Raw genomic sequence first — 110,375 nt, forward strand, 5'->3', positions numbered from 1 at the left:
TGGGCGCGTACGTCTGCCAGCGGTGGTTCAACCGGTCGCGACGCGGGTTCGTCGCGGTCACCTACCTGCTCACCGCGGTCACCGTCGCGGCGACCGCGGCCGCGCCGGACGCGACCACGTCCGCGGTGTTCCTGACCGCGTCGGGTTTCTTCCTCTACGCGGGGCTGGGGCCGTTCTGGTCGGTGCCGATGGACGTGGTGCGCCCGGGCGAAGTGGGGACGTGGCTGGGGTTCATCAACATGGGCACCCAGCTCGCCGGCCTGCTGGGGCCGGTGGCGATCGGCTGGATCATCCAGGCCGGCGGCTCGTTCACGCTCGTGTTCGCCGTGATGGTGGCGGCCATGGTCGTGGGAGCGGCGTGTCTCGCGCTCGCCCGCCCGAAGCGCGTGGCGGAGGACAGCCCGGCCGAGCTCGCGCGGACACGGTCATGACCGTCCACATCGAGCACCCGGGGCCCGTCGGGTGGGACAATCCCGCGATGACAGCGGCAGGCAGTCTCATCGTCGTCGGGTACGCGAAGGTGGCCGCGGCTTCGGCCGCGCACAGCGCGCACGAGCTGTTTTCCGTGTGCCTGCGCGTGGACCGGCGGACGCACACCGTGCTCGAGGCGGAGGCGACCGCGGCGACGGCCGTGGTCCGGCAGTGGGTGGCCGAGCTGCTGCTCGGCGCCGACCTCTCCGCCGATCCGGCGCCGATCCTGGCGGTCGTCGAGCAGAACTACCTCGGCACCGGCGCCGGTGCCATCCGCCAGGCGATCTCCGACGCCTGGCGGCGCTACGCGCGGCACCGGGAGGGGCGATGACCTTCGAGATCCACCGGCTGAACTTCGGTTCGGTGTTCATCGACGAGTCGATGCGGCTGCGCGGCATCCCGCCCGGGCACCGGATCGCCGTGCCGGCACAGGGTTTCCTGCTGTTCGGCGCCGGCGGGCCGGTGCTCGTCGACGCCGGCTACCGCGATCCGTCCGTCCTGGGCGCGGGCGGCGAGATCGGTCGCGGGCAAGGGTTCGAGGAGCAGCTGGCCGCCCACGGGCTCGAACCCGGCGACCTGACCTGCGTGATCATGACCCACCTGCACCGCGACCACGCCGGGCACCTGCACCGCGTGCCGATGTCCGTGCCGGTCGTGGTGAACCGGAGCGAGCTCGGCGGTGCCTGCACGGGAATCCAGGGCCGGGCCTACGCCAAGGACGACCTGCTGCACCTGATCGAGCGGCTCTACACGCCGGGGGCGCTGCGGTTCCTCGACCTGGAGCCGGGCGGGCCGGGCGAGACGCTGTTCCCCGGGATCACGTGCCGCCTTTCGGGCGGGCACACGCCGGGCTCGATCGGCATCGTCGTCGACACCGCGGAGGGCGAGGCCTATCTGTGCGGTGATCTCTTCTACGACGTCGAAGGCGCGTTGCGGAACCAGCCGCGGGACGGCTTCGTGGCCGGTGTGCAGCCGACGTTCCTCGTGCCCGACGATCCGGCGCTGAGCAACAACTTCACTACGTCGGTGGTGCAGGAGATGCGCGCGGCGAAGGCGGCTCGCCGCTACCGCTTCATCCTGGCCGCGCACGACGATCCCGGTGTCCTCGAAGGCGGCCGGTACGTCGGGCGGATTCTCGGTGACGTCGTCCCGGGCCCGGTGACTCCGGCGGGCCCGGACCCACGTGGTTCGGAAAGGTGAGGGTGCAGTGAGAGCGTTGTGCATCGCGGAGCCGTCGGCCGACGCGGCGACCACGTCGGTCGCCGAGGTGGAGCGGCCGCGGCCCGGGCCCGGGCAGGTGACGATCGCGGTCGGCCACGCCGGGATCAACTTCATCGACGTCATGGCCCGCCGCGGCGACCCGGGGTACGCGTCCGCGTGGCCGTACGTGCCGGGGCTCGAGGTGGCGGGAACCGTCGAAGAGACCGGCAGCGGCGTGGACCACGTCCGGCCGGGGCAGCGGGTCGCCGCGTTCACGCCGGGTGGCGGGCTGGCGGAGGTGGCGGTCGCGGACGCCGGCGTCACGGTGGCGGTGCCCGACGGCGTGTCGTTCGCGCAGGCCGCGGCGGCCCCGCTGGTCGTGGCCACGGCGGTGCTGCTGCTGACCGACCGGGCGAGGCTGCGTCCCGGCGAGTCGGTGCTGCTGCACTCGGCCAGCGGCGGCATCGGATCGGTGCTCAGCCAGGTGGCGGCGGCGCTGGGCAGCGGAACCCGCGTGGGCACGGTCGGCAGGCCGGACAAGATCGCAGCCGGCCGGGCGGCGGGCTGGGACGAGGTGTTCGCCCGCGACGACGACCTCGTGGCGGCGATCCGCGGGGTAGCGCCGGACGGAGTGGACGTCATCCTCGACCCGACGGGAACCGGGCTGCTGGAGGTGGATCTGGACGTCGCCGCCCCGGGGGCGAGGATCGTGCTGTTCGGCAACGCGGCGGGCGGGGTGCCCGCACCGTTGCCCCCGGCGGGACGGCTCATCGGCGGCAACGTGGGCGTGATCGGCTTCAGCATGAGCAGGCTGACGGCGACCGCGCCGGGAGTGGCGGCCTCGGCGCTGGAGCACGGGCTGGACATGATCGCCGCGGGCGAGATCCGGCCACCGATCACGGTGGTGGAGTCCCTGGCGGCGGTCGGGGAAGTGCATGACTTGCTGGCTCAGGGCCGCGGGAGCGGCAAGTACGTGGTGCGGGTGGCCGGATGAGGCGCCTGATCGCGGGCGGCGGTCGCCCGGCGCCGCGTGAGGGGCACGTGCGAGTGGTGGGTCCGATGGTGGGCGGCCACGACCCAGCGTCGCACAGGCGGCACGTGCGGGTGGCCGGATGATCGGCCCGGTCACCCTCGTCCGGGCGTGCCTGCGCGACGGCTCGGGTGGCAGCCCCACCGCCGTCCTCGCCGACGCGTCGCTCACTGACGCCGAGCGTCGCCAGGTGCCCGGTCTGGCCGGCGCGTCCCACGCCGTCTTCGTGTCCGGGGACAGCCGACCCGCCCTTCGCTTCTTCACCAGCGAAGGCGAGCTGCCCGCGTGCGGCCACGGGACCGTCGCCGCGCTGGCCGTCCTCGCCCAGCGTGCCGGGAAATCCGGTTATCAAACCACTCTCCACGCGGGCGGGCGCGTCTTCGACGGCTGGGCCACCGCGGACGCACGGCGGATCACCGCCGCGTTCGACCCCGGGCCGGTGCAGTTGCGCGCACCCGCCGCCGGGGAGTGCGACCACGTCCTGTCCGCACTGGGCCTGGAAAAGGACTCCGGCGTGCGAGTGGCTTCGGTCGGACGGCCACGGCTGCTCGTTCCCGTCGCGGACACCGCCCGGCTCGCCGCGCTCACCCCGGACTTCGCCGCCCTGCGTGCCGCCTGCGACGATCTCGGGCTGCTCGGCTGTTACGTCCACTCGCCGCCCGATCCGGGCGGACGGCTCGCCGCCCGGATGTTCGCGCCCTCGATCGGGGTGCCCGAGGACATCGCCAACGCCAACAGCACCGCCTGCCTCGCCGCCCACCTGGCCGGCCAGGGCATTCCCGCCATCACGGTCGACATGGGCGACGCCGTCGGCAGCCCCGCGACGATCACCGCCACCACGCGGCCCGGCCCGGCGGGAACGGTGACGGTGCGGGTGGGCGGAGACGCGGCTTTCCCGTACCCCTCCCGTAGCCGCCCTGGCTCACCGTGATCGACCTGCTGTTTCGCCGGTCGTCCCGCGGCGCTCGCACACCACGCGCAGCCGGCCTCGGGCGGCAGACTTTCCCGTGACGCCGACAGGAAAGGGGATAGGGCATGATTCCGCTCACCTGGTTCCCGTGACCGCACCGGCCGGCTCCCGCTGCCGGGGGCCGGCCTAGCCGTCGCGGCGGGACGGTTCCGGGTTGCGGGTGAAGGACGCGCGGTAGCCCGTCGGCGTCAGGCCCGTCTTCCTCGCCAGGTGCTGACGGAGGGAATCCACCGTCCCGATGCCGCTGCGGCGGGCGACTTCCCCGAGCGGGAGATCGGTGGACTCGAGCAGCTCGCGGGCGCGGTCGACGCGTTGCTGGAGCAGCCACTGCAACGGGCTGAGCGCGGTCTCGGCCTGGAACCGGCGGGTCAGGGTCCGGACGCTCGTGTTGGCGTGCCGGGCGAGGTCCGCCAGCGTCAGCGGTTCGGCCAGGCGTTCCAGCGCCCACGCGCGGGTTTCGGCGAGCGACGTCCCGCGTTCCGGCGGCGCGGGCGCGTCGATGAACTGCGCTTGCCCGCCCGGCCGGACGGGGGCCACCACGGCGAGCCGCGCGACCGCGTTGGCGACCGCGGCACCGTAGTCCGAGCGCACGAGGTGCAGGCAGAGGTCGATGCCGGCGGCCAGGCCGGCCGAAGTGATGATGCCGCCGTCTTCGACGAAGAGCACGTCGGGCCGGATCGTGCCGGCCGGGCAGCGTTCGGCGAGTTCGCCGGCGTAGCGCCAATGCGTCGTTGCGGTGCGGCCGTTGAGCAGCCCGGCCTGCGCGAGCACGAACGCGCCGGTGCAGATGGACGCGATCCGCGCGCCCCGGCCTGCCGCCCGCCGGATCGCCGCCAGCACCCGGGGATCGGCGTCCTCGCGGGCGCCGGTCCCGGTGACGATGACGGTCCGCGCGTTCGCCACGGCCGACAATCCGTGCCGTACCACGACATCCAGGTCACCGGTGGCCTCGACGACGCCCGGCACGGCGGTGCAGGTGACCACCTCGTAGCCGGCGGTCCCGGCCACGGTGACCCCGCCGAGCACCAGGTCCGGAATGGACAGTTCGAAGGTGCCGACGGGCGGGACGGCGACGACCGCGACCCGGTGCGGCACGACGGGCTTGCGGGACGGGCGCGGCATGGCCAGATCCTCCGGAAGCTGATGATCCAGCCAGCAGCCTAGCAGCGTTGTCCCCCTTGCGAGCTACCCGCAGGTGTCCACTGCGTGGTGACGATTCCGCGGCTCGTGGCCCCTAGCGTTTGGGTCACCGCGGCGCCGACGCCGCGGGGGCCGATCGGCCGGTGGGACGACGAACCGTGGAGTACTGATGTTTCGCAATGCCAAGGCAACCGCTGTCGCCGCTCTGTTCTGCGCGGTCGCCGTGCCGGTGCTGGCCGCCTGTGACGAGGCCGAGGAGCCGGCCCCGATCTCCGGTACCACGAAGATCACCGTCGAGGGCCGGTCGGTGAACGTGTCCTGCTCGGGCGAGCCCGACGAGGACCGGCCGGTCGTCGTCCTGCTGGCCGGCCTCGGCGATGGTCTGGACAAGCTGGCCGGGTTCCAGAAGACGCTCAGCGAAAAGGGCCGGGTCTGTTCCTACGACCGGCTCGGCGAAGGCGCGAGTGACCGGCCGGACGGCCCGCAGACCTTCGACAGCAGCGGGAAGATCCTCACCGGCGTGCTGGACCGCGTGGCCGGGCACCGCCCGGTGGTGCTGGCCGGGCACTCCCTCGGCGGCCTGATCGCCGCCCGGTACGCGCCGGCTCACCGGGACCGGGTCGCGGGCCTGGTGCTGATGGACGCCACGCCGTCGACCATCGTCGCCGACACGAACGCGGCGATCCCGGCGTCGGCCACCGGGCAGGCGGCCGAGCTGCGCGCGCAGAGCGTGGCCGTCTACAGCGGCCAGAACCCGGAGAACCTGACCGTCCAGGACGGTGAGGTCGGGTCCGCCGGCGACGTTCCGGTCGAGGTGATCCAGCACGGGCAGCCGTACCTCGCGGCCGTTCCGCAGTACGGCGAGGCGCTGGAGAAGGCGTGGGCCGAAGGTCAGCACAAGTGGCTGCGGCTGTCCAGCCGCAGCAAGCCGGTCACCGCGCCCAACAGCGGGCACTACATCTACGTCGACCAGCCCGACGTCGCCGTGGAGGCCGTCCGGCGCGTCACCGCCGAAGCGGAATGACGGCGTTCCGCTACGAGCCCGGAGCCGGCTCGTGGGAATCCCAGCCGCGGGCGAGCAGGTCGAAGAGGGTCTCGACCGCGGCCCGGCGGTCCGGACGGCCGTGGGCGAGGGCCGGGATCTCGAGGACGAACCGGGCGAGCGCCACGCAGGCGAGATCGTCGGCGCCGGCGCCGATCTCCGCCGCGATGGCCGCGCCGAGGCTGCCGGCGTGGCGGGTCCACATGCGTTCGGCGTACGCGCGCAGTGCCGGCGTGGCGTCCACCAGCTCGGTGAACTCGGCCGCCTGGGGGTGCTCCGCGATCGGCAGCCAGCTGGCGAGGACGTGCCGGCGGAGGGCGTCGAGGACGCTCTCGCCGGGCGCGCGTTCCCGCACGGCGGCGACCAGCCGGGCCTCCCGGTCCGCGTCCTGGTCGAACACCAGCGCTTCCTTGCCGCTGAAGTGCTTGAAGACCGTCGTGGTCGACACGTCGGCCGCGTCGGCGATGTCGCGGATGCTCACCTGGTCGTAGCCGCGGGCCAGGAACAGCTGCAGCGCGGCGTCGGCGATCGCCTGGCGGGTGGCCGCCTTCTTGCGTTCGCGACGGCCGGGAGGAGACACGGTCATGGCCTGACTCTAACCGACAGTGGCATCAGTCGTAAAGTTGACTCGTTGCACATTTGTATTGAGTCTGCTTAAGTGGGTTTCCGTACGAAAGGAGACAGCCATGACCTCACCCCGGCAAGCCCGCATCCACGTCATCGGCGCCGGACCCGGTGGCCTGACCTGCGCCCGCATCCTCCAGCGGCACGGCCTCACGGTCACCGTCCACGACCGCGAGCCCGGTCCCGACGCGCGCAACCAGGGCGGCACCCTCGACCTGCACGCCGACAACGGCCAGCTCGCGTTGCGCGAAGCCGGCCTGCTCGACGAGTTCTTCGCCCTGTCCCGCCCCGAGGGACAGGAGATGCGGCAGCTCAACGCGTCCGGGCAGCTCACGTTCCACTACGTCCCCGAGGCCGGCGAGCTGTTCAAGCCGGAGATCGACCGCGGTCAGCTGCGTGACCTGCTGCTCGGCTCCCTGCGCCCGGGAACCGTGCGGTGGGGCCACGCGCTCGACCGGATCAGCGGACCGCCGGAGGGCCCGCGGCAGCTGCACTTCGCCGACGGCACGACCGTCGAGGCCGACCTGGTCATCGGCGCCGACGGCGCGTTCTCCCGGGTCCGCCCGGCGGTGTCGACCGCCGTTCCCGGGCACACCGGCGTGAGCTTCCTGGAAGCGTGGTTCTCCGACGTCGAGAACCGGCACCCCGAGCTGGCCGAGCTGGTCGGCCCGGGCAGCGCCGGCGCGGCCGACGGCTCGCGCGGCCTGTTCGCCCAGCGCAACAGCGGCGACCACATCCGCGTCTACCTCATCCGGCGCGTCCCGGCCGGCTGGATCGGCGAGCGCGGGCTGACGATCGAGGACACCGAAGGCATCCGCGCCGTCCTGCTCCAGGAGTACGCGCACTGGGCGCCGAACCTACGCCGGCTGATCACCGACAACGACGGACCGTACGTCGATCGCCCGATCTTCGCCCTTCCGGTGCCGCACACCTGGACGTCCGACCCGACGGTGACCCTGCTCGGCGACGCCGCGCACCTGATGCCACCGCTCGGCGTCGGCGTCAACCTCGCCATGCTCGACGCGAGCGACCTGGCACTGGCGCTCGCGAACGCGTCCACTGTGGACGCCGGGATCCGCGCCTACGAGCAGACCATGCTGCCCCGCTCGACGGAGATGGCCAAGGCCCTCGAAGGCGGCGCCGAGGGCCTGCTGTCCGACGAGCTCCCGGACTTCGGGAACGAACCCGGTTTCCAGCCCGGCGCCGCTCGATCGGCCTGATCGGCGACTCGCCGGTCATTCCCGCTTCGAACCGGCCGGCGACCGCGCGAGCCACGCCAGGGCTTCCCCGACAGTGCGGTGCACCGGCAGGCGGTCCCCGAGCCCGAGCGCGGTGATCGGGCGCAGCAGGGCCCGGCGCCGGCCGGCGACGGCGAGCGGCACCCCCACCGCGGTGGCGTCGGCGACGGCGTCGAGCAGGATCGTCACGACGCGGGCGGCGCAGAACTCCACCGCCGACGTGTCGCAGACCAGCACCGGTGGCCGCCGGTCGAGTTCGTCCGCCAGCAGCGCGGCGAACCGGTCGGTGACGGTGAGGTCGAGTTCGCCCGCCACGGTGACCACGCTGGCGCCGGCTGTCCTGGCCACCGCGAAGGACGCCGCCGGGCGGCGGCGCGGATCTCGCGGGCGGGGCAGGGACATCGACGACATGGGCGCCAACGTACCCAAACGTCGTTCCGGCGCCACGATTCTCCGCTCAGGAACAGCCGATCGGGTGGTTTCCACGAGGGCGTTTTTTCAAGCGCCCGAACGAAAAAACGCGTCGCCGACCGCCCAGGAGCCGCCCGGCGGCTGCCGGGTTCGCGCGCCTTCAGTCCCAGGCGACCGGGAGGCGGTCGATCCCGTAGCTCGGGTGCGCGTGCCGGAACGGCAGCTCGCCGGTGGGAACGGCGAGCCGGAGCCGGGGCAGGCGCCGCAGCAGGGCGGTCAGGGCGATGCGCAGCTCCAGCCGCGCCAGGTGGTGGCCGAGGCACAGGTGTTCGCCGTGCCCGAAGGCGAGGTGGTGGTTGGGGCTGCGGCCCAGGTCGACCGCGTCCGGATCGGGGAAGTGGTCCGGGTCGCGGTTGGCGATGTCGGCAGCGGCGAGGACACCGTCGCCGGCGCGGATGGTCACGTCGCCGTGCCGCACGTCGGCCGTCGCGACGCGGCGGCGGCCGGTGTGGGTGATCGTCAGCAGCCGCAGCAGCTCGTCCACCGCGGTCGCCGGTGGGCCGTCCGGGTGCCGGAACGGCTCGGCGTGCCCGGGGTTGTCCGGCAGGAACGCGGTGGAGAGCGCGATCTGGTCGGCGGTGGTCTCGTGGCCGGTGATCAGCAGCAGGATGGCCGTGGCCACCGCGTCGGACCGCGAGAGCGCGCCCGTTTCGACCTGCTCGGCGTTCAGCCGGCCGAGCAGGTCGCCGGTGCGCCGGATATCGCGCCGGTGCAGCAGGGTGCCGAGGTAGCGGGCGAGCTCGGCGGTGGCGGCCCGGTCGACCTCGCCGCCGGCGGAGTCGTCCAGCATCGCGCGGGCGCGGTCTTCGAAGAACGCGTGGTCTTCGTAGGGCACGCCGAGCAGTGCGCTGATGACGATGGACGGCAGCGGCAGCGCGTACCGCCGGACCAGGTCGGCGGGCTGGGGCCCGGCAGCCAGCTCGTCCAGCAGCTCGGCGGCGGTGCGTTCGATCGCCGGTCGCAGGGCCTCGACGCGGCGCACGGTGAACTCGCTGATCAGCATCCGGCGCAGGCGCGTGTGCTCGGGGGCGTCCATGGTGATGAACGAACCGCGCCCGGTCCGCCGGGCCCGGCTCGCCGGGCCGCGCGCGGGGTAGCCGGGCCGGGTGGCGTCGACGCTGAACCGGCGGTCGGCGAGCACCGCGCGGACGTCGGCGTACCGGGTCAGCAGCCACGGCGTGCTGCCGTCCCAGATCCGGACCCGGCTGACCCGGGGCGTCGCGCTGCAACTCGGCCAGCCGGGGCGGCGGCGTGTAGGGACACGCCCGGGGCGGCGGGAACGCGCTGGCGCCGGTCATGAGTCCTCGTTGGCCACGGCGGGGTGGTCGGAGAGGCGATCGAGCAGGGGAGCGGCCAGGCGCAGCACGCCGCGCTCGGTTTCGCCGAGCGTCTCGAGCGCGCCGGCCAGCCACTCGTCGCGCTCGCGCATGTCAGCTTCCAGCGCGGCGGTCCCGCGCGCGGTGAGGTCCAGGACGACGCTGCGGCCGTCGTGCTCGTTGGGGGCCCGGCTGATCAGGCCGTCGGCCTCCAGTTCGGCGAACACCTTGGTCAGCGCCTGCGGCCGCTGCGCGTCGGCGGCCGCGATCTCGCCGGGACTGCTCGCCCCGTGCCGGGACAGGTAGCCGAGCACGCCGACTTTGGCGGGACTCAGCGCCCCGGCCGAGCGGCTGCCCCGCAACCGCCGCGCGAGCCGGAGCGTGCTCCGGCGCACCGCCTTCACCGTCTCGTCGTCCATAATTAGTACTGTATTGATTACTAACCTTCGAGTATAAGGCGGGATATGTCCAGATATCATAAGTATTTACTTACTAACTGACGAAGCTGGCCGGTACCGGCCGATGACCGCGTTGCCCCCTACCTGCACCGCCGGCCGGCCGCCAGTGTGGGTCCCGGAACCGGAAACCGTGACCGAAGGGGACTTCCATGCACCGACGACTCCTGTGCGCTGCCGCCGCGATCGGCGCCGCCCTCACCCTCGTGGCCGCACCCGCGGACGCCGCCACGGCCGCGGTGCCGGGCGGCGCCACCGTCCGGACGCGGGCGGCCGATCCCATCTCCGACGACGAAGTGCGCGCGATCCTGGCCCGGATGGACGCCACCGGGACGCTCAGCGCCGAAGACCGCGCCGCCCTCGCCACCCGGCCGGAGGTCGCCGACCAGGTCTTCGTGCCCTCGGACGCCGAGGTCGTCGACGAGACCGCTCCGGCACCCGCACCGGTGCCGGGGAAGACCAGCTGCACCTACGCCGACCGCTACATCAGCTATCCGAGCACCACGCACCTGAACCACGTGAAGTGGGCGGTCCGCGTCGACTGGTGCTACAACGGCAAGACGGTCAGCAACATCCGCCACTACGACTACCTGAAGGACAACGGCGGCGGGCTGGCCGACTACCAGGGGCTGCTGCAGAACCAGCTGACCTTCCCCGGCTCGGTGCACTACGAGGCGACCCTGGTCAAGCAGGCCAAGATCGCGCTCTGCGTCGTGAAGTACGGCTGCTACCACACCTACTACCCGCTCGAGCGGTTCACGCTCGGCAACAACGGCAGCTACCGCCTCCAGCAGCAGAAGTAGCCGTCAGGCGGTGCTCGCGGCGCGCTCCCCGGCCACCGTCGCGTGCCGGCGGCGCACCGGCAGCATCGACGTCGGGTGCGCCACGGTCCAGGCCGCGGCCCGGCAGATCGTCTCCTTGAGACGGGCGGCCGTCCGGCCGGTGACCGCGGACGGCTTCGGCCGGTCGTCCGGGGTCACCCACTGCACGATGGCGTCGCGGCGGCCGAGGCTGATGCACTGGGCGCTGTAGCCGATCTTGTTCGGCGGGACCGGGCGCCCGGTCAGGCGGGCGGCGATCACGTCGGCGGCGTGGTGGGCCGTGGGAATCCCCGAGGCGCAGGACATCCGCAGCGGCGTGCCGCCCGCGCCCCGGGCGAGCGCGGCGTCGCCGACCGCGTAGACGTCGGGGTGCGAGACCGACCGCATCGTGTCGTCGACGACGATCTGCCCGGTCTCGGAGACCTGCATCGTCGTCGCCGCGGCGAGGGGGTGGACGGCGAAACCGGCCGTCCACACGGTCACCTGGGCGGGGATCGTGCGGCCGTCTGCGGTGACCACGCTCGCCGGCTCGACGCGCGCGACGCCGGTGTGCTCGTGCACGGTGATGCCGAGCCGCTCGAACGCCGCGCGCAGGTGGCGCTGGGCCTTCTCGCTCAGCCAGTCGCCGACGCCGCCGCGGGCGGCGAGCGAGACGTCGAGGTCCGGGCGGGCTTCGGCGATCTCCGCGACGGCCTCGATGGCGGTGAGGCCGCCACCGACGACGAGCACGGCTTCACCGGCCGCGAGGCCGGCCAGCCGCGCCCGCAGCCGCAGCGCGGACTGCTTGCCGGCGACGTCGCAGGCGTATTCGGCGACGCCCGGGACGCCCCCGTCGGCGGCGGTGCTGCCCAGTGCGTAGACCAGCGTGTCGTAGGTGATCCGGTCCGGGCCGCCGTCGCCGGTGACGTCGACGGTCCTGTGCTCGGCGTCGACGGCGGTGACCCGGGCCTGCCGCACCCGCACGCCGGTGCCCGCGAAGACGTCGTCCAGCATGCGGGGCTCGAGGTCCTGGCCGGTCGCGAGCTGGTGCATGCGGATGCGCTCGACGAACTCGGAGCCGGCGTCGACGAGGACGATCTCGGTGTCGGCGGGGTGCAGCCGCTTGGCCAGCCGCCCGGCGGCGGTGGCTCCGGCGTATCCGGCCCCGAGAACGACGATCCGGTGCTTCATGGTTTCCCTCATTCCCTCATCCGGTGGGTGTTCGCTGCCTGAACCGGGCAGCGGCACGAAACCTGACAGGGAAGAGCGGTGATCCACGTCACCAATCGCCGTCGAGCGGTTCCCCGTGGTCGAGGGCGGCCCACCGGCGCGTCGCGCGGGCGAGCTTGTCGGGGTTGGCCTGGGCGTGGACGGCCGCGATGCCGTCGGTGGTCACGTCCAGGGAGAAGACGCCGACGAGCCGGTCGCCGACCGTCATGACCAGCGCCGGCCTGCCGTTGGCGACCGTGGCGAACAGGTCGGGCCTGCCGCCGACCATCTCCCACTTGGCCGCGGTGGGCTTGAACAGCCCGCGCAGGAACCTCGCCACCCGCAGCGCGCCGCTGATCGGCTGCGGGATCGAGAAGACCACGCCGCCGCCGTCGCCCACGCTGACGACGTCGTCGGTCAGCAGCCGGACCAGCGAGTCGGTCCGGCCGCTCAGTGCCGCGGCGAGGAACTCCTCGACGATCTTGCGGGCCGCGGCCGCGTCGACCTCGACCCGGCGCCGGTCGGTGGCCAGGTGCTGCTTGGCCCGCCGGTAGATCTGCTGGCAGTTCGGCTCGGTGAGGTCGAGCACCTCGGCGATCTCGGCGTGGGCATAGCCGAACGCCTCGCGCAGCACGTACACGACGCGTTCCTTGGCCGAGAGCCGTTCCATCAGCGTGAGCATCGCGATCGAAACCGACTCGCGCTGCTCGACCGTGTCGGCCGGGCCGAGCATGCGGTCGCCGGCGAGGACCGGCTCGGGCAGCCACTGGCCCACGTAGGTCTCCCGCTTGGCCCGTGCCGAGGTGAGCCGGTTGAGGCAGATGTTGGTGAGCACCTTCGTCAGCCACGCCTCGGGCGTCTCGACGAGCTCCCGGTCGGCGGACTGCCAGCGCAGGAACGTGTCCTGCACCGCGTCCTCGGCGTCGGACGCCGACCCCAGCAGGCGGTAGGCGATGGCCTCCAGCCGCGCCCTGGCCCCCTCGAACAGCTCGACCTCGTGCGCGCCGACCAGCATGGCCCCAAGCTACACCGGGGACGCTCAGCGCATCGCGCGCTGACGGCGGCGGAAGACCAGCGGACGGCGGCACCCTTCCCCGGTCCGCGCCAGCAGGATCACGCCGAGGACGGCGACCGCGGCGGCGGGCGCCCAGACCACGGCGTGGCCGGGTTCGAGCCGTTCGCCGATCAGCAGCCGGGCGGCAGGCACGGCGGCCAGCGGGTCGAGCAGGGTCAGCGCCGGCAGCGACCACGACAGGCTGCCCCGCGAGTAGGCCTGCTGGGCGGCCCACTGGGCGGCGATGGCCGAGACGAGCGCCGCCCACAGCGCGGGACCGGTCACGGTGTGGAGGAAGCCGCGTTCGCTGAAGCTCTTCAGCGCCGTCGAAATCAGCACCGCGGCCACGCCGGCGGCGATGCCCGCCGAGGCACCGCAGGCCAGGGCGCCTCGCGGGCCGCGGCCGAGCCGGCTGCACCCGGCGACCAGGGCCACCACCAGCAGCACCGCGACGGCGACCGCGCCGGGCGAGGGCAGCTGCCCGCCGGTGCCGCGGGCCGGGTGGGCCGCGGTCAGGAACCCGGCCAGCCCGGCGCAGGTGCACGCGGCACCCAGCACCTCCAGCCGGGCCGGCAGGCAGTGGTCGCGCAGTGACCGGATGCCCATCGCGATCACCAGTGCCCCCGCGAGCAGCGGCTGCACGATCGCCACCGGCGCCAGCGCCAACGCGGTCACCTGCAGGAGCGTGCCGAGCACGGTCGCGCTCTGCCCCACCACCCAGCCGGGCTTCGCGACCAGCTGACGCAGCTCCAGCCGTCCCGACGACGTGCTGCGTGACGCGGCCTCGTGCTGCAGGACCGAGCCCACCGCGAACATCCCGGCCGCCGCCACGGCCACGGCGGTTCCCGGCAGGAAGGCAGCAACCCCAGCGGGGACGTGAACCGGCACGACCGACGCATACCCGCGCCGGACCGCGCGCACACCACCGGTCACCGGTTCGGCCGCCGGTGTCTACCCTGGAACGGGCCATCGAGAGCGGACTGGTGCGAAAGTGACGACGACGACAACGGGTGACATCGAGAAGGCGGCCGGGGTGCTGCGGGCCGGTGGCCTGGTCGCCCTGCCGACCGAGACCGTCTACGGGCTGGGCGCCGACGCCGGGAACCCCGCCGCCGTCGCGCGCGTCTTCGCGGCCAAGGGACGCCCGCCGTCCCACCCGCTGATCCTCCACGTCAGCGGCGCGGACCGGCTGGCGGGCTGGGCCGCCGACGTCCCCGGGACGGCGCGGCTGCTCGCCGAGCGCTTCTGGCCGGGCCCGCTCACGCTGGTCCTGCGGCGCGGGGCCCGGGTGCCGCTGGCAGCGACCGGCGGGCTGGAGACGGTGGCCGTGCGCGTGCCCGCGCACCCCGTCGCGCTCGCGCTGCTGACGGAGTTCGGCGGCGCGGTCGCCGCCCCGTCCGCCAACCGCTTCGGCTCGGTCAGCCCGACGACGGCGGACGACGTCCGCGCCGAACTCGGCGGCGCCGTGGACTTCGTGCTGGACGGCGGCCCGTGCACCGTGGGCGTCGAGTCGACCATCGTCGACGTCACCGGTGACACGCCGAGCATCCTGCGTCCCGGTGGCGTCACCCGCGAGGACCTGGAAGCGGTACTGGGCCGCCCGGTCGCGGAGGGCACGGCGAGCCGCATCCGCGTGCCGGGCCAGCACCCCTCCCACTACGCGCCGAACGCGCGGGTGGTCCTCGTCGAGCCGGAGAACCTGCTCGCCGAAGCGCGGGCCGCGCAGGAACAGGGCCACCAGGTGGGGGTCTTCCTGCCGCCGTCACTGGCGGACGCCCCGGTGAAGGCGCACGCCGTCGTGGCGGTCCCGGAGCCGGACGACGACTACGCGCGCCGGTTGTACGGGTTCCTGCGCGAGCTGGACCGGCGGGGGTGCGACCTCATCCTGGTGTCGCTGCCGGCGGAGGCGGGCCTGGGCGCGGCGATCGCCAACCGGCTCCGCCGCGCCGCCGGACCGCGGACCTCCGCCTGAGGATTCAGGACGCCGAGCCCGCGGTCACGTCGAGACCGCGGGTCGCCACCACGTCCGCGCGGCCGTCGGCCAGCCGGTAGCGCAGGCCCACGACCGCGGTCCGCCCGGCCTCGACCTGCTCGGCGAGCACCCGCGAGCGTTCCAGCAGCAGGTCCACCGTGAGCCGGACGTGCTCGGCGAGGATCTCGTCGGCTTCCACGCGACCCGCGGCCCGCGCGGCGAGCACGCTCGGCGTCACGCGCTCGACGACGTCGCGGATGAACCCGGCGGGCGTCTTCCCGTCTTCCAGCGCGGCGCAGGCGGCGCCGACCGCGCCGCACGAGTCGTGGCCGAGCACGACCACCAGCGGGCAGTCCAGCACCGCCACGCCGTACTCGATGCTGCCGAGCACTTCCGCGCCCGCGACGTGGCCCGCGGTGCGCACCACGAACAGGTCGCCGAGGCCGCGGTCGAAGATGATCTCCGCCGCCAGCCGGGAGTCGGAGCAGCCGAACAGCACCGCGAACGGACGCTGGCCCGGCGCCACCTCGGCGCGTCGGGCCGCGTCCTGGTTCGGGTGGTCGGGCGAGCCCGCCACGAACCGCCGGTTGCCGGCGAGCAGCAGGTCGAAAGCTTCTGCGGGGGACAGGGAGTCGATCTCGGCCATAGCCGAAGCCTAAGCCAAAGCCGGCGGCCGGGCACGGCCGCCGAGAGCCATAACACCTGCCATAACACCGTCCGGTTTTCGCCGTTCGTAGGTGGTTGGGGAGTTGCCGGCGGCGGAAGGTGTGCCTCGCGCATCCCCTCCCCGTCGTGAAGGAGAAATCCATGGTCATCGCGTTCGACAGAGGAAGGCCGGTCGTGGCGGTCGTCTGCGGCGTCGTCGTCACGACGGCCGCGCTGGTGCTGGCCCCGGCCGCGCAGGCGGCGCCCGCCGCGCCGGTGCCGAACGGCCTGACGCTGACCCACCCGCTGGCCGACAACAGCCACTTCAGGCTGGGCGCGGCGCCGCGGGCGGCGACGACGGCCGCGGTCAGCCTGAACTACAGCCAGCAGGTGCAGCAGAACGACGAATGGTGCTGGGCGGCCGACGGCGCGAGCATCGAGCAGTTCCACGGCGCGCCGACGTCGCAGGAGGAGTTCTGCGCGGCGGGCAAGGGCACCAGCCCCGGCTACTGCCCGAACGAGGCCGCGCAGATCGACGAAATCGTCAACGGCTTCCACGGCACCGGGTTCTCCGCCGAGAGCGCCGGCGGCGCGGTGTCGTTCTCGACGATCACCCAGCAGATCGACGCGGGCGACCCGGCGCTGACCGGCATCTACTGGAGCACCGGCGGCGGCCACGCCGAAGTGATCTACGGCTACGACGCGGCGAACCGGTCGATCGACGTCGGCGACCCGTGGCCCACCTACCAGCGGTACCGCACCCAGTCCTACGACGACTACCTGCAGAACAGCCAGTTCACGTGGGGCGACACCGTCGTCGGCATCGCCGGGCGGTGACCGTGACCAGGTCTGCGTGGTGCGTCCTGGCCGCGGCACTGCTCGGGCTGGGCTCACCCGGCGCGGCCACCGCGGTGGCGCCGGTGTGGGTGCCGCTGACGGCCGACCGGCTTGCGGCGGCGGTCGCGGCCGCCCACACGCCCGAGGCGATCGGCTACGCCCGGACCAACCTGCGCAGGCCTGGCCGGCCCGAGCCCGCCGGGATCACCGTGGCCGCCACGGGGATCCCGGCGTACACGCTGGACCCGGCGTTCGTCCGCGGCGACGGAACGGGCCCGGCGGCGGTCCTCGCGTACGTCGCCGTCGTGGCCCGCGCCGCCGACGGCCGCACCACGACCATCGAAGCGACGCCGGCCGCAGCTGGCTGGCGGGTCACCACCGCCCTCTCGGGCGATGACGAGACCCGGCTCGCCCGCGAGCTGCGCCCGGGCACGGTGCTGCTGAGCGAGCCGCAGATCAACGGCTGGTACGAACTGGGCCCCGGCGGCGTCCGGCTGCTGCGCGCCAGCCTGCCCCAGAATCCGGTGGGCGCGCTGGTCCCGCTGACCGAGTACCAGCACCAGGTCCACGACCGGTACGCGGACAAGCAACCCGGTGCCGCGCGGTCCCCGGCTTGGCCGTGGTGGTCGGCCGCGGGTGCCGCCGTCGCGGCCGCGGCGGTTTTCGGGCTGCGCCGGCTTCGCACGGCGTCGCGGTCGTAGTGCTCAGTTCCGGCTGCGGCCGGTGTCCGGGGATGACGGCGCCGGTCAGGCGAACAGCCCGGCGACGCCGACCGCGTAGAGCACGAGGACGACCAGCGAGTCCACGCCCATCCGCAGGATCCGGCGCCGGGGGCGGAACAGCAGCCCGGCCGCGTAGACCAGCGTGAGCAGGGCGGCGAGGGCGGTGAGGTAGATGTCGCTGCGCTGCGCCTGCGGCAGGACGGCCTTCCCGGAGAGCAGCGTGGCCGGCAGGAACAACACCGGGAGGAACGCGTTGCCGCCGAAGATGTCGCTGACGGCGAGCTGGTAGTCGCCGTTGCGGACCGACGTGAGGCCGGTCGAGACCTCGGGCAGGGACGTCGCGGCGGCCAGCACGGTGGCGCCGAACAGGACACCGGACAGGCCGATGCGGTCGGCGATGGCGTCGCCGCTGCGCTCCAGGACGACGCCGGCGAGCAGGGTCACGACCGCCGCGCCGGCGAAGATCAGCGCCGACTTGGCGGTGCTGGTGCCCTTCGCGCCGGCCGTCCGCTCGGTCTGCCGGGTCTTGTGCCCGCGCGGGCGGTCCTGCCCGTCCGGTGGCTCCCCGGACTCGTGCCACGGGAGTGCCCGGCCGGCCCGGCGCAGCAGGAACAGGCCGGCGACCCACAGGACCGCGATCAGGACGGACCCGGGGGACAGCCGCAGGAAGACGAGCCCGGCGGGCAGCTGGCTGCCGGCCACGACGACGGCCAGGACCGCGACGACCAGGGCCGCTTCCAAGACGAGCACCAGGGACGCCGCCCGGTAGGTCAAGGGCCGGTCGCCGCGGACACCGGCCGCGTCGAGCACGACGAGGACCACGGTCTGGATGGCGATCCCGCCCAGGATGTTCCCGACGGCGACGCCGACGTTGCCCGACAACGACGCCGAGACGACGATCGCGATCTCCGGCAGGTTCGTGGCGATCGCCAGCAGGATCAGCCCGCCGAGTGCCGAACCGAGGTGCAGGCGGACCGACAGCACGTCCGTCTGGTCGGACAGCTGGATCCCCGCGACCCAGATGGCGCCGGCGGCCCCGGCGAAGATCAGCAGGAGCCAGGGCAGCGGCAATCCGGACACTCGGCCTCCCCTTCGGTACGAGGCTCGCCGGATACCCGCCGCGCGCCCGGCCAACCACGGGCCGGCTCGTACGGTCGAAATCGATGACAAATCGATGCGGCTGGTCTAGGGTCGCCCTCGACGGAGGGAGGCGTGGGTGACCGGCACCGACGGCGCGGAAGCGGCTCTCACCGTGCGGCGCATCACCCTGCCCGACGCGGTCGTGGTCACCGCGGCGGGCGAGCTGGACCTCGCGACCGCCCCGGCGCTGCGGCGCCACGCCCTGGCCGCGCTGGACCGGCGGCCGCCGGCGCTCATCGTCGATCTCGACGGCATCCGGTTCTGCGGCTCGGCGGGCTTGCAGGTCCTCGCCGAGCTGGTGTCGGCGACCGGCGGCGCGGGCCTGCCGTTCGCCGTCGTGACCGGCCGGCCCGCCGTCCTGCGCACGATCCGGCTCACCCGGCTCGACGCAGCGCTCAGCCTGCACCCGACCGTGGACCGGGCCCGCACCTGGTTTCGCGATCGGCCAGACCGATGAGGAATCGATGCGCGTGGCGCAAGAGATGACCGGAGGCTGAAGTCCGGCAGGCGCCCGCCCGGCCGCGGGTACCGTAGGCTGCGGTGCCGGTTCGACCGAGGGATGCCACCGTGACTGCCGTGAACCGCTCCCATCCGGCGCGGGCCGCCGACCAGGTGGCCGCCGCCGTGGCCGACACCGCCGAGCTGCTCGAGATCTTGTTCGAGCGGGCGCGTGACGCGTCGCCGAGGCCGCTGTCGGTGTCGCAGGTCCGCGCGGTCGTCGCGCTCGACCGGTACGAAGGGCTGAACCTGCGGACGCTGGCGGAGCTGCTCGGTTCCACCCCGCCGCTGGCGAGCCGGTTGTGCGACCGGCTGGAAGCCGTCGGTTTCCTCGAACGGCTCCCGCATTCGCGCAACCGCCGTGAACTGGTCCTGCGGCTCAGTGACAGCGGGCGCGCCTACCTGCAGGATCTGCGGGCGCGGCGCCGGGAAAGGCTGCACGCCGTCCTCGCCGCGCTGACCGACGGCGAACGTGCCGGCCTCGCCACCGGGCTGCGCGCGTTCCAGGCGGCGGCGAACCGTGACCTCGCGGAGCGTGACAACCGCGCGGCGGCCCAGTAGGGTAACTATTGTCATACGACAACTGACCTGGGTCCGCCCGGCGGACGAGGTCAGCTCTGTGCCCGCGGTTCAGCCGTCAGCCGTGGCCCCACAGCGTCGTTCCGCACCCGGTCGACCCAGCCGGCTTCCACCCGGAGCGCAGCTCATGGACCAGCCATTCCCGTCCGGGCTGGCCATCGCCGTGAAGACTTTCGACGACGTCGCGGTGGTGTCCGTGGCCGGCGACGTGGACCACGACGTGCGGGCGATGCTGCGGGAGACACTCGCGGTGGCGCTCGTCCGGCGCCCGCGGGCGGTGGTGGTCGACCTGGCGGAGGTCCGGTTCTTCGGCTCGACCGGGCTGTCGGCGCTGGCGTGGCTGCACCAGGCCGCGGAGACGGCGGCCATCGAGGTCACGCTGGTGGCGACGCAACGCAGCGTGCTGAAGCCGTTGACGATCACCCGCCTGGACACGCTGTTCCCGATCCACCCGACCGTGACGGCCGCACTGGGCAGGCACGGCCGGCAGCAGGTGGCCCAGGAGTGCGGCGACTAGCGCGTGTCTGACAATGCGTTGGTCCAGGTGATCACGGCGTGCAGGACGACCGCTGATCGGTAGGCGATGGCGGGCTTGTCGTAGCGAGTGGCCAGCCCTCGCCACTGTTTGAGCAAGTTGAAGCGTCGTTCGACGACGTTGCGGCCGCGGTGGTCGACCGGGTCGAAGGCGGGCGGACGCCCGCCGCCGGAACCACGTCGCTTGCGGTGCCCCTGCCTGGTCGGCCAGTCCGGGGATCACGGCGGTGATGCCGCCGTCCCGCAGGTGTCGGCGGATCGCGGGTGAGGAGTAGGCCGTGTCGCCACGGACCCGGTCAGGCCGGGTGCGGGCACGAGCGCGGCCAGCCCCGAGGGACGTGCAGATGCTGCTTGAGGTGCGGGAACGTCGGCGCGTCTGCGGCCTGGCCGGGTCCGGCCAACGTCACCAGCGGACGGCGGTGCACCGTGGTGTTCCAGCCGCCGCGGGAGCGGCCGATCGCGTGGTCAGGCGGCTCGGTGCGCTGTTCGGTGTAGTTCGACCCAGCCCCTTGTGGGGCGGGTGATGGTGGTGGCGTGCTGATGTGCCCGGGCGATCGTGGAATGCACCGACACCGACCAATCCATCAAGCCCGCCGCGTCCGCATCGGTGAGCAGGCGTTCCAGGACGGTGTCCAGGTGCCGTCACCGGCCATCCTCCGGTGCCAGGTTCAGATCGTCTGCCACGGACCGAACACCGCCGGGACATCCCGCCACGGAATCCCGCACCGGTACCGGTAGATGATCCCCTCGACCATCGCCCGCGCATCCGAGAACGGACGTCCCCGCTCACCGGTCCGGACCGGCAGCAGATCCTCGATCAACGCCCACTGACCGTCTGAAAGCAACTGAAACCGCGACCCGACCGGCAGCATCCCAGCCACCAGCCGAAACTTTTGCCGGACACGCTCTAGCCGGACACCCGGCGGATGGCGAGCACGACGGTGTCGTCGGCGTGCAGGACGACGTCGTGCATCCGGGTCACCAGCTCCGCCGGCAGCGTGCCGGTCGGGTGCCGGGCGTGCGCGCGGGCCTGGGCCAGCAGGCGGCCCAGGCCCTCGTCGAGGTCGCGGCGGCCTTCGATCAGGCCGTCCGTGTACAGCAGCAGCGTGTCGCCCGGGCCGAGTGTGTGGTGGACCAGTTCGCGGCTGCCCGGGTCGGGGAACCCCACGCCGCGGCCGACGACCTCGCTGCGCAGCAGCTCGGCTTCGCCGTCGGCGGTCACCAGGACCGGCGGTGGATGGCTGCCGTTGGCCAGCGTCAGCTTCCCGGTCGCCGGGTCGACGCGGGCCAGCAGCACGGTGGCCATCAGGCCGGGCTCGATCGCGGCCAGCGTTTCGGACGTGCGGGCGATGAGGCCGGCGAACGGGTGGCCCTCCAGGGCGAGGGTGCGGATGGCGTGGGTGACGGTGAGGGCGTGCCGCGTCGAGGTGACGCCGTGGCCGACCGCGTCGACCAGGGTCACGTGGACCTGCCCGCCGGGCAGGACGAACCAGTCGTAGAGGTCGCCACCGGTGGGGGAGTCCTGCTCGGTCGGTGAGTACTGGACCGCCAGCTCGAGACCGGGCACCGCCGGTGGCGGCGGGCGCAGTGCGTCTTCGAGTTCGCGGAAGATGACCGCGTGCGCGCGGCGGAGCTGTTCGTCCCGTTGCTCCAGCTCGACGTACATCGCCAGCACGCCGCTGTTGGTTTCGGCCAGCTCGTGCTTGAGCTCCCGTTGCTCCTGGGCGAGGGCGTCGGCGCGGGCGATGAGCGCGAGCATCTCCTCGCGGGTGGCCGCGTCCTCGTCGGCCGGCGCCGGGTGCGGGCCGGCTCCCGAGGCGAGGTGCCAGGTGAGCGTTTCGCCGTCTCCGGCGTCGGGCAGCAGCGGCAGCGCGTTGCGCCGGGCCTGCCCGACCGGTTCCGGGAGCCGGAACGTGACGGCCAGCCGCCGGTCGGCCACGGCCGTCTCGACGTGCACGTCCCGGCCGGCCTCGATGACCGGTTCGGCGAGCAGGGTCGCCGCGAGGACCAGCCGGGCGCGGTCCCCGGCGGGCACCCCCGCTTCGCCGCAGGCGGCGCGGAGCCGGCGGCGGATCCGGGCGAGCTCGGGCCGCATCAGGTGATCCGGTCGGGGTGCAGGGCGAGCACGGCGGCGTCGTCACGCGGGTTGCGGTGGTGGTGGGCCAGCTCGGCCGCCAGCAGCAGCGCGTTGCCCGCCCACGCCGGGCCGGTCCGCCAGCCCGGGTCGATGCCGTCGGTGTGCAGCACGACGAGGTCGCCTTCGGCGAGCGCGGTCTGGCGGACCTGGGCGACCGGCAGGGTGAACCCGACGATCCCCGGGATGCTGAGCAGCAGCCCGGACCGGCCGGATTCGTGCAGTGTCGTCCCGCTGATGTTGCCGACGCCGCAGAACTCGAGCCGCCGCGGCGTGACCCGCGCCAGCGCGATCGCGGCGCCGCGGGTGCCGCGCAGGGCCCGGTGCATGTTCGCGAGCTGGTGGCTCGGTGGCCGGTCCGGGTTCTGCGCGAACACCTCGACCGCGCGGCCGGCGGCTTGCGCGGCGTCGGGCCCGTGGCCGAGCCCGTCCGCGACGAGCGCGGTCCAGCCGCCGGTCGTCGGCGCGACGGCGATCGCGTCGCCGCACTGGCTCTCCCCGCTGCGCGGCAGGCAGAAGTGCGCCATCGCGGCGGCCTGGCCCACCGGTGTCCCCGGTGCCAGCACGCGGGCGGCGGCGAGCGTGCCCCGGCCCGGTGCCGAGCGGATCCGGAACACGGTGGCCATCCGGCTGACCGCGCCGAGGCCGGTGCCGAGGGTCGCGGTGGTCGTGTTGCCGTCGAGCAGCCAGTGCTCGACGTCGGCCATGCCGGGGCCGTCGTCGGCGGCCAGGACGTCGACGCCGAGCCCGGTCGTGGCCCGCTGCACGACCACGGATCCGTTCACCGCGTGCTTGTCCAGGTTGCCGGCCAGTTCCGAGGTGACCACGGCGGCGCGTTCGGTCAGCACGTCGGGCAGCCCGGCCGCCCGGCCGGTCTCGCGGGCGGCGCGGGTGGCGGCGTACACGGCGCTGACGTGGTCGACGCGCACGTGCCGCGACGGCGGCGGCACCACGACGCCGCTCACGGCTTCCAGCGCACGACCGTCACGGTGGTGCCGCGCCCGGGTGCGGTGTCGAGGTGGAACTCGTCGACGAGCCGGCGGGTGCCGCCGAGACCGTGGCCGAGCCCGGCGCCGGTGCTGAACCCGTCGGTCAGCGCCTGGTCGACGTCGGGGATGCCGGGGCCGTCGTCGCGGACGCGCAGCCGCAGCCCGACCCGGCCGTGGTCGCGCAGCGGGGTGATGGTCATGGTGCCGCCACCGCCGTGGATGTAGGCGTTGCGGACCAGTTCGCTGGCCGCGGTGACGATCTTGGTCTGGTCGACGATGGAAAAGCCGGCGGCGACGGCGGCGGCCCGCACGGCGTGGCGGGCGGTGAGCAGGTCTTCTTCGGCCCGGATGCGGTGTTCTTCGGGCGGGATGTCGTGCTCGGGGCCGGTGAGCTCGTCAGGGAGCATGAGCCGCCTCTTCGCCGGCCTTGCCGGGGCGGCGCCAGCCCAGCAGTTCCATGGCCTGTTCGGCGTTGAGCGCGGTTTGCACGCCGGTGAGCCGCAGCCCCAGCTCGGTCAGCGTCAGGGCGACGGCCGGGCGCATTCCCGCCACGATCATCCGGGCGCCGAGCAGCCGGCCGGAGTCGGCGAGCTGCATGAGGACGCGGGCGACGAAGGAGTCGATGATCTCCAGCCGCGAGATGTCGATGACGACTCCGCGGATGCCCTCGGTGGAGATCCGCGCGGTCAGCTCGTCGGTGAAGGCGAGGGCGGTCTTGTCGTCGAGGTCGCTGAGCAGGCCGCTGAGCAGGACGTCGCCGAGCCGCAGGATCGGCAGGCCGGCGTTCACCCGGTCACCGCGCCGGGACGGCTGCCGTGCTCGAGCATCTGCAGCGCGGTGGCCAGCGCGTCGGCGAGCGAGCCGCGGGTGAGGATGTGGGACAGGTCGATGCCCAGCTGGGTGATGGTCTGCGCGATGGAGGGGCGGATGCCGCTGATCACGCATTCCGCGCCCATCAGCCGGACGGCGCTGACGGTTTGCAGCAGGTGCTGCGCGACGGCGGTGTCGACCGTGGGGACGCCGGTGATGTCGATGATCGCCACCCGCGCCTGGTTGGCCTGGATCGCTTCGAGGAGGCTGGTCATCACGACCTGGGTGCGGGCGCTGTCGAGCGTGCCGATCAGCGGGACCGCGAGGACGTGCCGCCACAGCTGCACGACCGGGGTGGACAGCTCGAGCATCTGGCTGTTCTGCTCGCGGATGATGCGTTCCCGGCCGGTGGAGTAAACCGCGAAGCTGAGCACTCCGGCGCTGTCGAGCAGCTCGTTGACCAGCAGCGCGGCGCGGTAGCGCAACGCGGAGTCGGCGGTGTGGCGTTCGATCGCGCCGAGCATCGTGCGCTTGAGCGCGAGGATGGCCATGGCGGTGGCCGACGGCTCGGCGCCCGCGCGGGCCCGCCGTTCCGACAGCGACGTCAAGGCGTCACGCACCGCTGGGTCCTGCTCGACGATCCGGCCGATCGGGACCGTGCGGCCCAGCGCGGCGCGCAGCGCCTCCACCAGCTCGGTGGCCTCACGGCGCAGGTCGCGTTCACCTTCGGACGCGCCCGGGTCGTCCAGCTGCTGCCGGACCCAGTCCGCCACCAGGGCGGCGCGGTCTTCGTCGAGAGTCTGTGCCACCAGCTCGCGGACGGCGGCATCGTCGGTCCCCGGCACCGGGTCCTCCTGCGGTCGGGGGCGCGCTCTGCTGTACGCCGGTGGACTGTTGTCATGCAACAATTTTGGAGGGTACCGGGGTCAGGCCGGGAGTTCGCGCCGACCCGTCGGTGTCCCCCACCCCGGCGGCACCGATCCACGGGCTCCACTCTGGCATCCCTATGCTGGACCGGCAGCACAGCTCACGGGATTCGCCGTAGACCGGCACGCCGGAGCGGCGCAGACTCGACAGACCGACCGGCGCCGCCGTGGTGCCCGGCGGCGGTGAGCAGGAGGCGGCGTTGGACAGATCCCTGGCGGTGGAGCGCCGGTTGCGTGACGTTCCGCCCCACGACCTGCCCGCCGCGCTGCGGTCGGCGCTGGCCGAGCACTTCGGCGCCGAGGCGGTCGAGCTGCTGATGGCCGACTACGCCCTCACCGAGCTGTGCCAGGTCAGCACCCTGCCGTACACGAACGAGCCGATCCCCGTCGAGGGCACCACGCCCGGCGATGCGTTCGTCGCCCAGGCGGCGACGTTCTCCCGCGACGGCGAGAAGGTGACCGGCTACCTGCCCGTGAGCGTGCGCGGCGACCGCCTCGGCGTCCTGGCCGTCACCTTGCCGGCGGAGCCGGAGCCACCCGTCTGGGCGGAGCTCGAGCGGTTCGCCGAGGCGGTGGCGCACGAGCTCTTCGTGGCCGACCGCGACACCGACCTCTACATCCAGGCGCGGCGCTCGTCGCGGCTGACCCTGGCCGCCGAGATGCAGTGGCAGCTGCTGCCCGGGCGTGCCTGCACCCGCCCGGAGTTCGCGCTCGGCGGCCAGCTCGAACCGGCGTACGCGATTTACGGCGACTGCTTCGACTGGTCGGCGTCGGCGCAGAAGCTCGCCGTCACCCTGGTCAACGGCATGGGCCAGGGCGCCGAAGCGGCCTTGCTGACCAACCTCGCGGTCAACGCGCTGCGCAACGCCCGCCGCGCCGGCGTCGGCCTCGACGCCCAGGCGGAGCTCGCGGACCAAGCCATCTACGCGCACTACAGCGGCGCGCAGCACGTGGCCGCGCTGCTGCTGCAGTTCGATCTCGGAACCGGCCTGGTCGACGTCGTCGACGCGGGGTCGCCCCGGCTGTGGCGCCTGCGCGACGGCAAAGCCGAACGCGTGGAGTTCGAGGAGCAGCTCCCGCTGGGCTCGTTCGAAGACACGGTGTACACGACCCACCGTTTCCAGGCCCTCGACGCCGACCGGTTCGTCTTCGTGAGCGACGGCGTGTACGACGCGGTAGGCCCGCACGGCGAGCTGTACGGCGACCGCGAACTGGCCCAGGCGGTAGTGGTGACGGCGGACCTCCCGGCGGCCCACGTGCCGGGCGCGATGCTGCGTGAGCTGAGCACCCGCCGCCACGGAGGCCAGGCCGAGGACGACGCGATGGTGGTGTGCCTGGACTGGTTCGGCCCGACCCCGCTCCCGGGGAGGGGCAACAGCGCCCCGGTGACGGCGGCCCGGTAGCCCGCTCACTCAGGCGCTCCGATGCCGGAGGGCCCGCCTGCACGTCTGCCCGCGCGGCGGCGACCGTCTGCCCGCGGGCGGCCAACTCACGTTCGTTCCGGGAATCCGTACGCGACGGCCATTCCGGTTTCCTCGGCGGCACGGTCCGGTGAGCGGGTCCGCCGTGGCAAGACGCGAAACGGCCCCTGCCATGTTTCGTTGGCAGGGGCCGGGTTTGCGTGTTCGAACAGTGTGCCCTCGGCAGGATTCGAACCTGCGACACCTGCCTCCGGAGGGCAGTGCTCTATCCCCTGAGCTACGAGGGCCCATCGCTGGGCGACTCCGAAAGCTTAGCGCATCCTCCGCGGCCCTCGCGGGCAGGTGGCCTCACCGGCGAACCCGCTGGTCGGAGCCGGGAAGTTGATCCTTTCGGCGGGTCGTCGCTAGCGTGGGAAGCCCACCTGGAGGAGCCCGAATGGTCAAGCCGTTCCCGGTGCCGCTCGACGAGGCCGATGTCGCCGATCTGCGGGAGCGGCTTCGGCGGACTCGGTGGCCCGAGGCCGAGACCGTCGATGACTGGTCGCAGGGTGTGCCGCTGTCCTACGTCCGGGAACTGTGCCGGGACTGGGCCGAGGAGTACGACTTCGGGTTCGCCGCGCGGCTCAACGCCTTTCCGCAGTTCCGGGCCGAGGTCGACGGGGTCGGGCTGCACTTCGTGCACGTCCGCTCGCCCGAGCCCGATGCCCTGCCGCTCGTGCTGACCCATGGCTGGCCGGGGTCCGTCGTCGAATTCCTCGACGTCTTCGGGCCGCTCAGCGATCCCGCGAAGTACGGCGGCGACCCCGGTGACGCCTTTCACGTCGTCGCGCCGTCGCTGCCCGGCTTCGGGTGGAGTGACAAGCCCGCCCTGAAGATCGGCCGGGTCGCCGAGCTCTTCGACCGGCTCATGCAGGAGCTCGGCTACGACCGCTACGGCGCCCAGGGTGGCGACTGGGGCGCCGCCGTGGCGAACGCGCTCGCGCGGTCCGGGCGGGTGGCCGGCGTGCACGTCAACTTCGCTCCCGTGCGGATGGCCGGGGACGATCTGACCCCCGAGGAGCGTCAGGCCCTCGCCGACCTCGAAGAGTTCCGGCGGACCGGCGGCGGCTACTCCGCCCAGCAGGGCACGCGGCCGCAGACGCTCGGGTACGGCCTGACCGACTCGCCCGCCGGTCAGGCCGCCTGGATCGCCGAGAAGTTCTGGGCCTGGACCGACAACAAGGGCCACCCCGAGGACGCCGTCGACCGGCAGAAGATCCTCGACGACGTCTCCGTCTACTGGTTCACCGCGACGGCCGCTTCCTCGGCGCGGATGTACTGGCAGAACACCGAGCGCGATCTGTCCACAGTAGACGTCCCGGCCGGGATTTCGGTGTTCCCCAAGGAGATCGTGCGGCCTTCGCGGCGGCAGGCCGAGCAGCGCTACACCGACCTGCGGTGGTTCGAGCAGCTGCCGGTCGGCGGGCACTTCGCCGCGCTCGAACAGCCCGGGCTGTTCGTCGAGCAGGTCCGCGGCTTCTTCCGGCTGGTCCGCTGACCCGGCGATTTTCCGGCGCCGAAGCGTAACCGGTCCGCCTGGCGGGAAACCCCGCCTGGTGGATTGGTCGGCGCGGCGGGTCCGCGGTAGCTTGCGGGTGGTGAACTTAGGCTGCCCTCTGTTGCATATATGCGCATTCGACTATATGTTGGGCGTCGACGCGGAAGCGGGAACGGAGGCGGAATGGGACACGGCCACGGACACGGGCACGCGATCGCCCCGGCGAGCGCGTCCGGCCGGTACGTGCGGAGCCTGAGCATCGCGCTGGGCGTCGGCGCCGGCTTCATGGTGCTCGAGTTCGTCGTCGGCTTCACCACCGGCTCGCTGGCCCTGATCTCCGACGCCGCGCACATGTTCACCGACGTCCTCGGGGTCGGCATGGCGCTGACCGCGATCATCCTGGCTCGCCGCACCGGGCCGACGGTCAGCCGCACGTTCGGGCTCTACCGCGCGGAGGTGCTGGCCGCGCTCGCCAACGCCGTCCTGCTCTTCGGCGTCGCGGGCTACGTCCTGGCCGAGGCCATCGGGCGGATCAGCGACCCGCCCGCGGTGCCCGGCCTGCCGGTGCTGCTGGCCGCGACGGCCGGTCTCGTGGCCAACATCGTGTCGTTCGCCGTGCTGCGCTCGGGCGCGAAGGAAAGCCTCAACGTCCGGGGCGCGTACCTCGAGGTGCTCGCCGACCTGGTCGGCTCGGTCGGCGTGCTGGTCAGCGGCGCGGTGACGCTGCTGACGGGCTGGCGCTACGCCGACCCGATCATCGGTGTCGCGATCGGGCTGTTCGTGCTGCCCCGCACGTGGACGCTGGCCCGGCGGGCGCTGCGGATCCTCTTCCAGCACGCGCCGCACGGCGTCGACGTCGGAGCGATCAACGCCGAGCTCGCCGCGCTGCCGGGCGTGGCCGACGTGCACGACCTGCACGTCTGGACGCTGACCTCGGGCATGGAGGTCGCATCGGCGCACCTGACGCTCGCCCCGCCCGCGAAGCAGTCCGACGTGCTGACCGACGCGCAGAACCTGCTCGCTTCGCGCTACTCGATCGAGCACGCGACGCTGCAGGTGGAAGCGCCGCAGTGTGCGCGACGCTGCCAGGAACTCTCGTGGTGACGCGCCGGTCCTAGGCCGGCAGCGGCTGCGCGCCCCGGGCCGAGAGCATCAGCTTCATCTGGTCCATCTCCGCGCCCTGCGACGTGAGGATGCTGTTGACCAGCGCCTTCAACGCCGGCAGCGACGAGTGGGCCGCCGCGTACCGGGCCATCGCCGTGCCGCCCTGGTGGTGGCGGAGCATCAGCTGCAGGAAGTACACGTCGAGCTCCTTGCCCGACAGCGAGCGCAGCTTGGCCAGCTCGGCCTCCGTCGCCATGCCCGGCATCAGCACCCCGGCGCCCGGGTTGACCGACGACGGCGCCATCGACATGCCGTCGTGCCCGGCCATCGGCTCCGTCATCCACTTCATCGGCGCGCCGATCGCCTGCTCCGGCTGGTCCCACAGCATGAGCCAGCCCTTCATGCGGCCGACCTGCTCGAGCTGGGTGCGCTCGATGTCGAACGCCAGCTGGCGGATCTCCGGGTCGGTGGAGTGGTCCCGCGCCCAGCCGGCCATCGTGACGGCCTGCAGGTGGTGGGTCGACATGTCCTGCGCGAACCCGACCTCGACCGACCCGGCCGCGGGCACCGCCGCGGCCGGCTCGTCGACGGCCCTGGTCAGGAACATCCCCGCGGTCCCGCCGATCAGCAGGACCGCGAGCAGCGTCCCGCCGATGATCACCCAGCGCGACCACGTCGGCTGCTCGGTGACGACGCCGGGCTCTTCGGAACTCACTTGGACGGCGTGGCCGAGGGCGCGGGGGCACCGGAGGAGGGCTGCTGGTTCATGCCGCCCTGCTCGTTCTGCGCGCCGGCGGTGCCCTTGTAGTCCATCGGCTTCGCGTCCGGGCCCGGCTTCGACGGGTCGAACGGCGGCGGGTTGTCCGGGTCGAACTGGCCGGGGCCGAGCGCGTCGCAGGACGCCCCGACCTCGGGGTAGACGCCGTTCGGGTTGCTGCGCAGCGCCGCGATGAACTCGTCGATGCGGGGGTCGTTGGCGTCGTCGAGCTTCAGCTGGTGGCCCCACGACTGCAGCGAGATCGGCTTGTCGAGGCCCGGGTAGGGCGACATCATCGTGAACGGCTTGCCCTGGACGCGGACCTTCAGCAGGTTCAGCGCGTCACCGGTCACCTGCTGCGGGTTGTAGGCGATCCAGACGGCGCCGTGCTCGAGCGAGTGGACCATGTTCTCGGTCCGGACCGCGTTCGGGTACACCGTGCCGGTGCAGGTGGCCCAGTAGCCGTCGTGCGGGCCGCCGAACGGCGGGGTCTTGTCGTAGGCGACGCGCTCGGTCGGGAGCACGTGCACGCTGCCGGTGTAGTTCGCGGTGACGACCCCGGGGATGCGCTTGGAGGGATCCGGGTCGGACGCGGTCGGCGCGAACGAAGCGGCGGCCTGCTCGCGGCCGGCCTGCTCACGCTTCGGCGCGGACTGCACCATGTAGTAGATGATCACCGAGGCGGCCAGCGCCACGATGGCGACCACGGCGATGATCGTGCCCCAGGGCGTGCCCTTCTTGGTGACGACGGAACCGCGGGCCGCCTTCACCGCCGACCCCTTTTTCCGAGTTGTCCCGTTCGCCATGGCTCCCGCGTTCTCCCTCTGGTGGCTGCGGACGGATTCCCGCCCGGGCCAGTGTAGAGACCACGCGTCTGATCACCGTAAACGCCTCACACACCTACCCGCCGTGACGTGTTCGAGACCGATGCAAGCGCCGGACCAGGGCACACCTAGAATTCGGCAAGTGACTCCCGCCGCTCTCGCCGACCTGGTCCGCAGCTCCGCCGTGCAGGTACTGACCGCACGCGGCATCGACGACGCCGTGCTGCCGGAGCAGGTGACCATCGAACGCCCGCGCAACCCCGACCACGGCGATTACGCGACGAACCTGGCCCTGCAGGTGGCCAAGAAGGCCGGGCTGAAGCCGCGCGAGTTCGCCGAGGCGCTGGCCGAGGCCGTCTCGGCCGACGACGGCGTCGCCTCCGCCGAGGTCGCCGGCCCCGGCTTCCTCAACTTCCGGCTCGCCGCCGCAGCACAGGGCGACATCGTGCGGCAGGTGCTCGAAGCGGGCACGGCCTACGGGCGCGGTGACGCCCTGGCCGGCACCAAGATCAACCTCGAGTTCGTCTCGGCCAACCCGACCGGCCCGATCCACCTCGGCGGCACCCGCTGGGCCGCGGTCGGCGACGCGCTGGGCCGGGTGCTGGCCGCGCAGGGCGCCGACGTCACCCGCGAGTACTACTTCAACGACGCCGGCGCGCAGATCGACCGGTTCGTCCGGTCGCTGATCGCCGCCGCGAAGGGCGAGCCCGCGCCCGAGGACGGCTACGCGGGCGGCTACATCAACGACATCGCCGCCGCCGTCCTCAAGCAGGAGCCGAGCGCGCTGTCGCTGCCCGAGGAGCAGCGGCACGAGACGTTCCGCCGGATCGGCATCGAGCTGATGTTCGGCGAGATCAAGCAGAGCCTGCACGAGTTCGGCACCGACTTCGACGTCTACTTCCACGAGGATTCGCTGCACAAGTCCGGCGCGGTCGACGCGGCCGTCCAGCAGCTGAAGGACTCCGGCAACCTCTACTTCGAAGACGGCGCCTGGTGGCTGCGCTCCACCGAGTACGGCGACGACAAGGACCGCGTCGTCATCAAGCAGGACGGCAACCCGGCCTACATCGCCGGCGACCTGGCCTACTTCAAGGACAAGCGCAACCGCGGCTTCGACCTGTGCATCTACATGCTCGGCGCCGACCACCACGGCTACATCGCCCGGCTCAAGGCCGCCGCGGCGGCCTTCGGCGACGACCCGGCGACGGTCGAGGTGCTGATCGGCCAGATGGTCAACCTGGTCAGCGACGGCAAACCGGTGCGGATGTCCAAGCGCGCGGGCACCGTGATCACCATGGAGGACCTCGTCGAGGCCGTCGGCGTCGACCCGGCCCGCTACGAGCTGATCCGCTACTCCGTGGACTCCACTTTGGACGTCGACCTGGACCTGCTGCGCAAGCACTCCAACGACAACCCGGTCTACTACGTCCAGTACGCGCACGCGCGGCTGGCGTCCCTGCAACGCAACGCGGCCGACCTCGGCATCAAGTCCGGTTCGGACGTCGACTTCGGACTCTTGACGCTGCCCGCCGAGGGCGACCTGATCCGCACCATCGGCGAGTTCCCGGAAACCGTGCGCCGCGCCGCCGAAATGCGGGAACCGCACCGGATCGCGCGCTACCTCGAAGAACTCGCGGGCGCTTACCACAAGTTCTACACCGTGGGCCGCGTGCTGCCCATGGGCGACGAAGAGGCGACCCCTCTGACGCACGCCCGGCTCGCGTTGTGCGAGGCCGCCCGCCAGGTGCTGGCGAACGGCCTCGCGCTGCTCGGTGTCTCCGCTCCGGAACGGATGTAAGAAATGGCGCACCCCGCGGGCCCCAGGCACGCCGACGTCTACCCCCACGCCGACACCTCCGGGCTCCAGCCTTCCGGTGCCGAAGAACTCGACAAGCTGCCCGCGAAAGTGTGGCCCCGCAACACGTTCCGCGCCGCCGACGGCGTGGTGCGGATCGCCGGGGTCGACCTGCGCGAGCTGGCCGAAAAGCACGGCACGCCGCTGTTCGTCGTCGACGAGGCCGACTTCAAGTCCCGGTGCGCCGACTACGCGGAGGCGTTCGACGACCCGTCGCTCGTGCACTACGCGTCGAAGGCGTTCCTGTCCATCGAGATCGCCCGCTGGGTGGCCGAGCAGGGCCTGAGCCTCGACGTCTGCAGCGGCGGCGAGCTCGCCGTGGCGCAGCGCGCGGGCTTCCCGGTCGAGCGGATCACCTTCCACGGCAACAACAAGTCACCCGCCGAGCTGGAAGCCGCCGTCGTCGCCGGTGTCGGCACGGTGGTGCTGGACTCGTACTTCGAGATCGCCCGGCTGGCCGACATCGCCGCCCGCCACGACGCCGTGCAGCCGGTGCTGATCCGGGTCACGGTCGGCGTCGAGGCGCACACCCACGAGTTCATCGCGACCGCGCACGAGGACCAGAAGTTCGGCTTCTCACTGGCGTCGGGCGACGCCGCCGAGGCGGTGCGCCGGGTGCTCAACGCGCGTTCGCTCAAGCTCGTCGGCCTGCACAGCCACATCGGCTCGCAGATCTTCGACGCCGACGGCTTCGAGGTCGCCGCCCGCCGCGTCGTCGGCCTGCTCGCCGACCTGGCGAAGGAGCACGGGCCCGAGCTGCTCGACCAGCTGAGCCTGGTCGACCTCGGCGGCGGCTTCGGCATCGCCTACACCGAGAAGGACAACCCGCCGCCCCCCGCGCAGATGATCACGCAGATCCGCGAGATCGTCCGCAAGGAGTGCGCGTACGCGGGCCTGCCGGTGCCGCGGATCGCGGGCGAGCCGGGCCGCGCGATCGCCGGTCCCGGCACGGTCACCCTCTACGAAGTCGGCACCATCAAGGACGTTTCGCTCGGCGACGAGTCGGCGCGGCGGTACGTCAGCGTCGACGGCGGGATGAGCGACAACATCCGGACCGCGCTGTACGACGCGGTCTACGACGTCCGGCTGGTGTCCCGCTCGGCGGCCGACAACGAGCAGCCGGTCCAGGCCGTGCTGTCCCGGGTCGTGGGAAAACACTGTGAGTCCGGCGACATCGTCGTACGAGACTGCTGGCTGCCCGACACGCTGGCTCCCGGCGACCTGCTGGCGGTCGCGGCGACCGGTGCGTACTGCTACTCGATGGCGAGCACGTACAACCGGATGCCCCGCCCGGCCGTGGTCGCCGTGCGCAACGGCAGCTCGCGGCTGCTGCTGCGGCGGGAGACGACCGACGACATGCTGCGCCTGGAGGTCTGAGTCACAGTGTCTGCTGCAGAAGGCCGTCCGATCAGGGTCGCGCTGCTCGGCTGCGGGACCGTCGGCGGCGAGGTCGCCCGGCTGCTCACCGAGCAGGCCGGCGAGCTGGCCGCGCGGGCCGGCGCGCCGGTCGAGCTGGCCGGCATCGCGGTCCGCCGCCCGGACAAGCACCCCGAGCTGCCGCCGGAGCTGCTGACCGCCGACGCCGAGAAGCTCGTCACCAGCGACGACGTCGACGTGGTGGTCGAGCTGGTCGGCGGCATCGAGCCGGTGCGCGGCTGGCTGCTCGCCGCGCTCGAGGCCGGGAAGTCGGTCGTCACGGCGAACAAGGCGCTGCTGGCCGAGCACTCCGCCGACCTGTTCGAGGCGGCCGACGCCGCGGGCGCCGACCTCTACTTCGAGGCCGCGGTCGCCGGGGCGATCCCGCTGCTGCGCCCGCTGCGCGAATCACTGGCCGGCGACCGGATCACGCGCGTGATGGGCATCGTCAACGGCACCACGAACTACATCCTGTCCGCGATGGACTCCACCGGCGCCGGCTACGCCGAGACGCTCGACGAGGCCAGCCGGCTGGGCTACGCGGAGGCCGACCCGACCGCCGACGTCGACGGCTACGACGCCGCGTCGAAGGCCGCGATCCTCGCATCGCTGGCCTTCCACACCCGCGTGACCGCCTCGGACGTGCACCGCGAGGGCATCGCCGACGTCACGGCCGCCGACCTCGCCGCGGCCCGGATGCTCGGGCGCACGGTGAAGCTGCTGGCCATCTGCGAGCGCGTGACCGACGACGACGGCGTCGAGTCCGTCTCGGCCCGCGTGCACCCGGTGATGATCCCGCGCAGCCACCAGCTGGCCGGCGTCGGCGGCGCGTTCAACGCCGTGTACGTCGAGGCGGACGCCGCCGGCGAGCTGATGTTCTACGGCCAGGGCGCGGGTGGCGCGCCGACGGCGAGCGCGGTGCTCGGCGACCTCGTCGCGGTGGCCCGCAACCGGGTCGTCGGCGGGCGCGGCCCGCGCGAGTCCGCGCACGCGGCGCTGCCGGTACGGCCGATGGGCCAGACGCCGACCCGCTACCACGTCAGCCTGTCCGTCGCCGACCGCGCCGGCGTGCTCGCCCAGGTGGCGCAGGCCTTCGCCGCGCACGGCGTGAGCATCGCGGCCGTGCGGCAGAGCGACGTCGGCGACCGCGCGAGCCTCGTCGTGGTGACGCACCAGGCGCCCGATGCGGCGTTGCAGTCCACTGTGGACGAAATCGGCCGGCTCGACGTCGTCCACGAAGTTGTCAGCGTGATGCGGGTGGAAGGCGAAGACCAGTGATCAGGCACCCCTGGCCCGGGCTCATCGAGGCGTACCGGGACCGCGTCCCGGTCCCGGACGGGGCGCGGGTGATCACCCTCGGGGAGGGCAACACGCCGCTGCTGCCCGCCCACCACCTGTCGGAGCTGACCGGCTGCGAGGTGTACCTGAAGGTCGAGGGCGCCAACCCGACCGGCTCGTTCAAGGACCGCGGGATGACCGTGGCCATCACGCACGCGCTCGCCAGCGGGCTGAAGGCGGTGATCTGCGCGTCGACCGGCAACACGTCCGCCTCGGCCGCCGCCTACGCCGCCCGCGCCGGGCTCACCTGCGCGGTGCTGGTGCCGCAGGGCAAGATCGCCATGGGCAAGCTCGCCCAGGCCGTGCTGCACGGCGCGCGGATCCTGCAGGTCGACGGCAACTTCGACGACTGCCTCGAGCTGGCCCGAAAGACCGCGAACGACTACCCGGTCACCCTGGTCAACTCGGTCAACCCGGTGCGCATCGCGGGCCAGAAGACCGCGGCGTTCGAGATCTGCGACGTGCTGGGCACGGCGCCGGACATCCACTGCCTGCCGGTCGGCAACGCGGGCAACATCACCGCCTACTGGGCGGGCTATTCGGAGTACGCGGCCGACGGTGTGGTGAAGAACACGCCGCGGATGTTCGGCTTCCAGGCGGCCGGCGCGGCGCCGCTGGTGCACGGCGAGCCGGTGCGCGACCCGGACACGATCGCGACGGCCATCCGGATCGGCAGCCCGGCGTCCTGGACGGCGGCGGTCGCGGCGAAGGACGCGTCCGAAGGGCTCTTCGAAGCCGTGACGGACGAGAAGATCCTCGAGGCGTACCGGCTGCTCGCGGGCCGCGAAGGCGTGTTCGTCGAGCCCGCCTCGGCGACCAGCGTCGCGGGCTTGCTGGCCACGGCCGCCGACGGCAGGCTCCCGGGGGGTTCCCGGGTCGTCTGCACCGTCACCGGCCACGGCCTGAAGGACCCGCAGACGGCCCTGGCGGGCAACGTCGAGGTCGAACCCCTGGCGGTCGACCCCTCGGCGGTCGCGGCCGCGCTGGACCTGCCGTGACCCCCGGCTCGCCAGCGCCCCAAGGCGGCCTTGGTTGCGTCTCACGCACCGAAGGCCGCCTTGGTTGCGTCTCACGCACCGAAGGCCACATTGGGGCGCTGCGGTGAGCGGCGGGTTCCGGGTCACCGTTCCGGCGTCCACCGCGAACCTGGGTCCCGGCTTCGACGCGTTCGGGATGGCACTGGGCCTCCACGACGTCGTCGAGGTGCAGGTCACCGACGGCGGCCTCAAGGTCGAGGTGGCCGACGCGGGCGCGGGCGGGGTCGAGGACGTCCCCACCGACGAGACCCACCTCGTCGTCCGCGCCATCCGGAAGACCTGCGCGCACCTCGGCGTCGAGCCGCCCGGGCTGCACCTGCGTTGCTTCAACGCGATCCCGCACGCGCGCGGGCTCGGTTCGTCGGCGGCCGCCGTGGTCTCCGGCGTCGCCGCCGGGTACGCGCTGGCCGGACGGGAACTCGACGCGTTCGACGCCCTGCAGCTGGCCGCGGGCTTCGAAGGGCACGCCGACAACGCCGCCGCCAGCCTGTTCGGCGGCCTGGTGCTGGCCTGGTGCGAAGGTGACCAGTTCCACACCGAGCGGCTGACACCCCACCCGTCGATCCGGCCGGTCGTGGCCGTGCCGTCGGAGCGTTCGGCCACCGCGACCACGCGCGGCCTGCTGCCACCGGCCGTCCCGCACGCCGACGCCGCGCACAACGCCGGCCGCGCCGCGCTGGCCGTGCACGCCCTGACCGCGAAGCCCGAGCTGCTGCTCGCGGCCACCGAGGATCGCCTGCACCAGCACTACCGTGCCCCCGCGTACCCGGCGAGCACCGAGCTGGTGGCGACGCTGCGTGCACAGGGCGTGCCCGCCGCCATCTCCGGGGCCGGTCCCACGGTGCTCGCGCTGACGACCACGGGAATACTTCCCGCGGGGGCCGGCGTTGAAGGCTTCGACGTCTTCGAGCTGGCCGTGGATCTCACGGGTGTGCAGGTTGCGGCTCAGTAAAGGCTGGGTCACGTGCCCGCCGCCACGCCCGCCACGCGGGGGGTGGTTGTTGCACCCGGAACCGCCGCGGTCTACCCTCGGGGGCGTTCGATCACCGTGCGTTTCCGCACCCGATGCCGGTCCTCTGGGATCGCATCCTTCGTTGATCCGCCGAATCCGCACCGCCTGGCACGCGGGGTAACGCGGAAGGACGCAGGCGGGTTTCCGGTCTCGGCGGTGCCGAATTCCGCATCCTCCGTTTGGAGGACGCAAACCCCTGTGGTGGAGGCGCTCCAGCTGTGTTCCGCACGGCCGAAGAGCTCATCTCGCGTATCGGGGGGCAACTACGCCGGTTCGCGATCAGAAGCGAGCGGCAGTCCGCTGATCCACCTGGAGGCGTGGATCGGTCAGGAAGGACATGTGTGAGCAACACCGATCTTTTGAGCGACGTGAGCGGCACGGCCGAGACGAACGGCACCGCCCCCGCTCCCAAGCGGACGGTCGGCGGGCTGACCGGTAAGACCGTCGCCGAACTGCGTTCGCTGGCTGGGGAGCTCGGCGTCGGCGAGACGACGGGCATGCGCAAGGGCGACCTGATCGCCGCGATCCGCGAGCGCCAGGGCAAGACCCGCAAGCCGCGTGCGACGGCGGAGACGCTGCCGCTCGACGGCGTCGGCGAGCAGCCGAAGGCGGCGGCCCCCAAGGCCGAGCCGAAGGCCGAGGCGCCCGCGGTCGAGACCAGGCCGGAGCCGAAGGCCGAGGCGCCCGCCTCCGCGCCGTCGGACGACCGGCCGCAGGCCGAGCGCCCGCAGCAGGACAAGCAGGACGGCCAGCAGGCCCAGGACGGCCAGCCCGAGGAGGGCGGCCGCAGCCGGCGTCGCCGCGGCTCGAACCGCGCCGCCGGTGCCCCGGACGGCCAGCAGGGTGACCGCCAGCAGGGTGACCGGCAGCAAGGCCAGGGTGGCGACCGCCAGCAGGGCGACCGCAACCGCGACCAGCAGCGCCAGGGCGGCAACCGCGGCGACAACCGCGGTGGCGACAACCGCGGTGGTGACAACCGCGGTGGTGACAACCGCCAGGACGGCAACCGTCAGCGCAACAACCAGCAGGACGGCAACCGCGGCGGCCAGGACAACCGCGCCCAGCAGGACGGCGACGACGAAGAGGGCGGCCGTCGCGGCCGTCGCTTCCGCGACCGCCGTCGGCGGGGCAGCGGCGGCGGCCGGGGCGAAGCCGGCTCGCCGGACACCGAGATCCGCGAGGACGACGTCCTGCTGCCCGTCGCGGGCATCCTGGACGTCCTCGACAACTACGCGTTCGTGCGCACCTCCGGCTACCTCGCCGGCCCGAACGACGTGTACGTCTCGCTGTCGCTGGTCCGCAAGTACGGCCTGCGCCGTGGTGACGCCATCACCGGCGTCGTGCGCCAGCCGCGCGAGGGCGAGCAGCAGCGGCAGAAGTTCAACCCGCTGGTGCGCGTCGACTCCATCAACGGCCTGGAGCCGGACGAGGCCAAGCGCCGTCCCGACTTCACGAAGCTGACCCCGCTGTACCCGAACGAGCGCCTGCGTCTCGAGACCGAGCCGCACAAGCTCACCACCCGCGTGATCGACCTGATCATGCCGGTCGGCAAGGGGCAGCGCGCCCTGATCGTGTCGCCGCCGAAGGCCGGCAAGACCACGATCATGCAGGACATCGCGAACGCGATCTCCACGAACAACCCCGAGTGCCACCTGATGGTCGTCCTGGTCGACGAGCGTCCGGAAGAGGTCACCGACATGCAGCGCTCGGTGAAGGGCGAGGTCATCGCCTCGACCTTCGACCGGCCGCCGTCCGACCACACCTCGGTCGCGGAGCTGTCGATCGAGCGGGCCAAGCGCCTGGTCGAGATGGGTCACGACGTCGTCGTGCTGCTCGACTCGATCACCCGCCTCGGCCGCGCGTACAACCTGGCGGCCCCGGCGTCCGGCCGGATCCTGTCCGGTGGTGTCGACTCGACGGCGCTGTACCCGCCGAAGCGATTCCTCGGCGCGGCCCGCAACATCGAGAACGGCGGCTCGCTGACCATCTTCGCCACGGCGATGGTCGAGACCGGCTCGACGATGGACACCGTCATCTTCGAGGAGTTCAAGGGCACGGGTAACGCCGAGCTCAAGCTCGACCGGAAGATCGCCGAGCGCCGCGTGTTCCCGGCGGTCGACGTCAACCCGTCGGGTACCCGCAAGGACGAGCTGCTGCTCTCGCCGGACGAGCTGGCGGTCACGGTGAAGCTGAGCCGGGTGCTGCACGCGCTCGACTCGCAGCAGGCCATCGACCTGCTGATCTCCCGGCTGCGGAAGACGAAGACGAACGTCGAGTTCCTGATGCAGGTCTCGAAGACCGCCCTCGGCGGCGGCGAAGACGACTGAGTCACGTGATTGCGGCAGGGGCCTTCCCGGGCGACCGGGGAGGCCCCTTCGCGCTTACTGGTGCGGGACGGCCGCGGGCGTCCAGCCGCGGTAATTGCTGAAGTAGCTCACGCTGGAACCGTGCCCGATGGCGCCGCCGACGCTGGTGGCGTAGAAGCCGCCGCTACCGTCGGCGATGCCCACGTGGCCGTAGGCGCTGATGTTCCAGTAGACGAACGAGCCGGCCGGCGGAGTGCCGGTGGTGTGCTTAGGGCTCGCGCCGTTCCAGTGCGCATTCGCCGACGCCCAGACGCCGGTGGTGCCGTAGGAGTTCTCGGCCGCCTTCTCGCAAAGGCCCTGCCACGCGGTGCTGCCCAGGTGGTTCTTGTACCACTGGACCGCGCCGGCCGGGGTGCCGTCGCCCGCGGCTTGGATCGACGCCTCGGGCGTGGCGGTGAAGGTGGCCAGCTCGGGATGGGTGTCCGCGGCCGTGACACCGGCGGCGTCCGCCGCGGGGGCGGCCACGATGACGGCCGCTCCGATGGCGGCGGCCAGCACCACTCGCGTGAAGATATTTCGCATTGCTCCTCCTTGTGGTGAGTGAGTCACGAAGGTGCGGAGCGTGCGCCGCGCGCGTACAAGATCCGTACAAACTTGACGCTTCAACCACGGGGAATAGCTGGTCAGCGGGGTGCGTTCCAGTAGCTGTCTGCCCGTCTGGCAGAATTACCCGCTGAAGTCCGGCACCGGTTCACCCCGCGGGAACGACTGGGGACCCGGAGCCAACGAGAGAGGACACCATGAAGAGCGGCATTCACCCCGAGTACGTGGTCACGACCGTGAACTGCGACTGCGGCAACAGCTTCACCACGCGCAGCACCAAGACCTCCGGCAACATCCACGTCGAGATCTGCTCGAACTGCCACCCGTTCTACACGGGCAAGCAGAAGATCATGGACACCGGTGGCCGGGTCGCGCGCTTCGAGGCTCGCTACGGCAAGCGCCAGAAGAAGGCCGACGCCAAGTAGCTTGATCAACGGCGCCCATCCGGTACGTCCGGGTGGGCGCCGTTTTTCGTCTTTGATTCCCGGGCTGAGAGGTGGCTGAGGTGGATTCGAGCTCGCTCAAGGGGCTGCTCGCCGAACACGCGGAGCTGGAGCGGCAGCTGGCCGACCCCGCGGTGCACGCCGACCAGGCGCGCGCCCGCAAGCTCGGCCGCCGCTACGCCGAGCTGACGCCGGTGGTGAAGGCCGTCCGCGAGCTGGACGCCGCCCGTGAGGACGCCGCGGCCGCGCGCGAGCTGGCCGCCGAAGACCCCGGGTTCGCCGCGGAGGCCGACGAGCTGGCCGCGCGGATCCCGGAGCTGGAGGCGAAGCTCACCGAGCTGCTGCTGCCGCGCGACCCGTACGACGGCTCCGACGTCGTGATGGAGATCAAATCGGGTGAAGGCGGCGAGGAGTCGGCCCTGTTCGCCGGCGACCTGCTGCGCATGTACCTGCGGTACGCCGAGCGCCACGGCTGGAAGGCGGAGGTCCTCGACTCGGTGGACTCCGACCTGGGCGGCTTCAAGGACGTGACGCTCTCGATCAAGAGCAAGACGGCCGACGTCGACGGGGTGTGGTCCCGCCTGAAGTTCGAGGGCGGCGTCCACCGCGTCCAGCGCGTGCCGGCGACGGAGTCCCAGGGCCGCATCCACACGTCGGCGTCCGGGGTGCTGATCTACCCGGAGCCGGAGGAGGTCGAGGTCGAGATCGACCCGAACGACCTGCGCATCGACGTGTTCCGCTCGTCGGGCCCGGGTGGGCAGAGCGTGAACACGACCGACTCGGCAGTGCGGATCACCCACCTGCCGACGGGCATCGTGGTGTCGTGCCAGAACGAGAAGTCCCAGATCCAGAACCGCGCCCGGGCCCTGCAGGTGCTGCAGGCCCGGTTGCAGGCGATCGCGGAGGAAGAGGCGGCGGCCAAGGCGTCGGACGCGCGCCGGTCGCAGGTCCGGACGGTGGACCGCTCGGAGCGGGTGCGGACGTACAACTTCCCGGAGAACCGCATTTCCGACCACCGGGTCAACTACAAGGCGTACAACCTGGACCAAGTCCTGGACGGCGACCTGGACGGAGTCCTGGACGCACTGGCGACAGCGGACCGCGAAGAGCGCCTGGCGGCCCAATCTGGCTGACACCGAAAGCTGTGAAGGCCACCTCCAGGTACCTGGAGGTGGCCTTCACGCTTTTGTGCCGGGCAGGCGGCTGATCATCGCCGCCCACTTCTGTTCGATCTCGGCCGGCGGCGCGCTGGGCCGCCAGTCGAGGTCGAAACATCGCCATGAGCTCCCGGGATTCGGGCAGCGAAATCCCCGCGGCCTCGTGCAGACGCGCAGGAAATTGAACGGCGTGCAGCGGAAAGACGTGTCCTTGTGCAGCAACTCGAGCAGGTCGAACACGCTCCGCTGCTCCTCGATCATCCGCCGGGCTCCGGCGACGGCTTCTTCCATTTCGAGCCTGCTTCGTGAAGAGAACTTCGACGTCGGTGTACGCGCCGGGACTGCCGACCGTCTTGACGACCTGGATCTTGGAGAAGCCGGACCGGGGCCGCCATCTCGCCGGTGAAGGTTGCGGCCGCCGCCTGCTCGCCGCTCATCGCCCCGTTCGTCGTCAGTCGAACATCTGGGCACCGCGCGGCGTGGTCGGTCCCTTCTCGATGGTCAGGCTCACCGTGCTCAGCCGGACCAGAAGCCGGTGATGAAGCGGAGATAGATCATTCCGCAGACCAGCGCGTTCGCGTACAGCACGATGTGGACCGCGCCGCGCAGGCGGGGCCGGCGCTCGCCGAAGAGCACCAGTGCCACGTACATCACCAGGCATGGCAGCAGGTACCGGTGCACCGACACCACGTTGCTGTTCATCGTCAGCATCACGATCGACGCGAACCCGAACAACGCCAGCGGCACGCCCTTCGCACGCAGGGCCACCAGGACGTACACCGACGACACGAACAGCAGCGCCAGGCCGATCATCGGCAGCACGTGGCTCATCAGCGTCCACGCGTCCATCGGTGTGTCGCCCAGCAGCGCGTGGCCGGTGATCTTGGCTTCGTACCACAGCGTCTCGAAGATGTTCGGGTTGAACTTGTGGTACGACCACGTTTTGGCGCTCTTGAGCGCGTTGAAGCTGGCGAACGCGTCGCCGGTCTGGATCTTCATGTAGACCAGCACCGCGCCGAGCCCGAGGAACGCCGCCGGGAACCAGAGCAGGTTCCACGACAGCAGGCCGCGCAGCTTCCAGTCCTTCGACCGCCAGAACTCCAGGAAGCACAGGCCGACGAACACCGCCGCGGTGACGCGGGACGCGGTCAGCGGGATCAGCGTCAGGCCCATCCACAGCCACTGGCGGCGCAGCGCGAACAGGTAGGCCCAGAAGCCGAGCGCGCAGAACACCGCCTCGCTGTAGAACGAGTGCAGGAAGAACGCGGCGGGCGCGGTCAAGAACGCCGCGACGACCAGCCACGGCGCACGCTCGCCGTCGAAGAAGTGGCGCGCGATCTTCAGCAGTGCGGCCGCGGCCAGCCACGTGGCCACCAGGTTCACCAGGAACCCGGCGACGAGCAGGCCGAGCGTGCCGAAGCTGATCGTCTGCACCAGCCAGACCAGGATCGGGAACACCGGGTAGAACGCCCGTGTCGGGATGTAGCTGCCGGTGTAGGCGTGCACGGCGATCTCGCCGTAGTTGCCGGCGTCCCAGCGGTAGGTGTGCGCCAGGATGCTCATCGTCGAGCCGATGCCGGTCTTCGGGATGCCCTCGTCCGTCGGGCTGGACGGCCCGAACAGGTACGCCACGGCGATCAGCACCAGGTTCCACGCCAGCACGACGGCGAACGTGCGGGCGAAGTCGCCGGTCAGCCAGTCCCAGCGGGCGCGCGGTGCCGGACCGGCGTGCTCCGGCGCGGCCTCCCGGGCGGGGACGGCCGTGCTAGTCATGCGAAACCTCCGGGACGGGTGTCCCGGCCGCCGCCGCGGGCCGGTGCCGGAAGACGACCTTGTGGTAGAGCACGTAGTTCCAGACCAGGCCGACCGCGATCCCGGCGAACTTCGGGACCAGCAGGTTCACCCCGGGGAACAGCTTCGTGACGCCGAAGATGACCAGCGCCTGCACGACCCACAGGCCGAACGCGGTGACGCCGAAGAACAGCAGCGCCTGCCGGCGGACGTCGCCGTCCTTGGCGCGGAAGGTGAAGTTGCGGTTCAGGGTGAAGCTGAGCAACATGCCCGTGGTCGTCGAGACGAAGTTCGCGGCGAACAGCGGGACGCCGAGGGTGACCAGCAGCGCGTAGCCGAGCGCGTCGACCAGCGTGTTGGCCACTCCGACCAGGCCGAAGCGCAGCTGGGTCGGGGTGATCAGCTTCACCGGTTGCCGCTTCCGGCGTCGGCGCCCTCGCGCGCCCGGTCCGGCTCGCCCGCCCCGCCCGTGCGCACCGACGCGACGCCGTACAGCGGCCGGTTCTGCACCTGCGAGTACGTGCGGCCGATGTAGCTGCCGAGCACGCCGAGCATGATGATCTGGATCCCGCCGAGGAAGAACATCGCGACCCCGAGGAACGCCCAGCCGGGCACCGCGGTCTCCGGCGCGAACACCTTGACGCCGCCGACGTAGAGGATCCCGACGAAGCTCAGGAACGAGATCAGGTACCCCAGCCGCGTGATCATCCGCAGCGGGGTCACCGAGAAGCCCAGGATGCCGTCCGCGGCGAACCGCAGCATCTTGCGCAGCGGGTAGCCGGTCACGCCCGCGTGCCGCTTGTCCCGGTCGAACAGCACGGCCGTCTGCTTGAAGCCGATGTAGCTGACCAGCCCGCGCAGGAAGCGGTCGCGCTCGCGGTACTTGCGCAGCTCGTCGACGACCTTGCGGTCGATCAGCCGGAAGTCGCCGGTGTTCTTCGGGATGTCGACCGCGGCCATCTTGCGCAGGAACCAGTAGAACGCCCCGGCGGTGATCTTCTTGAACGCCGAGTCCTGGCGCGAGCGGCGCTGCGCGTAGACGACGTCGAAGCCCTCTTCCCACTTCTCGATCAGCTCGAGCGCCACCCGCGGCGGGTCCTGCATGTCGCTGTCCATGATGATGGCGGCGTCCGCGTCGACCAGGTCCAGCCCCGCGGTGACGGCCATCTGGTGGCCGAAGTTCCGGGACAGCTCGACCACCGTGACCCGCTCGTCGCGCGCGCTGAGCGCGGTCAGCTTGGCCAGCGAGCCGTCCCGGCTCCCGTCGTCGACGTAGATGAAGCTGAAGGCGTACTTCCCCGCGAGCGGGGCGGTCACCTCGTCCACCGTCTTGTGCAGCAGGTCGATGTTCTCTTCCTCGTTGAAGATCGGGAAGATGAACGCCACCCGGCGGGTGATCGGCTCTGTGGGCACTGCGGGGCTCCCCGGAATATCGATGTGGAAGGTTTCGGACGACGCCGTCGAGCAGGCGAATCCCCGACCTGTGCCCTGCATCCTAGGAGATCGGACCGGCCGCGGTGCCGGTACCCGCGTCAGCCGGCGGCCGCGGCCAGTTCGGTCATCCGCCGTTCGGTGCCCGCCGCCTCGCCGAAGTGGACGACGACGGCGTCCGCGCCCGCGTCGCGGAAGGCCCGGGCTTCGGCGGCGGTCGTCCGGGCGTCGCCCCGCCACTGCGCTCGCGCCGCCGCCCGGACCGGCCGGTCGCCCGCCAGCTTCCGCAGGGCCGCGACGCGCTCCCCGAACGCGGCGGGGGACAGGCCGGCGCTCTGCCAGGTTGTGCCGATCCGGGCGGCACGGCGCAGCGCCGCGGTGGAGTTGCCGCCGACCGTGACCGGCACCGGGCCCGCCGGACGCGGGGCGAAGTACCCGCCGCCGGGGCCGCGGCCCGTGCGGAACAGCTCCGCGAGCAGGTCGAGGGTGGCGTCGGTCCGCCGTCCCCGGCTGCCGAAGTCCGCGCCGACCTCGGCGAACTCGGGCTCGTTCCAGCCCGTGCCGACCCCGAGGTCGAACCGGTGCCCGGAGAGCCGGTCCAGCGTCGCGACCTGCTTGGCCAGCGCGAACGGCTCCCGCAGCGGCACGATCAGCACCGACGTGCCGAGCCGGATCCGGCTGGTCCGCGCCGCGATGTGGGCGAGGGTGACCAGCGGCTCGTAGACCCCGCCGAACACCTCGCCGAACGGGCCGGGCGGCAGCAGGTGGTCGGGCAGCCACGCGGTGCGGTAGCCGAGGTCTTCGGCGAGCCGGGCCAGCTCGGCGGGCCGGCCGGGGTCGAGGTCCGGCTGCTCGTTCGGCAGCACGGCTTCCAGGTCCATCACAGCCTCCCGAGGAACTTCTCGACGGCGGCGAGCCACTCGCCGGGGGCCTCCCCGCCGATGTCGTGGCCGGCCTCGATCTCGACCAGCTCGGCGCCGGGGATGCCGTCGGCGAGCTCCCGCGCCAATGCGGGCGACGCGATCCCGTCCAGGGTCGTCGCGACGACGAGCGCCGGAACGGCGATCGAGGCCAGCTCGGCGCGGGTGTCGACCTGCGCGACCAGGCCGACCTGCTCCGGGCTGCCGGCGGGGACGAAGGCGGCCAGCTCGGAGACGGCGGTCTCGAGTTCGGCCGCCGACATCGCTTCGAGGTGCTTTCCGCCGGTCCCGACGAGCATGAGGAACTTCGCGAGCAGCTCGCGGTCGCCCTCCAGCAGCGACGCCCAGATGTCGGCGGCGAGCCGCATCCGGTGGTCGAGCCGGGCGAACCCGCTGGTCAGGACGAGTCCGGTGACGCGGCCGGGATGGCGCGTGGTGGCGCGGACCGCGACCGCCGTGCCGAGCGAGTACCCGAGGATCGCGAAGCGCTCCAGCCCGGCGCCGACGGCGATCGCGACCAGCTCGTCGGCGACTTCGTCGAGGTCGAGCGCGCGGCCGGCGCGCGGGGTGGCGCCGGAGCCGGGGTAGTCCGGGCCGACGACGGTGTGCGTGCGCGCGAGGTCGTCCACGATCGGGCCGAAGTTGCCCTCGACACTGCCGCCGGCGCCGTGGGCGAGCAGGAGACCCGGGCCGGAGCCGCGGACGACGTGGTGGAAATGTTCGGTCATGCCGGCGACGTTAGGCATTCACATCGGTGTCAAGGTCAACCTTTTCCGGGGGTCGGATGCGGATCGGGGAGCTCGCGAAGCGCACCGGCGTCAGCACGCGGCTGCTGCGCTACTACGAGGAACAGGGCCTGCTGGCCGCTTCCCGCGACAGCAACGGCTACCGCTGCTACGGCGAGGACGCCGTCGTGCGCGTGCGCCAGATCCGGCGGCTGCTGGGCGCCGGGCTGAACACCGAGGTGATCGCGTCGGCGCTGCAGTGCGCGCGCGGCGAGGAGGCCCACCTGGACCTGTGCCCGGAGCTGGCGCGGCTGCTGCACCGGGAGCTGACGGCGATGGACGACCGGATCGGCGACCTGCAGCGGCGGCGCACCGCGCTGGCCGGGTACTTGTCCGCCGGGTCCTGAGGGCGCCTCGATACGCTGGACGGCGTGGGACCGGCGCGTGTCCTGACGGGGGAGTTCCGCCTGGTGTGCCAGGCTTGACGAGGTGAAGGACGACGAGTGAATCGGCAGCCGCTGCGCCTGGCCATCATCGAGGCCACCCGGATTCTCGAGCGCGCCGGCGTCGCCTCGCCGCGGTTCGACGCCGAGGTGATCGCCGCGCACGTGCTCGGGGTCGATCGCGGGCGGCTGCCGATGGTGCCGCTGGTGGACCCGCCGGTCATCGAGGCCATCGGCCAGCTCGTCCAGCAACGCGCGAAGCGGATTCCGCTGCAGTACCTGACGGGCTGGGCGGCGCTCGGGGACATCACGGTGGCGGTCGGCGCGGGGGTGTTCGTGCCGCGGCCGGAGACCGAGCTGCTGCTCGAATGGGGCCTCAAGTTCCTGCAGGGCCGGGAGTTCCCGGTGGTGGTGGACCTGTGCACGGGCTCGGGCGCGCTGGCGCTCGCGGTGGCGCACGCGCGCCCGGACGCGGTGGTCTACGCGGTGGACGTCGACCCGCAGGCGCTGGCCTGGGCCCGCCACAACGCGGACGTCCACGCCGACGCGGGCAACACCCCGATCCGGCTGTACTCGGGCGACATCGGCGACCCGACGATGTTCGCGGAGCTCGACGGCCTGGTCGACCTGGTGCTGTGCAACCCGCCGTACGTCCCGGAGGGCACGCCGGTGCCCCCGGAGGTGGCGGAGCACGATCCGCCGCGAGCGGTGTTCGCGGAGGAGAGCGGCCTGGCGGTGATCCGCCACGCGATCGCGGCGGGAGCCCGGCTGCTGCGTCCGGGCGGCGGACTGGCGATCGAGCACGACGACACGCACGGCTCGGCGGTCCCGGCGCTGGTGCGAGCCCGTCGGGTACTGACCGGGGTGGAGGACCACACGGACCTGACCGGCCGGGCCCGGTTCGTCACCGCTCGCCGGTTGGGCTGAACGGTCCAGCGTCCGGACGTGATCTTCGCCGGTACCGGACACGCCGACCCGAATGGCCCTGGTGGGGCCCCATGATCACCAGTAGAACGAACTAGCCGTTCACGGCGTTTCGACTCGGAGGTGAGTGCGCGTTCGCGCGCGACGAGGGGTGTCTTTGCCATGCCGAAAAGATCGAGACTGCGCGCGCTCATTGCTGCAGTGGTGTCCGTCGCGACCGTTACGAGCCTCCTGACCGCGCCGGTCGCGCACGCCGACCCCGCGCCTGAGGCGCCGGCGAGCGTGCAGGCGCGGGCCCGGACGCTGGCGATCTGGCGCTCCGCCGGTACGCGGGTCCGGGCGGCCGCGGCGCAGGCGCTCACCGGCTCCGACACTGACGTGACGGCCTTCCTGGCCGGCGGCTTCCGGAACGCCGCCTCGATCGACGACCGGATCAGCGTCAACCAGATGCTGGCCTCGGGCGGGCCGACCGTCCAGGCGGCCGCGCAGGCCGCGCTCGACGCCACGGACCCGTCGGGCCTGCGGACGTTCCTCGACTCGGGGTGGCGCACGCCGTGGCAGACCGACCAGCGCGTCCAGGTCAACCAGGTGCAGGCGGTCGGCGGCCCGCAGGTCCGGGCCGCTGCCCAGACCGCACTGGACACCGCGACGCCGGAGGCGCTCCAGGCCTTCCTGCAGTCCGGGTGGCAGGAGCCGTACCGGACCGACCAGCGGATCCGGGTCGACCAGCTGGTCAGCGCGGGCGGCCCAGAGGTGCGCAAGGCCGGGCAGGTCGCGCTGGACGACGGGTCGCTCGAAGCGCTGAACCGGTTCCTGCAGTCCGAATGGGACGTCGCGCAGGCCCGTGACCTGGAGACGGCCACGGTCGCGCAGCTGGCGAGCGCGGCCAAGGACGCCGGTGACGAGGCCTCGCGGGAAACGCAGGCGGCGGACGACGCGGCCAAGCGAGCCGTCCAGGAAGCCGACCTGGCCCGGCAGGCCGCGGTCGTCGCGGCCAACGCGACCCAAGCGGCGCAGGGTAACGCCGCCGACGCCGCGGCCGCCGCCGGACGTGCCGCGGACGCGGCGAACCGGGCGGCGCAGGCGGCGAAGGAAGCCGTCGGCGCGGCCAACGCGGCGAGTGCCGCGGCGCGGGTCGCGGCGTCGGCCGCGGCGCGGGCCGCGACCGCTGCCTCGCTGGCAAGCACCGCCGCGGGCCGCGCCCAGCGCGCCGCCGCGGACACCGCGCTGGACGTGAGGAACGTGCCAGCTGCCCGGAAGGCCGCCGAAGACGCCCGGGACGCGGCGCGCAACGCCCACGATGTGGCCGAAGCAGCGCTGAAGGCCGGTGACGCCGCGAGGAAGGCGGGTGAGGCAGCGGGAGCGGCGAAGTCCGCGGGGCAGCACGCCGCCGACGCCGCTCAGGCCGCCGTCGACGCGGGCAACTTCGCCTCGAGTGCCGGCGCGGACGCCCGGGCCGCCCGGGCGGCGGCCGCCAACGCCCGCAACCAGGCAGCGCGTGCCGCCCGCGCGGCGGGTGCCGCACAGAACTTCGCCGCCATCGCCGCCGACGCGGCTTACGCCTCGAAGGCGGCCGCCGATCGCGCCGCCGCCGACGCGGAGGTCGCCGCCGCGGCGGCGGAGGACGCCGCCAACCACGCCGTGGACGCCGCGGACGCCGCCCGGGTCGCCACCGAGCACGCCAACGCGGCCGCGGTGGCCGCCCAGCGCGCGGTCGAGGCCGCCGGGAAGGCCAAGGCGGTCCACGACGCGGCGAGCCAGGCCGAAGCCGAGCGGGTCGCGACGATGGCCGAACAGGCCGACGAAGCCGCGCTGGCCGCGCAGACCGCGGTCGCCGGCGAGCAGGCCGGCGCCGACTGGACGGCGACCCAGGAAGCCACCCGGGACGCCGAGACCAAGCGGCTGATCGCGGAGGCGACGGCACCCGGCGCCACGGACGCGGTCGCCACCCGGGACGGTCGCCAGGTCGCCTTGCGGCTGATCGCCACCGGCGGCACCTGGACCAGTGCAGCCGCGGAGTCCGCGCTCATCGGCACCGACGCCGAGGCCGCCGCGTACGTCCGCACCGGCCTTCGCGTGGCCGCGGGCCAGGACGACCGGCTCACGCTGCAGAGGCTGGCCGAATCCGGCACGGACAACTTCAAGAAGGCGGCCGACGCCGCGCTCGCGGGCACCGACGACGCCGTGCGCACGTTCCTCGCCACCCAGGACTACGCCGGGCGTGACACCGACGACCGGATCGCGGTCGACCAGATCCTGGCGGCCGCTCAGCAGGCCCACCAGAACGTGCTCCAGGCGGCCGCGCAGAAGGCGCTCGACACCGGCACCGACGCGGCGTACCGGACCTTCCTGTCGAAGAACCAGTTCACCGCGGCGGCGAACGACGACCGGATCGCGGTCAACCAGCTGATGAGTGCCCCCACCAGCGGTCCGGAGCTGAAGGGCATGGCGCAGGCCGCGCTCGACGGCCCGACCGGTTTCGTCCGTGACTTCCTGCGGGTCGGCCAGTTCGTCGCCGGCCGGCACGACCTGGAGGCCGCGGCGCACGACGCCGAGGTCAGCGGCTACCTCGCCACGGCGGCGCAAACGGCCGCCAAGGCCACCCAGGACGCCGCCGAAGCCCAGCAGAGCGCGGCGATCGCGCGGGGAGCGGCCAACGAAGCCGACGGCTACGCGGCCCAGGCGGCCAAGTCCGCCGCAGAGGCCGGGAGGTACGCGGCCCAGGCGCACGACTCGGCTCAGCAGGCCGCCAAGTCGGCGCAGGACGCGGCGAACTCCGCCGCGACCGCGACGCGGGCGGCCAATGCCGCCAAGGCGTCGTCCGACCAGGCGACGCGCTCGGCCGCGCGGGCGACGGCGTCGGCCAAGGCCGCGGCGGGTTCGGCGAGCGCCGCGTTCGGCGACGCCCGCAAGGCCTACGACATGGCGGTCATCGCGGGCAAGGACGCGAACGCGGCCATCGAGGCCGCGAACGACGCCCGCACCATCGCGATCAAGAAGTACAACGACGACCGGGCGGCGTTCGCCTTCATGCACGCCGACACGTGCCGGATCAGCAGTCATGGGAGCCAGGAGGACTACCAGGACTGCCTGAGCTTCCTCGCGGCGTCGCCGCAGGACCAGGTGTTCACGATCTACCAGCGCGGGCAGTTCTGCGAGAAGGTCTACGGCGGGCGGGACGACTCGTTCAAGGAGTGCGTGTCCGACGCGGCCACGCCGGAGTTCCGGGCGGACCGGTTCCTCGACCTCACCCAGAAGCTGGCCGACTACCTCGCCGCGCTGGCGAACGGCCTGGCGGTGGGGATCGGCGTCACCGGGTGCGCGCTCTCCACGATCTGTGGCATGCTCGCCCTCTCGACGATGCCCGAGGGCGCGGCGTTGTTCCCCTTCCTGGAATTCGGCGCGGGTGCGTTCGCCGGTGGCGGCACGGCCTCGATCGGGGTGCAGATCCTCCGGCAGGAGTCGGTCGCCTCGACGGCGGTGCGCGCGGCGATCGAGAACGAGGCACGAATCTCGTCACAGCTGGCCGAAGTCGACCGGATCCAGCGGCTCGGCATGGACTGGGCGAAGGGCGGCCAGTTCCACCAGGAGGAGCTGGACATCGCGGTGCTGGTGGAGCAGAAGCTCGGCATCCGCCTCACGCGCTGGCCGGTCCCGGACGTCGGTCCGGACTGGGTGGGCAGTGACGGGAAGTTCTACGATGCGGTGGGTCCGTTCACACTCGAAACCTTCGACGAGCAATGGGCCCTGGGCAACGTGCAGGCGTCGATCCTCAAGCACATTTCCCGCAAGTCCGACTTCGTGCCGATCGACACGATCGGCTTGAACCCGCAGCAGGTGCAGAAGATCAAGGACTTCATCAAGCCTGTGGAACCGTTCGTCTTCATCCTGAGGTGACCCGTGTCCGCTGACTTCATCGTCGATCCACCGGGGAAGCGCCTCCCCGATTTCCTCGACTGGATGCCACCCCGCGGGTTGCTGCGCATGGTCCTCGAGCTCGTCGCCGAGGAAATCGACGACGAGGCGGTGGCCGCGAGCCTGCGTGAGTTCGTCGCCGGGGGCTACGCGTTCTTCGCCCTGAGCAATTACTCGGCGACGCAGGCCGCCGCGATCATGAAGGTGATCCGGGAGAAGCTGCCGGCCGCGGCCTGGGAGTGGTTCCCGGACAGCGAGAGCGCGCGGGGGGTCGTCGAGGAGCTGGTCGAGATGGTCGAAGAGGCCGAGGCCGCGCCACCGGGGGTGACAAAGCGACCAGACTTTCGTCGTGGGGCAAGCGGGTAGATCCGCGCGCCGAGGCAGAAGCCGGACAGCGCGGCTCAATACGGTCGATCACTGGGAACCGTCACCCCGCCGGTTCCCAGTGAAGGAGCCGCAGATGCGCCGCAGAACCCCGAAAGCGCTCGCCCTGCTCGCCGCCGTTGCCGTTCTCTCCGGGGTCGGTGCCGGTGCCGCCGACGCCGAGCCGCTCACCCGTGGCTGGCCGGCCCCGATCGACGCCGCGCACTGGGAGAACCAGGACCACATGACCTGGTCGGACTACCGCAAGGTCCCCGGCACGAACTGGGCCGATCCGAGCCTCAAGCCGACCCAGCGCACCTTCAAGGGCGCCGTCGTCCTCGCCGACTACCCCGACGAGGACTTCGTCGTCACGAAACCGGCGCGCTCGACCGTGTTCGGCAACCCCGCGCCGTCCGCGGCGAACATCCCGCGGGCGAACGTCGCGCAGTACTACCAGGACTTCCTCAACAAGCCCGAGGCGCTGAACAACGGGCACACCATCAACGAGTACTGGATGGAGGACTCGGGCGGCCGCTTCGGCGTGCAGCTGACCGCGTTCGGGCCGTACCGGATGCCCGGGAAGTCCTACGAGTACGGCATGGAGTTCCAGCCGGGCGCGTGCCCGCCGGGCGCGGACTGCACGCGGGACATCCGCAAGGACGCCGGGGACGCCTGGCGTGCCGACGTCGGCGACGCGGCGAAGCAGTTCGACTTCGTCTTCTACCTTTCCGCCGGCCAGGACGAGAGCTCGACCTGGCAGGAGTTCGGCGAGATGAAGTTCGGCACCAAGGAGAACGTGCCGGACAGCTTCGGCCCGCCGAACCACGACCTGCCCAACTACGCGGCGACGCGGTACGTGCCGTGGACGTCGTGGGCGTCGGCGGCGAGCATCTGGCCGAACGCCGAGAACGGCAGCTCGGTGCAGGCCGAAAGCTCCGGCCAGTCGACCTACGCCCACGAGTTCAGCCACATCCTGGGCATCGGCGACAATTACAACAACCCGTTCGGGAACCCGCCGTCGCGCAGCTACAGCGGGCCGTGGGACATGCTGTCGCGCGGCACGTTCAACGGTCCCGGCGGCCCGCACACGCGCTGGCAGATCCCGGCGACGCAGGGCAGCTCGATGGGCGCCCAGCACCAGCTGCGGAACAAGCTGAAGCTCGGCATCGTCGATCCCGCCGACGTCCTGCAACTGGATCGGAACCAGCTGGCGGCCTCCGGTCCGGTGTCGGCACGGCTGACGGCGCGGGAGACCGAGGCCCAGCCCGGCGCGTTCACCGGGCTGAACATCAAGCTCACCGGCGGCGACAAGGCGCCGAAGTGCGACCGGTCGAAGGACCCGTTCTGCGACGGCGGCGGCTACGACAACTACACGGTCGAGGTTGTCGACCGGATGGGCGCGGACTCCTTCGCGCCCGACTCCGGCGTGCTGATCACGAAGACGAAGAACAAGGACGACGCGCCCTTCGACTGGGTGATCGACGCCAACCCGCGGGACATCGGGATCACGGACTACACCAAGCCGGACGGCACCCCGGTGAAGATCACTGTCGGTGACTACCGGCAGCTCGACGACGCCCTGTTCAAGGCGGGCACGGGAGCGTCGAGCCCGTACGAGTACACCGACGAGGCCAACCGGCTGCGGTTCCTGATCACCGACGTGGCCAGGGACCGGCGGGGCATCCTGTCGTACACGGTCACGGTGGCGTCGCTCGACGGCTCGGGCAGCCAGTCCCGCGGCGCGGCGGTGACCCCGGCACCCCCGGCGTTCGCCCGCGGCGGCCTCGCGACCTGCGACTTCGGGCTGCTCAACACGGGGTCGGCCCGGGGAGCGCAGGCACCGTACGACACGGACACGTACCGGCTGAGCGTGTCGACGGACGCCCGCGGCTGGGAGGTCCGGCTGCCGAACGAGCTGGCGACGGCGAAGTTCGGCGGGCACGTGAAGGTCCCGGCGTACGCGAAACGCGGCCAGGGCGGCGACCTGACGGCAAGGGTGAAGCTGACGGCGACGTCGGTGAGCGACCCGTCGAAGACGGCGACGGCCAGCTGCACGGCGTTCGGCTTCTGATCCCGGCCCTCGTGAGTGGTGAGTGGGGTTGGCAGCCTCTGTGCTGTCTCAGGACCTCACAGACGGATGTGTCTCAGGACTTGCCGGACAGTTTCTGGCTGGTGAGGCGTCGGTAGCGTACCGATCGGTCTGACGTGAGCTGGCGGGCGATCGTGTCGCCGATCATGACGGTGACGCGGTCGCCTTGCCGGTGGACGGTGGCGGTGCGGCCGGTGCAGGCACGGCCCAGGACGATGGAGCAGCCGGAGAAGGCGATCACGCCGGTGGCCAGACCGGTCGGGTGGTGATGCCGCTGGGTCGGCGCGGGCCGGTGGCGGGGATGGCTTTCGGCAGGGTGTCGTAGCGTTGCCGGGGTGCCTGACCGTCCAGGCTTTGGTGGCGGCGGTGGTTGTAGACCTGCCGATACTCCTGCAGCAGTTGCGGAAGCGGGTCGAGGGTGGCAGCGGGCCGACCGCGGTGTTTGCCGGCGAAGGCCTGTTGCAGTGCGGTCCAGGTGCCGGCAGTCGTCTCGCCGGGCGTGGCGCAGGTGCCGACATCGAGGCGGGAGTGGTCGTCAGGAGCTGGTTGATGCAGGCCTTGGTGCCGTCGGCGAGGTAGTGCTCCACGCCGTCGATCTGCCGGCAGCCGTCGGGGCCGGCGTGTTCGAACCGGCGCCGGGTCTTCGGTTTCTTGCGTGGTTGCGGGGTGATCTGGCCGTGTTCGCGCAGGATGCTCTGCCCATGGACGCATGATCACCACAAACGCCCTGGTCACCCTGCGACAGGCCGGTCAGTGTCCGCGATGTCGTGAGACATCGGCTGTCGACGGGGTCCTCAGACTCGACATGGGGCTGGCGCCCTCCTTGCCGCTCACGAGGCTAGGCTTGCCCCCATGAGCGTGGTCTACGACTGCAGCAAGCGGGAGTCCCGCGCCGACGGGCTGGCGGCGGCCGCGGGCGCGGTGCGGTCGAGCAGGCTCGTCGTCCTGCCGACCGACACGGTGTACGGCATCGGCGCCGACGCGTTCGACGCGGGCGCGGTCCAGGCGCTGCTGCGCGCGAAGAACCGCGGCCCGGACATGCCGGTCGGCGTGCTCGTCGGCTCCTGGTCCACTGTGGACGGACTCGTGCTCGGCGTGCCCCCGCAGGCGCGCGCGCTCATCGAAGCCTTCTGGCCGGGTGATCTGTCCATAGTGCTCCCGCACGCGCCGAGCCTGCAGTGGAACCTCGGCGACGCGCGCGGCACCGTGATGCTGCGGATGCCGCTGCACCCGGTGGCGCTGGAGCTGCTGCGCGACGTCGGCCCGATGGCCGTCTCGAGCGCGAACGTCTCCGGCCGCCCGCCGGCCAGGACCGCGCAGGAGGCGCAGGAACAGCTCGGCGACTCCGTCGCGGTCTACCTCGACGGCGGGCCGAGCGGCACGGCGGCCGCGTCGAGCGTCGTGGACCTCACCGGCACCGAGCCGGTGGTGCTGCGCGAGGGCGCGGTGAGCAGGGCGGCCATCGCGGAGGTGCTCGGTGTGCCCGCGGAATCGCTGGCCTGAAGCCGGATCCGGCCCCGAACCGCGGCACGATAGCGTGTCGCGGGTGACCCCGACCCCGCGAGCGTGACGCACCCGTGCCGCCCACATCCGGTCTCCTCCCCATCCGGGAATACATCCTCGTCGCGCTGACCGCGACGGCCGTGACGTACCTGCTCACCGGCGTCGTGCGCCGGATCGCGATCCGCGTCGGCGCGATCGCCAACCCGCGTGCCCGCGACGTGCACGTCGCCCCGATCCCGCGGATGGGCGGGGTCGGCATCTACCTCGGCGTCGCCGGCGCGATGGGCCTGGCCCACCAGCTGCCCGCGCTGTCGCACGGCTTCGACGCCTCGTTCGACTCGGTCGGCGTGCTGCTCGCCGCCGGGGTGATCTCGCTGATCGGCGCGCTCGACGACCGGTTCGAGCTGGACGCCTGGACGAAGCTGGCCGGCCAGGTGATGTGCGCCGGGATCCTGGTCATCTTCGGGGTGCAGTGGGTGTCGTTCTGGGTGCCGTGGGGCGGCACCGGCGGCTCGTTCGGCTCGGTGCTCGTGCTCGACAAGAACCAGGGCGCGCTGCTGACCGTCGTGATGGTCGTGGTGATGGTCAACGCGATGAACTTCGTCGACGGCCTCGACGGGCTGGCCGGCGGCCTCGGCTTCATCGCGGCGGCGGCGACGTGCGCGTTCTCGCTCGGCCTGCTGGACAGCTCCGGCGGCGACGTCGGCACCTACCCGCCGGCGCTCATCGCGGCGACGCTCGCCGGCGCGTGCCTGGGTTTCCTGCCGTACAACTTCCAGCCCGCGAAGATCTTCATGGGCGACTCCGGGTCGATGATGATCGGCCTGATGCTCGCGGGCGCGACGACGTCGGCGTCCGGGCGCGTGCCCTACCCGCAGTTCAGCGGCAAGGACGCGATCGCGCTGCTGTCGCCGCTGGTGGTCGTGGCGGCGGTGCTGTTCGTGCCGCTGCTGGACCTGATCATGGCCGTGGTGCGCCGCACCCGCCGCGGCGAGAGCCCGTTCGCGGCCGACAAGATGCACCTGCACCACCGGCTGCTGGAGATCGGGCACTCCCAGCGCCGGGCGGTGCTGCTGATCTACCTGTGGGCGGGCATCCTCGCGTTCGGCGCGGTCTCGGTCACCCTGTTCGACGACGCCGCGGCGCTGTGGATCATCGGGGCCGGCCTGGTGTTCGCGGTGGTGGTGTCGATCATCCCGCGGCTGCGCTCGCGCAACCAGCCCGGAACCTGACCGGCCGGGTTCTCTACACTCGGTGGCTGAACCGAGCAGGGAGCCAGCCGTGAGCGAGACCGAAACCGAAGCGCAGGAGAACCCGCACGCCAAGGTGGTGCTGGAGGCCGCCCGCGCGATGACGAAGGCTTCGCTGCTGATCACCCCGCCCGCGGTCGTCGTCTGCATCGCCCTCTTCAGTGTCCTTTTCGGCCTGCCCGGCTTCCTCGGCTCGCTCGTCGGCGGCGTGCTCGCCATGCTGGCGTCGCTGTCCACGCTCGGCCTGATGAAGTTCAGCGCGGGCCAGGACCCGATGTTCGTCATGGTGATCGCGCTCGGCGGGTACGTCGTGAAGGTCGTGCTGCTGTTCGGGGCGCTGACGCTGCTGAAGGGCGTCACCGCGCTGCACCCGCTGTCGCTCGGCATCACCATGATCGTGGCCATCCTGCTGGCCGCCGCGGCCGAATTCGCGGCCTTCCGCAAGACCAAGATCCCGACGATCATCCCGTCCTGACGCTGTCCGTTTTGCCGTGGACTTCCGTTACGGACGGTGAACCGGGCCGCGGCCGGCGGGGTGTGACCGGGAGCACAGGCGCGCGTTCCGGAAAACCGTCCCGGGCCTGCCGCCTGCGCCGTTGCCGAACCGGTCCCGGCCCGCTGCGGACCTGGGTCCCGGGACCACCCGGGACCTAAGTCCTGGGCTGATCGGTTGGTATGGAGTACGCCTGTACGGCACTGATTGACCTGCTGGTATGGTCCGCGTCAAGGGTGGCGGCCTCGGCCGCGCACTCCCTAAGACGAACCGCGATCAGCAGTGTGGCGACCGACTGGTTCCGCCTCTTCCGCCGCTGGTCCGAAGTAGACCGCAGGGCAGTGTTCACGCGAGAGAACCCCGTGTGCAGAACGTGAAGGCGTGTTCTGCGCACGGTGGGGTAGCCGCCTCCGGCGTCCCGATACGTATCGGGTACGTTAAGTCCAGATCGTGACGATTCCCCCGGCGGAGTGAACGCCGGCCGGGAGAACCGGAAGGAGCCCAGTGGGCGCGCTGGTATTGGCCGAGGGAGCGGTGTTTTCGCCGCCCGGCGCCGAAAGCTTCGAGTTGCCGCCGTTGTTCGGCGCGGTCACCAAGCCGATGCTGCTCGTCGTGCTCTCGGTGGTCATCATCGCGACGTACTTCCTGCTGGCGACCCGCAAGCTCAAGGTCGTGCCGAGCAAGGGGCAGTTCGTCGCGGAGTCGATCTACAACTTCAGCCGCAACAACATCGCGCGCGAGCAGATCGGCTCACACGACTTCAAGCGGTTCGTGCCGCTCATCTTCACGTTGTTCACCTTCATCCTGGTGAACAACCTCTACGGGATCATCCCCGTCCTGCAGTTCCCGACCATGGCGCGGTTCGGCTTCCCGATCGCGCTGTCGGTGCTCGTCGTCTACCCGGTGTACCACTACGTCGGGTTCAAGCGGCACGGTTTCGGCGGCTACTTCAAGAAGGAACTGGCCCCGCCGGGCGTCCCGGCCGCGGTGCTGCCGCTGTTCGCGCTGATCGAGTTCGCGGAGAAGTTCTTCCTCAACCCGCTCACGCTCGCCATCCGTGTTTTCGCCGCCATGTTCGCGGGTCACCTGATCCTGGCGGTGTTCACCCTCGGCGGCACCTTCCTGCTGACCGAGACGTCGAGCTGGGCGCTGAAGCCGGTTTCGCTGGTGGCCTGGATCGTGGCCATCGGCATGACGTTCCTCGAGGCCTTCATCCAGGTGCTGCAGGCCTACATCTTCGCCCTGCTGTCGGCCGGGTACATCGGCGCCGCGCTGGCGTCGGAGCACTGAGAACACAAGCCCCCGATCCACGCGAGCGCGTGGACCGAAGTGAAGGGAAACGCACGTGAGCAACATCGTTCTGGCCGAGGCCGCGACGCAGGCTGTCAACATCAACCCGGGTCTCGCCGCCATCGGCTACGGCCTGGGCGCGATCGGCCCCGGTATCGGTGTGGGTCTGATCTTCGCCGCCGTCATCAACGGCACCGCGCGTCAGCCGGAGGCGCAGGGCAAGCTGCAGGGCATCGGCTTCTCGACCTTCGTCCTGACCGAGGTGCTCGCCCTGATCGGCATCGTCATCTACTTCATCGCCTCCGCCGCCTGAGTCCTCGGCTCATCGCTTAAGGAGACGCCGTGCTGAACAGTGCCATGCTCCTCGCCGCAGAGGAAAAGGTGCACAACCCGATCATCCCCGACATCTCGGAGCTGATCCTCGGCATCGTCGCCTTCCTGATCCTGCTGTTCATCCTCAAGAAGTACGTCGTCCCTCGCTTCGAGGCCGCGTACGAAGAGCGTGCGCAGAAGATCGAGGGCGGCATCGAGAAGGCCGAGAAGGCCCAGGCCGAAGCCGAAGAGGCGCTGGCCAAGTACCGGGCCCAGCTGCAGGAGGCCCGCACCGAGGCCGCGAAGATCCGCGACGACGCCCGGCTCGAAGCCGAGCAGATCAAGGCGGAGCTGCGGGCCGAGGCCGAGGCCGAGTCGCAGCGGATCGTCGCGCAGGGCCAGGCCCAGCTGCAGGCCCAGAAGGCGCAGATCATCGCCGAGCTGCGGGCCGACATGGGCCGCAACGCGGTCGAGCTGGCCAGCCGGATCGTCGGCGAGTCGCTCGAGGACGAGGCGCGCCGCCGCGGCACCGTCGACCGGTTCCTGGCGGAGCTGGAGTCCGCCGGGGCCTCCAACGGAGCGGGGAAGTAACCAGAATGACGCTGCATGCTGCGAGCCGTGAAGCGCTCGGCCTCGCCGAGGAACGCCTCGGCGAGGTTCTGGCCGACGCGGGTGCCGACGCGGCCACGGTCGGCGACGAGCTGCTCTCGGTCGTCGACCTGCTGGACCGGGAAATCGGCCTGCGCCGGGCGGTGAGCGACGCCTCGACGACGTCGGAGGCGCGCACCGCGCTGGTGCGCCGGCTGTTCGACGGCAAGCTGTCCGAACCGGCCCTGAAGGTCCTCGACACCGTGGCGGGCAGCCGCTGGTCCAGTCCCCGTGAGCTGACCGACGGGCTCGAGTCGCTCGGCCGCTCGGCCCTGCTCACCGCGGCGGAGAAGACCGGGAACGTCGACACCGTCGAGTCCCAGCTCTTCCAGGTCGCGCGCGTCGTGGCCAACCACCCGGAGCTCGAGGCCGCGCTGTCGGACCTGACCGGGCCCGCCGACGCCAAGCGCACGCTGGTGCGCGGGCTGTTCGCCGACAAGGTGGACGTGGTCACCGAGACCCTCGTCGAGCAGGTCGTCCGCCGGGCCAAGGGCCGCGGCGTCGGCGTCGGGCTCGACAAGCTGGTCAAGCTGGCCGCGGAACGCCGTGAGCGCTCGGTCGCGTACGTGACCAGCGCGAACGCCCTGACCGACGAGCAGACCGCCCAGCTGGGCGCGAAGCTCAACGACCTCTACGGGCGGCCGATCGCGCTGCACGTCGAGGTCGACCCGCGGCTCGGCGGCGGGCTCGTCGTCCGCGTCGGCGACGAGGTCATCGACGGGAGCGCGGCGGGTCAGCTGGCGGCGCTGCGCAGGCGGCTGGCCCGGGCATAGCCCCAGGTCACACAAGACTTTGCATACTGGCAAGAACGAAGCGAGAGCGGGAAAGACATGGCCGAGCTGACGATCTCCTCGGATGAGATCCGTAGCGCGATCGAGAACTACGTCTCGAGTTACGCCCCGGACGTGAGCCGGGAAGAAGTTGGCGTCGTGATCGACGCGGGTGACGGCATCGCCCACGTCGAGGGCCTCCCCTCGGCCATGGCCAACGAGCTGCTCGAGTTCCCCGGCGGCGTCCTGGGCGTCGCCCTGAACCTGGACGCGCGGTCCATCGGTGCCGCGATCCTCGGTGACTTCGAGAGCATCGAAGAGGGCCAGCAGGTCAAGCGCACCGGCCAGGTCCTGTCGGTGCCGGTCGGCGACGGCTACCTCGGCCGTGTCGTCAACCCGCTGGGCCAGCCGATCGACGGCCTCGGCGACATCGAGACCACCACCCGCCGCGCCCTGGAGCTCAAGGCCGCCTCGGTGGTCGAGCGCCAGCCGGTGTCGGAGCCGCTGCAGACCGGCATCACCGCCATCGACGCGATGACCCCGATCGGCCGCGGCCAGCGCCAGCTGATCATCGGTGACCGCAAGACGGGCAAGACCGCCGTCGCCGTGGACACGATCATCAACCAGAAGGCCAACTGGGAGACCGGCGACCCGAAGAAGCAGGTCCGCTGCATCTACGTCGCGGTCGGCCAGAAGGGCTCCACGATCGCCTCGGTCAAGAAGTCCCTCGAGGACGCCGGCGCGCTGGAGTACACCACCATCGTCGCGGCCCCCGCGTCCGACTCGGCCGGCTTCAAGTGGATCGCGCCGTACACCGGCTCGGCCATCGGCCAGCACTGGATGTACGAGGGCAAGCACGTCCTCATCGTGTTCGACGACCTCACCAAGCAGGCCGACGCCTACCGCGCGATCTCGCTGCTGCTGCGCCGCCCGCCGGGCCGCGAGGCGTTCCCCGGCGACGTCTTCTACTTGCACTCCCGCCTGCTGGAGCGCTGCGCGAAGCTGTCGGACGAGCTGGGCGGCGGTTCGCTGACCGGCCTGCCGATCATCGAGACCAAGGCGAACGACGTGTCGGCCTACATCCCGACGAACGTCATCTCGATCACCGACGGTCAGTGCTTCTTCCAGTCCGACCTGTTCAACTCGGGCCAGCGCCCGGCCATCGACGTGGGTATCTCGGTCTCCCGCGTGGGTGGTGCCGCGCAGGTCAAGGCGATGAAGTCGGTCTCCGGTTCGCTCCGGATCGACCTGTCGCAGTACCGCGAGCTGGAGGCCTTCGCGGCTTTCGCCTCGGACCTCGACGACGCCTCGAAGGCGCAGCTCGAGCGTGGTGCCCGGCTGTACGAGGTGCTCAAGCAGCCGCAGTACTCGCCGATCCCGGTCGAGGAGCAGGTCGCCACGGTGTACCTGGGCACGAACGGCCACTACGACTCGGTCCCGGTCGAGGACGTGCGCCGCTTCAACCACGAGTTCATCGAGTCGGCCCGCCGCAAGCACGCCGACGTGCTGGGCGCGATCCGCGACACCGGCAAGTTCGAGGACGAGACGGCCGACCGGCTGGTCGCCGCGGTGAACGAGTTCAAGAAGGAGTTCACGACCTCCGAGGGCAAGCCGCTCGAGGAGAACGCGGACGCCATGGACGCCGACAAGGTCGGGCACGAGACCGTCAAGGTCAACAAGCCCGCGCCGAAGAAGTGAGCTGGTAGCTCATGGCCGCACAACTCCGGGAACTCCGGTCGCGCATCAAGGCGACCAAGTCGATCGGCAAGATCACCAAGGCGATGGAGCTCATCGCCACCGCGCGCATCACGAAGGCGCGGGCGCGGGTCGCCGCTTCCCGGCCGTACGCCGACGAGATCACCAAGGTGCTCTCGGCGCTGGCCGGCGCGGCCACCAACCTCGACCACCCGCTGCTGGTCGAGCGCCCGAACCCGAAGCGGGCCGCCGTCCTGGTCGTGACCAGTGACAAGGGCCAGTGCGGTGGCTACAACTCCAACGTGCTCCGCGCGACGGAAGAGCTGCTCACCCTGCTCCGCGAAGAGGGCAAGGAGCCGCAGGTCTACGTCACCGGGAACAAGGGGCTGAACTACTACCGGTTCCGCAACCGCCCGGTCGAGGACAGCTGGACGGGCTTCTCCGACCAGCCGGGCTACGCGAACGCGGCGGCGGCCGGGGAGGCCCTGGTCGAGTCGTTCATGCTCGGCGCGGACGACGCGCACGGCAACGGTGACGGCATCTCGGGTGTCGACGAGATCCACATCGTCTACACCGAGTTCGTCTCGATGCTGACGCAGCGGCCGACCGCCAAGCGCGTCGCGCCGCTCGAGGTCGAGTACGCGGACGGCGAAGAGGAGCCGAAGCCCTCCGGCGAGCTGCTCCCCAGCTACGAGTTCGAGCCGAGTGCCGACAAGCTGCTGGACTCGCTCCTGCCGAAGTACATCAACACGCGGATCTACGCCGCGCTGCTGGAGTCGGCGGCTTCGGAGCTGGCCGCCCGCCGGACGGCGATGAAGTCGGCGTCGGACAACGCGAACGAACTGGTGAACACGCTGACGCGGGAGGCGAACCAGGCCCGCCAGGCGCAGATCACCCAGGAGATCTCCGAAATCGTCGGTGGCGCGAACGCGCTCACCGCAGCAGGAAGTGATGACTGATGACCAGTACTGAAGCCCCGCGCGCCAAGGGGCGCATCGTCTCGGTGACCGGGCCGGTCGTCGACGTCGAGTTCCCGCGCGGTTCCGTTCCCGACCAGTTCAACGCGCTCAAGGTCGACATCGAGTTCGAGCAGCTGCGCAAGACGGTGACCCTCGAGGTCGCCAGCCACCTGGGTGACAACCTCGTCCGCACCATCTCCCTGCAGCCGCAGGACGGCCTGGTGCGCGGCGCCGAGGTCACCGACACCGGCGGCCCGATCACGGTCCCGGTCGGCGACAAGGTCAAGGGCCACGTCTACAACGCCCTCGGCGAGTGCCTCGACGAGCCCGGCTACGGCGAGGACCTCGAGCGCTGGGGCATCCACCGCAACCCGCCGCCCTTCGACCAGCTCGAGGGCAAGACGGAGATGCTGGAGACCGGCCTCAAGGTCGTCGACCTGCTGACCCCGTACGTCCAGGGTGGCAAGATCGGCCTGTTCGGCGGTGCCGGCGTCGGCAAGACGGTGCTCATCAAGGAGATGATCACCCGCGTCGCCCGGAACTTCGGTGGTACCTCGGTGTTCGCCGGCGTCGGCGAGCGCACCCGCGAGGGCAACGACCTGTTCCTGGAGATGTCCGAGGACGGCGTCATCAACGACACCGCCCTGGTCTTCGGCCAGATGGACGAGCCGCCGGGCACGCGCATGCGCGTCGCGCTGTCCGCGCTGACCATGGCGGAGTACTTCCGCGACGTCCAGAACCAGGACGTGCTGCTGTTCATCGACAACATCTTCCGGTTCACCCAGGCGGGTTCCGAGGTGTCGACCCTGCTGGGCCGCATGCCGTCGGCCGTGGGTTACCAGCCGACGCTGGCCGACGAGATGGGTCAGCTGCAGGAGCGGATCACCTCGACCCGGGGCCGGTCGATCACCTCGATGCAGGCGATCTACGTCCCCGCGGACGACTACACCGACCCGGCTCCGGCGACGACGTTCGCCCACCTGGACGCCACCACCGAGCTCTCCCGGTCGGTGTTCCAGAAGGGCATCTTCCCGGCGGTGGACCCGCTGGCGTCGACGTCGACGATCCTCGACCCGTCCATCGTCGGCGAGGACCACTACCGCGTCGCCTCCGAGGTCATCCGGATCCTGCAGAAGTACAAGGAGCTGCAGGACATCATCGCGATCCTCGGTATGGACGAGCTCTCGGAAGAGGACAAGCTGACCGTTCAGCGCGCGCGCCGCATCGAGCGGTTCCTGTCGCAGAACATGCTGGTCGCGGAGGCCTTCACCGGTCAGCCGGGCTCGACGGTGCCGCTGTCGGAGACGATCGAGTCGTTCGACCGCATCACCAAGGGTGACTTCGACCACTACCCGGAGCAGGCGTTCCTGGGCATCGGTGGCCTCGAGGACCTCGAGAAGAAGTACAAGGAAATCACCAAGAAGTGAGTTTCCGGGTGCGGCGGGGGCGGTGTCCTATGTGGACTCAGGCCCCCGCCGTTCGCCTATTCGAATCGAATCCGCCTCCGCGGGAAGAAGTACGTCGGCGGGGCTTGAGTCAGACCTATTACACTCGGGAGTAACACCCCGAGCTAAGGAGTGCTACGTGGCTGAGATGTCCGTGGAGCTGGTGGCCGTCGAGCGCCGTCTCTGGTCGGGTACCGCCACTTTCGTGGTGGCCCAGACCACCGAGGGTGAGATCGGCATCATGGCCGGCCACGAACCCGTGCTCGGGCAGCTCGTCGAGGGTGGCGTGGTCAAGGTGACGACCACCGACGGCGAGACGGTCTGCGCGGCCGTGCACGGGGGGTTCCTCTCCGTGACCGGCACGGGCGTCAGCATCCTCGCCGAGAGCGCCGAGCTGTCCGACGAGATCGACGTCGACGCGGCGAAGGCGGCACTGAGCGCCGACGACGAGACCGAGCGGACGAGGGCCTCGGCCCAGCTCCGCGCGGCAGGTCAGTCGGCCTGAGCGGGAGACGGGCAGGAGCCGGGCCGTGAAGATCACCGTGGTCGTCATCGGGCTCCTGGCCGTGCTCGCCGTGCTGGCGGCCTGGTACGGCCAGCGGTGGTTCCGCATGCGCCGCGGTGGTGGCGTGAGCGTCGCGCTGCGGTGGCGCCCGGACAACGCGCGCGCCGGCTGGCACCTGGGGCTCGGCCGCTACGAAGGCGACGAGTTCGTCTGGTACCGGGTGTGGAGCCTGCGGACCGGCCCGGACCGCGTCTTCCAGCGCGAAAGCATGCAGATCGCCGACCGGCGCGACCCCTCCGGCAGCGAGGCGTACGCGGTCCCCGAGGGGGCGACGGTGCTGCGCTGCGAGTCGGAGACCCAGGAGCCGATCGAGATCGCGATGGGGCCGGGCGCGCTCACCGGGTTCCTCTCCTGGCTGGAGTCCGCTCCGCCGGGGCGGCGCCTCCCGCGCGCGTCCTGACGCTGTCTCGAACCGAGACAGCCGGGAACCGTCCTCAGGGCCTACGGTGGAGGCCATGATCCTCATCGTGGTCAAGTTCCCGGTCAAGCCCGAGTACGCGGACTCCTGGCCGGACATCGTCGCGGACTTCACCCGCAACACGCGCGCAGAAGCGGGCAACAAGTTCTTCGAGTGGTCCCGCAGCCTCGAGGACGAGAACACATACGTGCTGGTGGAGGGCTTCGAAGGCCAGGACGCCGCCGTCGCGCACGTCAGCTCCGAGCACTTCAAGACGGCCGTCGCGACGCTGGGCGCCTACATCTCCGGCCACCCGCAGATCATCAACGTGCAGGACGCCTCGGACTGGGGCCCGATGGCCGAGATCGCGCCACACTAAACTCGCGGGGGTGACCCTCGTCGAGATCCCCGGCTCCAAGTCCGTCACCGCCCGTGGCCTGTTCCTCGCCGCGGCCGCGCACGGGACCACCACGCTCGGCCGTCCGCTGCACTCGGACGACACCGAGGGCTTCGCCGAGGGCCTGGTCAAGCTCGGGTACCGCGTCGACCGGCAGCCGGGCGCGTGGACGATCGAGGGCCGCCCGTCCGGGCCCGGCGTCGCCGAAGCGGACGTCTTCTGCCGCGACGGTGCCACGACGGCCCGGTTCCTGCCCGCGCTCGCCGCGGCCGGCACCGGGACGTTCCACTTCGACGCGTCCGAGCAGATGCGCCGCCGCCCGCTGGGGCCGCTGACCGACGCGCTGCGGGAACTGGGCGTCGACCTGACCTTCGAGGGCGAGCCGGGCCACCACCCGCTGACGGTCCGCGCGAACGGCATCAAGGGCGGGTCCCTCACCCTGGACGCGGGGCTGTCGTCGCAGTTCCTGACGGCGTTGCTGCTGGTCGCGCCGCTGACCGCGGAGGGCCTGCGGATCACGGTGACCGATCTCGTGTCGGTGCCGTACGTCGAGATCACCCTCGAGATGATGCGCCGCTTCGGCGTGGAGGTCCGCCGGGAGGGGAAGACGTTCGTGGTGCCGCCGCAGCCGTACCAGGCGTGCGAGTACCCGGTGGAGCCGGACGCGTCGACGGCGAGCTACTTCCTGGCCGCGGCGGCGGTCACGGGCCGGACGGTGACCATCCCCGGCCTCGGTTCGGACGCCCTGCAGGGCGACGTCCGGTTCGCCGACGTGCTGCGCGAGATGGGCGCGCACGTTGAGCTGGGCCCGGACTCGGTGACGGTGGCGGGCCCGTCCGGCGGCCTGCGCGGCATCACGGTCAACATGCGCGACATTTCGGACACGGTCCCGACCCTGGCGGCGATCGCGCCGTTCGCTTCGGGGCCGGTGCGCATCGAGGACGTGTACAACACGCGCATCAAGGAGTGCGACCGCCTGGACGCCTGCGAGGAGAACCTGCGCGCGCTCGGAGTGCCGGTGGAGACGGGCCGCGACTGGATCGAGATCCGGCCGGGAACGCCGACGGGCGCCCTGGTGAAGTGCCGCCGCGACCACCGGATCGCGATGGCGTTCAGCATCACGGGCTTGCGCACGCCGGGTATCACGCTGGACGATCCGGAGTGCGTGAAGAAGACGTTCCCCGGCTTCCACCAGGCGCTGGGGGTCCTGCGGCAGAGCTGGGGGATCTGATGGCCGAGGAGAACCGCTTCGCGAAGCTGCCGGAGCGCGTGAAGCCGGAGCAGATGGTCACGACCCAGCCCGTGGACCCGGCCTTCGACGGCACTCCGGAGGTCGACCTGGAACGCTACTGGGCGGCCCACGAGCAGGGTTAGGACTGCCCGCCCGGCTGCCAGAGCACGTCGCCGTCCGGGTTCGCCAGCCGGGCCAGGATGAACAGCAGGTCCGACAGGCGGTTCAGGTACTTCACCGCCACCGGGTTCGTCGTCTCCGGCTCCGCCTCGTGCAATGCCCACGCCGAGCGCTCCGCCCGGCGCGCCACCGTCCTCGCCTGGTGCAGGAACGCCGCTCCCGGGGTGCCACCCGGCAGGATGAACGACGTCAGCTTCGGCAGCCGCTCGTTGAACTCGTCGCACCAGCCCTCCAGCCGGGCGACGTAGTCCTCCGTGATCCGCAGCGGGGGGTACGGCGGGTCGTCCGAAACGGGCAGGCAGAGGTCCGCGCCGACGTCGAACAGGTCGTTCTGCACGCGGCGCAGCACGTTCGCGACTTCCGCCGGCAGCCCGCCGACCGCGATCGCCAGGCCCAGCACCGAATTCGTCTCGTCCGTGTCCGCGTACGCGCCCAGCCGCGGGGACGTCTTCGGCACGCGGGAACCGTCGCCGAGCGCGGTCGTGCCGTTGTCCCCGACCTTCGTGTAGACGCGGTTGATGCGAACGACCATGAACCCACCATAGCGGCCCCCGCCCGGGCCGAATCGGGGCGAGAGGGCATGATTGGCGGCCATGAGCGAGCACTTCGACGTGCATGGCGGAGCCCGGCTGGTCGGCGAGGTCGACGTGGTCGGCGCGAAGAACAGCGTGCTGAAGCTGATGGCCGCCGCCCTCCTCGCGGAGGGCACCACGACCATCACGAACTGCCCGCAGATCCTGGACGTCCCGCTGATGGCCGACGTGCTGCGCAGCGTCGGCTGCGAGGTCGTCATCGAGGGCGACACCGCCACCATCACGACGCCGGCCGAGCTGTCGCACCGCGCGGACTCGCCGGCGATGGGCAAGCTGCGCGCGTCCGTCTGCGTGCTGGGCCCGCTGGTCGGGCGGCTGAAGCAGGCCGTCGTGGCACTGCCCGGCGGCGACGCGATCGGGTCGCGGCCGCTGGACATGCACCAGAACGGCCTGCGCAAGCTGGGCGCGACGAGCACGATCGAGCACGGCTGCGTCGTCGCGAAGGCCGAGACGCTGGTCGGCGCCCAGATCTGGCTGGACTTCCCGAGCGTCGGCGCCACCGAGAACATCCTGATGGCGGCCGTGCTGGCCGAGGGCACCACGGTGATCGACAACGCCGCGCGCGAGCCGGAGATCGCCGACATCTGCACGATGCTCACCGAGATGGGCGCGAAGATCGAGGGCGCCGGGACGTCGACGCTGACCGTGCACGGCGTCGAGAAGCTGTACCCGACCGAGCACCGCGTGATCGGCGACCGGATCGTGGGCGCGACCTGGGCGTTCGCCGCCTCGATGACTCGCGGCGACATCACCGTCCGCGGCGTCAACCCGCACCACCTCGACCTGGTGCTGAACAAGCTGCAGCTGGCCGGCGCGGAGGTCGAGACGTTCGGTGACAAGGGCTTCCGCGTGGTCCAGGCGGACCGCCCGAAGGCGGTCGACTGGGTGACGCTGCCGTACCCCGGGTTCGCCACCGACCTGCAGCCGTTCGCGGTGGCGCTCTCGGCGGTGTCGGAGGGCACGTCGATGATCACGGAGAACGTCTACGAGGCGCGCTTCCGCTTCATCGAGGAGATGGTCCGGTTGTCGGGCGACGCCCGCACGGACGGCCACCACGCGGTGGTCCGCGGTGTCGAGAAGCTGTCGAGCGCGCCGGTCTGGGCGTCCGACATCCGCGCGGGCGCGGGGCTGGTGCTGGCGGGCCTGTGCGCGGACGGTGTCACCGAGGTCTGGGACGTCTTCCACATCGACCGCGGCTACCCGCACTTCGTGGAGAACCTCAACCGCCTCGGCGCCCGCATCGAGCGGGTCAGCGGCGAGCCGGACCGCAAGTGAGTCAGGCGTCCTGCGCGCCCAGCGCGCGCAGGGCGTAGGCCACCAGCCGGTCGACGTAGTCGGGGCCCGGTGGCGCCTGCCGGACCACCAGCCGCCAGTAGATCGGCGCGGCCAGCGCGTCCAGCGCCATCTCGAGGTCCAGGTCCCCGGGCAGCTCGCCGCGCGCGATCGCCCGGCGCAGCATCACCTCGCCGGCTTCCCGCCGGGTCGCGCCGATGTACTCGCGCGCGGTCCGGCTCCACTCGGGGTTCCGCGCCGACTCGGCGACCAGGTCCGGCAGGATGCGCGAGAACATCGGGTGGGTCAGCCAGCCGATCAGCGCGTGCATCGTTTCCCGCAGGTCGCCGCGCAATGAACCGGTGTCGGCTTCGGCCGCGCGGGACACGCTGAACTCCGTCACGACCGCGTCGACCATCTCCTGCTTCGAGCGCCACCGCCGGTAGAGCGCGCTCTTGCCGACGCCGGCGCGTTTCGCCACGGCCTCCATCGACAGCCGTCCGTAGCCCTGCTCGGCGAGCTCCTGCAGAACCGCGTCGGTGATCGCCTGCGTGACCTCGGGCTGGAGGACCGCCGCGCCGGTGGGGGTGCGTGCCATGGCCGCAGTCTAGCGGGTGGACGAGACGGTACCGTCCCGTCTAGTCTATCGTCGGGACGGTACCGTACCGTCCAATCGTCGAAGGAGCTGCCGATGCGACCACGCGACCTCGTCGAGCGCGGCCTGGCCCTGCTGCTGGAGCACGACATGGCCGGGTTCGCCGGGCTGTGGGCCGAGGACGGCGTCCTCGAGTTCCCCTTCGCCGGGCCCGGCTACCCGCCGCGCGTCGAAGGACGCGACGCGATCCGCGAGTACCTGCGGGACTACCCGAACGTGCTCGACGTCCGTGCGATCACCGCGAAGACCCTGCACGAGACCGCCGACCCGGCCGTGATCGTCGGGGAGTTCACCGTCGCCGGTGTCGTCGTGGCGACGCAGCAGCCGTACGAGCTGTCGTACGTCGCCGTGATCACCGTCGAGAACGGCGAAATCCGGCACTACCGCGATTACTGGAGCCCGCTCGCCGCCGCCGAGATCCTGGGCGGCGCCGATGAGCTGCTGGCGGCCTTCACCGGTGGCGACCGTGGCTGAAGTCCTGGTCATCGGCGGTACCGGCACGACCGGCGGCCGGGTCGTGGCGGGGCTGCGCGCGAACGGCGTCACCGCACGGGCCGCGACCCGCAAGCCGGGCGAGCCCGGTCAGGTCCGGTTCGACTGGACCGACCGGGCGACCCACGCCGACGCGGTGCGCGGCTGTTCCGCGGTGTACCTGCTGGCTCCCGTCGGGGAGGCCGATCCCGCGCGGCTGGTCGAGCCCTTCCTGCGGGACGCGCTGGCCGCGGGCGTGCGCCGGGTCGTCCTGCTCGGCTCGTCGGCCGTCACCGCCGAGACGCCCGGCCTGGGCGGGCTGTCGCGGCTGGTGCGCGCGGCGCCGGAGTGGGCGGTGCTGCGGCCGTCGTGGTTCATGCAGAACTTCACCGGTGCGCACCCGGTCGCCCAGGGGGTGCGGGACGGCGAGATCGTCACCGCGACCGGCGACGGCCGCGTCGCGTTCGTCGACGCCGGCGACATCGCGGCGGTCGCGGTCCGCGCGCTGACCGACCCCGAACCGCACAACACCGAACACGTCCTGACCGGTCCGTCGGCCTTGAGCTACGCCGAGGCCGCTTCGGTCGTTTCCGCGCGTCTCGGACGTCCGGTGCGCCACCGCGCGGTCAGCACCGCCGAGCTCACCGCGCGGCTGGCGGCCTCCGGGATGCCGGCGGACTTCGCCGCCGTCCTCGCCGCGCTCGACGAAGACATCCGCCGCGGTGCCGAAGACCGCGTCACCCCGGCCGTCGAGCAGGTCACCGGGCGGCCCGCCCGCGCGTTCGCGACTTTCGTGGAGGAAGAAATCCGATGAAGCAGCTCCTGTTCGAAGACGACCCCCAGTTCTGGTTCGAGACGCTGCGCCTGTTCGGCCAGGCGGCCTACGGCGGTGCCGACTTCGGCGAAGTGCTCGCCGCCGCGTCGACCGTGACGGCGGGCGACTACGACAGCTGGCACGACGCCTACCGCGGCCTGGCCGACCGGCTCTACGCCGAAGCGGCCGACGCGGGCCCGGTGACCGCGCGAGATCTGCTGCTGCGCGCGTCGACGTACTACTTCTCGGCGGGGTTCTTCCTCCACGGCGACCCGGCGGACCCGCGGATCGCGGCGGCCTACGACCGCAGTGTCGAGTGCTTCCGGCGCGCGGGTGTCGCGGAACCGGTCGAGATCCCTTACGAGGGCACGGTTTTGCGCGGCTACCTCTATCGCGCCTCGGGCGACGGGCCGAAGCCGGTGCTGATCATGCACAGCGGGTTCGACGGCAGTGCCGAGGAACTGCACTTCATGGGCGCGGCCGCGGGCGTCGAGCGCGGCTACCACGTCCTGACGTTCGACGGTCCCGGGCAGCCGGGCGCGATCCGGCACGAGAAGCTCGTGTTCCGCCCGGACTGGGAGCACGTCGTCACGCCGGTGGTGGACCACGTGCTGGGCCTCGACGGTGTCGACCCGGCCCGGATCGCGCTGCTGGGTGTCAGTCTCGGTGGCGTCCTGGCCCCGCGGGCGGCGGCGTTCGAGCGGCGGCTGGCGGCGGTCGTCGCGGTCGACGGCGTCTACGACGCGGGTGCCGCGGTGACCGGCCTGCTGCCTTGGGACCGCGCGGAGATCGTCCGCCGGGCCCGTGCCGAGCACGACGAGGAGTTCGACGCGCTGCTGCTCGCCGGACGCCAGGCCAGCTCCACGCTGCGGTGGGCGTGCGATCACGGCCGATACGCCATGGGCGCGGCGACCGACCGCGAGTTCGTCGCGAAGTACCTCGAGTACACGCTCGAAGACGGCGTCGCGGAGAAGATCACGTGCCCGACGCTGGTCTGCGAAGCGGCGGACGACCTGTTCTTCGGCGGTGCCGCGGAAACCGAGCCGCGCCGGTTGTACGCACACCTGAAGGCGCCCAAGACGTTGCTGACGTTCACCGCGGAGGAGGGCGCCGACGCCCACTGCCACGTCGGCGCCCTGCGGCTCGCGGCCGGCCGGATCTACGACTGGCTGGACCGCACGCTGTAGGCGTCGGCCGACGGCCGCGGATGCGGTGCACGCCCGCGACGATGCGCAGCAGCGACTCGGCGAGCGTCCACTCCGGGGTGAGGAATGGCGGCAGCATCGTCTTCGTCACCTTGAAGTGGGCTGGGGCCGCCCGCGCCAGGTGGCGATCAGCACGAGCACGACGAAAGCACGTGCGCGCCACAAGCTCCCCAGGTCTTGAATCCCGACTAGGACTCCAGGGCCAGTGCCGCGCCGAATCCCAGCAGCGCGGTGCCCGTCGCGCCGTCCAGCATCCGCCGGACCCGGCGGCGCTGCAGCCACGCGCGCACCCGGTGCACGAACAACAGCAGCAGCACCTGCCACACGACGCCGAGCGCCGCGACCGTGTACGCCAGCAGCAGCGACTCGGCCAACGTCGACGACGGCGTGAGGAACTGCGGCAGCACCGACAGGTACAGCACGATCACCTTCGGGTTGGTGATGTTGGACAGGAACCCTTCGCGGAACCGGCGTCCCCGCGCCGCGCGGGCGCGCCGGACGTCGTCCAGGGCCGCGTAGTCCCCGCGCCACGCGCCGCGCAGTGCCTGGATGCCCAGGAACACCAGGTACGCCGCGCCGAGCCACTTCACCGTCTCGAACAGCGGCTGGTACCGGGTGATCACCGCGCCCAGGCCGAGTGCCGCGGCCGTGCCCTGCAGGAAGTTGGCGACGGTGATGCCCGCGCACGCCCAGCCGCCACCGCGCGGGCCGCCGGTCAGGGCGTTCTTCAGCACCACCATCGTGTCCGGGCCGGGCATCATCGCCAGGAACGCCATCATCCCGGCGAACCCCAGGTACGTGCTCCAGGTCATCAGGACTCCAGTGCGAGCGCGGCGCCGAAGCCGACCAGCGCGGTGCCGGTGACGCCGTCGAGCGTCCGGCGCACCCGGCGGCGGCCCAGCCAGGCGCGGACGCGGTGCACGAACAGCAGCAGCGCCAGCAGCCACAGCCCGCCGAGCACGGCGACCGTGTAGGCCAGCACCAGGGAGTCCGCGACGCTCGACTTGGCCGTCAGGAACTGCGGCAGCACGGAAAGGTAGAGCACCAGCACCTTCGGGTTGGTGACGTTGGAGAGGAAGCCCTCGCGGAACCGCCGGAAACCCCCGCCGCGCCGGCGCTGGACCTGCTCGACGACGTCGTACTTGCCGCGGAACGCGCCGCGCAGCGCCTGGACACCGAGGAAGACGAGGTAGGCCGCGCCGACCCACTTGAGCGCGAGGAACACCGGCTGCGACCGCGCGATCAAGACGCCGAGGCCGAGCGCCGCGGCGGTGCCCTGCAGGGCGTTGCCGGTGAAGATGCCGAGCGAGGCGAGCAGCCCGCCGCGGAACCCGCCGGAGAGCGCGTTCTTCAGCATCACCATCGTGTCCGGGCCCGGCGCGAGCACGATCAGGACCACGATGACCAGGTAACTCCCGTACACACTCCACGTCACGGTTACCCAAGCTAACCGACGCGGGCGGGTCGGGTCTCGCGGTTTTCCGTCACAGCGCTGCGCGCTCGGGGCTCGGCGCGGACCGGCCCGGCGGAGTAGTGTTCGGCCATGTCAGCAGGCGAAATCGATCTTCTCCCCGGCGAGCGCGTGCTCTGGGCGGGGGAGCCGGTCCAGCGCCCGCTCTACGTAGCCGCGGACGGCGTCGTCGCCCCGGCGGGACTCGTCCTCGCCGTCGCCGCGTCGTGGTTCCTCTTCGCGAAGCAGCCGGCCGGTGCGGCCATGGCCGGAACGGTCGTGGTCCTGGTGATCGGGCTCTACGGCGCGGCCGGCCGCTCGGCCGTCCGGTACCTGGCGCTCGGGCGTACGACGTACGCCGTGACGGACAGCCGGATCATCGCGCGCTCGGGCCTGTTCCGGCTGAAGGAACGCTCCACCGAGCTGGCCGGCCTGCCGGCGCCGGTCCTGAAGCCGGGGCCTTCGCGCACCGGGACGATCGCGTTCGGCCCGGGCTCGGTGACGCTGATCGGCGTCGGGGAGCCCAAGCGCGTCCGCGACCTGCTCGTCAAGGCGATCGAGGAGGCCAGGGCCCGGCAGGCCCCGCCGGCGGTCGCCTGAACCACCCGGACGTGTCGGATTCCACTGCCACCGTAAGTTACCGGTCGGTACACTCGACGAAACGTCCACCGCCGGAGGTGCCCAGTGCCGTACCCAACGGACCGCGAGCGAGACCGACCGTGGGTGATGCGGACCTACGCGGGGCACTCCTCCGCGGCCGCGTCGAACGAGCTCTACCGGCGCAACCTCGCGAAGGGCCAGACCGGGCTTTCGGTCGCCTTCGACCTGCCCACCCAGACCGGCTACGACCCCGACCACCCGCTCTCCCGCGGTGAGGTCGGCAAGGTCGGCGTGCCCGTGTCGCACATCGGCGACATGCGCCGGCTCTTCGACGGCATCCCGCTCGCCGAAGCCAATACGTCGATGACGATCAACGCGCCGGCCATGTGGCTGCTCGCGCTGTACGTCTCCGTGGCGCGTGAGCAAGCCGAAGCCGAGGGCCGGGACGTCGACGAAGTCCTCGCCAAGCTCACCGGCACCACGCAGAACGACATCATCAAGGAGTACCTGTCCCGCGGGACCTACATCTTCCCGCCCGGGCCGAGCCTGCGGCTGATCACCGACGTGATCGCGTGGACCGTGCACCACGTGCCGAAGTGGAACCCGATCAACATCTGCAGCTACCACCTGCAGGAAGCGGGCGCGACACCGACGCAGGAAGTCGCGTACGCGCTGTGCACCGCGATCGCCGTGCTCGACGCCGTCCGCGACTCCGGGCAGGTCGGCGAGGCCGACATGGCCAAGGTCGTCGCGCGGATCTCGTTCTTCGTCAACGCCGGCGTCCGGTTCGTCGAAGAGATGTCGAAGATGCGCGCGTTCACCGCGCTCTGGGACGAGCTGACGCGGGACCGCTACGGCGTCACGGATCCGAAGGCACGGCGGCTGCGCTACGGCGTCCAGGTCAACTCGCTCGGCCTCACCGAAGCTCAGCCGGAGAACAACGTCCAGCGGATCGTGCTCGAGATGCTGGCCGTGTCGCTCTCGCGCGGCGCGCGCGCCCGCGCGATCCAGCTGCCCGCGTGGAACGAAGCCCTCGGGCTGCCCCGGCCGTGGGACCAGCAGTGGGCGCTGCGGATGCAGCAGGTGCTCGCGTTCGAGACGGACCTGCTGGAGTACGAGGACATCTTCGACGGCTCGCACGTCATCCAGGCCAAGGTCGACGAGATCATGACCGGCGCGCGCGAGGAGATCGCCCGCGTGCAGGACCTCGGCGGCGCGGTCGCCGCGGTCGAGAGCGGCTACATGAAGTCGCAGCTGGTCACCTCGCTGGCCGAGTACCGCCGCGGCGTCGAGAACGGCGAGCGGATCCTCGTCGGGGTCAACAAGTTCGAGACGACCGAGCCGTCGCCGCTGCAGGCCGAGGGCGCGAAGGCGATCGAGACGATCGACCCCGCCGTCGAGAAGGCTGCCGTCACCGCGATCGAGGAGTGGCGCGCGCGGCGCGACAACGACGCCGTCGAGCGGTCGCTGGCCGCACTGAAGGAACGCGCGCGGACGACGGAAAACCTCTTCGAGGCCACTGTGGACTGTGCGCGGGCCGGGGTGACCACCGGCGAGTGGGCCGGCGCGCTGCGCGAGGTGTTCGGCGAATACCGGGCGCCCACCGGGGTTTCCGCGGCCGCCGCGGGCGGTGGTGATCCGGAGCTGGAGCGCGTCCGCTCGCGGGTCCGGGAGACCGAAGCCGAGCTGGGCGAGCGGCTGCGGATCCTGGTCGGCAAGCCGGGGCTCGACGGGCACTCCAACGGCGCCGAGCAGGTCGCCGTCCGGGCGCGCGACGTCGGCTTCGAGGTCGTCTACCAGGGCATCCGGCTCACGCCCGAACAGATCGTCGCCGCCGCGGTGCAGGAAGGCGTGCACGTCGTGGGGCTCTCGGTGCTCTCCGGCTCGCACCTGGAAGTCGTCCCGCACGTCGTCGACGGCCTGCGCGCGGCGGGCGCGGGCGACGTGCCGGTGATCGTCGGCGGGATCATCCCGCCGGACGACGCCGCGCTGCTCACCGAACGCGGCATCGCCCGGGTGTTCACGCCCAAGGACTACGAGCTGACGGAGATCATGGACGGCATCGTCTCGCTGGTCCGGGAGCGCCACGGCCTCAGCTGAGGCCGGCCAGGATGTCCTTCGTGGACTTCACGGTGGCGAACTGGTTCGCCAGGTTCGCCGCCGTGACGCGGTACAGCTCGTCCGCGCTCGCCTCCGGCAGGTCGAACGTGAACGTGGCGTCGAGCGCGAAAGTCACGTCGTAGCCGAGGTTCCCGCCCATCCGCGCGGTGGTCTCGCAGCAGAAGTTCGTCTGGATTCCCGCGAGGACGAAGCTGGCGATCCCGCGCTTGCGCAGCCACGCGTCGAGGTCGACGTCGCCGAGGAACGCCGAGTTGACCTGCTTGCCGAACACGAGGTCCGGCCGGGCGCCGTCGAGTTCGGGCTTGAAGTCGTTGCCGGGCTGCCCGGGCCGCAGCGGCGAGTCCGGCTTGGGGGAGTCGTGGTGCACGAGCACCACCGGCAGCCGCCGCTCCTGCCAGGCGTCGAGCAACGCCTTGATGTTCGCTTCGGCGCCCGGGTTGTTGCGCGGGCCCCAGAACCCAGGGTCGTCGAACCCGCGCTGGACGTCGATGAGGATGAGTGCCGTTTCGGTCATGGCGTCGAGTTTCGCGGCCTTTCCCCGCGCCGGGGAGTGGCAGAAGACGCGCGATGCGGTACTTTCCTGCCATGCGCACCATCGGCGTCCTGCTGCTGCCGGGCACCCGGATGTTCGACCTCGCGGTGCTCGGCGAGGTCTGGGGCCAGGACCGCACCGACAGCGGGATCGGCCCGTTCACCGTGCGGCTGTGCAGCCCGGGCCGGGTGCGCACGGCCGTGTCGCCGTTCGGGGAGGTCGCGGCGACGCACGGGCTCGCCGGGCTCGACGGCTGCGACCTCGTGCTGGCGCCGGGCCGTGACGACCCGCCGGCCCCGGTCCCGGCCGCCGCCGTCGCCGCGCTGCGCCGGGCCCACCGGGAGGGACGGACGGTCGCCGGGCTGTGCTCGGGCGCGTTCACCCTGGCCGCCGCCGGCCTGCTCGACGGCCGTCCGGCGACCACGCACTGGCGTGACCTCGACGACCTGGCCCGCGTCGCGCCGCGGGCGATGTTGCGGCGTGACGTGCTCTACACCGACGACGGCGGCGTCCTGACGTCCGCGGGCGTCGTCGGCGGCCTCGATCTCTGCCTGTACCTGGTCCGCCGCGACCACGGCGCGGACGTCGCCGCCGCCCTCGCGCGCCGGCTCGTGATGCCGCCGGCGCGGGAAGGCGGGCAGCGGCAGTACGTCGACACGCCGCTGCCGCCGGTCGCCGCCCAGCCGGGCGTGGCGTCCACAATGGACTGGGCGCTGGCCCGGCTCGGCTCCGGGATCGGCGTCGAGGACCTGGCCGGGCACGCCCGGATGAGCGAGCGGACGTTCCACCGCGAGTTCGCCGCGGCGACCGGCGTGACCCCGGGCCGCTGGCTGCGCGTGCAGCGCGTCCGGTACGCGCAGCGGCTGCTGGAGACGACGTCACTGCCGGTCGAGCGCGTGGCGGAGCGGTCAGGGCTGGGCACAGCGGCCAACCTGCGGCGGCGGATGCGCGCCGAAGTCGGCGTCGGCCCGGACAGCTATCGGCGCACCTTTCGAAGTACTACCTCCACCTTCCTCCCCACCGCCGCCCTCAACTGAGGCGCTTCGCGCCGCTGGACCTCCATTGTCCTCCCCACCGCCGCCCTCAACTGAGGCGCTTCGCGCCGCTGTACCTTCAGAGCATGACCGAGTACGAACACATCCTGGTCAAGCGCGACGGCGACACCGTCACGATCACGATGAACCGCGCGGCGCGGCGCAACTCGCTGTCCGCGGACCACCTGGCCGAGCTGCTGGCCGCGTTCCGCGAGGCGGGGACGTCCGACGCGACCGGCATCGTGCTGGCCGGCGCCGGCCCGGTGTTCTCCGCCGGGCACGACTTCGGCGACGTCGCCGCGCGCGGCCTCATGGGCGTGCGCGAGCTGCTGACGCTGTGCACGGACCTGATGAAGACGATGCAGTCGGTGCCCCAGGTCGTCATCGCGCGGGTGCACGGCCTGGCGACGGCGGCGGGCTGCCAGCTGGTGGCGTCGTGCGACCTGGCCGTCGCGGCCGAGTCGGCGGGCTTCGCGCTGCCCGGCGGCAAGGGCGGCTGGTTCTGCCACACCCCCGCGGTCCCGGTGGCGCGCTCGATCGGCCGCAAGCGGCTGATGGAGCTGGCGCTGACCGGCGACGTCGTCGACGCGGCCACGGCCCTCGACTGGGGCCTGGTCAACCGCGTGGTGCCGGACGACCAGCTCGACGACGCCGTCGCGGAGCTGCTCGCGCGGGCGACGCGGGGCAGCCGCGCGAGCAAGGCGATGGGCAAGGTGACGCTGTACGCCCAGCTCGACCGGCCGGAGGCCGATGCGTACGCGATCGCGCTCGAGGTGATGGCCGCGGCGTCCCAGCTGCCCGGCGCCCGCGAAGGCATGGCGGCGTTCCTGGAGAAGCGCAAGCCCTCCTGGCCCGACTGAACCAGGCCCCGTGTCGCAGCGGGTTTTCCTCGTGGCCGCCGGCCATACCATACGGTACGGTATGGCCATGGCGGGCAAACGGGACTGGCTGGACGCGGGGTTGGTGCTGCTCGCGGAACAGGGCGCGCCGTCGGTGACCATCGAGCGGCTGGCCGAGCGGCTCGGGCTGTCGAAGGGCTCCTTCTACCACCACTTCAAGGGCATGACCGGCTACCGCACCGCGTTGCTCGAACACTTCGAAGCCGAGCGCACCACGCGGTTCGTCGAGCAGGCCGAAGCGGCGGCGGACGACCGGCTGGACGCGCTGCTGAAGCTCGTCCTCGCGCCGGGCCCCGGGCCGGAGCTGGAAATCGCCGTCCGGGCGTGGGCGTCGCAGGACGCCGAAGCGCGAGCGGTCCAGGAGCGCGTCGACCGCACCCGCGTGGCCTACCTGACCGAGATCACCGGCGACGCGGATCTCGCGCAGGCGCTGTACCTGATCGTCGTCGGCGCCGGGCAGGTCGTGCCGCCGCTGTCCGGACGGCGGCTCAAGAACGCGCTGGAACTCGTGCTGGGGAGGCGGAAATGACCGAGCCGTTCGCCGCGGGCGCCGACTACGTCGAGTTCGAGGAGATCGAGAGCGAGAACAGCCTGCGCGAGTTCGTCGCGGGCGTGTTCAGCTGGTCGCCGCCGTGGGTGAAGGTGCTCTTCGGTGCCCGGTACCTGCTCGCCAAGGCATTGCGCCTGGACACCGCGTCCGTTCCGCGCAGCGGCCGCCTGCGCCCCGAGGACGTCGGGTTCACGCCCGGCGACCGCGTCGCGTTCTTCACCGTCCGGGCCGGCGATCCCGAGCGGTACCTGGTCGCGGGTGTCGACGACAGTCACCTGACCGGGTACCTGACGGTCGAAGCCGTGCCCCGCGGGTTCCGGCTGGGAACGCTCGTGCACTTCCACAACCGCGTCGGCCCGGCCTACTTCGCGCTGATCAAGCCGTTCCACCGCCTGGTGATCCGCGGAATGCTCAAGGCCGGTGCCGCTCGGCCAGCATGAGCTGCGCCCACGCGGCGATCGACTGCGCGTCGGTGATCTCGCCGGCGAGGATCATCTTCTCGACGTCCGCGCGCGCGAACCACGCGCTGCGCATGTCCTGCTCTTCGTGCTCGCGCTCCGGCTCGCCCTCGGTGATGCCGGTGGCGAGGAACACCCAGCCGCGCTGGCTGCTCATCCCGGCCGCGACGTCCAGCCTGCCGAGCACGGTCATCGAGCCGGCGCGCAGGCCCGTCTCCTCGCGCAGCTCGCGCGCGGCCAGCTCGGCCGGCGGCAGGTCGGCCAGGTCCGGCGCGGTGCCCTGCGGGAACTCCCAGCGCCGCTCGCCGAGCGGGTAGCGGAACTGCTCGACCAGCCGGAACCGGTCGCCGTCCTGCGCGATGACCAGCGCGTAGTCCGGCTTGTCGATCACGCCGTAGATGCCCGGCGAGCCGTCGGGGCGGCGGATGTCGTCCTCCCGCACGGTCATCCAGTTGTTCCGGTACACCTCGCGGGACGCGACACGCTGAATGGGGTCCACGCGCCCAGTATCACCGACCCTGTCCTACCCTCCTCGGGTGCGTCTCGTGATCGCGCGGTGCCAGGTCGACTACGCCGGCCGGCTGACCGCCCACCTGCCGATGGCCACCCGCCTGCTGCTCGTGAAGTCCGACGGCTCGGTGTCGGTCCACTCCGACGACCGCGCGTACAAGCCGTTGAACTGGATGAGCCCGCCGTGCTGGCTCATCGAGGACGGCAAGCTCTGGATCGTCGAGAACAAGCAGGGCGAGAAGCTGGTGATCTCCATCGAGGAGATCTACCACGACCACGCCCAGGAGCTGGGCGCGGAACCGGGCCTGCAGAAGGACGGCGTCGAGGCGCACCTGCAGGAGCTGCTGGCCGAGCACATCAAGACCCTCGGCGACGGCTACACGCTGGTCCGCCGCGAGTACCCGACGGCGATCGGCCCGGTGGACATCATGGCCCGCGACGCGGAGGGCCGCTCGGTCGCGGTGGAGATCAAGCGCCGCGGCGAGATCGACGGCGTCGAGCAGCTGACGCGGTATCTCGAGCTGCTCAACCGCGACCCGTTGCTGGCACCGGTGCAGGGCGTGTTCGCGGCCCAGATCATCAAGCCGCAGGCCCGCACGCTGGCGGAGGACCGCGGAATCCGCTGCCTGACCCTGGACTACGACCAGCTGCGCGGCATCGAGTCCGACGAGTTCCGGCTCTTCTGAGGTCCGGCGGAACCGGGCGGCCGGGGCGCCGGTGAAAACCGGCCCACCCGGCTGCCCGATCGCGTGGTACCCGGTGCCGATACCGAATCGATGCGGAATTGCGGTATCTGATTCCCCGCTGATTACTCCATGCGGAAATCGTTCACGTGATACGCGCCCGCGCTGTGGCCAGATCCTTTCTGACCTGCTCTTTTGCGCTGTTCGGGTGAGTTCGGGATCCTATTGCGCGTACTCGTGGGACACTCGATTTCGAGGGGTTCCGCCGGTGCTTCCGGCGTGGCCGGAGGGTGGCGCGCTCGGCCGTCTTTCTTTGTCGTGCCAACGTTTCTGTCCGCCTTCGAGCTCGGTGTGCGCATCCGATCCGGCCCGTGCGCGCGCGTTTTCGCCTGCACGGAGGAGGAAGTCATGCGTTATCGCCCACTCGGTTCCGATCCGGCCGACCCGCGTCTCGGGCGGTTCATTCCGGACGACTGGCGGCACGTGGAACGGTATCCGCTCGCCGCGCTGTCGGAGGCCGACCGGCCGACCCGGTCGCCGGTCGTGATCGGCGTCAACTGGTACTCCGCGTTCGACGAGCCGGAGCAGGACAAGACCTCCGGTGAGTTCTTCATCGCGAAGTCCGGCGTCGCGAACCTCGGCCGGATCCGCGGCGGGCACTGCGTGTGCCTCGAACCGGGCGGCACGCCGGACACCGACGCCTGGTACGCCTTCTACGACCAGGGCCGCGAAGGCGCGTGCGTCGGCTTCGGCTGGTCGCGGTGCATGTCGATCTTCAACGGAAGCGAGTACGCCGCACGCTGGCTCTGGGACGCCGCCAAGAAGCGCGACGAGTGGCCCGAGACCAACCCCGGCGACGACAACGGCACCTCGGTCCGCGCCGCGGCCGAGGTGCTCAAGGAGTCCGGGCACGTCCTGTGGAACGACTCCTACGCCGGCGACGACTGGCAGGCGCGCGAGAAGTACGTGCCCGAGGTCAAGCAGGGCATCAAGGCGTTCCGCTGGGCCAAGACGGTCGACGACGTGCACGCCGTGCTCGCCAATCCGCGTGCCGACGAGCTCGGCGCCGTGCCGCTGCTCAACTCGTGGGGCCCGGGCTACCCGCACCGCACCTACCTGCCCGACGAGGTGCTCGCCAAGCTGATCGGCGAGGAGGGCGAGATCGCGGTCCCGACCGACCGCTGAGCCGCTCAGTGCCACCCGCCGCTCCCGCGGCGCGCGAGAAGAGGGCGCGTTTCCCCAGCTCATCGCCGGGGGAACGCGCTCTCCGGCCACTTTGGACACGTCAGCGTGCCGACCCTGAATCCATGCAGTACTGTCCGGATCCGACAGGATGATGGTGATTCCTGTCGGATGTTGTCCTGTCTGAAAAGTACTGCCGGAGGTGGGTCGGGTGCTGGTCCTAGCGGATGCGAACCTGCGGCTCGACGCGAGCGCGATCGACTACATCGAGCTGGCGTTCTACTTCGTCCTCGTGCTCGGCATCGGGTACCTGGCGCGGCGGCAGGTGTCGAGCAGCCTCGACTTCTTCCTGTCCGGCCGCTCGCTGCCCGCGTGGGTCACCGGCCTGGCGTTCATCTCGGCGAACCTCGGCGCGGTCGAGGTCATGGGCATGTCGGCCAACGGCGCCCAGTACGGCCTGCCGACCGTGCACTACTTCTGGATCGGCGCCATCCCGGCGATGCTGTTCCTCGGCATCGTGATGATGCCCTTCTACTACGGCTCGAAGGTCCGCAGCGTCCCCGAGTTCATGCGGCGGCGCTTCGGCCCGGTCGCGCACCTCGTCAACGGCATCAGCTTCGCCGCCGCCCAGATCCTGATCGCGGGCGCCAACCTCTTCCTGCTGGCCAGCGTGGTGAACCTGCTGCTCGGCTGGCCGCTGTGGGTGTCGATCATCGTCGCCGCCGCGATCGTGCTCTCCTACACCGCGCTGGGCGGCCTGTCCGCGGCGATCTACAACGAGGTCCTGCAGTTCTTCGTGATCGTCATCGCGCTGGTGCCGCTGACCGTCGTCGGCCTGGTCAAGGTCGGCGGCTGGCAGGGCCTGGTCGACAAGGTCACCAACAGCCCCGGCGGGTCGGCGCAGCTGCACTCGTGGCCCGGTGACAACCTGACCGGCTTCGGCAACAACATCCTGTCGATCCTCGGGATCGTCTTCGGCCTCGGCTTCGTCCTCTCCTTCGGCTACTGGACGACGAACTTCGTCGAGGTCCAGCGCGCGATGGCGTCGAGGAGCATGTCCGCGGCGCGGCGCACGCCGATCATCGGCGCGTTCCCGAAGATGCTGGTCCCGTTCATCGTCATCATCCCCGGCATGATCGCCGCGGTGAGCGTCTCGGAGTACGTCCGGGACAAGCAGATCCTGCTCGACGGCGGCACCGCGCCCAGCGGGGTGACGTTCAACAACGCGCTCCTGCTGCTGATGCGCGACCTGCTGCCCAACGGCATGCTCGGCATCGCCATCGCCGGCCTGCTGGCCTCCTTCATGGCCGGCATGGCGGCCAACCTGAGCTCGTTCAACACGGTCTTCACCTACGACATCTGGCAGACCTACGTCCAGAAGGACAAGCCGGACCACTTCTACCTGAACCTGGGCCGGGTCGTGACGTCGGTCGGCACGATCGCCGCGATCGGCACCGCGTTCATCGCGTCGAACTCCGGCAACATCCTGAGCTACCTGCAGGACCTGTTCTCGTTCTTCAACGCGCCGCTGTTCGCGACGTTCATCCTCGGCATGTTCTGGAAGCGGATGACCGCGGCCGCCGGCTGGATCGGCCTGGTGCTGGGCACCGCGTCCGCGATCACCGTCTGGGCCCTGTCGAAGCTCGGGGTGATCGGTCTCGAGGGCCAGGGCGTGAGCTTCGTCGCCGCCGGGACCGCGTTCGTCCTCGACATCGTGGTGAGCGTCGCGGTGTCGCTGGCGACCCGGCCGAAGCCGGACGAGGAGCTGGTCGGGCTCGTCTACTCGCTCACCCCGAAGGAAACCCGGCGCCACGACGACACGGGCGAGAACGCGGGCTGGTACCGCAAGCCGGGCCTGCTCGCGGGCATCGTGCTCATCCTGACCATCGCGCTCAACGCCATCTTCTAGGAGGTCCGACGGAATGGCTACCGAGTCCGCACCACGGTCGAAGAAGGCCGGCGCGTTCGACATCCGGATGATCATCGCCCTGCTGATCGGCGTCTACGGGATCATCCTGACGATCATGGGTGCCGCGTTCACCTCCGACGAGGAGATCGCGAAGGCGGCGGGCACGAACATCAACCTCTGGGCGGGCATCGGCATGCTGGTGGTCGCCGCGCTGTTCGTCATCTGGGCCAAGGCCCGGCCCCTGGTCGTGCCGGCCGAGCCGGAGAGCGGCGACACACCGCCCGCCGCGGGCGAATAGCCGGGTTGTCCGGACAGCGGCGTTCGCCTGCCGCTACCGTGCTCCGCGTGCTCCCTGATGTTCGACGCCGCCGTCTGCCGCAGCTGTTCCTGCTGGTCACCGCCCTCGCGCTGCCGCTGACCGCGTGCGGGCCCGACCTCGGCAAGTCCAACTTCGCCCGGACGACGGTGCCCGCGGCGGCCGGCAGCGGCCAGGTCGCCGACGGGCCGATCACCGACGCCGCCGTCGCGGCGAACGTGCTGCGGACGGTCAAGCCGTGCCAGTTCCTCACCAAGGAGGCCCTCGGCGCGCTCGGGCTCGGCACGGTCGAGGACGACCCGTCGCCGTCGTCGGTCGCCTTCGAGACCTGCAGCAACAAGGTGAAGGACCCCGGCGGCAAGGAGCTGCGGCTGGAGTTCGACGTCGGCAACACGTTCCTGCCGCCGCCGGACAAGACCGCCGGCCAGGCCGGCGGGCTGCCCGTGCGCGTCAACAAGACCGACGACACCAGCTGCACGGTCGCGGCGATGACCTCGCTGAACCCGGACCTGGCGCTGATGGTGTCGGTGACCTACGCCGGCGACCCCTGCCGTCCCGGGCAGACGCTGATCGACGCCGTCGTCCAGAAGCTGCACAACTCGCCGGAGAAGTACCCGACCCCGCCCGGGACGGTGCTGACCGCCGACCCGTGCGCGATGGCCGACACCTCGGTGGTCTCCACCGTCGTGCCGTCGGCGAAGTCCGGGCCCGCGGGCCTGCACGCGTGCGCGTGGAAGAGCAACGGCACGGACCCGGCGGTGACCGTCGGGTTCCTGCCGGGCCTGCCCCCGGTCGTCGGCGACGGTTACGCCAAGGTTGACCTCGGCAACGGCGTGACGGGCTACCAGAAGCAGCAGAGCACCAGCGCGTCGCGGTGCACGGTCCAGTGGCAGCACCGGCCGTGGCAGGGCGACGACGTCGAGCTGGCCCAAGTGGACTACGAGAGCTACGCGGCGGAGCCGAAGGCCGACGACCCGTGCGGCAAGGCCGTCACCGTCGCGAAGAACGTGGTCACGAAGCTCCCGAAACCCTGACCTGGCGGCGGGCCGCGCGGGAAGGTAGGAAGGGGGCACCCCACCCGCCGATGTGCCGGAGGCTGCCGTGAAGAAGATCATCAACGATCCGGCGAACGTGGTCGCCGAGTCGCTGCGGGGGCTCGCCGCCGCGCACGCCGACATCCTGCGCGTCCAGTACGACCCGGACGTCGTGGTCCGGGCCGACGCGCCGGTCGCGGGCAAGGTCGCCGTCATCTCCGGCGGCGGATCCGGGCACGAGCCGCTGCACGGCGGCTTCGTCGGCCGGGGCATGCTCGCCGCCGCCGTGCCCGGCGCGGTGTTCACCTCGCCGACGCCGGACGCCGTGCAGGCCGCCGTCACCGCGACCACCGGCGACGCGGGCGCCCTGCTCATCGTGAAGAACTACACCGGTGACGTGCTGAACTTCGAGACGGCCGCCGAGCTGGCCGCCGCCGAGGGCCTGGACGTGCGCAGTGTCGTGATCGACGACGACGTCGCGGTCAAGGACTCGACCTACACCGCGGGCCGCCGCGGGGTCGGCGGCACGGTGCTGCTGGAGAAGATCACCGGCGCCGCGGCCGAGCGCGGCGACTCGCTCGACACCGTGACGGCGCTGGCGGAGAAGGTGATCGGCCAGGTGCGGTCGATCGGCGTCGCGCTGACCGCGCCGACCGTCCCGCACGCCGGCACCCCCAGCTTCGAGCTCGGCGACGGCGAGATCGAGTTCGGCATCGGCATCCACGGCGAGCCCGGCCGCGAGCGGATCCCGGCCGAGCCGGCCGACGCGCTGGTGGCCCGGATGGTCGAGGCGATCGTCTCCGACCTGCCGTTCGAGTCCGGCGACCGGGTGCTGCTGTTCACCAACTCGATGGGCGGTACCCCGCTCGTCGAGCTGTACCTGGCCCACGGCATCGCCGAGCGGCTGCTGGCCGAGCGTGGGATCGTGGTCGAACGCCGGCTGGTCGGCCCGTACATCACCAGCCTCGAGATGCAGGGGATGAGTCTGACGTTGCTCAAACTGGACGACGAGCTGACCGAGCTCTGGGACGCGCCGGTCAACACCGCGGCCCTGCGCTGGGGGCTCTGATGACGTGCAAGGCCGAAGGTGTCGCCGCCGCCGTGCGCGCCGCGGCGGCGGTGGTCGCCGAGCACCGCGCCGAGCTGGTCGACCTCGACCGCGCGATCGGCGACGGCGACCACGGCGAGAACATGAACCGCGGGTTCGCGGCCGTCGTCGCGGCGCTCGACGCGGCCCCGCCGGAGACGCCGGGCGCGGTGCTGAAGCTCGTCGCGACGACGCTGATCTCCAAGGTCGGCGGCGCGGCCGGCCCGCTGTACGGGACGGCTTTCCTGCGTGCCTCGGCCAAGCTGGGCAACGCCGACGACCTCGACGTCCCGGCGCTGCTGGAAGCGCTGCGCGCCGCGCTCGAAGGCGTGCAGGCCCGCGGGAAGGCCGTCGGCGGTGACGCGACCATGGTCGACGCCCTGATCCCGGCGCTGTCGGCCGCGGAGCAGGCGGCCGGGGACGGCGGCGACGTCGCGGCGGTGCTGACCGCGGCGGCCGACGCGGCCGACCGCGGCGCCGAGTCCACAATGGACCTGGTACCGCGCAAGGGCCGGGCGTCCTACCTCGGCGAGCGCGCGGTCGGGCACATGGACCCGGGCGCGCGGTCGTCGGCGTTGCTGCTGCGCGCGTTCGCGGAGGCGGCCCGGTGAGCGTCGGGATCGTGCTCGTTTCGCACAGCGCCAAGCTCGCCGAAGGCCTGGCCGAGCTGGCCGCCCAGATGGCCCCGGACGTCACGATCGTGGCGGCGGGCGGCCTCTCCGACGGCTCGATCGGCACGGACTACGACGAGGTCGTCGCCGCGACCCAGCGCGCCGAGTCGGGGTCCGGGGTCGTGCTGCTGTACGACCTCGGCAGCGCGCAGATGACCGCCGAGCTGGCCGTCGAGTCGCTGGCCGACCCCTCGGCCGCCGTCGTCGCGGACGGCCCGCTGGTCGAGGGCGCGATCGCGGCGGCGGTCGCGGCCCAGGCGGGCAAGGACCGCAAGGCGGTGGCGGAGGCCGCCGCGGCGGCCGGGCTGCCCGAGGACCTGGCCCCGGCCGAACCGGCGGGCGACGGCGAGGAAATCGAGCTGGTGCTGCACAACGAGGTCGGCCTGCACGCGCGGCCGGCCGCGGTGCTGGTGCGGGCGCTGAGCTCGTTCGACGCCGAGGTCACCGTCCGGCTGGGCGAGCAGGAGGCCGACGGGCACAGCGTGCTGGCGCTGATGTCACTCGGCGCCCGCCAGGGCGACCGGATCCGCGTGCGGGCGCGCGGCCCGCAGGCGTCCGCCGCGCTGGACAAGGCAAAAGAGCTGGTGGACAGCGATTTCGGCGAGTGACGCACGGGTGGCCGACCGGGTGACTTGCGGGGTTCTGACTCGATTCCGTGTGGGCTTCCGGCGGTTCCGTGTGGCAGCATCGGGGCCAATTACCAGCGAGTAACTTCTTCGGAGGCCACGATGGCGCGGGACATCTCGACGGTCGGAGTGGTCGGCCTGGGCACGATGGGGGCCGGGATCGCCGAAGTGCTCGCGCGCAGCGGGCTCGACGTCGTCACGGTCGAGCTCGACGAGGCCGGCGTCGCCCGCGGCCGCGGCCACCTGGAGCACTCCACCGAGCGCGCGCTCGCCGGCGGCAAGCTGGACGCCGCCGGCCGCGACGCGCTGCTGGGCCGGATCCGGTACAGCACCTCGCTCTCGGATCTGTCCGAAGTGGACTTGGTGGTCGAGGCGATCCCGGAGAGCCTGGAGCTGAAGGCGGACGTGTTCGCCCAGCTGGACAAGATCACGCGGCCGTCGGTCGTGTTCGCGTCCAACACGTCGTCGCTGTCGATCACGGAGATCAGCGTGCACACCGCGCGGCCGGGCAAGGTCGTCGGCATGCACTTCTTCAACCCGGCGCCGGTGCAGAAGCTGGTCGAGATCGTGAAGACGGTCGTGACCGAGCCGGAGGTGGTCACCGAGGCGGTGGGGTTCGCCGAGCGGCTCGGCAAGGTGCCGGTGGTGATCGGCGACCGCGCCGGGTTCATCGCGAACGCGCTGCTGTTCGGCTACCTCAACCACGCGGTGCGGATGTACGAGCAGCGCTACGCGACGCGCGAGGACCTCGACGCGGCGATGCGCTACGGCTGTGGTTACCCGATGGGCCCGCTCGCGCTGCTCGACCTGATCGGGCTGGACACGGCGTACGAAATCCTCGACACGATGTACCACCAGTCCCGCAACCGGCTGCACGCGCCGGCGCCGCTGCTGAAGCAGATGATCACCGCGGGCCTGCTGGGCCGCAAGACCGGCCGCGGCTTCTACACCTACGACGCGCCGGACTCGCCGAACGTGGTCACCGCCGCGGGTACGTCGTCCATTGTGGACTCCGTGCCGCCGCGTCCGGTGTCGCGGGTGGGCGTGGTCGGCACGGGGACGATGGCCACCGGCATCGCTGAGGTGTTCGCGAAGCGTGGTCTCGACGTGGTGTTGCGCGCCCGGAGCCTGGACAAGGCGCAGGCGTCGGTGGCTCGCGTGAAGAAGTCCCTCGACAAGGCGGTTGTGAAGGGCAAGCTGTCCGAAGAGGACGCTGCTTCGGCGTTGTCGCGGATCACCCCGGTCACCGAGTTCGAGGCCCTGGCCGACGTCGACCTGGTCGTCGAGGCGGTGGCCGAGGAGCTGTCGGTGAAGCAGGCGGTGTTCGCGGCCCTGGACGAGGTGGTCCGGCCGGGAGCGGTCCTGGCGACGACGACCTCGTCGTTGCCGGTGATCGAGTGCGCGGCGGCGACGTCCCGCCCGTCCGACGTGGTCGGCCTCCACTTCTTCAACCCGGCCCCGGTGATGAAGCTGGTGGAGGTGGTGTCGACGATCGCGACGGCCCCGGACGTGCTGGCCACGGCGAGCGCGGTGTGCGCGGCGGCCGGCAAGCACGCGGTCCACTGTGGAGACCGGGCGAGGTTCATCGTCAACGCGCTGCTGTTCCCGTACCTCAACGACGCGGTGAAGATGCTGGAGGCGCATTACGCGGGCGCGGACGACATCGACACGGCGATGAAGGTGGGCTGCGGCCTGCCGATGGGCCCGTTCGAGCTGCTGGACGTGGTGGGCCTGGACGTGTCCCTGGCGATCCAGCGGACGTTGTACAACGAGTTCCGCGAGGAGGGCTTCGCCCCGGCGCCCCTGCTGGAGCACCTGGTCACGGCCGGCCGCCTGGGCCGGAAGACGGGCAAGGGCTTCAAGGACTACTGATCAGTTCCCCAGGCTGAGTGCGACGTTGCCGTTTCGCGCGTCCTCGGGCTGCACCATGATCCGGCCCCGGTGGGAGACCTCCACGAGGTAGAACTTCTCGCCGGCCGGGACGTTCGGCGCGGACAGCGAGAAGACGCAGCTGCCGCCGCCGGTCGGGTGCCCCGTTCCCAGTGCTCCTTGGGACAGCACGGTTCCGGCGGCGTTGTAGACGGTGACCGCGGTGCCGGTGGCGATGTCCGAGTAGCCCCCCCCCCGGAACCGCCGCAGGCGTTGTAGCCGTACCCGCCGCCGTTCAGGGTGAAGGTGCCGCGCAGATCGAACGACTCCCCGGCCGGCGCAGCCGGCGCGCCGGAATGCGACAGATCCAGGCCGGCCCACAAGGCGCTGGCCAAGGCCGCCCCGCCCGCGGCCGCGAGCACGAGATGCCAGGGGTTCGTCCTGGTACGTACCGGTGGCGGGGGCGGCGGCGCCAACGGGGTGGTCGGTGCTGGTTCGAACCCGCTGGTCATCGCGGCTCCTCCGACACGGTCGGCCTGCTTCATCCGTGCGAAAGAGGTCGCCCTGCCGACGGCGGTTGTCACCGCGATGTCGGATCGTGATCGGTCCGCTCAGCGCTCGGCCGGCTCGCCCAGGACCGGCTTGACGTCCAGCACCGGGGTGCCGTCGATCGCTTCCAGGCCCGTCACCGTCAGCACGCCCTTGCCGGCCGCCGTCACCGTTACCGTGTGGAGGCCGATCGGGTTCGGGCGGTCCGGGGACCGCGTCGAGAACACGCCGGTGCTCGGCCTTTCGCGGTCGCCGCGCGGGTGGACCTTCCGGACGTCGCGGTCGGCTTCGTGCAGCCACGTCAGTACCACCAGGCGGTCGCCCGGGGCGAGGTCCGCCGCCGCCGGGTGGTACTCCTGCTCGAACACCAGGCGGGCCGGTGGGGCTCCCTCGTCGCCTTGCTTCGGGGCTTTCGCGCGGTCCGTCAGGGCCGACTCCACCCGGGCCACCGGCCGCACTTCGTACGCCGTCACGTGTAGTACCCCTCCACCGGGACGCGGGCCTCGTCGAACAGGGCCGGCCCCTCCAGCTGGTAGCCGCCCCACGTGATCGGCGGGCGCAGCGTCAGGAACTGTTCCGTCGACAGCGCGAAGACCACGCGGCCGAGCCCGGACCGCTCGATCGCGCCCGTGCACATGCCGCACGGCTGCGTGCTGGTGAACATCGTCGCCGCCGCCGCGGCTTCCGGGTCCAGGTGCTGTGCCGCCCAGCGCGCCAGCTTCAGCTCCGGGTGCGCCGTGATGTCGTTGTCGGTCAACGACGTGTTGCGGTCCTCGGCGATGATCTTGCCGTCCGCGTCCGCCAGCAGCGAGCCGAACGGCGGGTTGCCGTACTCCTCGCGCGCCTCCCGCGCGAGTTCGATCGCCCGCCGCAGCAGGGCTTCTTCGGTGTCCTTCACCGGTTCTCCTTCCAGGACGCGGCCACCGCCGCGAGGTCCCGCCACGCCACCTCCGGGTGGAGGGTCTCCGCGGGGTCCGCATCGAACGGGTCGAGCACGACGGTGTCCGCGCCCAGCGCCCGCAGCCGCGCCAAGTCGTCGAGGACCTGGTCGAGCGTGCCTTCGCCGGCCCGCCGGTCCGGCCCGGTCACCGGTTCGCCGGTCACGCGCAGCAGGATCCGCGGCGCGAACGACGGCACCGGCCGGTCGCCGGCCAGGCTTTTCAGGCGCGCCAGCGTTTCTTCGAATTCGGCCATCGTCATCCGCAGCGGATGCCACGCGTCGCCGAGTTCCACCGCCCTGCGCAGTGCCGCATCGCTGCGCCCGCCGAGCCAGAGCGGGATCGAGCCGGCGCGATAGTCGTCGTGGTCGGCCCACGCCGCGCGGATCGCTCGCAGGTACTCGGTCGTAAGCTTCCCGCGCCGCTCGAACGGCACGTCCAGCGCGGCGAACTCCTGCTTCGCCCAGCCGGCGCCGGCGCCGAGCACCAGCCGTCCGCCGCTGAGCGCGTCGAGGTTCGCCGCCATCCGGGCCACCAGCAGCGGATGCCGGTACGGCACCACCAGCACCGTGGTGCCCAGCCGCACCCGCGTGGTGACGCCGGCCAGCCAGGACAGCGTCGTGAACGGCTCGTAGAACGGCGCCGGGTACTGACCGGCGACGTCGGGCGTGATCACCACGTGGTCGGACACCATCAGCAGGTCGAAGCCGAGGCCTTCCACCGTCTGCGCCCAGGCGCGCAGCACGCCCGGGTCCGTGCCGGGACCGAAGTTGGGGACGTTGACGCCGATCTTCACCGGGAAGGCTATCGAGGTCAAAGCCCTGATCGGAAGGCGATGATCACGGCGTTCCCGCTTTTCCGCCGTGAATCCCACGGTATATTCGCCGGATGACCGAGAGTCTCGACGCGACGGACTGGGCCATCCTGGTCGAGCTGCAGCGCGACGCCCGGCTGCCGCTCACCGAGCTGGGCCGCCGGGTGAACCTGAGCGCGTCCGCCGCCACCGAACGGCTCCGGCGGCTGGAGGCCGCGGGCGTGATCACGGGCTACCGCGCCGACATCGACCTCGGCAAGGTCGGCTACCCGGTGCTCGCCGTCGTCCGGCTCAAGTACCCCGGCAGCCGGCACGAGGCCCTGCACAAGCTGCTCGGCGAGCGCTTCGAGATCCTCGAATGCCTGCGCACCACCGGCGACGACTGCTACACGCTCAAGGTCGCCGCCGCCTCGATGGCCCACCTCGAGCGCACCATGGACGAGCTGGCCCAGTTCGGCAGCACGACGACCAACGTCGTCTACAGCCAGACCCTGCCCTACCGCGGACCGCAGGAACCCGCCCGTGACCTCGACGCCTGACCGCATCGTCGTCTACGGCGTGACCGGCTCGGGCAAGTCGACCCTGGCCGCGGCCATCGCCGCGCGCACGGGCCTGCCGTACGTTTCGGCCGACGACCTCAGCTGGCAGCCGGGCTGGGTCCCGGTGCCCGACGCGGAGCAGCGGCGCCGGATCACCGAGGTGTGCGCGGGGGAGCGCTGGGTCCTCGACGCCGCCTACGGGAAGTGGCGGGACATCGTGTTCGCCCGCACGCAGCTGGTCGTCGGCCTCGACTACCCGCGCCGGCTTTCGCTCAGCCGCCTGCTCCGCCGGACGGTGGCCCGCGCTGTCACGCGCAAGCCGGTCTGCAACGGCAACGTGGAGTCCCTTCGCCAGATGTTCTCGGCGGATTCGATCATCCGCTGGCACTTCGCGTCTTTCGCGGTCACGCGGGCCCGGATCCGGGCGTGGGCCGCCGAATCACCGGGTCCGGAGATCGTCCGGCTGACCTCGCCGCGCGAGACGCGCCGCTGGCTCGCGACGCTGTGACGTCAGGCTCCCGGCGGGAGCAGAGGCCCGCCGCTCCAGTGCTGGAACACGAGGTTCGTGTGGACGCGGGCGACCTCGTCACGGGCGGTCAGCTCGTCGAGGACCAGGCGTTGCAGCTCGCCGGCCGAACTGGTCGCGACGTGGGCGAGGAAGTCGTCCGGCCCGGTCAGGTGGTAGACCGCGCGGACCTCCGGCAGGGACAGCAGGTGCTCGACGAACGCGTCCACCAGCGGCCGCCGGTGCGGCCGGACCTGGACGAACAGGAACGCCTCCAGCGGCCGGCCGAGCTTCGCCGCGTCGACCGAGGCGTGCTGGCCGGTGATCACGCCCGTCTCCCGTAGCCGCGCGACGCGGTCCAGGCACGTGGACGGCGCGAGGCCGACCGCTGCCGCCAGGTCCTTGTTGGTGATCCGGGCATCGTTCTGCAGGAGCCGCAGAATTTCGAGATCCACCGGACTCAGTTCGACAGAAGCGGACATCGCCGAATGATATCCGAAGCTGTTGCTCTCGTTCCGGTGAAAGCCCGACCATGCCAGGCATGACTTCCTCGCTGCGCACCCGCGCCGTCCACGCCGGCCGTGACGATCTCACGGATCTCGGCCTGCACGCGGCGCCGCTCGACCTGTCGACGACCTACCCCTCCCGCGACAGCGCCGCCGAAGCCGCCCGGATCGACGACTTCGCCGCGGGCGCCGAACTCGACGGCCCGCCGATCTACGGCCGCGTCGGCAACCCGACCGTGGAGCGGTTCGAGCGCGCGCTCGCCGAACTCGAAGGCTTCGAGCACGGCGTCGCGTTCGCCAGCGGCATGGCCGCCGTCTCGGCCTGCCTGCTTTCCGCGGTGGCGCAAGGAAAACGGCACGTCGTCGCCGTGCGCCCGCTGTACGGCTGCAGCGACCACCTGCTCGAGTCCGGCCTGCTCGGCACCGAGGTCACCTGGGCGGCTCCGGACGGGGTCGCCGCCGCGCTGCGGCCCGACACGGGCCTGGTGTTCGTCGAGACGCCCGCGAACCCGACCCTCGCCGAGGTGGACATCGCCGAGCTGGCGGCCGCCTGCGGGGACGTGCCGCTGCTGGTGGACAACACGTTCGCGACGCCGGTGCTCCAGCGCCCGGGCCGCCACGGCGCCCGGATCGTGCTGCACAGCGCGACGAAGTTCCTCGGCGGCCACGGCGACGTGATGGGCGGGATCGTCGCCTGCGACGCCGAGGAGGCCGCCCGCCTGCGGCAGATCCGCTTCGCCACCGGCGGCGTGCTGCACCCGCTCGCCGGCTACCTGTTGCTGCGCGGGCTTTCCACGCTCCCGTTGCGCGTCAACGCGGCTTCGGCGACGGCGGCGACGCTGGCCTCGCGGCTCGCCGGCCACCCGGCCGTGACGGCCGTCCACTACCCGCGGCTGGGCGGGCCGCTGGTGGCGTTCGAGGTCGACGGCAACCCGCACGCCCTGATCGGCGCGGTCCGGCTGATCACGCCGGCCGTCAGCCTCGGCAGCGTGGACACGCTGATCCAGCACCCGGGCTCGATCAGCCACCGGATCGTCGACGAAGGCGACCGGCACGGCGCGGGCGTGTCGGACCAGCTGATCCGCATGTCGGTCGGCCTCGAGGACGTCGAGGACCTGTGGGCCGACCTGGAACAGGCGTTGAAGGCGCTTTAACCGCAGCAGCCGCCGCCACAGCAGCCACCGCCGCCGGCCGGGACCGCGGGACCACTCGCGGCCCCGGTCAGGGCGACGGTGGTCAGCAGCTTGACGGTGTCGGTGTGCCCCTCCGGGCAGGCCGCCGGCGCACCGGATTCGCTCATCGGGCGCAGGAGCTCGAAGGTCTCGGTGCACTCGCGGCAGCGGTAGGCGTAGGTCGGCATGGTGCGATTATCGCCGGAGGGCGCCGGTGATGGGAAGCTGGGCGCGTGCAGCCGCCTTCGCTCGCCGACATCCCGCACCTCGGCCAGGTCGTCCCGTCCCTGCTGGCCGCGCTCGGCGTGCCCGGCTGCGGCAACACCCTCGCCCTGCCGGAAGCGCGCAGTGCCGGTGTCCTGCTTGTCGACGGGCTCGGCTGGGAGCTGCTCGCCGAGCACGCCGGAGACGCGCCCGTGCTCACCGAGCTCGCGCGTGAGCCGCTGCGCGTCGGATTCCCGTCCACGACGGCCGCCGGCGTCGCCGCGATCGGCACCGGGCTCGCCTCGGGCGAGCACGGCATGGTCGGCTACACGTTCGAGATGCCCGGCGCGGGCGTGCTCAACGCGTTGCGCTGGTGCAGTCACGACGACGGCGGCGACCTCCGCGGCGTCCTCCCGCCCCGCGAAGTCCAGCCGCTGCCGACGACCTTCGAGCGGGCCGCCGAGGCCGGCATCGATGCCGCGGTCGTGTCGTCGGCCAAGTTCGCCGACACGGCGCTGACCCGTGCCACCCAGAGCGGCGCGCGGTACGCCGGCGTGCACGCCCTCGGCGACCTCGCCGCGCGGACGCTGTCGGTGCTCGGCGGGCGGGCGTTCTGCTACGCCTACCACAGCGACCTCGACCTGCTCGGCCATGTGTACGGCCCCGGTTCGGCCGCCTGGCGGATGCAGCTGCGTCAGGTCGACCGGCTCGTCGAGTCCCTTGTGGACGGTCTGCCGTCCGGCGCGCTGCTCGCGGTGGTGGCCGACCACGGGATGATCACCGTCGACGACAAGCTCGACCTCGAGGACGTTCCAGAGCTGCTGGAAGGCGTCCGGGCGTTCGGGGGCGAGGTCCGGGCCCGGCACGTCTACACCGAGCCGGGCGCGGCCGCGGACGTCCTCGCGGCCTGGCGGGCGGTGCTCGGCGAGCGGGCGTGGGTGCGCTCGCGGGAGGAGGCCGTCGCCGAGGGGTGGTTCGGGCACACCGTCAGCGACCGGATCCTGCCGCGGATCGGCGACGTCGTCGCCGCGGCCCGCGACCGGTTCGGGATGGTGCGCGGGCTCGCCGAAGCCGTGGAGACGTCGCTGATCGGCCAGCACGGGTCGCTGACCACCGCCGAGCAGCTGGTGCCGCTCGCCCTCGCCCAGGGCTGATCCGTCCGGAACTTTCTGCTTTCCGGTGCCGGCCTGTCCACTGCGTACCCGAGTGACGGGGGTGGGCCGGATGAGCGGGTTGGACGGGGCCGGGGTCATCGGAGCCGGCGGCGAGGGCGGGCCGTCGCGGCCTATCTCGCCGCGCGGGGGCCTGCCGGTGCACCTCTACACGCGGGATCCCGGGGCAGTGGGGGGAGATCGCGCGCCGCCGGGAGATCGTCGCGCCCGGCGTGCTCGACGGACGGTTCCCGCTGCGGGAGGTGAGCGCGGACCCCGCCGGGCTGGGTGGGCGTGCCGTCGTGGTGATCGCGACCCGTGACCACCGCGTACCCGGAGGCCGCCGGGAGGTTGGCGCCGCACCTGCGTGGCGGGCAGGTGGTGGTGCTGTTCTCGAGCAAGCTGTGCGAAAGCGTCGAGTTCGCGCACGCGCTGGCGGCCGCCGGGGCCGGGGACGTCGACGTGGTCGAGACCGACGCGCTGTTCGCCGCGCGGCCGTCCGGCACCGGCGGGGTGACAGTGCTCGGCACCAAGGGCTGGAACCTGATCTCCGGCAGCGGCCCGGCCGCCGTCGCCCGGCACGCCGGGCTGTCGCGCGACTGGTTCCCGATGCCGGAGGTGGCGGCCGACCCGGTGGAGCGGGGCCTGCACGACTTCGGCGCGGTCGCACACGTGCCGATCGCACTGGCCAACCTCGGCACCATCGACCGCGCCGAGGAACTGCTCTTCTACGTCGAAGGCGTTTCCCCGCGCACGATCGCGTTGCCGGAGCGGACCGAGGCCGAGTTCGCGGTCGTCGCGCGGGCGTACGGCGCTCGGCTGCTGCCCACGACGGAGGTCCTCGACCACTACTACGGCTGCCCGGCCACGACGCCGCTGGACGCGTCGCGGCTGGTGGAGCCGTACCGGACGATCGCGACGCCGACCAGCCTCGACCACCGCTTCCTCGCCGAGGACATCCGCTCGACCCTCGTGCCGCCGCAGGCACTCGCGCGGCGCGCGGGGACCGCCACGCCGATGGTGGACGCCGCGATCACGATCATGTCCGTGCTCGGGGGTGAGGACTTCCACCGGACCGGCCGGACGCCGGCCCGCCTCGGCTGGGAAGGGCTCGGCCACGCGGGGATCCTGCGCCGGCTGGAAGCGGGCGACCGGGCCGGCGGCCGCGCGGCTTGAGCCGTTGCGGGCATCACCTGTGACTGGAGGTTGGCTCGCATCTGCCGGGGCGGCTGGGCGGTCGGATCGTCTGCCTCCCGGGGCGGATACCGTTCGGGGGTGCCTCGACGCAACCGTCCCGGGCGCCGGCAGGCCGGCGGGCCCGCCGAACGCGATCTCGGTGCCGCGACCGGGTGGGCGCGGGCCGAGTCCGGGGCCGACGGTGACTGGCTCGTGCGGAGCGTGCCCGGCTCGCAGGCCACCAAGTTCTACCGCTGTCCCGGCTGCGACCACGAGATCCGGCCCGGCACGCCGCACGTCGTCGTCTGGCCCGCCGACGAGACCGGCTCCGTCGCCGACCGGCGGCACTGGCACCGCGCCTGCTGGGAGGCCAGGGCCCGGCGCCGGCCGCACCGCCGCTGGTGACGCTTCTCTCTGAAGTTTTCAAACAACGCCCGGCTCAGCGCCGGTAGTGCCGCGACATGGCGCCGTCGTACATCTCCTCCGTGTACTCGGTGAAGCCCAGCCGCTCCGCCACCCGCAGCGACGGCTTGTTCTCCACACTGACGCTCGCCACCACCGGCAGCGTCGGCAGCTCGCGGGCACACCACTCCAGCACCGCCCGCCCCGCCTCGACCGCGTAGCCCTTCCCCCACGCGGACGGCCGGAACCGGTAGCCCAGGTTGAGCACCTTCTCGCCGTGGAACTCCCGCAGCCGCACCCCGCACATGCCGATGACCTCGGTGCCGCCGCGCTCGAGCACCGCGGGGTAGCCGAAGCCGTGCTCGGCCCAGTGCGCCAGCCAGTCCAAGAACATCGCCGACGCGCGCGGGACGTCCGGCGGGTCGGGGTGGAAGCGGTTGGTGCGCGGGTCGGTGTGGATGTCGACCATCGCCTGCCGGTCCGCCTCGTGGAGCGGACGCAGCAGCAGCCGGTCGGTTTCGATGTCGGTGAACACAGGGGCGAAGCTAGCGCGGGGGTCCGACAAAATGGCTCGCATGACCGAACTGCCGCTGGTCCTCCTCCACGCCTTCCCCCTGGATTCCCGCATGTGGAACGCGGTGCGGGAGCCGCTCGCGTCACGCGTCCGGGTGATAACCCCGGACCAGCGCGGGCTCGGCCGCTCGCCGCTGCCGGAGTCCGATCGCGAACCGAGCCTCGAAGACGCCGCGCGCGACGTCGTCGCCCTGCTCGACCGGCTGGAGCTGGACCGCGTCGTCCTCGGCGGCTGCTCGATGGGCGGCTACCTCGCGATGGCCGTGCTGCGGCTGGCGCCGGAGCGGGTCGGCGGGCTCGTCCTCATCGACACCAAGGCCGCGCCCGACACGCCGGAGGCCGCGCAGAGCAGGCTGGACGTCGCGGCCCGCGCCGAGCGCGAGGGCACCGGGAGCTGGCTGGCCGAGGCCAACCTGCCCAACCTGCTCGCCGAAGCCACGCGCACGCGGCGACCCGAGCTGGTCGAGACCGTCCGGGAGATCATCGAGTCGCAGCCGGCCGCCGGGGTCTCGTGGACGGCGCTGGCGCTGCGGAACCGCCCGGACTCCCTCGATCTCCTGCGTCGTACGGCCGTCCCCGCGCTGGTCATCGTCGGCGAAGAGGACGCGATCACCCCGGTCGCGGCGGCGAGCGCGATGGCCGAGGTCATGGCCGGGTCGACGCTCGTCGTGCTGCCGGGAGCCGGGCATCTGACCCCGTTGGAAGATCCCGCGGGCGTGGTCGAGGCGATCCTCTCCTGGTACCCCGCGACTCACGAGAAGTAGGCGGCGAGGGCCGTACGGGCTTCGGGGAGCCGGTGCGGGAAGCGTTGAGCGATCACGAAACGCCACACGACGACGTAGAACGCGCGCAACTGCGTATAAGCGCGAAGAACCCCTTCGTCGACAGAGGCCGGGTAGGCGGCGAGGTACTCCGCGCCGCCTTGGCTCGCGAGGACGCCGAGATCCCACGCCAATGGCCCGCGCCAGGTGTCCTCGAAGTCCAGCCAGCACGGCCCGGCTTCGGTGGCGATCAGGTTGCCGGGGTGCGCGTCGCCGTGCAGCGGCTGCGCGGCGACGTCCGGCAACGCCGCTTCGATCCGGGCCGCCTCCGCGTGCAGCCGCGGGTCCGGGTCGTACCGGTCCAGGACCCGTGCGACGTCCTCGAGCGGGCCGCGCCGCGGCAGTTCGCCCGGGTAGTCCCGCACCGCCGCGTGCACCTCGGCCAGCGACCGCGCGACGACGTCCGGTGCGTACCGGTGGTCCGGATCGTGCGGGATGTGGTGCCAGAGAGTGACCGGAAGACCGCCGGCGAAATGGGGTCCGGCCTCCGGGTCCGTGCTGGGTGAGACGACGCGCACACCACGTTCGGTGAGGAACCGCGACACCGCCACGTCCCGCTCCTGCCAGGCCGCGCCGGGCCGCGCCAGGCGGGTCGTCCCCGGCACCCGCGCGACCAGCGGACCCAGCCTCACCAGCACGTTCGAGCGCTCGTGCAGCACCTCGGGGTCGCGCGCGGCCAGACCGAGCCGGGCGGCCACGGTCCGTACCGCCCGCACCGCGGTACGCGTGTATCCGTCGGTCACGCGCCGATCTTGCCAGCCGGTGCGCGCGACTGTCGGTAGCGAGGGCTACGATCCCCCTGAGCCACCGAGACCGGGTCCGCCCGAACCCCGGCGGCCGGACGATGACCACCCCAAGGTTGCAGTGTTGGAGGCAGGAGTGACGGCCGTAGCCCCCAAGCCGATCGCCACGCGCCCGTATCCCGCGCGCGAGTCGGTTAAGGGTTCGTACCTGCTGCGGTTGTTCCGCACGACGGACCACAAGCAGATCGGGATCATGTACCTGGTCACGTCGTTCGCCTTCTTCATGGCGGGCGGCGCGATGGCCATGCTCATCCGCAGCGAGCTGGCGCGGCCCGGGCAGCAGTTCCTGTCCCAGGAGCAGTACAACCAGCTCTTCACCATGCACGGCACGGTGATGCTGCTGCTGTACGCGACCCCGATCCTCTTCGGTTTCGCGAACTTCGTCCTGCCGCTGCAGATCGGCTCGCCGGACGTCGCGTTCCCGCGGCTGAACGCGTTCTCGTACTGGCTGTACCTGTTCGGCGGCCTGATCGTGATGTCGGGCTTCCTGACCCCGGGCGGCGCCGCCGACTTCGGCTGGTTCGCCTACACCCCGCTGTCGGACGCGATCCACTCGCCCGGCGTCGGCGCGGACCTGTGGATCTCCGGCCTGGTGATCGGTGGTCTCGGCACCATCCTCGGCGCGGTCAACATGATCACCACGGTGGTCTGCCTGCGCGCGCCGGGCATGACGATGTACCGGATGCCGATCTTCACCTGGAACATCCTGGTCACGAGCATCCTGATCCTGCTCGCCTTCCCGATCCTGACCGCGGCGCTGATGGGCCTGCTGGCGGACCGGCACCTCGGGGCGCACGTGTTCGACCCCGAAAACGGCGGCGTGATCCTCTGGCAGCATCTGTTCTGGTTCTTCGGCCATCCCGAGGTGTACATCGTCGCGCTGCCGTTCTTCGGCATCGTGTCGGAGATCTTCCCGGTGTTCAGCCGCAAGCCGCTGTTCGGCTACAAGAGCCTGGTCTGGGCGACGCTGGCGATCGCGGCCCTCTCGGTCGCGGTGTGGGCGCACCACATGTACGCCACCGGCGCCGTGCTGCTGCCGTTCTTCTCCTTCATGACGTTCCTGATCGCCGTCCCGACCGGCATCAAGTTCTTCAACTGGATCGGCACGATGTGGAAGGGCCAGCTGTCCTTCGAGACGCCGATGATCTTCTCGATGGGCTTCATCGTCACGTTCCTCTTCGGCGGCCTGACCGGCATCATGCTGGCCGCGCCGGCGATCGACTTCCACGTGTCGGACAGCTACTTCGTCGTCGCGCACTTCCACTACGTGCTCTACGGCACGATCGTGTTCGCCACCTTCGCCGGCATCTACTTCTGGTTCCCGAAGATCACCGGCCGGATGATGGACGAGAAGCTCGGCAAGTGGCACTTCTGGACCACGTTCATCGGCTTCCACATGACGTTCCTCGTCCAGCACTGGCTGGGCGCGGAGGGCATGCCGCGCCGGTACGCCGACTACCTGTCCAGCGACGGCTTCACGACGCTGAACACGATCTCGACGATCGGCGCGTACATCCTCGGTGCCTCGACGCTGCCGTTCATCTGGAACGTCTTCAAGAGCTACCGGTACGGCGAGATCGTCACGGTGGACGACCCGTGGGGCTACGGCAACTCGCTCGAGTGGGCGACGTCCTGCCCGCCGCCGCGGCACAACTTCACCGAGCTGCCCCGGATCCGTTCCGAGCGGCCCGCGTTCGAGCTGCACTACCCGCACATGATCGAGCGCATCCACAACGAGGGCGAGATCGGCTTCTTCGGGAAGCAGAAGGTCAACAGCCACGCCGCCCCGTCGCAGGTGCTTACCGAAGCGGTGATCCCGGGGGACCACTCCCGCGACAACGCGAGCGAGCAGGGCGACAAGTAGGAACCTGAACGAGTGAGCGCGTGCCCGGCTGATGTGAAGCCGGGCACGCGCTCTATTTATGTCCGAGCCCGGACCGGCAGACTGATCGTGCAGCGTTGCCGACCGAGGGATGACCAGTGAGCCAGACGCCCGTCCTGATCACGACGACCGGCCCCGACAAGCCGGGCGTCTCGTCCGTGCTGTTCGCCGTGCTGACCCGGCACGACGTCGACGTGCTCGACGTCGAGCAGGTCGTCATCCGCGGGCAGCTCGTGCTCGGCGTGCTCGCCGGCGTGTACCGCGACCCGGAGGGCCTGCAGGAGTCGGTCGAGCAGGCCATGGCGTCCGTCGGCATGCAGGTCGAGGTCAAGATCGGGTCGGCGATCGGCGACGACCCGTTCGCGCTGGGCCGCCGCGACTCCTCGCACGTGCTGGTGGTGCTGGGCCGTCCGGTCACCGCGCGGGGCTTCTCGGAGGTCGCGCGGCGGCTGGCGTCGCTCGGCGCCAACATCGACACGATCCGCAGCGTCGCCGACTACCCGGTGACCGGGCTGGAGCTGTACGTCTCGGTCGACCAGGACACGGCCGAAGCCGATGCCGCGTTGCGCTCGGAGCTCGCCGACGCCGCGGTCGAGGCGGGCGTCGACATCGCGGTCGAGCGCGCCGGGATCACGCGCCGGGCCAAGCGGCTGGTCGTCTTCGACGTCGACTCGACGCTCATCCAGGGCGAGGTCATCGAGATGCTCGGCGTGCACGCCGGGGTCGAGCCGGAGATCCGCGAGATCACCGAAGCCGCCATGCGCGGCGAGCTGAACTTCACCGAGTCCCTGGAGCGGCGGGTCGCGCTGCTGAAGGGCCTGCCGGCCACGGCGATCGACGAGGTCGCCGCGTCGATCGAGCTGACCCCGGGCGCGCGCACGACGATCCGCACGCTGAAGCGGATGGGTTTCCGCACCGGCGTGGTGTCCGGCGGGTTCACCCAGGTCATCGGTGGTCTGGTGGCGGAGCTGGGCCTCGACTTCGCGGTGGCCAACGACCTCGAGATCGTCGACGGCAAGCTCACCGGCCGCGTCGTCGGCGACGTCGTCGACCGCGCGGGCAAGGCGAAGGTGCTTCGCCGTTTCGCCGACGAGTACGACATCCCGCTGGAGCAGTGCGTCGCGGTCGGGGACGGCGCCAACGACATCGACATGCTGTCGGCAGCCGGCATGGGCGTCGCCTTCAACGCCAAGCCCGCGCTGCGCGAGGTGGCCGACACCGCGCTCTCGCACCCGTACCTGGACGCCGTGCTGTTCGTGCTCGGCCTCACCCGCGCGGAGGTCGAAGCGGCCGACGCCGCCGACGGGCTCGAGCTGATGCGTCCGTGAGCAGCGTTCTCGACCCCCTGGGCGCCCGCTACGCCTATTGGCTGGGGCTTCCGGCCGAAGACACCTCGGACACCTCCGACGAGCTGCCCGGGGAAGTCCGGGCGATGCCGGTGATCCTCCGGATCGAGCGCGCCGAGCCGCCCGGCCGCACGCCGCTGCTCGAAGCCGCGGCGGCGGCCGCGCTGGCGGTCTGCCTCGACGACCGTTCCGCGCCCGGCGGCGAGTGGGCCGAGCCGATGCACGCGTGGCTCGACAACCGGATCCGGAAGGTCGCGCGGCGGGCGCGCGGCGCGCACTGGGCGGCCGTGCAGGACCTGCCCGGCGTCACTGTCGAGATCGACGGTGCCGAGGCGCGGGCCCTGGTGCCCGGCCTGGTCACCGAGACGCCCAAGGAGGTCGCGCGGCTGCAGATCTCGGGCAGCGAGCTGCCGCCGGACGAGCCGGGCCCGATCCCGGACGGCGTGCCGCTGCTCCTGCTCAACCCGCACGCGCCGATGACCGTCGGCAAGGCTGCCGCGCAGGTCGGGCACGCCACCATGATCCTGGCCGCCTTGCTCGGCGACGCCGACCGGGCGGACTGGGCCGCGCGGGGCTACCGGACCGCGGTGCGGCCGGCGAGCGAGGCGCGGTGGAAGGAACTGCACCCCGGCGACGACCCCGAGGGGGCGTGGCGGCGCGACCGAGTCATCGCCGTCCGGGACGCCGGGTTCACCGAAGTCGACCCGGGCACGATCACCGTTCTTGCCCAGTGGGAGCCGGAACAAGCGGCTTCCTGAGCCGGTTGGAGCGGGCATGGGACTCGAAGTACAGCGGGACGGGCAGCACGCCTTCGTCGGCCGCAACGACCGGGGCGCGGAGGTCCGGCTGGGCCGGACGGGCGCCGAAGGGGCGTTCTCGCCCGCCGAGCTGCTGCAGATCGCGGCCGCAGGCTGCAGCGCGGTGACCGCCGAAGAGCTGATCACGCGGCGGGTCGGCGAGGACGCGAAGTTCCGCGTCACGGTCAGCGCCGACCGCCGCGAGGGCGCTTCGGAGCTGGACGCCGTGCACGTCGCGTTCGACGTCGACGTGTCGACATTGCCGGCGGATCAGCGGCAAGCACTCGCCGGCGCCGTGGATCGCGCGATCGAACGCCTCTGCACGGTGAGCCGGACGCTCAAGAAGGGCATTCCGGTGACGGAAGAGTTCCCGGTTTAGGGTCCGGCGCGACGGGGATCAGCTCGTCGAACTCCTCGCGGAGCTCCTCGAGCTGCTTCCCGTTGAGGAACGGCAGCAGCACACCACACGACCGGCAGGCCCGGCCCCGGCTCGCGAAGAAGGCCGGGCGGGCGTCGAGCAGGTCGGGCCGCGCGAACCGGAGCCGGATCTCGTCCCACTTGACGTCGAGGTCGCCGAGCGGGCTGAGGCTGTCTTCGGCACCGCAGACCGGGCAGCGCATGTCAGTTCTTGCCGGATTCCCAGACGACGTAGGCCTGGTCGGCGTCGGTGGTCATGGCCTCGATGAACTTCTCGTTGTCGAAGCCGGGCAGTGACTGCAGGCGCTCGATCAGCGCGTCGGCCGCCGGGTCGCCGCTCGGGACCGCCGTGCCCTTGCCGTCGGTGCCCACCAGCATGAAGAAGACGTCTTCGTTCCAGGGACCGTCGGGGATGACGCGGACCATCACCGACGACAGCTCGGTCCACGTGACGGCCTCTTCGCTGCCGTCCGCGAGGCGCCGCCGCACGCCGTCGTCGTCGACCGTGACGGTCCGGGAATGAGCGCTGGACGAATCCTGGGTCAACCGGTGCTCCCTTGCTGCGTCGGTGGGTTCACCGTACCGGGCGCGGCCGTGGACCGCGTCACGCGGGCGCGGCTGCGTCCAGCCGGCGCAGCGCGTCGCGCACCACCTTCGGGTCCATCGTCGGCCAGAACGGCGGCAGCGACGCCCGCAGGAAGCCGCCGTAGCGGGCGTTCGCCAGCCGGGAGTCCAGGACCGCCACCACGCCGCGGTCGGTGACCGACCGGTGCAGCCGCCCGGTGCCCTGCGCCAGCAGCAGCGCCGCGTGCGTGGCCGCCACGGTGAGGAACCCGTTGCCGCCGCGGGCTTCCACCGCGCGCTGGCGCGCCGAGGACACCGGGTCGTCCGGGCGCGGGAACGGGATCCGGTCGACCACCACCAGTTGCAGCGACGGGCCGGGCACGTCGACGCCCTGCCAGAGGCTGAGCGTGCCGAACAGGCACGTGCGGACGTCCTCGGCGAACTTCTGGACCAGCAGCGACGTCGCGTCTTCGCCCTGGCAGAGGATCGGGAAGTCCAGCCGCTCGCGCATCTCTTCGGCCGCCTGCTTGGCCGCGCGCATCGAGGAGAACAGCCCCAGCGTGCGGCCGCCCGCGGCCTCGATCAGCTCGGCCAGTTCGTCCATTGTGGACGGCATGAGCCCATCGCGGCCCGGTGGCGGCAGGTGCTTGGCCAGGTACAGGATGCCGTTGCGCCGGTGGTCGAACGGCGAGCCGACGTCCAGGCCGGTCCACTTCGGGCCCGAGTCGTCGGACGGCGCTTCCTTCTCGGTGGCGGCGCCCGGCGCCTGCTCGACGCGGGCCGCGCCCGGCGGCAGGCCCCACTGGCGCGCCATCGTGTCGAACGTGCCGCCCAGGGTCAGTGTCGCCGACGTGAGGATCGTCGTGTGCTGGTTGAACACGCGCTCGCGCAGCAGCCCGGCCACGCCCAGCGGCGCCACCTTCAGCGCGGGCGGCCGCGGGTTCGACGCGAACTTGTCACCCGAGAGCCAGACGACGTCGCGCTGGTGCGCCTGGTCCTCCTCGAACGCCTCCAGCAGCCGGACCGCGGTGTCGTGCACCTCGTCGAGCAGTGAACGCGCCAGCTTGCGCGCGGTGGCCTCCTCGACGTCCTCCTTGCGGTCGGAGCCCAGCGCCGTGATGCACGCGTGGGCGGCGTCGCGGATCGCCGGGATCGCGCCCCGCAGCGGCCGCGGCAGCTCGTCCATCCGGCCGGGCGGCAGGTCGTCGACGATCAGCGCCAGGCCGTCACCCGCCTCCAGCAGGCGGTCCGCGATGTCGGCGTCGATCAGCTTGCCGCAGCGGCGGGCGGCCGCCGCGCACATCGCGCTGGTCAGCTCGCCGGTGGCGACCGAGGTGACCCGGTCGACGAGGTCGTGTGCCTCGTCGATGATCACGACGTCGTGGTCCGGCAGCACCTGGTAGCCCTGCAGCGCGTCGATCGCCAGCAGCGCGTGGTTGGTGACGATGACGTCGGCGCGGCCGGCCTCGGCGCGGGCGCGCTCGGCGAAGCAGTCCGTGCCGATCGGGCAGCGCGAAGCGCCGAGGCATTCCTTCGCCGTCACCGAAACCTGCCGCCACGCCTGGTCGGAGACGCCGGGGACGAGCTCGTCGCGGTCGCCGGTCTCGGTGTCCGACGCCCACTCCCGCAGCCGCGTGACCTCCTTGCCCAGCCGCGACACGGCGAACGGGTCGAACAGCTGGGCGTCTTCCGGCTCGTCCGGCGCGCCGGAGTCCAGCCGGTGCAGGCACATGTAGTTGCGGCGGCCCTTGAGGATCGCGAAGGTCGGTTCGCGGCCGAGCGGCTTCTTCAGGGCCTTCGCCAGGCGCGGGAGGTCGCGGTCGACGAGCTGGCGCTGCAGCGCGATCGTCGCCGTGGAGACGACGACCGTGGCTTCCTTCTCGACGGCGTGGCGGATCGCGGGGACGAGGTAGGCCAGCGACTTGCCGGTGCCGGTCCCGGCCTGGACGGCCAGGTGCTCGCCGGTGCGGATGGCGCGGCCGACGGCCTCGGCCATCTTCACCTGCCCTGGGCGTTCGGCACCGCCCACGGACTCCACCGCGTGGGTGAGGAGTTCGAGGACGCCGGGGAAATCGGTTCGGGCGGGCACAGCGACACACATTAGCCGCCGGGGCCGACAGGATCGGTGATCCGTCGCGAACGGGCCACTCGCGCCGCTCCGGGCGGCCGGCGGGGGAGCACGGCCGCACACGGCGAAGGGGCCTCCCCGCGAGCGCGGGAAGGCCCCTCCGGCCGGTGCTCAGTCTTCGGCGCGGCGGCCCGAGACCAGCTTCCAGGTCAGCGGCAGGAGCCCGGCGGCCACGACGATCTTGATCGCGTCGCCGACGAGGAACGGCGTGACACCCTTGGCGAACGCCGTGGCCAGGTCGAACCCGGTCGCCGCCATCAGCCACGGCACGCCGAACGCGTAGATCACGACGTTGCCGAGCACCATCGTGCCCGCGGTGCGCACCGGCGTCCGGTCACCGCCGCGGCCGGCGAGCGCGCCCACCAGCGCGCCGGCGAAGACGAACCCGACGATGTAGCCGGCGCTCGCGCCCGACAGGCCCGCGGTGCCGTGCTGGAACCACGGCACGCCCACGGCGCCGACGAGCAGGTAGACCAGCATCGACGCGGCACCGCGCGACATGCCGAGCGACGCGCCGACGAGCAGCGCGGCGAACGTCTGGCCGGTCATCGGCACCGGGCTGCCCGGCACCGGGATCGTCAGCTGCGCGGCGGCGCCGGTCAGCACGGCACCCCCGGCGACCAGCGCGATGTCCCGGACGAGGGAGCCGGGCACGAGGTCGGCCAGCACGGGCCGCTTGCCGGCGAAAGACAGCGAAGACACGAAACCTCCCTGGGTGAAGCACACGCGACGACCGAGGTTAACGCTCGTTACCCCGGGAGAAACCCCTGAAGTTGCGTTCCTCACCGGCCACTCGTCCGGGTGGACCCGATCAGGGACGGCACCGGGGCTGCCGATGACGAAGTGGGTCACTGCGAACAGTCACGGAACCGAGGAGGCCGGTGCATGCGAAACGCCAGGAAGAGGACATTCCGGTTGCTGGCGGTGACGACGCTGGCGGCCCCGCTCCTCGCGGCTGCGGCGCCGGTGACGTCCACCGGATGGGCGTCTTCCGGCTCGCTCGACGTGACCGTCGACAACGAGCACGTCGTCACCGGTGAACTGGCTAAATGCACCGCCGACGGCCCCTACGGCGCCCGGACGCAGGGCGGCGCGACCGGCGACGTCGCGGTGTTCGGCATCGGCGAGAGCGGCTGCGGGCGTTCGGACGCCGTGGCGATCGCGCAGGCGTCCGGGCACCGGTTCGAGACGACCGTGCTGCGGCGCTACGGCGGCCCGGTGCTGTCGGTGCGCACCTACTCGGCGAAGTGCGCCACGACCGCCACCGGCAGCCTCGGCGAGGTCTCGATCGGCGCGGTCGACGGGATCACCGTGCCCGCGCAGATCCCGCCGAACCACCGGATCGTCATCCCCGGCGGCCCCGCGGGCACGGCGCTCGCGACGGTGATCCTCAACGAGACCGTGACGCCCCAGCCGCCGGACGGCAGCCTGGTGACGCACGCGGTGCACATCGAGCTGTTCCCGCAGGGCGGCCCGGCGAGCGGGGACATCTACCTGGGCACGGCGGCCTGCGACCCGTTCGGCAAGAAGTAGCTACGCCGTCGCGAAGCGCGCAGCCGCCGCGACGAACTCGCCGGCCCGGGTGGCCAGGTCCGGCAGGCTGCCACCCGGCGAGAGCGCGTCGCCCAGCAACGGCGTCGCCGCCGCGACCGCGATGGCGCCCGAACGCAGGTAGCCCTCGACGTCGGCGAGGTGGACTCCGCCGGTCGGGACCAGCGGGACGTCCGGCAGCGGGGCCCGCACCGCGCGCAGGTACGCGATCCCGCCGGCCGCCGCGACGGGGAACACCTTGACCGCCGCCGCGCCGAGGCGCCACGCCTGGTCGATTTCGGTCGGCGTCAGCGCGCCGCAGATCACCGGCGTCTCCCGCTCGGCGGCGCGGTCCAGGACCGCCGGGTTGACCGTCGGCGTGATCAGGTACGCCGCGCCGGCGTCCACCGCGATGTCCACATCGGACGGTTCGCGGACGCTGCCCGCGCCGACCAGCGCGTCTTCGCCCAGGGCCAGGCGCAGGGCGGTGATCGCCGCGGGCGCGCCGGGTGTCGTCAGCGTCGCTTCGAGCAGCCGGACGCCCGCCGCGTGCAGGACCATCGCGGCGTCGGCGAAGCGCGACGCGTCCGTGGCCCGCAGGATCGCGACGAGCCGGTGCCGGGCCAGCTCCGCCTGCAGGTCCTTCACGCGACGTGTGCCGTTCCGGTGTGCGCGACCCCGGCCTCGGCGAAGTCCCGCAGCGTGGCCTCGACGCTCGCGGCGGCGATGCCCGCGGTGTGGTCCAGCAGGACCCGCACGCCGAACCCGGCGCGCGCCGCGTCCAGCGCCGTGGCCCGCACGCAGTAGTCGGTCGCGATGCCGACGATGTCGACGTCGGTCACGTCGTGCTCGCGCAGCCAGGTTTCCAGGGACTTCCCGTCCCGGGACGCGCCTTCGAAGCCGGAGTACGCCGCGCTGTACTGGCCCTTGGAGAAGACCTCGCCGATCGGGACGACGTCGAGGGCCGGGTGGAACGACGCGCCGGGCGTGCCCGCCACGCAGTGCGGCGGCCAGCTGTCCTTGAAGTCGGGCGTCGCGCTGAAGTGGCCACCGGGGTCGATGTGGTAGTCGCGGGTGGCGACCACGTGCGAGTAGCCGCCGGACACGCTGAGCGCCGAGATCGCCTCGGCGGCCGCTGCGCCGCCTTCGACGGCCAGCGAGCCCCCTTCGCAGAAGTCGTTCTGCACGTCCACCACGATCAGCGCGGTCCCCATGTCGAGCTCCGTTCAGAGAAACAGCGTCGGGATGGCGGGCTCGCCGTGCGAAAGCTTGAGGCCCTCCCACGGCAGGCTGACCAGGCCGCGGCGCAGCCGCTGCCGCGCGTCGTCGAGCGTAGGCAGGTCCGGCACCGGACGGCCAGCGCGCAGCAGCGGGATCTGCAGCGGCCGGTCGTTCGGCTCCGGCTCCGGCGCGTCGCCCGCCGTGGTCCACACGACCTCTTCGACCGCCGTGCCCGTGCCGCGGTGCCGCCGCAGCGCGGACTTGCGGCCGCCGCGGGACTCCTTGTGCGCGCTGCGCTTGGCGACCGGTTTGCCGTCCACCTCGACCAGCTTGTAGACCATGCCGGCGGTCGGCGCGCCCGACCCGGTCACCACGGAGGTGCCGACGCCGTACGCGTCCACCGGCTCCGCGCGCAGCGCCGCGATGGCGTGCTCGTCCAGGTCG

General features: G+C 71.9%; 122 protein-coding genes, 1 tRNA gene and 1 pseudogene (2 of these 124 only partly in view). 76 read left to right on the forward strand and 48 right to left on the reverse strand.

The annotated features are described in order from the left end of the window. From BT341_RS46395 to BT341_RS13460, 5 genes are all read left to right on the forward strand, one after another. Positions 1-431, forward strand: the 3' portion of a protein-coding gene (locus BT341_RS46395; protein ID WP_245804956.1) for an MFS transporter. It extends 808 nt beyond the left edge of the window; 431 of the gene's 1,239 nt are visible here — the last part of the coding sequence; its start codon lies off the left edge, out of view; it ends in the stop codon at positions 429-431. Then, positions 428-802: a DUF3870 domain-containing protein gene (locus BT341_RS13445; protein WP_072476619.1), complete on the forward strand. Its 375-nt coding sequence runs from the start codon at positions 428-430 to the stop codon at positions 800-802. The genes BT341_RS46395 and BT341_RS13445 overlap by 4 nt, the downstream gene beginning before the upstream one ends. Further along, positions 799-1,671: an MBL fold metallo-hydrolase gene (locus BT341_RS13450; protein ID WP_072476620.1), complete on the forward strand. Its 873-nt coding sequence runs from the start codon at positions 799-801 to the stop codon at positions 1,669-1,671. Before BT341_RS13445 ends, BT341_RS13450 begins: the two co-directional genes overlap by 4 nt. A 7-nt stretch (positions 1,672-1,678) precedes the next feature. Next, positions 1,679-2,665 carry a quinone oxidoreductase family protein gene (locus BT341_RS13455; RefSeq protein WP_072476621.1) on the forward strand — a complete coding sequence of 329 codons (987 nt, stop codon included), beginning with the start codon at positions 1,679-1,681 and terminating at the stop codon, positions 2,663-2,665. Between the two features lie 118 nt (positions 2,666-2,783). After that, a complete protein-coding gene (locus BT341_RS13460) occupies positions 2,784-3,632 on the forward strand; it encodes a PhzF family phenazine biosynthesis protein (RefSeq protein ID WP_072476622.1) in 849 nt (282 codons plus the stop codon). Positions 3,633-3,797: 165 nt separating this feature from the next. On the opposite strand, the gene BT341_RS13465 is transcribed toward BT341_RS13460, so the two are convergent. Continuing rightward, entirely contained in the window at positions 3,798-4,793 is a 996-nt protein-coding gene (locus BT341_RS13465) for a GlxA family transcriptional regulator (protein WP_072476623.1), read from the reverse strand. A 187-nt stretch (positions 4,794-4,980) separates the two neighbouring features. Between BT341_RS13465 and BT341_RS13470 the strand changes: the two genes are divergently transcribed. Next, entirely contained in the window at positions 4,981-5,835 is an 855-nt protein-coding gene (locus tag BT341_RS13470; RefSeq protein ID WP_072476624.1) for an alpha/beta fold hydrolase, read from the forward strand. A gap of 10 nt (positions 5,836-5,845) precedes the next feature. Here BT341_RS13470 and BT341_RS13475 read toward each other — a convergent pair whose 3' ends face one another. Beyond that, the gene (locus tag BT341_RS13475; RefSeq protein WP_218177834.1) at positions 5,846-6,433 is read right to left on the reverse strand and encodes a TetR/AcrR family transcriptional regulator; all 588 of its coding nucleotides are present in this window, start codon (positions 6,431-6,433) and stop codon (positions 5,846-5,848) included. 106 nt (positions 6,434-6,539) lie between these two features. Here BT341_RS13475 and BT341_RS13480 point away from each other — a divergent pair, with 106 nt between their 5' ends. After that, positions 6,540-7,697 carry an FAD-dependent oxidoreductase gene (locus tag BT341_RS13480; protein WP_072476626.1) on the forward strand — a complete coding sequence of 386 codons (1,158 nt, stop codon included), beginning with the start codon at positions 6,540-6,542 and terminating at the stop codon, positions 7,695-7,697. Positions 7,698-7,712: 15 nt separating this feature from the next. Here BT341_RS13480 and BT341_RS13485 read toward each other — a convergent pair whose 3' ends face one another. From BT341_RS13485 to BT341_RS13495, 3 genes and pseudogenes are all read right to left on the reverse strand, one after another. After that, the gene (locus tag BT341_RS13485; RefSeq protein ID WP_072476627.1) at positions 7,713-8,126 is read right to left on the reverse strand and encodes an STAS domain-containing protein; all 414 of its coding nucleotides are present in this window, start codon (positions 8,124-8,126) and stop codon (positions 7,713-7,715) included. Between the two features lie 160 nt (positions 8,127-8,286). Next, positions 8,287-9,484, reverse strand: a pseudogene (locus BT341_RS13490) (cytochrome P450). Then, a complete protein-coding gene (locus BT341_RS13495) occupies positions 9,481-9,921 on the reverse strand; it encodes a MarR family winged helix-turn-helix transcriptional regulator (protein WP_072476628.1) in 441 nt (146 codons plus the stop codon). The pseudogene BT341_RS13490 and the gene BT341_RS13495 overlap by 4 nt, the downstream one beginning before the upstream one ends. 188 nt (positions 9,922-10,109) lie before the next feature. Between BT341_RS13495 and BT341_RS13500 the strand changes: the two genes are divergently transcribed. Next, positions 10,110-10,760: a hypothetical protein gene (locus BT341_RS13500; protein ID WP_072476629.1), complete on the forward strand. Its 651-nt coding sequence runs from the start codon at positions 10,110-10,112 to the stop codon at positions 10,758-10,760. A gap of 3 nt (positions 10,761-10,763) precedes the next feature. On the opposite strand, the gene BT341_RS13505 is transcribed toward BT341_RS13500, so the two are convergent. From BT341_RS13505 to BT341_RS13515, 3 genes are all read right to left on the reverse strand, one after another. Further along, complete coding sequence (locus BT341_RS13505) at positions 10,764-11,948, reverse strand: NAD(P)/FAD-dependent oxidoreductase (protein WP_072476630.1); 1,185 nt, start codon at positions 11,946-11,948, stop codon at positions 10,764-10,766. Between the two features lie 88 nt (positions 11,949-12,036). Next, on the reverse strand, positions 12,037-12,981 hold the full coding sequence (locus BT341_RS13510) for an RNA polymerase sigma-70 factor (RefSeq protein WP_072476631.1): 945 nt from the start codon (positions 12,979-12,981) through the stop codon (positions 12,037-12,039). Positions 12,982-13,005: 24 nt separating this feature from the next. Continuing rightward, positions 13,006-13,857: a DMT family transporter gene (locus BT341_RS13515; protein ID WP_245804957.1), complete on the reverse strand. Its 852-nt coding sequence runs from the start codon at positions 13,855-13,857 to the stop codon at positions 13,006-13,008. A 154-nt stretch (positions 13,858-14,011) separates the two neighbouring features. Between BT341_RS13515 and BT341_RS13520 the strand changes: the two genes are divergently transcribed. Continuing rightward, positions 14,012-14,992: an L-threonylcarbamoyladenylate synthase gene (locus BT341_RS13520; RefSeq protein WP_072476632.1), complete on the forward strand. Its 981-nt coding sequence runs from the start codon at positions 14,012-14,014 to the stop codon at positions 14,990-14,992. Between the two features lie 4 nt (positions 14,993-14,996). Here the strand turns inward: BT341_RS13520 and BT341_RS13525 are convergent, their stop codons facing one another. Further along, on the reverse strand, positions 14,997-15,638 hold the full coding sequence (locus BT341_RS13525) for a carbonic anhydrase (RefSeq protein WP_072476633.1): 642 nt from the start codon (positions 15,636-15,638) through the stop codon (positions 14,997-14,999). Positions 15,639-15,799: 161 nt separating this feature from the next. On the opposite strand from BT341_RS13525, the gene BT341_RS13530 reads away from it, so the two are divergent. Both BT341_RS13530 and BT341_RS13535 read left to right on the forward strand, forming a co-directional pair. Next, entirely contained in the window at positions 15,800-16,474 is a 675-nt protein-coding gene (locus BT341_RS13530; RefSeq protein WP_072476634.1) for a papain-like cysteine protease family protein, read from the forward strand. 2 nt (positions 16,475-16,476) lie between these two features. After that, positions 16,477-17,175: a hypothetical protein gene (locus BT341_RS13535; protein ID WP_143168546.1), complete on the forward strand. Its 699-nt coding sequence runs from the start codon at positions 16,477-16,479 to the stop codon at positions 17,173-17,175. Between the two features lie 45 nt (positions 17,176-17,220). Here BT341_RS13535 and BT341_RS13540 read toward each other — a convergent pair whose 3' ends face one another. Continuing rightward, entirely contained in the window at positions 17,221-18,276 is a 1,056-nt protein-coding gene (locus BT341_RS13540; protein WP_072476636.1) for a sodium:calcium antiporter, read from the reverse strand. Positions 18,277-18,412: 136 nt separating this feature from the next. On the opposite strand from BT341_RS13540, the gene BT341_RS13545 reads away from it, so the two are divergent. From BT341_RS13545 to BT341_RS13555, 3 genes are all read left to right on the forward strand, one after another. After that, entirely contained in the window at positions 18,413-18,793 is a 381-nt protein-coding gene (locus BT341_RS13545; protein WP_072476637.1) for an STAS domain-containing protein, read from the forward strand. A 110-nt stretch (positions 18,794-18,903) separates the two neighbouring features. After that, the gene (locus tag BT341_RS13550; protein WP_245804958.1) at positions 18,904-19,395 is read left to right on the forward strand and encodes a MarR family transcriptional regulator; all 492 of its coding nucleotides are present in this window, start codon (positions 18,904-18,906) and stop codon (positions 19,393-19,395) included. 145 nt (positions 19,396-19,540) lie between these two features. Further along, on the forward strand, positions 19,541-19,930 hold the full coding sequence (locus tag BT341_RS13555; protein WP_072476638.1) for an STAS domain-containing protein: 390 nt from the start codon (positions 19,541-19,543) through the stop codon (positions 19,928-19,930). A 685-nt stretch (positions 19,931-20,615) separates the two neighbouring features. Here the strand turns inward: BT341_RS13555 and BT341_RS46400 are convergent. Genes BT341_RS46400 through BT341_RS13590 form a run of 6 tightly spaced genes read right to left on the reverse strand, consistent with a single transcriptional unit; the run spans position 20,616 to position 24,725 of the window. Beyond that, positions 20,616-20,819, reverse strand: coding sequence for a transposase (locus BT341_RS46400; protein WP_245805311.1), 204 nt, complete (start codon positions 20,817-20,819; stop codon positions 20,616-20,618). Between the two features lie 35 nt (positions 20,820-20,854). After that, the gene (locus BT341_RS13570) at positions 20,855-22,042 is read right to left on the reverse strand and encodes a PP2C family protein-serine/threonine phosphatase (protein ID WP_072476639.1); all 1,188 of its coding nucleotides are present in this window, start codon (positions 22,040-22,042) and stop codon (positions 20,855-20,857) included. Continuing rightward, complete coding sequence (locus tag BT341_RS13575) at positions 22,042-23,046, reverse strand: SpoIIE family protein phosphatase (RefSeq protein WP_084742852.1); 1,005 nt, start codon at positions 23,044-23,046, stop codon at positions 22,042-22,044. The genes BT341_RS13570 and BT341_RS13575 overlap by 1 nt, the downstream gene beginning before the upstream one ends. Beyond that, positions 23,043-23,477, reverse strand: coding sequence for an anti-sigma regulatory factor (locus tag BT341_RS13580; protein WP_072476640.1), 435 nt, complete (start codon positions 23,475-23,477; stop codon positions 23,043-23,045). The genes BT341_RS13575 and BT341_RS13580 overlap by 4 nt, the downstream gene beginning before the upstream one ends. Then, positions 23,467-23,859, reverse strand: a complete 393-nt coding sequence (locus BT341_RS13585; protein ID WP_072476641.1) for an STAS domain-containing protein — start codon at positions 23,857-23,859, stop codon at positions 23,467-23,469. Before BT341_RS13585 ends, BT341_RS13580 begins: the two co-directional genes overlap by 11 nt. After that, the gene (locus BT341_RS13590; protein WP_072476642.1) at positions 23,856-24,725 is read right to left on the reverse strand and encodes an STAS domain-containing protein; all 870 of its coding nucleotides are present in this window, start codon (positions 24,723-24,725) and stop codon (positions 23,856-23,858) included. The genes BT341_RS13585 and BT341_RS13590 overlap by 4 nt, the downstream gene beginning before the upstream one ends. Before the next feature lie 281 nt (positions 24,726-25,006). On the opposite strand from BT341_RS13590, the gene BT341_RS13595 reads away from it, so the two are divergent. Beyond that, positions 25,007-26,209 carry a PP2C family protein-serine/threonine phosphatase gene (locus BT341_RS13595; protein WP_072481935.1) on the forward strand — a complete coding sequence of 401 codons (1,203 nt, stop codon included), beginning with the start codon at positions 25,007-25,009 and terminating at the stop codon, positions 26,207-26,209. Between the two features lie 232 nt (positions 26,210-26,441). On the opposite strand, the gene BT341_RS13600 is transcribed toward BT341_RS13595, so the two are convergent. Next, positions 26,442-26,514 (reverse strand) — tRNA-Arg (locus BT341_RS13600). Between the two features lie 149 nt (positions 26,515-26,663). Here BT341_RS13600 and BT341_RS13605 point away from each other — a divergent pair. Continuing rightward, the gene (locus BT341_RS13605; protein ID WP_072476643.1) at positions 26,664-27,764 is read left to right on the forward strand and encodes an epoxide hydrolase family protein; all 1,101 of its coding nucleotides are present in this window, start codon (positions 26,664-26,666) and stop codon (positions 27,762-27,764) included. Positions 27,765-27,947: 183 nt separating this feature from the next. Then, positions 27,948-28,868 (forward strand): cation diffusion facilitator family transporter, encoded by a 921-nt coding sequence (locus BT341_RS13610; protein WP_072476644.1) that lies wholly within the window; start codon positions 27,948-27,950, stop codon positions 28,866-28,868. 10 nt (positions 28,869-28,878) lie between these two features. Here BT341_RS13610 and BT341_RS13615 read toward each other — a convergent pair whose 3' ends face one another. Further along, positions 28,879-29,583: a DUF305 domain-containing protein gene (locus tag BT341_RS13615; protein WP_072476645.1), complete on the reverse strand. Its 705-nt coding sequence runs from the start codon at positions 29,581-29,583 to the stop codon at positions 28,879-28,881. Next, a complete protein-coding gene (locus BT341_RS13620; protein ID WP_072476646.1) occupies positions 29,580-30,395 on the reverse strand; it encodes a thioredoxin-like domain-containing protein in 816 nt (271 codons plus the stop codon). The genes BT341_RS13615 and BT341_RS13620 overlap by 4 nt, the downstream gene beginning before the upstream one ends. Before the next feature lie 196 nt (positions 30,396-30,591). Here BT341_RS13620 and argS point away from each other — a divergent pair, with 196 nt between their 5' ends. The 6 genes from argS (at position 30,592) to rho (ending at position 39,434) form a co-directional block, all read left to right on the forward strand. Next, positions 30,592-32,247, forward strand: coding sequence for an arginine--tRNA ligase (gene argS, locus BT341_RS13625; protein ID WP_072476647.1), 1,656 nt, complete (start codon positions 30,592-30,594; stop codon positions 32,245-32,247). A 3-nt stretch (positions 32,248-32,250) separates the two neighbouring features. After that, the gene (gene lysA, locus BT341_RS13630) at positions 32,251-33,681 is read left to right on the forward strand and encodes a diaminopimelate decarboxylase (protein WP_072476648.1); all 1,431 of its coding nucleotides are present in this window, start codon (positions 32,251-32,253) and stop codon (positions 33,679-33,681) included. A gap of 6 nt (positions 33,682-33,687) precedes the next feature. Next, positions 33,688-34,998, forward strand: a complete 1,311-nt coding sequence (locus BT341_RS13635) for a homoserine dehydrogenase (RefSeq protein WP_072476649.1) — start codon at positions 33,688-33,690, stop codon at positions 34,996-34,998. Then, on the forward strand, positions 34,995-36,056 hold the full coding sequence (gene thrC, locus BT341_RS13640) for a threonine synthase (RefSeq protein ID WP_072476650.1): 1,062 nt from the start codon (positions 34,995-34,997) through the stop codon (positions 36,054-36,056). The genes BT341_RS13635 and thrC overlap by 4 nt, the downstream gene beginning before the upstream one ends. Positions 36,057-36,159: 103 nt before the next feature. Then, positions 36,160-37,047, forward strand: coding sequence for a homoserine kinase (gene thrB / locus BT341_RS13645; RefSeq protein WP_072476651.1), 888 nt, complete (start codon positions 36,160-36,162; stop codon positions 37,045-37,047). Between the two features lie 401 nt (positions 37,048-37,448). After that, a complete protein-coding gene (gene rho / locus BT341_RS13650; RefSeq protein WP_072476652.1) occupies positions 37,449-39,434 on the forward strand; it encodes a transcription termination factor Rho in 1,986 nt (661 codons plus the stop codon). A 54-nt stretch (positions 39,435-39,488) separates the two neighbouring features. Here rho and BT341_RS13655 read toward each other — a convergent pair whose 3' ends face one another. Then, complete coding sequence (locus tag BT341_RS13655) at positions 39,489-39,995, reverse strand: CHAP domain-containing protein (protein WP_072476653.1); 507 nt, start codon at positions 39,993-39,995, stop codon at positions 39,489-39,491. 218 nt (positions 39,996-40,213) lie between these two features. Here BT341_RS13655 and rpmE point away from each other — a divergent pair, with 218 nt between their 5' ends. After that, positions 40,214-40,441 (forward strand): 50S ribosomal protein L31, encoded by a 228-nt coding sequence (gene rpmE, locus BT341_RS13660; protein WP_072476654.1) that lies wholly within the window; start codon positions 40,214-40,216, stop codon positions 40,439-40,441. Positions 40,442-40,521: 80 nt separating this feature from the next. Next, positions 40,522-41,592, forward strand: coding sequence for a peptide chain release factor 1 (gene prfA, locus BT341_RS13665; protein ID WP_072476655.1), 1,071 nt, complete (start codon positions 40,522-40,524; stop codon positions 41,590-41,592). A 45-nt stretch (positions 41,593-41,637) separates the two neighbouring features. On the opposite strand, the gene BT341_RS13670 is transcribed toward prfA, so the two are convergent. The 6 genes from BT341_RS13670 to BT341_RS13695 all read right to left on the reverse strand — a co-directional run bounded on the left by BT341_RS13670 (position 41,638) and on the right by BT341_RS13695 (position 46,486). Beyond that, on the reverse strand, positions 41,638-41,907 hold the full coding sequence (locus BT341_RS13670; protein WP_072476656.1) for a hypothetical protein: 270 nt from the start codon (positions 41,905-41,907) through the stop codon (positions 41,638-41,640). A 225-nt stretch (positions 41,908-42,132) separates the two neighbouring features. Then, positions 42,133-43,389, reverse strand: coding sequence for a hypothetical protein (locus BT341_RS13675; RefSeq protein ID WP_072476657.1), 1,257 nt, complete (start codon positions 43,387-43,389; stop codon positions 42,133-42,135). Beyond that, positions 43,382-43,816 carry a GtrA family protein gene (locus BT341_RS13680; protein WP_072476658.1) on the reverse strand — a complete coding sequence of 145 codons (435 nt, stop codon included), beginning with the start codon at positions 43,814-43,816 and terminating at the stop codon, positions 43,382-43,384. Before BT341_RS13680 ends, BT341_RS13675 begins: the two co-directional genes overlap by 8 nt. Continuing rightward, complete coding sequence (locus tag BT341_RS13685; protein ID WP_072476659.1) at positions 43,813-44,820, reverse strand: glycosyltransferase family 2 protein; 1,008 nt, start codon at positions 44,818-44,820, stop codon at positions 43,813-43,815. The genes BT341_RS13680 and BT341_RS13685 overlap by 4 nt, the downstream gene beginning before the upstream one ends. Before the next feature lie 119 nt (positions 44,821-44,939). Beyond that, positions 44,940-45,719, reverse strand: a complete 780-nt coding sequence (locus BT341_RS13690; RefSeq protein ID WP_072476660.1) for a TIGR03619 family F420-dependent LLM class oxidoreductase — start codon at positions 45,717-45,719, stop codon at positions 44,940-44,942. Continuing rightward, positions 45,719-46,486, reverse strand: coding sequence for an alpha/beta fold hydrolase (locus BT341_RS13695; protein ID WP_072476661.1), 768 nt, complete (start codon positions 46,484-46,486; stop codon positions 45,719-45,721). The genes BT341_RS13690 and BT341_RS13695 overlap by 1 nt, the downstream gene beginning before the upstream one ends. A 56-nt stretch (positions 46,487-46,542) precedes the next feature. On the opposite strand from BT341_RS13695, the gene BT341_RS13700 reads away from it, so the two are divergent. The 5 genes from BT341_RS13700 (at position 46,543) to BT341_RS13720 (ending at position 54,199) form a co-directional block, all read left to right on the forward strand. After that, positions 46,543-46,890 (forward strand): MerR family transcriptional regulator, encoded by a 348-nt coding sequence (locus BT341_RS13700; protein WP_072476662.1) that lies wholly within the window; start codon positions 46,543-46,545, stop codon positions 46,888-46,890. 96 nt (positions 46,891-46,986) lie between these two features. Next, positions 46,987-47,853 (forward strand): peptide chain release factor N(5)-glutamine methyltransferase, encoded by an 867-nt coding sequence (gene prmC / locus BT341_RS13705; protein ID WP_072476663.1) that lies wholly within the window; start codon positions 46,987-46,989, stop codon positions 47,851-47,853. Between the two features lie 159 nt (positions 47,854-48,012). Continuing rightward, complete coding sequence (locus BT341_RS13710; protein WP_084742854.1) at positions 48,013-51,747, forward strand: hypothetical protein; 3,735 nt, start codon at positions 48,013-48,015, stop codon at positions 51,745-51,747. 3 nt (positions 51,748-51,750) lie between these two features. Further along, the gene (locus tag BT341_RS13715) at positions 51,751-52,131 is read left to right on the forward strand and encodes a hypothetical protein (RefSeq protein ID WP_072476665.1); all 381 of its coding nucleotides are present in this window, start codon (positions 51,751-51,753) and stop codon (positions 52,129-52,131) included. 94 nt (positions 52,132-52,225) lie between these two features. Continuing rightward, a complete protein-coding gene (locus BT341_RS13720; RefSeq protein ID WP_072476666.1) occupies positions 52,226-54,199 on the forward strand; it encodes a M6 family metalloprotease domain-containing protein in 1,974 nt (657 codons plus the stop codon). Positions 54,200-54,272: 73 nt separating this feature from the next. On the opposite strand, the gene BT341_RS45865 is transcribed toward BT341_RS13720, so the two are convergent. Then, entirely contained in the window at positions 54,273-54,458 is a 186-nt protein-coding gene (locus BT341_RS45865) for a hypothetical protein (protein ID WP_072476667.1), read from the reverse strand. A gap of 611 nt (positions 54,459-55,069) precedes the next feature. Between BT341_RS45865 and BT341_RS13735 the strand changes: the two genes are divergently transcribed. The 15 genes from BT341_RS13735 (at position 55,070) to BT341_RS45275 (ending at position 67,315) form a co-directional block, all read left to right on the forward strand. Next, positions 55,070-55,720 carry an L-threonylcarbamoyladenylate synthase gene (locus BT341_RS13735; RefSeq protein WP_072476669.1) on the forward strand — a complete coding sequence of 217 codons (651 nt, stop codon included), beginning with the start codon at positions 55,070-55,072 and terminating at the stop codon, positions 55,718-55,720. 74 nt (positions 55,721-55,794) lie between these two features. Beyond that, entirely contained in the window at positions 55,795-56,952 is a 1,158-nt protein-coding gene (locus BT341_RS13740) for a glycosyltransferase family 4 protein (RefSeq protein WP_072476670.1), read from the forward strand. A gap of 49 nt (positions 56,953-57,001) precedes the next feature. Beyond that, a complete protein-coding gene (locus BT341_RS13745; RefSeq protein ID WP_072476671.1) occupies positions 57,002-57,445 on the forward strand; it encodes a Cg1360 family ATP-synthase-associated protein in 444 nt (147 codons plus the stop codon). Positions 57,446-57,967: 522 nt separating this feature from the next. Then, positions 57,968-58,753 (forward strand): F0F1 ATP synthase subunit A, encoded by a 786-nt coding sequence (atpB, locus tag BT341_RS13750; RefSeq protein ID WP_072476672.1) that lies wholly within the window; start codon positions 57,968-57,970, stop codon positions 58,751-58,753. Between the two features lie 55 nt (positions 58,754-58,808). After that, complete coding sequence (locus BT341_RS13755; protein WP_072476673.1) at positions 58,809-59,066, forward strand: ATP synthase subunit c family protein; 258 nt, start codon at positions 58,809-58,811, stop codon at positions 59,064-59,066. Positions 59,067-59,110: 44 nt separating this feature from the next. Beyond that, positions 59,111-59,656 carry a F0F1 ATP synthase subunit B gene (locus tag BT341_RS13760; RefSeq protein WP_072481936.1) on the forward strand — a complete coding sequence of 182 codons (546 nt, stop codon included), beginning with the start codon at positions 59,111-59,113 and terminating at the stop codon, positions 59,654-59,656. 5 nt (positions 59,657-59,661) lie between these two features. Beyond that, entirely contained in the window at positions 59,662-60,486 is an 825-nt protein-coding gene (locus tag BT341_RS13765) for a F0F1 ATP synthase subunit delta (RefSeq protein ID WP_072476674.1), read from the forward strand. Between the two features lie 57 nt (positions 60,487-60,543). Beyond that, positions 60,544-62,181, forward strand: a complete 1,638-nt coding sequence (gene atpA, locus BT341_RS13770) for a F0F1 ATP synthase subunit alpha (RefSeq protein ID WP_072476675.1) — start codon at positions 60,544-60,546, stop codon at positions 62,179-62,181. A gap of 11 nt (positions 62,182-62,192) precedes the next feature. Further along, the gene (locus BT341_RS13775; protein ID WP_072476676.1) at positions 62,193-63,137 is read left to right on the forward strand and encodes a F0F1 ATP synthase subunit gamma; all 945 of its coding nucleotides are present in this window, start codon (positions 62,193-62,195) and stop codon (positions 63,135-63,137) included. Next, the gene (atpD, locus tag BT341_RS13780) at positions 63,137-64,564 is read left to right on the forward strand and encodes a F0F1 ATP synthase subunit beta (RefSeq protein WP_072476677.1); all 1,428 of its coding nucleotides are present in this window, start codon (positions 63,137-63,139) and stop codon (positions 64,562-64,564) included. The genes BT341_RS13775 and atpD overlap by 1 nt, the downstream gene beginning before the upstream one ends. Positions 64,565-64,721: 157 nt before the next feature. Beyond that, a complete protein-coding gene (locus BT341_RS13785; RefSeq protein WP_072476678.1) occupies positions 64,722-65,087 on the forward strand; it encodes a F0F1 ATP synthase subunit epsilon in 366 nt (121 codons plus the stop codon). 25 nt (positions 65,088-65,112) lie between these two features. After that, positions 65,113-65,547 (forward strand): DUF2550 domain-containing protein, encoded by a 435-nt coding sequence (locus tag BT341_RS13790; protein WP_072476679.1) that lies wholly within the window; start codon positions 65,113-65,115, stop codon positions 65,545-65,547. Between the two features lie 55 nt (positions 65,548-65,602). Continuing rightward, complete coding sequence (locus tag BT341_RS13795) at positions 65,603-65,923, forward strand: putative quinol monooxygenase (protein ID WP_072476680.1); 321 nt, start codon at positions 65,603-65,605, stop codon at positions 65,921-65,923. A gap of 10 nt (positions 65,924-65,933) precedes the next feature. Beyond that, entirely contained in the window at positions 65,934-67,172 is a 1,239-nt protein-coding gene (gene aroA, locus BT341_RS13800) for a 3-phosphoshikimate 1-carboxyvinyltransferase (RefSeq protein ID WP_072476681.1), read from the forward strand. Next, complete coding sequence (locus BT341_RS45275; RefSeq protein WP_177328799.1) at positions 67,172-67,315, forward strand: hypothetical protein; 144 nt, start codon at positions 67,172-67,174, stop codon at positions 67,313-67,315. Before aroA ends, BT341_RS45275 begins: the two co-directional genes overlap by 1 nt. Here BT341_RS45275 and BT341_RS13805 read toward each other — a convergent pair. Further along, positions 67,312-67,884 (reverse strand): cob(I)yrinic acid a,c-diamide adenosyltransferase, encoded by a 573-nt coding sequence (locus tag BT341_RS13805; RefSeq protein ID WP_072476682.1) that lies wholly within the window; start codon positions 67,882-67,884, stop codon positions 67,312-67,314. The two genes, BT341_RS45275 and BT341_RS13805, sit on opposite strands and share 4 nt — an antisense overlap. A gap of 61 nt (positions 67,885-67,945) precedes the next feature. Between BT341_RS13805 and murA the strand changes: the two genes are divergently transcribed. After that, positions 67,946-69,220, forward strand: coding sequence for a UDP-N-acetylglucosamine 1-carboxyvinyltransferase (gene murA / locus BT341_RS13810; protein WP_072476683.1), 1,275 nt, complete (start codon positions 67,946-67,948; stop codon positions 69,218-69,220). A 1-nt stretch (position 69,221) separates the two neighbouring features. Here murA and BT341_RS13815 read toward each other — a convergent pair whose 3' ends face one another. Beyond that, positions 69,222-69,815: a TetR/AcrR family transcriptional regulator gene (locus BT341_RS13815; protein ID WP_072476684.1), complete on the reverse strand. Its 594-nt coding sequence runs from the start codon at positions 69,813-69,815 to the stop codon at positions 69,222-69,224. Between the two features lie 93 nt (positions 69,816-69,908). Between BT341_RS13815 and BT341_RS13820 the strand changes: the two genes are divergently transcribed. The 3 genes from BT341_RS13820 to BT341_RS13830 are packed head-to-tail and all read left to right on the forward strand — an operon-like array spanning position 69,909 to position 72,344. Beyond that, positions 69,909-70,346, forward strand: a complete 438-nt coding sequence (locus BT341_RS13820) for a nuclear transport factor 2 family protein (protein WP_072476685.1) — start codon at positions 69,909-69,911, stop codon at positions 70,344-70,346. Beyond that, positions 70,339-71,157: an NmrA family NAD(P)-binding protein gene (locus BT341_RS13825; RefSeq protein WP_072481937.1), complete on the forward strand. Its 819-nt coding sequence runs from the start codon at positions 70,339-70,341 to the stop codon at positions 71,155-71,157. The genes BT341_RS13820 and BT341_RS13825 overlap by 8 nt, the downstream gene beginning before the upstream one ends. Then, the gene (locus BT341_RS13830; RefSeq protein ID WP_072476686.1) at positions 71,154-72,344 is read left to right on the forward strand and encodes an alpha/beta hydrolase family protein; all 1,191 of its coding nucleotides are present in this window, start codon (positions 71,154-71,156) and stop codon (positions 72,342-72,344) included. Before BT341_RS13825 ends, BT341_RS13830 begins: the two co-directional genes overlap by 4 nt. 206 nt (positions 72,345-72,550) lie before the next feature. Here the strand turns inward: BT341_RS13830 and BT341_RS13835 are convergent, their stop codons facing one another. Together BT341_RS13835 and BT341_RS13840 are read right to left on the reverse strand one after the other, a co-directional pair. Further along, positions 72,551-73,174, reverse strand: a complete 624-nt coding sequence (locus BT341_RS13835) for a LysE family translocator (protein WP_072476687.1) — start codon at positions 73,172-73,174, stop codon at positions 72,551-72,553. Continuing rightward, the gene (locus BT341_RS13840) at positions 73,174-73,797 is read right to left on the reverse strand and encodes a LysE family translocator (RefSeq protein ID WP_072476688.1); all 624 of its coding nucleotides are present in this window, start codon (positions 73,795-73,797) and stop codon (positions 73,174-73,176) included. The genes BT341_RS13835 and BT341_RS13840 overlap by 1 nt, the downstream gene beginning before the upstream one ends. Positions 73,798-73,905: 108 nt before the next feature. On the opposite strand from BT341_RS13840, the gene BT341_RS13845 reads away from it, so the two are divergent. Further along, entirely contained in the window at positions 73,906-74,412 is a 507-nt protein-coding gene (locus BT341_RS13845; protein WP_143168547.1) for a YdbT family protein, read from the forward strand. Between the two features lie 84 nt (positions 74,413-74,496). Next, entirely contained in the window at positions 74,497-76,512 is a 2,016-nt protein-coding gene (locus tag BT341_RS13850; RefSeq protein ID WP_072476690.1) for a protein meaA, read from the forward strand. Here the strand turns inward: BT341_RS13850 and BT341_RS13855 are convergent. Beyond that, complete coding sequence (locus BT341_RS13855; protein WP_072476691.1) at positions 76,505-77,047, reverse strand: cysteine hydrolase family protein; 543 nt, start codon at positions 77,045-77,047, stop codon at positions 76,505-76,507. The two genes, BT341_RS13850 and BT341_RS13855, sit on opposite strands and share 8 nt — an antisense overlap. A gap of 71 nt (positions 77,048-77,118) precedes the next feature. Here BT341_RS13855 and BT341_RS13860 point away from each other — a divergent pair, with 71 nt between their 5' ends. From BT341_RS13860 to BT341_RS13875, 4 genes are all read left to right on the forward strand, one after another. Further along, a complete protein-coding gene (locus tag BT341_RS13860; RefSeq protein WP_072476692.1) occupies positions 77,119-78,102 on the forward strand; it encodes a GlxA family transcriptional regulator in 984 nt (327 codons plus the stop codon). 83 nt (positions 78,103-78,185) lie between these two features. Continuing rightward, the gene (locus BT341_RS13865) at positions 78,186-78,959 is read left to right on the forward strand and encodes an enoyl-CoA hydratase-related protein (RefSeq protein WP_072476693.1); all 774 of its coding nucleotides are present in this window, start codon (positions 78,186-78,188) and stop codon (positions 78,957-78,959) included. Positions 78,960-79,026: 67 nt separating this feature from the next. Next, entirely contained in the window at positions 79,027-79,527 is a 501-nt protein-coding gene (locus BT341_RS13870; protein ID WP_245804960.1) for a TetR/AcrR family transcriptional regulator, read from the forward strand. Then, complete coding sequence (locus tag BT341_RS13875; RefSeq protein ID WP_072476695.1) at positions 79,524-79,988, forward strand: DUF2867 domain-containing protein; 465 nt, start codon at positions 79,524-79,526, stop codon at positions 79,986-79,988. The genes BT341_RS13870 and BT341_RS13875 overlap by 4 nt, the downstream gene beginning before the upstream one ends. On the opposite strand, the gene BT341_RS13880 is transcribed toward BT341_RS13875, so the two are convergent. Further along, positions 79,960-80,505: an NUDIX domain-containing protein gene (locus BT341_RS13880; RefSeq protein ID WP_072476696.1), complete on the reverse strand. Its 546-nt coding sequence runs from the start codon at positions 80,503-80,505 to the stop codon at positions 79,960-79,962. The two genes, BT341_RS13875 and BT341_RS13880, sit on opposite strands and share 29 nt — an antisense overlap. A 37-nt stretch (positions 80,506-80,542) precedes the next feature. Here BT341_RS13880 and nucS point away from each other — a divergent pair, with 37 nt between their 5' ends. The 9 genes from nucS to BT341_RS13925 all read left to right on the forward strand — a co-directional run bounded on the left by nucS (position 80,543) and on the right by BT341_RS13925 (position 89,896). Next, complete coding sequence (nucS, locus tag BT341_RS13885) at positions 80,543-81,202, forward strand: endonuclease NucS (protein ID WP_072476697.1); 660 nt, start codon at positions 80,543-80,545, stop codon at positions 81,200-81,202. 405 nt (positions 81,203-81,607) lie between these two features. Beyond that, on the forward strand, positions 81,608-82,384 hold the full coding sequence (locus BT341_RS13890) for a hypothetical protein (RefSeq protein WP_072476698.1): 777 nt from the start codon (positions 81,608-81,610) through the stop codon (positions 82,382-82,384). Between the two features lie 208 nt (positions 82,385-82,592). Then, positions 82,593-84,290, forward strand: a complete 1,698-nt coding sequence (locus tag BT341_RS13895) for a sodium:solute symporter family protein (protein WP_072476699.1) — start codon at positions 82,593-82,595, stop codon at positions 84,288-84,290. A gap of 13 nt (positions 84,291-84,303) precedes the next feature. Further along, on the forward strand, positions 84,304-84,588 hold the full coding sequence (locus BT341_RS13900; protein ID WP_072476700.1) for a hypothetical protein: 285 nt from the start codon (positions 84,304-84,306) through the stop codon (positions 84,586-84,588). Positions 84,589-84,635: 47 nt separating this feature from the next. Beyond that, a complete protein-coding gene (locus tag BT341_RS13905; RefSeq protein ID WP_245804961.1) occupies positions 84,636-85,640 on the forward strand; it encodes a DUF3558 domain-containing protein in 1,005 nt (334 codons plus the stop codon). Between the two features lie 67 nt (positions 85,641-85,707). Then, positions 85,708-86,709, forward strand: coding sequence for a dihydroxyacetone kinase subunit DhaK (dhaK, locus tag BT341_RS13910; RefSeq protein WP_072476702.1), 1,002 nt, complete (start codon positions 85,708-85,710; stop codon positions 86,707-86,709). Continuing rightward, positions 86,709-87,338 (forward strand): dihydroxyacetone kinase subunit DhaL, encoded by a 630-nt coding sequence (dhaL, locus tag BT341_RS13915; RefSeq protein WP_072476703.1) that lies wholly within the window; start codon positions 86,709-86,711, stop codon positions 87,336-87,338. The genes dhaK and dhaL overlap by 1 nt, the downstream gene beginning before the upstream one ends. Next, positions 87,335-88,006, forward strand: a complete 672-nt coding sequence (gene dhaM / locus BT341_RS13920) for a dihydroxyacetone kinase phosphoryl donor subunit DhaM (RefSeq protein ID WP_072476704.1) — start codon at positions 87,335-87,337, stop codon at positions 88,004-88,006. Before dhaL ends, dhaM begins: the two co-directional genes overlap by 4 nt. Positions 88,007-88,126: 120 nt before the next feature. Continuing rightward, entirely contained in the window at positions 88,127-89,896 is a 1,770-nt protein-coding gene (locus BT341_RS13925; protein WP_072476705.1) for a 3-hydroxyacyl-CoA dehydrogenase family protein, read from the forward strand. On the opposite strand, the gene BT341_RS13930 is transcribed toward BT341_RS13925, so the two are convergent. From BT341_RS13930 to BT341_RS13945, 4 genes are all read right to left on the reverse strand, one after another. After that, positions 89,897-90,085 carry a hypothetical protein gene (locus tag BT341_RS13930; protein ID WP_072476706.1) on the reverse strand — a complete coding sequence of 63 codons (189 nt, stop codon included), beginning with the start codon at positions 90,083-90,085 and terminating at the stop codon, positions 89,897-89,899. A 419-nt stretch (positions 90,086-90,504) separates the two neighbouring features. Further along, positions 90,505-90,915 (reverse strand): tRNA (N6-threonylcarbamoyladenosine(37)-N6)-methyltransferase TrmO, encoded by a 411-nt coding sequence (tsaA, locus tag BT341_RS13935; RefSeq protein ID WP_177328800.1) that lies wholly within the window; start codon positions 90,913-90,915, stop codon positions 90,505-90,507. Then, positions 90,912-91,340 (reverse strand): nucleoside deaminase, encoded by a 429-nt coding sequence (locus BT341_RS13940; protein WP_072476707.1) that lies wholly within the window; start codon positions 91,338-91,340, stop codon positions 90,912-90,914. The genes tsaA and BT341_RS13940 overlap by 4 nt, the downstream gene beginning before the upstream one ends. Then, positions 91,337-92,176: an LLM class flavin-dependent oxidoreductase gene (locus BT341_RS13945; protein WP_072476708.1), complete on the reverse strand. Its 840-nt coding sequence runs from the start codon at positions 92,174-92,176 to the stop codon at positions 91,337-91,339. The genes BT341_RS13940 and BT341_RS13945 overlap by 4 nt, the downstream gene beginning before the upstream one ends. Before the next feature lie 92 nt (positions 92,177-92,268). On the opposite strand from BT341_RS13945, the gene BT341_RS13950 reads away from it, so the two are divergent. Further along, positions 92,269-92,733: an Lrp/AsnC family transcriptional regulator gene (locus tag BT341_RS13950; protein ID WP_072476709.1), complete on the forward strand. Its 465-nt coding sequence runs from the start codon at positions 92,269-92,271 to the stop codon at positions 92,731-92,733. Continuing rightward, a complete protein-coding gene (locus tag BT341_RS13955) occupies positions 92,717-93,241 on the forward strand; it encodes a P-loop NTPase family protein (protein ID WP_072476710.1) in 525 nt (174 codons plus the stop codon). The genes BT341_RS13950 and BT341_RS13955 overlap by 17 nt, the downstream gene beginning before the upstream one ends. 2 nt (positions 93,242-93,243) lie before the next feature. Here BT341_RS13955 and BT341_RS13960 read toward each other — a convergent pair whose 3' ends face one another. After that, complete coding sequence (locus BT341_RS13960) at positions 93,244-93,720, reverse strand: Lrp/AsnC family transcriptional regulator (RefSeq protein WP_072476711.1); 477 nt, start codon at positions 93,718-93,720, stop codon at positions 93,244-93,246. A gap of 59 nt (positions 93,721-93,779) precedes the next feature. Between BT341_RS13960 and BT341_RS13965 the strand changes: the two genes are divergently transcribed. Next, positions 93,780-94,898, forward strand: a complete 1,119-nt coding sequence (locus BT341_RS13965) for a trans-sulfuration enzyme family protein (protein WP_072476712.1) — start codon at positions 93,780-93,782, stop codon at positions 94,896-94,898. On the opposite strand, the gene BT341_RS13970 is transcribed toward BT341_RS13965, so the two are convergent. After that, the gene (locus tag BT341_RS13970) at positions 94,895-95,104 is read right to left on the reverse strand and encodes an FmdB family zinc ribbon protein (RefSeq protein ID WP_072476713.1); all 210 of its coding nucleotides are present in this window, start codon (positions 95,102-95,104) and stop codon (positions 94,895-94,897) included. The two genes, BT341_RS13965 and BT341_RS13970, sit on opposite strands and share 4 nt — an antisense overlap. Before the next feature lie 45 nt (positions 95,105-95,149). Here BT341_RS13970 and BT341_RS13975 point away from each other — a divergent pair, with 45 nt between their 5' ends. The 3 genes from BT341_RS13975 (at position 95,150) to BT341_RS13985 (ending at position 97,852) form a co-directional block, all read left to right on the forward strand. After that, complete coding sequence (locus tag BT341_RS13975) at positions 95,150-96,274, forward strand: alkaline phosphatase family protein (RefSeq protein WP_072476714.1); 1,125 nt, start codon at positions 95,150-95,152, stop codon at positions 96,272-96,274. A 315-nt stretch (positions 96,275-96,589) separates the two neighbouring features. Then, positions 96,590-97,447 (forward strand): NAD/NADP octopine/nopaline dehydrogenase family protein, encoded by an 858-nt coding sequence (locus BT341_RS13980; protein ID WP_245804963.1) that lies wholly within the window; start codon positions 96,590-96,592, stop codon positions 97,445-97,447. 99 nt (positions 97,448-97,546) lie between these two features. Further along, positions 97,547-97,852 carry a hypothetical protein gene (locus BT341_RS13985; RefSeq protein ID WP_072476715.1) on the forward strand — a complete coding sequence of 102 codons (306 nt, stop codon included), beginning with the start codon at positions 97,547-97,549 and terminating at the stop codon, positions 97,850-97,852. A gap of 34 nt (positions 97,853-97,886) precedes the next feature. On the opposite strand, the gene BT341_RS13990 is transcribed toward BT341_RS13985, so the two are convergent. Further along, positions 97,887-98,426: a GNAT family N-acetyltransferase gene (locus BT341_RS13990; RefSeq protein ID WP_072476716.1), complete on the reverse strand. Its 540-nt coding sequence runs from the start codon at positions 98,424-98,426 to the stop codon at positions 97,887-97,889. On the opposite strand from BT341_RS13990, the gene BT341_RS13995 reads away from it, so the two are divergent. Continuing rightward, positions 98,425-99,186, forward strand: coding sequence for an alpha/beta fold hydrolase (locus tag BT341_RS13995; RefSeq protein WP_072476717.1), 762 nt, complete (start codon positions 98,425-98,427; stop codon positions 99,184-99,186). The genes BT341_RS13990 and BT341_RS13995 overlap by 2 nt on opposite strands. Here the strand turns inward: BT341_RS13995 and BT341_RS14000 are convergent. Then, positions 99,174-99,986, reverse strand: a complete 813-nt coding sequence (locus BT341_RS14000; protein ID WP_072476718.1) for a phosphotransferase enzyme family protein — start codon at positions 99,984-99,986, stop codon at positions 99,174-99,176. The two genes, BT341_RS13995 and BT341_RS14000, sit on opposite strands and share 13 nt — an antisense overlap. 136 nt (positions 99,987-100,122) lie before the next feature. Between BT341_RS14000 and ctaD the strand changes: the two genes are divergently transcribed. The 4 genes from ctaD (at position 100,123) to BT341_RS14020 (ending at position 104,450) form a co-directional block, all read left to right on the forward strand. Beyond that, positions 100,123-101,910, forward strand: a complete 1,788-nt coding sequence (gene ctaD, locus BT341_RS14005; RefSeq protein WP_072476719.1) for an aa3-type cytochrome oxidase subunit I — start codon at positions 100,123-100,125, stop codon at positions 101,908-101,910. Between the two features lie 116 nt (positions 101,911-102,026). Beyond that, positions 102,027-103,256 carry a phosphoserine phosphatase SerB gene (serB, locus tag BT341_RS14010; RefSeq protein ID WP_072476720.1) on the forward strand — a complete coding sequence of 410 codons (1,230 nt, stop codon included), beginning with the start codon at positions 102,027-102,029 and terminating at the stop codon, positions 103,254-103,256. Next, positions 103,253-104,032, forward strand: a complete 780-nt coding sequence (locus tag BT341_RS14015; RefSeq protein WP_072476721.1) for a peptidyl-tRNA hydrolase — start codon at positions 103,253-103,255, stop codon at positions 104,030-104,032. The genes serB and BT341_RS14015 overlap by 4 nt, the downstream gene beginning before the upstream one ends. Before the next feature lie 16 nt (positions 104,033-104,048). Then, positions 104,049-104,450, forward strand: a complete 402-nt coding sequence (locus BT341_RS14020) for an OsmC family protein (RefSeq protein ID WP_072476722.1) — start codon at positions 104,049-104,051, stop codon at positions 104,448-104,450. Here BT341_RS14020 and BT341_RS14025 read toward each other — a convergent pair. The 4 genes from BT341_RS14025 to BT341_RS14040 all read right to left on the reverse strand — a co-directional run bounded on the left by BT341_RS14025 (position 104,410) and on the right by BT341_RS14040 (position 107,882). Further along, positions 104,410-104,691 (reverse strand): hypothetical protein, encoded by a 282-nt coding sequence (locus BT341_RS14025; protein WP_072476723.1) that lies wholly within the window; start codon positions 104,689-104,691, stop codon positions 104,410-104,412. The two genes, BT341_RS14020 and BT341_RS14025, sit on opposite strands and share 41 nt — an antisense overlap. A gap of 1 nt (position 104,692) precedes the next feature. Beyond that, positions 104,693-105,034, reverse strand: a complete 342-nt coding sequence (locus BT341_RS14030) for a hypothetical protein (RefSeq protein ID WP_072476724.1) — start codon at positions 105,032-105,034, stop codon at positions 104,693-104,695. Between the two features lie 58 nt (positions 105,035-105,092). After that, positions 105,093-107,141: an ATP-dependent DNA helicase gene (locus BT341_RS14035; protein ID WP_072476725.1), complete on the reverse strand. Its 2,049-nt coding sequence runs from the start codon at positions 107,139-107,141 to the stop codon at positions 105,093-105,095. A gap of 150 nt (positions 107,142-107,291) precedes the next feature. Further along, a complete protein-coding gene (locus BT341_RS14040; protein ID WP_072476726.1) occupies positions 107,292-107,882 on the reverse strand; it encodes a biotin transporter BioY in 591 nt (196 codons plus the stop codon). A gap of 213 nt (positions 107,883-108,095) precedes the next feature. Here BT341_RS14040 and BT341_RS14045 point away from each other — a divergent pair, with 213 nt between their 5' ends. Beyond that, the gene (locus tag BT341_RS14045; protein ID WP_072476727.1) at positions 108,096-108,713 is read left to right on the forward strand and encodes a choice-of-anchor P family protein; all 618 of its coding nucleotides are present in this window, start codon (positions 108,096-108,098) and stop codon (positions 108,711-108,713) included. Here BT341_RS14045 and BT341_RS14050 read toward each other — a convergent pair whose 3' ends face one another. The 3 genes in view from BT341_RS14050 to BT341_RS14060 are tightly spaced (at most 12 nt apart) and all read right to left on the reverse strand, a layout consistent with a single transcriptional unit that may run on beyond the window. Continuing rightward, complete coding sequence (locus BT341_RS14050; protein ID WP_072476728.1) at positions 108,714-109,358, reverse strand: bifunctional 4-hydroxy-2-oxoglutarate aldolase/2-dehydro-3-deoxy-phosphogluconate aldolase; 645 nt, start codon at positions 109,356-109,358, stop codon at positions 108,714-108,716. After that, on the reverse strand, positions 109,355-109,924 hold the full coding sequence (locus tag BT341_RS14055; protein ID WP_072476729.1) for an isochorismatase family protein: 570 nt from the start codon (positions 109,922-109,924) through the stop codon (positions 109,355-109,357). The genes BT341_RS14050 and BT341_RS14055 overlap by 4 nt, the downstream gene beginning before the upstream one ends. Positions 109,925-109,936: 12 nt before the next feature. Beyond that, positions 109,937-110,375: the 3' portion of a nicotinate phosphoribosyltransferase gene (locus BT341_RS14060; RefSeq protein ID WP_072476730.1), read on the reverse strand. The gene runs 863 nt beyond the window's last position; only the last 439 of its 1,302 coding nucleotides appear in the window; its start codon lies beyond the right edge, outside the window; it ends in the stop codon at positions 109,937-109,939.

This window comes from Amycolatopsis australiensis (genome assembly GCF_900119165.1).
GTDB classification, from domain to species: Bacteria; Actinomycetota; Actinomycetes; order Mycobacteriales; family Pseudonocardiaceae; genus Amycolatopsis; species Amycolatopsis australiensis.

Coding starts and splice junctions, on each gene's coding strand:
- BT341_RS13445 (WP_072476619.1), top strand. CDS start 428: ATGACCGTCCACATCGAGCACCCGGGGCCCGTCGGGTGGGACAATCCC.
- BT341_RS13450 (WP_072476620.1), top strand. CDS start 799: ATGACCTTCGAGATCCACCGGCTGAACTTCGGTTCGGTGTTCATCGAC.
- BT341_RS13460 (WP_072476622.1), top strand. CDS start 2,784: ATGATCGGCCCGGTCACCCTCGTCCGGGCGTGCCTGCGCGACGGCTCG.
- BT341_RS13465 (WP_072476623.1), bottom strand. CDS start 4,793: ATGCCGCGCCCGTCCCGCAAGCCCGTCGTGCCGCACCGGGTCGCGGTC.
- BT341_RS13470 (WP_072476624.1), top strand. CDS start 4,981: ATGTTTCGCAATGCCAAGGCAACCGCTGTCGCCGCTCTGTTCTGCGCG.
- BT341_RS13480 (WP_072476626.1), top strand. CDS start 6,540: ATGACCTCACCCCGGCAAGCCCGCATCCACGTCATCGGCGCCGGACCC.
- BT341_RS13485 (WP_072476627.1), bottom strand. CDS start 8,126: ATGTCGTCGATGTCCCTGCCCCGCCCGCGAGATCCGCGCCGCCGCCCG.
- BT341_RS13495 (WP_072476628.1), bottom strand. CDS start 9,921: ATGGACGACGAGACGGTGAAGGCGGTGCGCCGGAGCACGCTCCGGCTC.
- BT341_RS13500 (WP_072476629.1), top strand. CDS start 10,110: ATGCACCGACGACTCCTGTGCGCTGCCGCCGCGATCGGCGCCGCCCTC.
- BT341_RS13505 (WP_072476630.1), bottom strand. CDS start 11,948: ATGAAGCACCGGATCGTCGTTCTCGGGGCCGGATACGCCGGAGCCACC.
- BT341_RS13510 (WP_072476631.1), bottom strand. CDS start 12,981: ATGCTGGTCGGCGCGCACGAGGTCGAGCTGTTCGAGGGGGCCAGGGCG.
- BT341_RS13525 (WP_072476633.1), bottom strand. CDS start 15,638: ATGGCCGAGATCGACTCCCTGTCCCCCGCAGAAGCTTTCGACCTGCTG.
- BT341_RS13530 (WP_072476634.1), top strand. CDS start 15,800: ATGGTCATCGCGTTCGACAGAGGAAGGCCGGTCGTGGCGGTCGTCTGC.
- BT341_RS13555 (WP_072476638.1), top strand. CDS start 19,541: ATGGACCAGCCATTCCCGTCCGGGCTGGCCATCGCCGTGAAGACTTTC.
- BT341_RS46400 (WP_245805311.1), bottom strand. CDS start 20,819: ATGCTGCCGGTCGGGTCGCGGTTTCAGTTGCTTTCAGACGGTCAGTGG.
- BT341_RS13570 (WP_072476639.1), bottom strand. CDS start 22,042: ATGCGGCCCGAGCTCGCCCGGATCCGCCGCCGGCTCCGCGCCGCCTGC.
- BT341_RS13580 (WP_072476640.1), bottom strand. CDS start 23,477: ATGCTCCCTGACGAGCTCACCGGCCCCGAGCACGACATCCCGCCCGAA.
- BT341_RS13605 (WP_072476643.1), top strand. CDS start 26,664: ATGGTCAAGCCGTTCCCGGTGCCGCTCGACGAGGCCGATGTCGCCGAT.
- BT341_RS13610 (WP_072476644.1), top strand. CDS start 27,948: ATGGGACACGGCCACGGACACGGGCACGCGATCGCCCCGGCGAGCGCG.
- lysA (WP_072476648.1), top strand. CDS start 32,251: ATGGCGCACCCCGCGGGCCCCAGGCACGCCGACGTCTACCCCCACGCC.
- BT341_RS13655 (WP_072476653.1), bottom strand. CDS start 39,995: ATGCGAAATATCTTCACGCGAGTGGTGCTGGCCGCCGCCATCGGAGCG.
- rpmE (WP_072476654.1), top strand. CDS start 40,214: ATGAAGAGCGGCATTCACCCCGAGTACGTGGTCACGACCGTGAACTGC.
- BT341_RS13670 (WP_072476656.1), bottom strand. CDS start 41,907: ATGGAAGAAGCCGTCGCCGGAGCCCGGCGGATGATCGAGGAGCAGCGG.
- BT341_RS13675 (WP_072476657.1), bottom strand. CDS start 43,389: ATGACTAGCACGGCCGTCCCCGCCCGGGAGGCCGCGCCGGAGCACGCC.
- BT341_RS13690 (WP_072476660.1), bottom strand. CDS start 45,719: ATGGACCTGGAAGCCGTGCTGCCGAACGAGCAGCCGGACCTCGACCCC.
- BT341_RS13695 (WP_072476661.1), bottom strand. CDS start 46,486: ATGACCGAACATTTCCACCACGTCGTCCGCGGCTCCGGCCCGGGTCTC.
- BT341_RS13700 (WP_072476662.1), top strand. CDS start 46,543: ATGCGGATCGGGGAGCTCGCGAAGCGCACCGGCGTCAGCACGCGGCTG.
- BT341_RS13710 (WP_084742854.1), top strand. CDS start 48,013: ATGCCGAAAAGATCGAGACTGCGCGCGCTCATTGCTGCAGTGGTGTCC.
- BT341_RS13720 (WP_072476666.1), top strand. CDS start 52,226: ATGCGCCGCAGAACCCCGAAAGCGCTCGCCCTGCTCGCCGCCGTTGCC.
- BT341_RS13735 (WP_072476669.1), top strand. CDS start 55,070: ATGAGCGTGGTCTACGACTGCAGCAAGCGGGAGTCCCGCGCCGACGGG.
- BT341_RS13760 (WP_072481936.1), top strand. CDS start 59,111: ATGCTCCTCGCCGCAGAGGAAAAGGTGCACAACCCGATCATCCCCGAC.
- BT341_RS13765 (WP_072476674.1), top strand. CDS start 59,662: ATGACGCTGCATGCTGCGAGCCGTGAAGCGCTCGGCCTCGCCGAGGAA.
- atpA (WP_072476675.1), top strand. CDS start 60,544: ATGGCCGAGCTGACGATCTCCTCGGATGAGATCCGTAGCGCGATCGAG.
- BT341_RS13775 (WP_072476676.1), top strand. CDS start 62,193: ATGGCCGCACAACTCCGGGAACTCCGGTCGCGCATCAAGGCGACCAAG.
- atpD (WP_072476677.1), top strand. CDS start 63,137: ATGACCAGTACTGAAGCCCCGCGCGCCAAGGGGCGCATCGTCTCGGTG.
- BT341_RS13795 (WP_072476680.1), top strand. CDS start 65,603: ATGATCCTCATCGTGGTCAAGTTCCCGGTCAAGCCCGAGTACGCGGAC.
- BT341_RS45275 (WP_177328799.1), top strand. CDS start 67,172: ATGGCCGAGGAGAACCGCTTCGCGAAGCTGCCGGAGCGCGTGAAGCCG.
- BT341_RS13805 (WP_072476682.1), bottom strand. CDS start 67,884: ATGGTCGTTCGCATCAACCGCGTCTACACGAAGGTCGGGGACAACGGC.
- murA (WP_072476683.1), top strand. CDS start 67,946: ATGAGCGAGCACTTCGACGTGCATGGCGGAGCCCGGCTGGTCGGCGAG.
- BT341_RS13815 (WP_072476684.1), bottom strand. CDS start 69,815: ATGGCACGCACCCCCACCGGCGCGGCGGTCCTCCAGCCCGAGGTCACG.
- BT341_RS13820 (WP_072476685.1), top strand. CDS start 69,909: ATGCGACCACGCGACCTCGTCGAGCGCGGCCTGGCCCTGCTGCTGGAG.
- BT341_RS13830 (WP_072476686.1), top strand. CDS start 71,154: ATGAAGCAGCTCCTGTTCGAAGACGACCCCCAGTTCTGGTTCGAGACG.
- BT341_RS13835 (WP_072476687.1), bottom strand. CDS start 73,174: ATGACCTGGAGCACGTACCTGGGGTTCGCCGGGATGATGGCGTTCCTG.
- BT341_RS13845 (WP_143168547.1), top strand. CDS start 73,906: ATGTCAGCAGGCGAAATCGATCTTCTCCCCGGCGAGCGCGTGCTCTGG.
- BT341_RS13855 (WP_072476691.1), bottom strand. CDS start 77,047: ATGACCGAAACGGCACTCATCCTCATCGACGTCCAGCGCGGGTTCGAC.
- BT341_RS13860 (WP_072476692.1), top strand. CDS start 77,119: ATGCGCACCATCGGCGTCCTGCTGCTGCCGGGCACCCGGATGTTCGAC.
- BT341_RS13865 (WP_072476693.1), top strand. CDS start 78,186: ATGACCGAGTACGAACACATCCTGGTCAAGCGCGACGGCGACACCGTC.
- BT341_RS13870 (WP_245804960.1), top strand. CDS start 79,027: ATGGCGGGCAAACGGGACTGGCTGGACGCGGGGTTGGTGCTGCTCGCG.
- BT341_RS13875 (WP_072476695.1), top strand. CDS start 79,524: ATGACCGAGCCGTTCGCCGCGGGCGCCGACTACGTCGAGTTCGAGGAG.
- BT341_RS13890 (WP_072476698.1), top strand. CDS start 81,608: ATGCGTTATCGCCCACTCGGTTCCGATCCGGCCGACCCGCGTCTCGGG.
- BT341_RS13900 (WP_072476700.1), top strand. CDS start 84,304: ATGGCTACCGAGTCCGCACCACGGTCGAAGAAGGCCGGCGCGTTCGAC.
- dhaL (WP_072476703.1), top strand. CDS start 86,709: ATGACGTGCAAGGCCGAAGGTGTCGCCGCCGCCGTGCGCGCCGCGGCG.
- BT341_RS13925 (WP_072476705.1), top strand. CDS start 88,127: ATGGCGCGGGACATCTCGACGGTCGGAGTGGTCGGCCTGGGCACGATG.
- BT341_RS13950 (WP_072476709.1), top strand. CDS start 92,269: ATGACCGAGAGTCTCGACGCGACGGACTGGGCCATCCTGGTCGAGCTG.
- BT341_RS13960 (WP_072476711.1), bottom strand. CDS start 93,720: ATGTCCGCTTCTGTCGAACTGAGTCCGGTGGATCTCGAAATTCTGCGG.
- BT341_RS13965 (WP_072476712.1), top strand. CDS start 93,780: ATGACTTCCTCGCTGCGCACCCGCGCCGTCCACGCCGGCCGTGACGAT.
- BT341_RS13970 (WP_072476713.1), bottom strand. CDS start 95,104: ATGCCGACCTACGCCTACCGCTGCCGCGAGTGCACCGAGACCTTCGAG.
- BT341_RS13995 (WP_072476717.1), top strand. CDS start 98,425: ATGACCGAACTGCCGCTGGTCCTCCTCCACGCCTTCCCCCTGGATTCC.
- BT341_RS13990 (WP_072476716.1), bottom strand. CDS start 98,426: ATGCGAGCCATTTTGTCGGACCCCCGCGCTAGCTTCGCCCCTGTGTTC.
- BT341_RS14020 (WP_072476722.1), top strand. CDS start 104,049: ATGGGACTCGAAGTACAGCGGGACGGGCAGCACGCCTTCGTCGGCCGC.
- BT341_RS14025 (WP_072476723.1), bottom strand. CDS start 104,691: ATGCGCTGCCCGGTCTGCGGTGCCGAAGACAGCCTCAGCCCGCTCGGC.
- BT341_RS14055 (WP_072476729.1), bottom strand. CDS start 109,924: ATGGGGACCGCGCTGATCGTGGTGGACGTGCAGAACGACTTCTGCGAA.